Annotated in this window: 111 protein-coding genes and 1 pseudogene (1 of these 112 running past the window's edge); 63 read left to right on the plus strand and 49 right to left on the minus strand. The window is 58.6% G+C overall.

The window, feature by feature from the left end:
- On the minus strand, positions 1–70 hold the start of the coding sequence (locus tag QQF73_RS03905) for a nitric-oxide reductase large subunit (RefSeq protein WP_285367292.1). It extends 2,219 nt beyond the left edge of the window; only the first 70 of its 2,289 coding nucleotides appear in the window; the start codon lies at positions 68–70; its stop codon lies beyond the left edge, outside the window.
- On the minus strand, positions 63–746 hold the full coding sequence (ytfE, locus tag QQF73_RS03910) for an iron-sulfur cluster repair protein YtfE (RefSeq protein ID WP_219866742.1): 684 nt from the start codon (positions 744–746) through the stop codon (positions 63–65). Before ytfE ends, QQF73_RS03905 begins: the two co-directional genes overlap by 8 nt.
- Before the next feature lie 191 nt (positions 747–937).
- Between ytfE and QQF73_RS03915 the strand changes: the two genes are divergently transcribed.
- The 3 genes from QQF73_RS03915 to QQF73_RS03925 are packed head-to-tail and all read left to right on the plus strand — an operon-like array spanning position 938 to position 2,027.
- A complete protein-coding gene (locus tag QQF73_RS03915) occupies positions 938–1,153 on the plus strand; it encodes a hypothetical protein (protein ID WP_219866741.1) in 216 nt (71 codons plus the stop codon).
- A gap of 46 nt (positions 1,154–1,199) precedes the next feature.
- Entirely contained in the window at positions 1,200–1,568 is a 369-nt protein-coding gene (locus QQF73_RS03920) for a YbaN family protein (protein ID WP_219866740.1), read from the plus strand.
- Positions 1,569–1,589: 21 nt separating this feature from the next.
- Positions 1,590–2,027, plus strand: coding sequence for an Rrf2 family transcriptional regulator (locus QQF73_RS03925; protein ID WP_219866739.1), 438 nt, complete (start codon positions 1,590–1,592; stop codon positions 2,025–2,027).
- On the opposite strand, the gene QQF73_RS03930 is transcribed toward QQF73_RS03925, so the two are convergent.
- Both QQF73_RS03930 and QQF73_RS03935 read right to left on the minus strand, forming a co-directional pair.
- Positions 2,015–3,106 carry a fatty acid desaturase family protein gene (locus tag QQF73_RS03930; RefSeq protein WP_285367293.1) on the minus strand — a complete coding sequence of 364 codons (1,092 nt, stop codon included), beginning with the start codon at positions 3,104–3,106 and terminating at the stop codon, positions 2,015–2,017. The genes QQF73_RS03925 and QQF73_RS03930 overlap by 13 nt on opposite strands.
- A 51-nt stretch (positions 3,107–3,157) precedes the next feature.
- The gene (locus QQF73_RS03935; RefSeq protein WP_219866737.1) at positions 3,158–4,261 is read right to left on the minus strand and encodes a ferredoxin reductase; all 1,104 of its coding nucleotides are present in this window, start codon (positions 4,259–4,261) and stop codon (positions 3,158–3,160) included.
- A 192-nt stretch (positions 4,262–4,453) separates the two neighbouring features.
- Here QQF73_RS03935 and QQF73_RS03940 point away from each other — a divergent pair, with 192 nt between their 5' ends.
- The gene (locus QQF73_RS03940; RefSeq protein WP_219868069.1) at positions 4,454–5,083 is read left to right on the plus strand and encodes a TetR family transcriptional regulator; all 630 of its coding nucleotides are present in this window, start codon (positions 4,454–4,456) and stop codon (positions 5,081–5,083) included.
- On the opposite strand, the gene QQF73_RS03945 is transcribed toward QQF73_RS03940, so the two are convergent.
- Positions 5,080–6,516, minus strand: coding sequence for a WS/DGAT/MGAT family O-acyltransferase (locus QQF73_RS03945; RefSeq protein ID WP_219866736.1), 1,437 nt, complete (start codon positions 6,514–6,516; stop codon positions 5,080–5,082). The two genes, QQF73_RS03940 and QQF73_RS03945, sit on opposite strands and share 4 nt — an antisense overlap.
- 221 nt (positions 6,517–6,737) lie before the next feature.
- Here QQF73_RS03945 and QQF73_RS03950 point away from each other — a divergent pair, with 221 nt between their 5' ends.
- The 3 genes from QQF73_RS03950 to QQF73_RS03960 are packed head-to-tail and all read left to right on the plus strand — an operon-like array spanning position 6,738 to position 9,242.
- A complete protein-coding gene (locus tag QQF73_RS03950; protein WP_219866735.1) occupies positions 6,738–7,121 on the plus strand; it encodes a CidA/LrgA family protein in 384 nt (127 codons plus the stop codon).
- On the plus strand, positions 7,114–7,851 hold the full coding sequence (locus QQF73_RS03955) for an LrgB family protein (protein WP_219866734.1): 738 nt from the start codon (positions 7,114–7,116) through the stop codon (positions 7,849–7,851). Before QQF73_RS03950 ends, QQF73_RS03955 begins: the two co-directional genes overlap by 8 nt.
- 32 nt (positions 7,852–7,883) lie before the next feature.
- Positions 7,884–9,242 carry a TrpB-like pyridoxal phosphate-dependent enzyme gene (locus QQF73_RS03960; RefSeq protein WP_219866733.1) on the plus strand — a complete coding sequence of 453 codons (1,359 nt, stop codon included), beginning with the start codon at positions 7,884–7,886 and terminating at the stop codon, positions 9,240–9,242.
- Positions 9,243–9,354: 112 nt separating this feature from the next.
- Here QQF73_RS03960 and QQF73_RS03965 read toward each other — a convergent pair whose 3' ends face one another.
- The 4 genes from QQF73_RS03965 to tmpT form a co-directional block, all read right to left on the minus strand.
- Positions 9,355–10,914, minus strand: coding sequence for a SpoVR family protein (locus QQF73_RS03965; RefSeq protein ID WP_219866732.1), 1,560 nt, complete (start codon positions 10,912–10,914; stop codon positions 9,355–9,357).
- Positions 10,911–12,206, minus strand: a complete 1,296-nt coding sequence (locus QQF73_RS03970) for a YeaH/YhbH family protein (RefSeq protein WP_219866731.1) — start codon at positions 12,204–12,206, stop codon at positions 10,911–10,913. Before QQF73_RS03970 ends, QQF73_RS03965 begins: the two co-directional genes overlap by 4 nt.
- Positions 12,207–12,239: 33 nt before the next feature.
- Positions 12,240–14,162: a PrkA family serine protein kinase gene (locus QQF73_RS03975; protein ID WP_219866730.1), complete on the minus strand. Its 1,923-nt coding sequence runs from the start codon at positions 14,160–14,162 to the stop codon at positions 12,240–12,242.
- A 375-nt stretch (positions 14,163–14,537) separates the two neighbouring features.
- A complete protein-coding gene (gene tmpT / locus QQF73_RS03980) occupies positions 14,538–15,191 on the minus strand; it encodes a thiopurine S-methyltransferase (protein WP_219866729.1) in 654 nt (217 codons plus the stop codon).
- Positions 15,192–15,266: 75 nt separating this feature from the next.
- Between tmpT and QQF73_RS03985 the strand changes: the two genes are divergently transcribed.
- Complete coding sequence (locus tag QQF73_RS03985) at positions 15,267–16,202, plus strand: D-2-hydroxyacid dehydrogenase (RefSeq protein WP_219866728.1); 936 nt, start codon at positions 15,267–15,269, stop codon at positions 16,200–16,202.
- Positions 16,203–16,262: 60 nt separating this feature from the next.
- Here the strand turns inward: QQF73_RS03985 and QQF73_RS03990 are convergent, their stop codons facing one another.
- The gene (locus tag QQF73_RS03990; protein ID WP_285367301.1) at positions 16,263–17,510 is read right to left on the minus strand and encodes an OmpP1/FadL family transporter; all 1,248 of its coding nucleotides are present in this window, start codon (positions 17,508–17,510) and stop codon (positions 16,263–16,265) included.
- A 200-nt stretch (positions 17,511–17,710) separates the two neighbouring features.
- Between QQF73_RS03990 and QQF73_RS03995 the strand changes: the two genes are divergently transcribed.
- On the plus strand, positions 17,711–19,072 hold the full coding sequence (locus tag QQF73_RS03995) for a YihY/virulence factor BrkB family protein (protein ID WP_219866726.1): 1,362 nt from the start codon (positions 17,711–17,713) through the stop codon (positions 19,070–19,072).
- On the opposite strand, the gene QQF73_RS04000 is transcribed toward QQF73_RS03995, so the two are convergent.
- From QQF73_RS04000 to QQF73_RS04015, 4 genes are all read right to left on the minus strand, one after another.
- Positions 19,055–20,101 (minus strand): HDOD domain-containing protein, encoded by a 1,047-nt coding sequence (locus QQF73_RS04000; protein ID WP_219866725.1) that lies wholly within the window; start codon positions 20,099–20,101, stop codon positions 19,055–19,057. The genes QQF73_RS03995 and QQF73_RS04000 overlap by 18 nt on opposite strands.
- Positions 20,102–20,211: 110 nt before the next feature.
- Complete coding sequence (locus QQF73_RS04005; RefSeq protein WP_219866724.1) at positions 20,212–21,441, minus strand: DUF445 domain-containing protein; 1,230 nt, start codon at positions 21,439–21,441, stop codon at positions 20,212–20,214.
- A 258-nt stretch (positions 21,442–21,699) separates the two neighbouring features.
- Positions 21,700–22,440 (minus strand): 16S rRNA (uracil(1498)-N(3))-methyltransferase, encoded by a 741-nt coding sequence (locus tag QQF73_RS04010; protein ID WP_219866723.1) that lies wholly within the window; start codon positions 22,438–22,440, stop codon positions 21,700–21,702.
- A 15-nt stretch (positions 22,441–22,455) separates the two neighbouring features.
- Positions 22,456–23,805, minus strand: coding sequence for an adenosylmethionine--8-amino-7-oxononanoate transaminase (locus QQF73_RS04015; RefSeq protein WP_219866722.1), 1,350 nt, complete (start codon positions 23,803–23,805; stop codon positions 22,456–22,458).
- A 135-nt stretch (positions 23,806–23,940) separates the two neighbouring features.
- Between QQF73_RS04015 and QQF73_RS04020 the strand changes: the two genes are divergently transcribed.
- Positions 23,941–24,228, plus strand: coding sequence for a DUF2505 domain-containing protein (locus tag QQF73_RS04020; RefSeq protein WP_228743438.1), 288 nt, complete (start codon positions 23,941–23,943; stop codon positions 24,226–24,228).
- 8 nt (positions 24,229–24,236) lie between these two features.
- Here QQF73_RS04020 and QQF73_RS04025 read toward each other — a convergent pair whose 3' ends face one another.
- The 3 genes from QQF73_RS04025 to QQF73_RS04035 all read right to left on the minus strand — a co-directional run bounded on the left by QQF73_RS04025 (position 24,237) and on the right by QQF73_RS04035 (position 26,518).
- Positions 24,237–24,983: an amino acid ABC transporter ATP-binding protein gene (locus tag QQF73_RS04025; protein WP_228743329.1), complete on the minus strand. Its 747-nt coding sequence runs from the start codon at positions 24,981–24,983 to the stop codon at positions 24,237–24,239.
- Positions 24,984–24,996: 13 nt separating this feature from the next.
- Positions 24,997–25,668: an amino acid ABC transporter permease gene (locus QQF73_RS04030; RefSeq protein WP_219866721.1), complete on the minus strand. Its 672-nt coding sequence runs from the start codon at positions 25,666–25,668 to the stop codon at positions 24,997–24,999.
- 91 nt (positions 25,669–25,759) lie between these two features.
- Complete coding sequence (locus QQF73_RS04035; RefSeq protein ID WP_219866720.1) at positions 25,760–26,518, minus strand: transporter substrate-binding domain-containing protein; 759 nt, start codon at positions 26,516–26,518, stop codon at positions 25,760–25,762.
- 302 nt (positions 26,519–26,820) lie between these two features.
- Between QQF73_RS04035 and QQF73_RS04040 the strand changes: the two genes are divergently transcribed.
- A complete protein-coding gene (locus tag QQF73_RS04040; RefSeq protein ID WP_228743328.1) occupies positions 26,821–28,356 on the plus strand; it encodes an arylsulfatase in 1,536 nt (511 codons plus the stop codon).
- Between the two features lie 127 nt (positions 28,357–28,483).
- Here QQF73_RS04040 and metF read toward each other — a convergent pair whose 3' ends face one another.
- The 4 genes from metF to QQF73_RS04060 all read right to left on the minus strand — a co-directional run bounded on the left by metF (position 28,484) and on the right by QQF73_RS04060 (position 33,174).
- A complete protein-coding gene (gene metF, locus QQF73_RS04045; RefSeq protein ID WP_219866719.1) occupies positions 28,484–29,353 on the minus strand; it encodes a methylenetetrahydrofolate reductase [NAD(P)H] in 870 nt (289 codons plus the stop codon).
- A 13-nt stretch (positions 29,354–29,366) separates the two neighbouring features.
- Positions 29,367–30,761, minus strand: a complete 1,395-nt coding sequence (ahcY, locus tag QQF73_RS04050) for an adenosylhomocysteinase (protein ID WP_219866718.1) — start codon at positions 30,759–30,761, stop codon at positions 29,367–29,369.
- A gap of 64 nt (positions 30,762–30,825) precedes the next feature.
- Positions 30,826–32,016, minus strand: a complete 1,191-nt coding sequence (metK, locus tag QQF73_RS04055; protein ID WP_219866717.1) for a methionine adenosyltransferase — start codon at positions 32,014–32,016, stop codon at positions 30,826–30,828.
- A 156-nt stretch (positions 32,017–32,172) separates the two neighbouring features.
- The gene (locus QQF73_RS04060; protein WP_219866716.1) at positions 32,173–33,174 is read right to left on the minus strand and encodes a metalloregulator ArsR/SmtB family transcription factor; all 1,002 of its coding nucleotides are present in this window, start codon (positions 33,172–33,174) and stop codon (positions 32,173–32,175) included.
- A gap of 225 nt (positions 33,175–33,399) precedes the next feature.
- Here QQF73_RS04060 and tkt point away from each other — a divergent pair, with 225 nt between their 5' ends.
- The 6 genes from tkt to QQF73_RS04090 all read left to right on the plus strand — a co-directional run bounded on the left by tkt (position 33,400) and on the right by QQF73_RS04090 (position 40,427).
- Positions 33,400–35,400 carry a transketolase gene (tkt, locus tag QQF73_RS04065; protein WP_219866715.1) on the plus strand — a complete coding sequence of 667 codons (2,001 nt, stop codon included), beginning with the start codon at positions 33,400–33,402 and terminating at the stop codon, positions 35,398–35,400.
- Positions 35,400–36,434, plus strand: a complete 1,035-nt coding sequence (locus QQF73_RS04070; protein ID WP_219866714.1) for a type I glyceraldehyde-3-phosphate dehydrogenase — start codon at positions 35,400–35,402, stop codon at positions 36,432–36,434. Before tkt ends, QQF73_RS04070 begins: the two co-directional genes overlap by 1 nt.
- Positions 36,435–36,463: 29 nt before the next feature.
- A complete protein-coding gene (locus tag QQF73_RS04075) occupies positions 36,464–37,624 on the plus strand; it encodes a phosphoglycerate kinase (RefSeq protein WP_285367307.1) in 1,161 nt (386 codons plus the stop codon).
- Positions 37,625–37,703: 79 nt separating this feature from the next.
- A complete protein-coding gene (gene fba / locus QQF73_RS04080; protein WP_219866712.1) occupies positions 37,704–38,768 on the plus strand; it encodes a class II fructose-bisphosphate aldolase in 1,065 nt (354 codons plus the stop codon).
- Positions 38,769–39,062: 294 nt separating this feature from the next.
- Entirely contained in the window at positions 39,063–40,052 is a 990-nt protein-coding gene (locus QQF73_RS04085; RefSeq protein WP_219866711.1) for a DnaJ C-terminal domain-containing protein, read from the plus strand.
- A gap of 15 nt (positions 40,053–40,067) precedes the next feature.
- Positions 40,068–40,427 carry a chaperone modulator CbpM gene (locus QQF73_RS04090; RefSeq protein ID WP_219866710.1) on the plus strand — a complete coding sequence of 120 codons (360 nt, stop codon included), beginning with the start codon at positions 40,068–40,070 and terminating at the stop codon, positions 40,425–40,427.
- A gap of 19 nt (positions 40,428–40,446) precedes the next feature.
- Here the strand turns inward: QQF73_RS04090 and QQF73_RS04095 are convergent, their stop codons facing one another.
- Entirely contained in the window at positions 40,447–40,620 is a 174-nt protein-coding gene (locus QQF73_RS04095; protein ID WP_219866709.1) for a DUF6435 family protein, read from the minus strand.
- Between the two features lie 235 nt (positions 40,621–40,855).
- Here QQF73_RS04095 and QQF73_RS04100 point away from each other — a divergent pair, with 235 nt between their 5' ends.
- Positions 40,856–42,796 carry a methyl-accepting chemotaxis protein gene (locus QQF73_RS04100; RefSeq protein WP_219866708.1) on the plus strand — a complete coding sequence of 647 codons (1,941 nt, stop codon included), beginning with the start codon at positions 40,856–40,858 and terminating at the stop codon, positions 42,794–42,796.
- 42 nt (positions 42,797–42,838) lie between these two features.
- On the opposite strand, the gene QQF73_RS04105 is transcribed toward QQF73_RS04100, so the two are convergent.
- A complete protein-coding gene (locus QQF73_RS04105) occupies positions 42,839–43,804 on the minus strand; it encodes an NAD(P)H-dependent flavin oxidoreductase (protein WP_219866707.1) in 966 nt (321 codons plus the stop codon).
- A gap of 127 nt (positions 43,805–43,931) precedes the next feature.
- Between QQF73_RS04105 and QQF73_RS04110 the strand changes: the two genes are divergently transcribed.
- From QQF73_RS04110 to QQF73_RS04120, 3 genes are all read left to right on the plus strand, one after another.
- Complete coding sequence (locus QQF73_RS04110) at positions 43,932–44,660, plus strand: DsbA family protein (RefSeq protein ID WP_285367308.1); 729 nt, start codon at positions 43,932–43,934, stop codon at positions 44,658–44,660.
- Positions 44,661–44,792: 132 nt separating this feature from the next.
- Entirely contained in the window at positions 44,793–45,812 is a 1,020-nt protein-coding gene (gene trhO, locus QQF73_RS04115; protein ID WP_219866705.1) for an oxygen-dependent tRNA uridine(34) hydroxylase TrhO, read from the plus strand.
- A 22-nt stretch (positions 45,813–45,834) separates the two neighbouring features.
- Positions 45,835–46,566, plus strand: a complete 732-nt coding sequence (locus QQF73_RS04120) for a DUF481 domain-containing protein (protein WP_219866704.1) — start codon at positions 45,835–45,837, stop codon at positions 46,564–46,566.
- On the opposite strand, the gene QQF73_RS04125 is transcribed toward QQF73_RS04120, so the two are convergent.
- From QQF73_RS04125 to QQF73_RS04145, 5 genes are all read right to left on the minus strand, one after another.
- Positions 46,567–47,514 carry a YbgA family protein gene (locus QQF73_RS04125; protein WP_285367309.1) on the minus strand — a complete coding sequence of 316 codons (948 nt, stop codon included), beginning with the start codon at positions 47,512–47,514 and terminating at the stop codon, positions 46,567–46,569.
- A gap of 80 nt (positions 47,515–47,594) precedes the next feature.
- Positions 47,595–49,832 (minus strand): glycosyltransferase, encoded by a 2,238-nt coding sequence (locus tag QQF73_RS04130; protein ID WP_285367310.1) that lies wholly within the window; start codon positions 49,830–49,832, stop codon positions 47,595–47,597.
- Positions 49,829–50,887 carry a lysylphosphatidylglycerol synthase transmembrane domain-containing protein gene (locus QQF73_RS04135; protein ID WP_219866701.1) on the minus strand — a complete coding sequence of 353 codons (1,059 nt, stop codon included), beginning with the start codon at positions 50,885–50,887 and terminating at the stop codon, positions 49,829–49,831. The genes QQF73_RS04130 and QQF73_RS04135 overlap by 4 nt, the downstream gene beginning before the upstream one ends.
- A 65-nt stretch (positions 50,888–50,952) precedes the next feature.
- Positions 50,953–51,996, minus strand: coding sequence for a DUF6160 family protein (locus tag QQF73_RS04140; RefSeq protein WP_285367311.1), 1,044 nt, complete (start codon positions 51,994–51,996; stop codon positions 50,953–50,955).
- A 181-nt stretch (positions 51,997–52,177) separates the two neighbouring features.
- A complete protein-coding gene (locus QQF73_RS04145) occupies positions 52,178–52,837 on the minus strand; it encodes a GntR family transcriptional regulator (RefSeq protein WP_285367312.1) in 660 nt (219 codons plus the stop codon).
- Between the two features lie 248 nt (positions 52,838–53,085).
- Between QQF73_RS04145 and QQF73_RS04150 the strand changes: the two genes are divergently transcribed.
- Positions 53,086–54,225 carry an alkane 1-monooxygenase gene (locus QQF73_RS04150; protein WP_285367313.1) on the plus strand — a complete coding sequence of 380 codons (1,140 nt, stop codon included), beginning with the start codon at positions 53,086–53,088 and terminating at the stop codon, positions 54,223–54,225.
- 514 nt (positions 54,226–54,739) lie between these two features.
- On the plus strand, positions 54,740–55,288 hold the full coding sequence (gene gloA, locus QQF73_RS04155; protein ID WP_285367314.1) for a lactoylglutathione lyase: 549 nt from the start codon (positions 54,740–54,742) through the stop codon (positions 55,286–55,288).
- Positions 55,289–55,294: 6 nt separating this feature from the next.
- On the opposite strand, the gene QQF73_RS04160 is transcribed toward gloA, so the two are convergent.
- The 7 genes from QQF73_RS04160 to QQF73_RS04190 form a co-directional block, all read right to left on the minus strand.
- Complete coding sequence (locus tag QQF73_RS04160; protein WP_285367315.1) at positions 55,295–56,251, minus strand: DMT family transporter; 957 nt, start codon at positions 56,249–56,251, stop codon at positions 55,295–55,297.
- Positions 56,248–56,904: a LutC/YkgG family protein gene (locus QQF73_RS04165; RefSeq protein WP_219866695.1), complete on the minus strand. Its 657-nt coding sequence runs from the start codon at positions 56,902–56,904 to the stop codon at positions 56,248–56,250. The genes QQF73_RS04160 and QQF73_RS04165 overlap by 4 nt, the downstream gene beginning before the upstream one ends.
- A complete protein-coding gene (locus tag QQF73_RS04170) occupies positions 56,901–58,340 on the minus strand; it encodes a LutB/LldF family L-lactate oxidation iron-sulfur protein (RefSeq protein WP_219866694.1) in 1,440 nt (479 codons plus the stop codon). Before QQF73_RS04170 ends, QQF73_RS04165 begins: the two co-directional genes overlap by 4 nt.
- Positions 58,337–59,116 (minus strand): (Fe-S)-binding protein, encoded by a 780-nt coding sequence (locus QQF73_RS04175; RefSeq protein ID WP_219866693.1) that lies wholly within the window; start codon positions 59,114–59,116, stop codon positions 58,337–58,339. Before QQF73_RS04175 ends, QQF73_RS04170 begins: the two co-directional genes overlap by 4 nt.
- Before the next feature lie 91 nt (positions 59,117–59,207).
- Positions 59,208–60,239: an asparaginase gene (locus QQF73_RS04180; RefSeq protein ID WP_219866692.1), complete on the minus strand. Its 1,032-nt coding sequence runs from the start codon at positions 60,237–60,239 to the stop codon at positions 59,208–59,210.
- Positions 60,236–61,639, minus strand: coding sequence for an aspartate ammonia-lyase (locus tag QQF73_RS04185; protein WP_219866691.1), 1,404 nt, complete (start codon positions 61,637–61,639; stop codon positions 60,236–60,238). The genes QQF73_RS04180 and QQF73_RS04185 overlap by 4 nt, the downstream gene beginning before the upstream one ends.
- A 74-nt stretch (positions 61,640–61,713) precedes the next feature.
- Positions 61,714–63,192: an alanine/glycine:cation symporter family protein gene (locus QQF73_RS04190; protein ID WP_228739339.1), complete on the minus strand. Its 1,479-nt coding sequence runs from the start codon at positions 63,190–63,192 to the stop codon at positions 61,714–61,716.
- A gap of 178 nt (positions 63,193–63,370) precedes the next feature.
- Between QQF73_RS04190 and QQF73_RS04195 the strand changes: the two genes are divergently transcribed.
- The gene (locus QQF73_RS04195) at positions 63,371–64,186 is read left to right on the plus strand and encodes a helix-turn-helix domain-containing protein (RefSeq protein WP_219866690.1); all 816 of its coding nucleotides are present in this window, start codon (positions 63,371–63,373) and stop codon (positions 64,184–64,186) included.
- A gap of 47 nt (positions 64,187–64,233) precedes the next feature.
- Here the strand turns inward: QQF73_RS04195 and QQF73_RS04200 are convergent, their stop codons facing one another.
- The 4 genes from QQF73_RS04200 to atzF form a co-directional block, all read right to left on the minus strand.
- A complete protein-coding gene (locus tag QQF73_RS04200) occupies positions 64,234–64,503 on the minus strand; it encodes a ComEA family DNA-binding protein (RefSeq protein ID WP_219866689.1) in 270 nt (89 codons plus the stop codon).
- 382 nt (positions 64,504–64,885) lie between these two features.
- On the minus strand, positions 64,886–65,602 hold the full coding sequence (locus tag QQF73_RS04205) for a GntR family transcriptional regulator (protein WP_219866688.1): 717 nt from the start codon (positions 65,600–65,602) through the stop codon (positions 64,886–64,888).
- 55 nt (positions 65,603–65,657) lie between these two features.
- Positions 65,658–69,290 carry an urea carboxylase gene (gene uca, locus QQF73_RS04210; RefSeq protein WP_285367321.1) on the minus strand — a complete coding sequence of 1,211 codons (3,633 nt, stop codon included), beginning with the start codon at positions 69,288–69,290 and terminating at the stop codon, positions 65,658–65,660.
- A gap of 14 nt (positions 69,291–69,304) precedes the next feature.
- Positions 69,305–71,140, minus strand: coding sequence for an allophanate hydrolase (gene atzF, locus QQF73_RS04215; protein ID WP_285367323.1), 1,836 nt, complete (start codon positions 71,138–71,140; stop codon positions 69,305–69,307).
- A gap of 348 nt (positions 71,141–71,488) precedes the next feature.
- Here atzF and urtA point away from each other — a divergent pair, with 348 nt between their 5' ends.
- From urtA to QQF73_RS04325, 22 genes are all read left to right on the plus strand, one after another.
- The gene (urtA, locus tag QQF73_RS04220; protein ID WP_219866685.1) at positions 71,489–72,787 is read left to right on the plus strand and encodes an urea ABC transporter substrate-binding protein; all 1,299 of its coding nucleotides are present in this window, start codon (positions 71,489–71,491) and stop codon (positions 72,785–72,787) included.
- An 85-nt stretch (positions 72,788–72,872) separates the two neighbouring features.
- A complete protein-coding gene (gene urtB, locus QQF73_RS04225; protein ID WP_285367325.1) occupies positions 72,873–74,477 on the plus strand; it encodes an urea ABC transporter permease subunit UrtB in 1,605 nt (534 codons plus the stop codon).
- 3 nt (positions 74,478–74,480) lie between these two features.
- The gene (gene urtC / locus QQF73_RS04230) at positions 74,481–75,605 is read left to right on the plus strand and encodes an urea ABC transporter permease subunit UrtC (protein WP_285367327.1); all 1,125 of its coding nucleotides are present in this window, start codon (positions 74,481–74,483) and stop codon (positions 75,603–75,605) included.
- A complete protein-coding gene (urtD, locus tag QQF73_RS04235; RefSeq protein WP_219866682.1) occupies positions 75,602–76,426 on the plus strand; it encodes an urea ABC transporter ATP-binding protein UrtD in 825 nt (274 codons plus the stop codon). Before urtC ends, urtD begins: the two co-directional genes overlap by 4 nt.
- A complete protein-coding gene (gene urtE, locus QQF73_RS04240) occupies positions 76,426–77,124 on the plus strand; it encodes an urea ABC transporter ATP-binding subunit UrtE (protein WP_285367330.1) in 699 nt (232 codons plus the stop codon). Before urtD ends, urtE begins: the two co-directional genes overlap by 1 nt.
- Positions 77,121–78,017 (plus strand): urease accessory protein UreD, encoded by an 897-nt coding sequence (locus QQF73_RS04245; RefSeq protein WP_285367332.1) that lies wholly within the window; start codon positions 77,121–77,123, stop codon positions 78,015–78,017. Before urtE ends, QQF73_RS04245 begins: the two co-directional genes overlap by 4 nt.
- 41 nt (positions 78,018–78,058) lie before the next feature.
- The gene (gene ureA, locus QQF73_RS04250) at positions 78,059–78,361 is read left to right on the plus strand and encodes an urease subunit gamma (RefSeq protein WP_285367334.1); all 303 of its coding nucleotides are present in this window, start codon (positions 78,059–78,061) and stop codon (positions 78,359–78,361) included.
- 156 nt (positions 78,362–78,517) lie between these two features.
- Positions 78,518–78,835 carry an urease subunit beta gene (locus tag QQF73_RS04255; protein ID WP_218635328.1) on the plus strand — a complete coding sequence of 106 codons (318 nt, stop codon included), beginning with the start codon at positions 78,518–78,520 and terminating at the stop codon, positions 78,833–78,835.
- A gap of 145 nt (positions 78,836–78,980) precedes the next feature.
- Positions 78,981–80,684, plus strand: coding sequence for an urease subunit alpha (ureC, locus tag QQF73_RS04260; protein WP_285367335.1), 1,704 nt, complete (start codon positions 78,981–78,983; stop codon positions 80,682–80,684).
- A gap of 33 nt (positions 80,685–80,717) precedes the next feature.
- Positions 80,718–81,251 carry an urease accessory protein UreE gene (gene ureE / locus QQF73_RS04265; RefSeq protein WP_285367337.1) on the plus strand — a complete coding sequence of 178 codons (534 nt, stop codon included), beginning with the start codon at positions 80,718–80,720 and terminating at the stop codon, positions 81,249–81,251.
- Entirely contained in the window at positions 81,235–81,936 is a 702-nt protein-coding gene (locus QQF73_RS04270; protein ID WP_285367338.1) for an urease accessory protein UreF, read from the plus strand. Before ureE ends, QQF73_RS04270 begins: the two co-directional genes overlap by 17 nt.
- A gap of 32 nt (positions 81,937–81,968) precedes the next feature.
- A complete protein-coding gene (gene ureG / locus QQF73_RS04275) occupies positions 81,969–82,607 on the plus strand; it encodes an urease accessory protein UreG (RefSeq protein ID WP_285367340.1) in 639 nt (212 codons plus the stop codon).
- Positions 82,608–82,651: 44 nt separating this feature from the next.
- Complete coding sequence (locus QQF73_RS04280; RefSeq protein ID WP_285367341.1) at positions 82,652–82,837, plus strand: hypothetical protein; 186 nt, start codon at positions 82,652–82,654, stop codon at positions 82,835–82,837.
- Between the two features lie 220 nt (positions 82,838–83,057).
- On the plus strand, positions 83,058–83,855 hold the full coding sequence (locus QQF73_RS04285) for a nuclease-related domain-containing protein (RefSeq protein WP_285367342.1): 798 nt from the start codon (positions 83,058–83,060) through the stop codon (positions 83,853–83,855).
- 195 nt (positions 83,856–84,050) lie between these two features.
- A complete protein-coding gene (locus QQF73_RS04290) occupies positions 84,051–84,746 on the plus strand; it encodes a hypothetical protein (protein WP_285367343.1) in 696 nt (231 codons plus the stop codon).
- A 103-nt stretch (positions 84,747–84,849) separates the two neighbouring features.
- Positions 84,850–85,314, plus strand: a complete 465-nt coding sequence (locus tag QQF73_RS04295) for an excalibur calcium-binding domain-containing protein (protein ID WP_285367344.1) — start codon at positions 84,850–84,852, stop codon at positions 85,312–85,314.
- Between the two features lie 144 nt (positions 85,315–85,458).
- A complete protein-coding gene (locus QQF73_RS04300) occupies positions 85,459–86,349 on the plus strand; it encodes a DUF4747 family protein (RefSeq protein WP_285367346.1) in 891 nt (296 codons plus the stop codon).
- A complete protein-coding gene (locus QQF73_RS04305) occupies positions 86,349–86,825 on the plus strand; it encodes a hypothetical protein (RefSeq protein WP_285367347.1) in 477 nt (158 codons plus the stop codon). Before QQF73_RS04300 ends, QQF73_RS04305 begins: the two co-directional genes overlap by 1 nt.
- A gap of 110 nt (positions 86,826–86,935) precedes the next feature.
- Complete coding sequence (locus QQF73_RS04310) at positions 86,936–87,502, plus strand: hypothetical protein (RefSeq protein ID WP_285367348.1); 567 nt, start codon at positions 86,936–86,938, stop codon at positions 87,500–87,502.
- A gap of 16 nt (positions 87,503–87,518) precedes the next feature.
- Entirely contained in the window at positions 87,519–88,259 is a 741-nt protein-coding gene (locus tag QQF73_RS04315; RefSeq protein ID WP_285367349.1) for a DUF4145 domain-containing protein, read from the plus strand.
- A gap of 134 nt (positions 88,260–88,393) precedes the next feature.
- A complete protein-coding gene (locus QQF73_RS04320; RefSeq protein WP_166264111.1) occupies positions 88,394–89,239 on the plus strand; it encodes a transposase in 846 nt (281 codons plus the stop codon).
- 238 nt (positions 89,240–89,477) lie between these two features.
- The gene (locus tag QQF73_RS04325) at positions 89,478–89,837 is read left to right on the plus strand and encodes a YajD family HNH nuclease (protein ID WP_137435457.1); all 360 of its coding nucleotides are present in this window, start codon (positions 89,478–89,480) and stop codon (positions 89,835–89,837) included.
- A 103-nt stretch (positions 89,838–89,940) separates the two neighbouring features.
- Here the strand turns inward: QQF73_RS04325 and QQF73_RS04330 are convergent, their stop codons facing one another.
- Positions 89,941–90,357: a DUF2956 domain-containing protein gene (locus tag QQF73_RS04330; protein WP_285367350.1), complete on the minus strand. Its 417-nt coding sequence runs from the start codon at positions 90,355–90,357 to the stop codon at positions 89,941–89,943.
- A 161-nt stretch (positions 90,358–90,518) separates the two neighbouring features.
- Between QQF73_RS04330 and QQF73_RS04335 the strand changes: the two genes are divergently transcribed.
- Complete coding sequence (locus QQF73_RS04335; RefSeq protein ID WP_282433926.1) at positions 90,519–91,238, plus strand: glutathione S-transferase; 720 nt, start codon at positions 90,519–90,521, stop codon at positions 91,236–91,238.
- Here QQF73_RS04335 and QQF73_RS04340 read toward each other — a convergent pair.
- The 3 genes from QQF73_RS04340 to QQF73_RS04350 form a co-directional block, all read right to left on the minus strand.
- A complete protein-coding gene (locus QQF73_RS04340) occupies positions 91,179–92,378 on the minus strand; it encodes an MFS transporter (RefSeq protein ID WP_166264115.1) in 1,200 nt (399 codons plus the stop codon). The genes QQF73_RS04335 and QQF73_RS04340 overlap by 60 nt on opposite strands.
- 131 nt (positions 92,379–92,509) lie before the next feature.
- Positions 92,510–93,178, minus strand: a complete 669-nt coding sequence (gene tenA / locus QQF73_RS04345) for a thiaminase II (RefSeq protein WP_285367351.1) — start codon at positions 93,176–93,178, stop codon at positions 92,510–92,512.
- 68 nt (positions 93,179–93,246) lie between these two features.
- The gene (locus tag QQF73_RS04350; protein ID WP_285367352.1) at positions 93,247–93,927 is read right to left on the minus strand and encodes a flagellar basal body-associated FliL family protein; all 681 of its coding nucleotides are present in this window, start codon (positions 93,925–93,927) and stop codon (positions 93,247–93,249) included.
- A 165-nt stretch (positions 93,928–94,092) separates the two neighbouring features.
- On the opposite strand from QQF73_RS04350, the gene QQF73_RS04355 reads away from it, so the two are divergent.
- Positions 94,093–95,364, plus strand: a complete 1,272-nt coding sequence (locus QQF73_RS04355) for a mechanosensitive ion channel family protein (protein ID WP_285367354.1) — start codon at positions 94,093–94,095, stop codon at positions 95,362–95,364.
- Positions 95,365–95,625: 261 nt separating this feature from the next.
- Positions 95,626–95,847 carry a metallophosphoesterase family protein gene (locus QQF73_RS04360; RefSeq protein WP_425607948.1) on the plus strand — a complete coding sequence of 74 codons (222 nt, stop codon included), beginning with the start codon at positions 95,626–95,628 and terminating at the stop codon, positions 95,845–95,847.
- On the opposite strand, the gene QQF73_RS04365 is transcribed toward QQF73_RS04360, so the two are convergent.
- Positions 95,848–96,291 (minus strand): DUF3010 family protein, encoded by a 444-nt coding sequence (locus QQF73_RS04365; RefSeq protein WP_219868063.1) that lies wholly within the window; start codon positions 96,289–96,291, stop codon positions 95,848–95,850.
- Positions 96,292–96,320: 29 nt separating this feature from the next.
- Positions 96,321–96,665 (minus strand): PBPRA1643 family SWIM/SEC-C metal-binding motif protein, encoded by a 345-nt coding sequence (locus tag QQF73_RS04370; protein WP_285367356.1) that lies wholly within the window; start codon positions 96,663–96,665, stop codon positions 96,321–96,323.
- A 211-nt stretch (positions 96,666–96,876) separates the two neighbouring features.
- Between QQF73_RS04370 and QQF73_RS04375 the strand changes: the two genes are divergently transcribed.
- The 6 genes and pseudogenes from QQF73_RS04375 to QQF73_RS04400 all read left to right on the plus strand — a co-directional run bounded on the left by QQF73_RS04375 (position 96,877) and on the right by QQF73_RS04400 (position 101,233).
- Entirely contained in the window at positions 96,877–97,239 is a 363-nt protein-coding gene (locus QQF73_RS04375) for a SpoIIAA family protein (RefSeq protein ID WP_285367358.1), read from the plus strand.
- Between the two features lie 99 nt (positions 97,240–97,338).
- Positions 97,339–97,728: a hypothetical protein gene (locus tag QQF73_RS04380; protein WP_219866668.1), complete on the plus strand. Its 390-nt coding sequence runs from the start codon at positions 97,339–97,341 to the stop codon at positions 97,726–97,728.
- A gap of 152 nt (positions 97,729–97,880) precedes the next feature.
- Positions 97,881–98,918 (plus strand): transcription termination factor Rho, encoded by a 1,038-nt coding sequence (gene rho, locus QQF73_RS04385; RefSeq protein ID WP_285367360.1) that lies wholly within the window; start codon positions 97,881–97,883, stop codon positions 98,916–98,918.
- Between the two features lie 160 nt (positions 98,919–99,078).
- Positions 99,079–99,342, plus strand: a pseudogene (locus QQF73_RS04390) (glutathione S-transferase family protein); the annotation flags it as partial.
- A gap of 218 nt (positions 99,343–99,560) precedes the next feature.
- Complete coding sequence (locus QQF73_RS04395; protein ID WP_219866667.1) at positions 99,561–100,328, plus strand: TIGR01458 family HAD-type hydrolase; 768 nt, start codon at positions 99,561–99,563, stop codon at positions 100,326–100,328.
- Positions 100,329–100,342: 14 nt separating this feature from the next.
- Positions 100,343–101,233 carry an alpha/beta fold hydrolase gene (locus QQF73_RS04400; RefSeq protein ID WP_285367363.1) on the plus strand — a complete coding sequence of 297 codons (891 nt, stop codon included), beginning with the start codon at positions 100,343–100,345 and terminating at the stop codon, positions 101,231–101,233.
- 29 nt (positions 101,234–101,262) lie between these two features.
- Here QQF73_RS04400 and QQF73_RS04405 read toward each other — a convergent pair whose 3' ends face one another.
- Positions 101,263–101,751, minus strand: coding sequence for an Lrp/AsnC ligand binding domain-containing protein (locus QQF73_RS04405; RefSeq protein ID WP_416383197.1), 489 nt, complete (start codon positions 101,749–101,751; stop codon positions 101,263–101,265).
- 189 nt (positions 101,752–101,940) lie between these two features.
- Between QQF73_RS04405 and ald the strand changes: the two genes are divergently transcribed.
- Together ald and QQF73_RS04415 are read left to right on the plus strand one after the other, a co-directional pair.
- Positions 101,941–103,065 carry an alanine dehydrogenase gene (ald, locus tag QQF73_RS04410; protein ID WP_285367365.1) on the plus strand — a complete coding sequence of 375 codons (1,125 nt, stop codon included), beginning with the start codon at positions 101,941–101,943 and terminating at the stop codon, positions 103,063–103,065.
- A 49-nt stretch (positions 103,066–103,114) separates the two neighbouring features.
- Positions 103,115–104,503: an alanine/glycine:cation symporter family protein gene (locus QQF73_RS04415; RefSeq protein ID WP_219866663.1), complete on the plus strand. Its 1,389-nt coding sequence runs from the start codon at positions 103,115–103,117 to the stop codon at positions 104,501–104,503.
- Between the two features lie 286 nt (positions 104,504–104,789).
- On the opposite strand, the gene QQF73_RS04420 is transcribed toward QQF73_RS04415, so the two are convergent.
- Positions 104,790–104,954, minus strand: coding sequence for a hypothetical protein (locus QQF73_RS04420; protein WP_219866662.1), 165 nt, complete (start codon positions 104,952–104,954; stop codon positions 104,790–104,792).
- Between QQF73_RS04420 and QQF73_RS04425 the strand changes: the two genes are divergently transcribed.
- From QQF73_RS04425 to QQF73_RS04435, 4 genes are all read left to right on the plus strand, one after another.
- The gene (locus tag QQF73_RS04425; protein ID WP_285367368.1) at positions 104,953–105,591 is read left to right on the plus strand and encodes a DUF4177 domain-containing protein; all 639 of its coding nucleotides are present in this window, start codon (positions 104,953–104,955) and stop codon (positions 105,589–105,591) included. The genes QQF73_RS04420 and QQF73_RS04425 overlap by 2 nt on opposite strands.
- A 3-nt stretch (positions 105,592–105,594) precedes the next feature.
- Positions 105,595–105,852 (plus strand): membrane protein insertion efficiency factor YidD, encoded by a 258-nt coding sequence (gene yidD, locus QQF73_RS19255; protein WP_425607949.1) that lies wholly within the window; start codon positions 105,595–105,597, stop codon positions 105,850–105,852.
- Positions 105,830–106,225, plus strand: coding sequence for a TM2 domain-containing protein (locus QQF73_RS04430; RefSeq protein ID WP_285367370.1), 396 nt, complete (start codon positions 105,830–105,832; stop codon positions 106,223–106,225). Before yidD ends, QQF73_RS04430 begins: the two co-directional genes overlap by 23 nt.
- Before the next feature lie 104 nt (positions 106,226–106,329).
- Entirely contained in the window at positions 106,330–107,370 is a 1,041-nt protein-coding gene (locus QQF73_RS04435) for a sodium:calcium antiporter (protein WP_219866659.1), read from the plus strand.
- Positions 107,371–107,395: 25 nt separating this feature from the next.
- Here QQF73_RS04435 and rlmF read toward each other — a convergent pair whose 3' ends face one another.
- Positions 107,396–108,328: a 23S rRNA (adenine(1618)-N(6))-methyltransferase RlmF gene (gene rlmF, locus QQF73_RS04440; RefSeq protein ID WP_285367372.1), complete on the minus strand. Its 933-nt coding sequence runs from the start codon at positions 108,326–108,328 to the stop codon at positions 107,396–107,398.
- Between the two features lie 260 nt (positions 108,329–108,588).
- Between rlmF and QQF73_RS04445 the strand changes: the two genes are divergently transcribed.
- Positions 108,589–109,446 (plus strand): ion transporter, encoded by an 858-nt coding sequence (locus QQF73_RS04445; RefSeq protein WP_219866657.1) that lies wholly within the window; start codon positions 108,589–108,591, stop codon positions 109,444–109,446.
- Between the two features lie 80 nt (positions 109,447–109,526).
- Here the strand turns inward: QQF73_RS04445 and QQF73_RS04450 are convergent, their stop codons facing one another.
- Positions 109,527–111,152 (minus strand): tetratricopeptide repeat protein, encoded by a 1,626-nt coding sequence (locus tag QQF73_RS04450; protein WP_285367374.1) that lies wholly within the window; start codon positions 111,150–111,152, stop codon positions 109,527–109,529.
- A 262-nt stretch (positions 111,153–111,414) separates the two neighbouring features.
- On the opposite strand from QQF73_RS04450, the gene radD reads away from it, so the two are divergent.
- Entirely contained in the window at positions 111,415–113,193 is a 1,779-nt protein-coding gene (gene radD / locus QQF73_RS04455; protein ID WP_285367376.1) for a DNA repair helicase RadD, read from the plus strand.
- Positions 113,194–113,242 lie beyond the last annotated feature (49 nt).

The following is a 113,242-nucleotide window of genomic DNA, read 5'->3' on the forward strand; positions in this document are numbered from 1 at the left end:
AACCGAGCAGAGCGAAGGTCAGGGTAAGAATGGCGATCAGGATCAACCAGAGTCTGCGGTAGTTAGCCATTGGAAGCGCCCCCCATGCGGCCGTCAATTCGGTTGAACAGGATGTTATTTTCGAGATGTATGTGTTGTTTCAGGTCGTTCTGGAAGGTCTCAAGGCCGAGATAAAGCGCCTGCCAGGTGTTGCAGGCACCCCGGGGCAGGCTCATCCCGTTGGTGGTGTCTTGGAGTTGATCCAGAAAAACCCCGTGATCCTCGTGTTCCTGTCGCATGACGGAAACAGGCGCCACGGCCATGCCATTGATGCCGCGGGCGATCATCGGAAACAGGAGTTGCTCCTCTTTGTCCATGTGACTTTCCAGCTGTTTTTGCATGCCGGTGAGTAGCCGTGTCAGGCCCGAAGGGCACTTCGCATGACCTCCGTGCACTCGCTCTACGCGCTTTGCCAAACGGATCAGTTCGGGAAGCTGTTCTCTGTGGATGTCGTGATAACGGTTGAGAATGTGTTCGATCAGTGCCTCAGTCGGGAGGTGAGCCGGGTTGGGCTCTCCGTTCTGCTGATCCGGGTGGGCTTGTATGTCCCGGGCAATTTGGTGGGCATCCAGCCCCCTGGTGTGGGCGGCCTGTGCCAGGGTCTCTGCACCTCCGCAGCAGAAATCCAGTTTGGCCTTGTGCAGGATGCCCGTCGCACCGGGAAAGTCCCGGGCAATCTGGCCTAGGGGCAGTGAGGTAATGTTCATGGTGTGTTCTCCTTCTTGAAAGGTTCAAAAATAATACCTCTTAATCTTTAAAGATGTAAACCAAATAAATGTTAAAGGTTGGTCCGGGGTTCCTTTAATTGGGTTCTGACGGCATGGTGATGGGGTTTGCAGTTTTCTTGATCCGCCTATACTATAAAAAAATATTAAAGATATATGTTATAGGTGGTGAGATGGAACGTTGGTTAATGCTTGCGAATGGCGCACTGATTTCTTCAGCAATGGGGTTGGTTATGACCGTTCTTCTGGCGTATCCGTACGCCGAAGCGATAGCCATGCCCTGGCAGATCCTCGCGCACATCGGCACCCTCTTGTTCGCGGTGGGGATTAAGGTCGCGTACGTTGCCAGGCTGGTGTTCCTGAGTCGTCTCGGAAGACCCGTCCACTGAATCCCGGTAAACTACATCCAGAATAAATATCTGTGAGGCACCGTTGATGGGCGTGCAATCAGGAAGAACCGGTTTTCAGTTTCTTGCGTATATATCTTTGGCGCTGGGAGCAGCCGGCGTGGTTCTGCCTGTGTTACCAACCACGCCGTTTGTTCTGCTGGCAGCATTTTTTGCTAGCAAGGGGTCTCCGGCTTTTGCCCGTTGGCTGGATCAGCACCCGCGTTATGGACCGCTGATCGCGGACTGGCGCAGCAACAGAGTGGTGCCAGCCAGGGCCAAGTGGCTTGCCTGCGTGATGATGACCCTGAGTTGGGTAACGCTATGGGCCCTGGGGGTATCGCCGCTGGTGTTGGTGGTTTCTGGCATTGCAATGACTTGCTCGGCCAGTTACCTGCTGACGCGGCCATCGATCTGAATTGAAACACTGGAGTATCGAATGCACATCACCCGTTACACTGACTACTCACTGCGCGTGCTGATTTATCTGGCGGTGCAGGGTGATCGCCTGGCGACCATTCAGGAAATTGCCGAGAGTTATGACATTTCCAGGAACCATCTGATGAAGGTGGTTCATCAGCTCAACAAGAAGGGCTATATCGAGACGATTCGTGGCAAGAAGGGAGGCATGCGTCTTCACATGCCAGCAAACGAAATCAGTATCGGGATTCTGGTGCGTGAGACCGAGCAGGATCTAAACATGGTGGAATGCTTTTCCTCGAAAAACGCCTGCCGGATAGCGCCGGTTTGCGGCCTGAAATCCATGTTCGGGGAGGCGTTGCAGGCGTTTCTCGGTGTTCTGGACAAGTACACCCTGGCCGACGTGATCCAGGATCAGCATCGGCCACAGTTGTTGCGGCTGCTTCAGGTCGCCTGACCCATCGTCAGGGCAGGCACTTTTGAGCGAACCCGGTCTGGCAGCGAGAAGGCGAAGATGCGTTTGAGCACCGTGCCATACTGCCGGGCGAAGCTGCCGGTGTTGTAGGGAATACCATGTTTCCGACACACCGCCTGCACCTGTTCCGATATTTCCGGATAACGATGGGCCGGGATATCGGGAAACACATGATGTTCGATCTGGTAACTCAGGTGGCCGCTTAACAGGTGTACCCACTTGCCCCCGGTGAAGTTTGACGAACCGGTCAATTGGCGCAGGTACCAGTGGCCCTTGCTTTCATTTTCACACTCCGCTTCCGTGAATGTCTCGGCGTCCTGGGTGAAATGGCCACAGAAGATGACGGTGGATGACCACAGGTTCCGTATCAGGTTTGCGCCGATGTTCCCGGCCAGCACGATTGGGGCGACCGGAAAGGTGATCAACGGGAAGAACAGGTAATCCTTGAACGCCTGCCGGCCACCCTTACGGAAGAAATCTTTCAGGAACGGAAGCTTCTCGTTCAGGGAAACTTCGCCACGACGAATCCTCTCGCTTTCCAGCTCGTGCAGGCCGACCCCCCACTGAAAGAACACACTCAGCAGTACGTAGTTAATGAACTGCAGGCTGTGCAGTGGCTTCCACTTATCGTCGTCACTCAGTCGCAGCAGTGCGTAGCCGTAATCCCGGTCCTTGCCAATGATATTGGTGTAGGTGTGGTGTTCATAGTTGTGGGTGCGGCGCCAGGACTCGCCGGTGCAGACCGTATCCCACTCGTAGGTCTGGGAGTGCAGGCTGGGATCGTTCATCCAGTCGTATTGTCCGTGCATTACGTTGTGGCCGATCTCCATGTTCTCGATGATCTTGGATACGCCGAGGGCGGCGGTCGCCGCGATAAGAACCGGGGGTACAAAACCGAACGGCATCATGGCGCGGCCGCCCACTTCCAGGGTGCGATGCAGCCTGATGATGCGGCGGATGTAGCGGGCGTCCCGCTCGCCGAGATCCGCGACAACCGCGTCCCGGATCGCATTCAGATCCTGTTCAAGTTCACTGAGCTGTTCGTCGGTCATCTTTTTCATGGTCTCACTCCCTGCGGCGCTTCAGCGCACCGCGGTTGCATTCGGTATTGGTTAAACGTCAATGGAAACCGGACCCTGGGGCACCGAGACACAAAGCTGGACGTTCTCCTCGCCGGGGCCGGATTTCTGGCCGGTCAGGCGGTTGATCACGGTGCCGCTGGTCTTTCTGCAACTGCACTGGTGGCAGATGCCCATCCGGCAGCCGTGGCGGGGTGTCAGACCGGCGGCTTCGGCGATTTCCAGCAGATTGGCGTCGCCCTCTGACCCCACCTCGATGTTGCTTTGGGCAAACTGGACCTGTCCGCCCAGGGCTTGATTCTCAAGGTTTGCCTGGGGCGCGGAAAAGAAGGTGCAGTGAATGTCGCGCTCCCGGACGCCGCGGCTCTGGAGTAGCTCTCCTGCCAGGTCCATCAGACCTTTCGGGCCGCACAGGAAAATCTGGCGGCCGTTGAGGCCCGGAACCTTAGCCAGATCCCCGTCCGACAGGTACCGGGGGGAAGCCTCGTCATGGGTGGGGATAATGCTCAGGCTCAGAGCGGGATAGCGGGCAGCCAGTGCCTCAAGCTTTTCTCCGGCAATAACGTCCTCAGACGTGCGTACGTAATAAAGCAGGCTGACCGGTGCCCGGTAGTCCTGCGCCGCCATGGTTTCAAGCTGGCTCAGGACGGGCGTAATGCCGCTGCCGCCGGCAATGAACAGAACCGGCCTGGCGGGGTCGGGCACAGTAAAGTCACCGAAGGCCTCACCGAGACCCAACACGGCGCCGACATCCAGGTGGTCGTGCAGCCAGTTGGTCACCAGTCCGCCGGGCAGGCGCTTGATAGTCAGGGAGATCAGCCGCTGGGTCTGCCAGAGGATCGGCGAGCTCGACAGGCTGAAGGTTCGGTTGCGACGGATGCCATCAATTTCGATACAGATGTTCACATGTTGCCCCGCCTCGAAACCCTGCCAGCGGCGCGCCGGTTTCAGGACAAAGGTTTTGGTGTCCGACGTTTCCTGAAGGATCTGTTCTACCCGTGCCGGTGTGTACTCCTGTATCCACATCGGGTTGACGCGTTCCAGCAGCGGATCAAAGAAGGCGGCCGGGTCTTCTCGATTAAACAGTTGCTTGCCGAGCCACTGGAGTGCCGTGCTCTGGTTGTCTCTCGCTAACATAGCGTTTCTCCATGGTGCAATCTGCACGCTTGTGTACAGCTGTTCACTAATGTGTACGACTGTACACAGAGAGGTCTGTTATCACAATGGGGGGTGTGGATCTGGCATAAAATGACAAGCATTTGGTACTTTAATTTTTTCGGATGTGTACACTTGTCATCGGAGTTCAACAGCAATCGGTATGAGCAGTCCATGGCGGAAAAACAACGCAGAAAGCCGGGTGAAACGCGCGAAAAACTCATGGGGGCGGCGCTGACCCTGGTCGGCAAGGGAAGGCACTTCGCCAGTCTGGGAATACGGGAGTTGACCCGGCAGGCGGGCGTGGTACCAACCTCCTTCTATCGCCACTTCCGGAACATGGATGATCTCGGGCTGCAGCTGGTGGATGAGCTGGGCCTGGTCTTGCGCCGCATGATGCGGGAAGCCAGGGGGCACGTTTTACAGGCGGATAAACTGATTGAGGAATCGGTGGACATCTTCATCAGCCATGCCCGGGCCAACCGCAGTTTCTTCCTGTTCATGGCGCAGGGGCTGGCGGGCGAGAGTCGGGCCATACAGGATGGCATTCGAAGCGAGATGCGATTCTTTGCCAGCGAACTGGCGAACGACCTTCGGCGGTTAAGGCTGGTTGACCACCTCAGCGACGGGGATCTGGACATGACCTGTGATCTGGTGGTCCGCAGCGTGGCGTTCAGCCTGACAGACCTGCTGGGGGTTGCCGAGGACGACGACTACCAGATCGACCAGATCCGGAAGCGGACAATCCGCTTCCTTCAACTGATCTTTGTGGGTGCCGCTCACTGGGAAAGCGGCAAGAGCTAACTCTTCTTGCGTGCAGTGCTCGCAGCCTTCTTCGGTTTGGGCGGAATCACCAGGGCTTCCAGTTCATCCAGCGCCTCTCCCGTGTAGACCGCCAGTTTCTGCATGCTGGGCAGAGTGTCCCGGCAACCGGTGTAACCGAAATTCAACGAACCGTCATAGCTCAGGCATGTGATGTTCAGAGCGCCGCCGTGGGCAATCAGCGACACCGGGTACATCGCCTCAAGCTTGGCGCCCTCGAGGTAGAGGGTGCGTTGCGGGCCTGGAACGTTGGAAATGGTGACGTTGAACACTGGGCGCATCCGGCCGCCGAGCCCGGACATTAGTTGCAGGATGTAGGGCGACATCAGCAGCATGGTGTATTGGGTCAGGGCGCTTTTCGGCAGCTTCTGCAGGTGCTCCTTGGCGCGCCGGGTGGAGGACTTGATTTCCTGCAGCCGGTTCAGCGGGTCCGGCTCATCGGTTGCCAGCGAGGCGATCATGAAACTGATTTGGGTGCCTGTGCCCTGATCGTCGGATGGACGAATATTGACCGGAATGCCGGCCGTCATCGCGGTGTCCGGCAGGTCGTCCTGCTCCAGCAGGAAACGACGCAGCGCGGTGCCACACAGGTACAACACAATATCGTTCAGGGACGCCCCGGTTTCCGTTGCCAGCTTCTTGATGCGATCCAGTTGGTAGTGCTGGGTCGCAAAACGACGCTGTCCGGTAACCCGGTGATTGATCTTGGAGACGGGGCCCATAAATGGCGCTGTTAATCCATCCTCCGGGTGTCGTACCGAGTGCAGCAGGCGGTTACCGGCCTGCCAGAGCCGCGGCGCCATATCGGCCTGCAACTTCAGTGCGTCCATCGCCTGGGACACCGCGGCGGGAATGCTTGCCTCGGAGTCGGTCTTGCTGCCGCGCCGACGTTCCGGTTTGACGGACCAGGGCGGTGGCATGTCGCGTTTGTCCGGATCGGTGGTCAGCACCCGCTGCATCAAACGAACCCCGCTGATGCCATCAATCATGGAGTGGTGCATCTTGGTGTAGAGGGCGAAGCGATTGTTCTCCAGCCCCTCGATGACGTGGCATTCCCAAAGCGGCCGGGCAAAATCCAGCGGATTGGAATGCAACCGGGAAACCAGGATGCCCAGCTCCCGTTCGCCGCCGGGGCGGGGCAGGGCTGAATGGCGTACGTGGTAATCCAGGTCTATGGTCTTGTCGACCTTCCAGGCCGGTGCCACCAGGCGTCCAAGGAATCCGGACCAGGCCAGTTTCAGGTTCCAGGGTGGTGCCACGTCGCCGGTTTCTTTCATCCGGGTGACGAGGTCGCGTAAAAAGGTGTCGGGAGCGCCATCGGGCAGCGAAAAAATCTGCAGGTTTCCGACGTGCATCGGGGTGTCTTCAGACTCAACGGCCAGCCAGGAGGCATCCAATGTTCCCAGGCGTTTCATTCCTTGTAGTACTCCACGGGTGTAAGGGATTTTTACTTGTTAGCTGCAAGTATACTGATAACCAGACTTGTTCACGATGTTACTTCCCGGAAAGTTCCGTCTTTTGCGACATTTAACGCCTTTGCCCGGAGGCCTCCCGTCAGACTTCCGTTGAGTGTTCACCCCGGCCGTTAATGGCTATGCTTTGATTTTAACCGGTATCTGTCGGCGGAGCCCTCGCGATGCAGTTTCTAAACGGAATAACGCTGTTGCTGGTGTACCAGTTGGTCGGCGAGGTCACCGTGCGCCTTGCCGGGGTACCCATACCCGGGCCGGTGCTGGGGATGGTGATGCTGTTCATTACCCTGTGGATTCGTGGCCAGGCGCCGGAATCCGTCGAGCAGGCATCGTCGGCTCTCCTTGCCCACCTGTCCCTGCTGTTTGTCCCGGCCGGTGTCGGCATGATGGCGCACTTTGACCGGATTGCGGATGAGTGGATTCCCATCACATTCGCCCTTCTGCTAAGCACGGTGATCACCATGGTGGTGACAGCTTTGGTCATGCAGTTGACCACTCGCTGGCTGGTGAAGCCCGTCGCCGCCACAGAGGAGCAGGGCCATGAATGAGCCGGGGTTGCGGGATATCTGGGTCTACCTTTCGACCTCTCCTTTGCTGGGGCTGACCATCACCCTGGTCGCTTATGGACTTGCGTATCGCTTTTACCTGCGTACCGATTCGAATCCCCTGGCGAATCCGGTCGTGACGTCCGTGGCCATGCTGATCGGGTTGCTCATGCTGACGGGAACGTCCTACAGCGATTATTTCGAGGGCGGGCAGTTCGTCCATTTCCTGCTGGGGCCGGCGACGGTAGCCCTGGCCGTTCCCCTTTACCAACAGTTTTCCCGGCTTCGACAGCTCTGGCTGCCGGTGACGATTTCGCTATTCTGTGGTGTTGTGATTGCCGCCGGTAGCTCCATCGGTCTGGCCCGACTTCTGGGCGGGTCTCCGGAGATTCAGATGTCCCTGGCACCGAAGTCTGCAACGGCGCCGGTGGCCATGGGCATTTCCGAGAAAATTGGCGGGCTTCCGTCTCTGACGGCGGTTCTGGTGGTCGCCACGGGCATTACTGGCGCGGTGTTGGGAACCAAACTGTTCGAGTGGATTCGGGTTCGGGATGACGCCGCCAAGGGCATTGCGATGGGCGTTGCGGCCCACGGTATCGGAACTGCCAGAGCGTTTCAGGTAAGCTCTCAGATGGGCGCGTTTTCCGGCCTGGCAATGGCGCTTTCGGCCTTCGCAACGGCCTTGCTGGTCCCCTGGTTGGTTGATCTGATTGAATATCTGCTACCGGTTTAATAAACAAATAACAAAAGAGGAAGTCCAGACAAATGCAAACCAAATTTCTGCTCGAAGAAAGCCAGATGCCGAAGTACTGGTACAACCTGCAGGCGGATCTGCCTGAGCCGTTGCCGGCGGTGTTGCACCCGGGCACCCAGCAACCGGTAGGGCCCTCGGATCTTGAGCCTCTGTTTCCGATGGCACTGATCGAACAGGAAGTGACCACTGAGCGGGAAATCGAGATTCCGGAGCCGGTACGTGACGTGTACAACCTCTGGCGGCCGGCGCCCCTGTACCGGGCTCACCGCCTTGAGAAGGCGCTCGGCACACCAGCAAAGATCTTCTACAAATACGAAGGCGTGAGTCCGGCGGGTAGCCACAAGCCCAACACCGCCATTCCCCAAGCGTTCTACAACCGGGAAGCGGGCATTCGCACCCTCACCACCGAAACCGGTGCCGGTCAGTGGGGTACATCGCTGTCCTTCGCCGGGTCCCTGTTTGATATCGACGTTACGGTGTTTCAGGTGCGGGTCTCTTACAACCAGAAACCTTATCGCCGGGCCGTCATGGAAACATACGGCGCCAAGTGTGTGGCCTCGCCCTCGGAACTGACCGAGTTTGGCCGCAAAGTGCTGGCAGAAAACCCGGACCACACCGGGAGTCTCGGCATTGCCATTTCCGAAGCGGTGGAACTGGCCGTGCAGGATCCGAACACCAAGTACGCCCTGGGCTCGGTTCTCAATCATGTGTTGCTCCATCAGAGCGTCATCGGCCTGGAAGCCATGCAGCAGATGGAAATGGCGGACTGCTGGCCGGACGTTATTGTCGGTTGTACCGGTGGGGGCTCCAATTTTGCCGGTATTGCCTTCCCGTTTATGGGCCACGCGCTGAGAGGCGGTGAGAAATCCCGCATCGTTGCTGTAGAACCCTCGGCATGTCCCACCCTGACACGCGGCAAATACGCCTACGACTATGGCGATACCGCCCATATGACGCCGCTCACCAAGATGCACACCCTGGGCTCCGGTTTCACACCGCCGGGCTTTCATGCTGGTGGTCTGCGGTACCATGGTATGGCACCGCTGGTATCCCACGCCAAGGAGCTGGGATTGTTTGATGCAGTGTCCTACACCCAGCGCGAATGCTTCGAGGCGGGCGTTCTGTTCGCCCGGAATGAAGGTATCGTACCTGCTCCGGAGGCCAATCATGCGGTCAAGGGCGCCATCGACGAAGCGCTGCGTTGCAAGCGGGAAGGCAAGGACGAGGTAATCCTCTTCAACCTCTGCGGCCATGGCCATTTCGATATGGCGGCCTATACCTCCTATTTTGCGGGTGAACTGAGCGACCACGAATACGACGACCAGGAGTTGGCAATGGCATTGTCCGGGCTGCCTTCGGTCAATGCCTGATCAGTCGTCCCGGCGACGCTGAAAAACCCTACCCCCGCCGCCGGAGTTCAGGTGCCGGATGGCGGTGGGTGTCCCTTCGGGATCCCGGCCCTTGGGGCCGGTTGGTTCCAGGTCAGTCCTCCTCGAGCTCCCTCGGAGGGCAGTGATATTCCTCGACCATGGTGCCTTCGTCGACGCTTTCCAGATGCACGTCAAAGCCCCACAAGCGGTGCACATGCCGCAGCACTTCCTCGGTCTCGTCGCCGAGGGGCACCCGGTCAACCGGGATATGGCGGAGGGTCAGTGACCGATCGCCCCGCACATTCACGTTCCACACCTGAATGTTGGGCTCCCGGTAACTGAGGTTGTACTGCCGCGCCAGCTTCTCGCGCAGGATCCGGTAACCGGGATCGTCGTGAATGGCGGTAACCCGGTAAACATCTTCCTGGTCGTCGTTCTGGATGGCGAACAGTTTCATATCGCGCATCACCTTGGGTGACAGGAACTGCTGGATAAAGCTCTCGTCCTTGAAGTTCTTCATGGCGAAATGAAGGGTTTCCAGCCAGTCAGTGCCGGCAATGTCCGGGAACCATTCGCGGTCTTCGTCGGTCGGGTTCTCGCATATCCGGCGCAGGTCCATGAAGATCGAAAAACCCAGAGTGTAGGGGTTCAGCCCCGAATACCACGGACTGTTGAACGGGGGCTGGTAAACCACGGCGGTGTGGCTCTGCAGGAACTCCAGCATGAAGCCGTCGTTGACCAGGCCCTTCTCATACATTTTGTGCGTCAGCGTGTAATGCCAGAAGGTGGCCCAGCCCTCGTTCATCACCTGAGTCTGCCGTTGGGGGTAGAAGTACTGGCCCAGCTTGCGCACGATACGGACAATTTCCCGCTGCCAGGTTTCCAGCAGGGGCGCATTCTTCTCGATGAAATAGAGAATGTTTTCCTGGGGCTCTTCCGGGAACCGTCGCTGGCGTTTGACCGGGTCTTCGTCATCGTCGAGTCGCGGAATGGTGCGCCAGAGGTCATTGATCCGGCGTTGCTGGTACTCCTCACGCTCCTGCTGCCGTCGTTGCTCCTCAACCGCCGAGATGGGGGCCGGGCGCTTGTAGCGATCTACCCCGTAATTCATCAGGGCATGGCAGGAGTCGAGAATCTGTTCCACGGCATCCACGCCATGACGTTCTTCGCATTCCGCCACGTAATGGCGGGCGAACACCAGGTAATCGATGATGGCGCTGGCGTCGGTCCAGGTGCGGAACAGGTAGTTGCCCTTGAAGAAGGAGTTGTGACCGTAGCAGGCGTGGGCAATGACCAGCGCCTGCATCGGCAGGGTGTTCTCCTCCATCAGGTAGGCGATGCAGGGGTTGGAGTTGATGACGATTTCGTACGCCAGCCCCATCTGGCCGCGCTGGTACCCTTTGGACGTGCTCAGGAACTGCTTCCCGAAGGACCAGTGGTGATAGCCCACGGGCATTCCGACCGAACTGTAGGCGTCCATCATCTGCTCGGCGCTGATGACTTCTATCTGGTTCGGATAGGTGTCCAGGCCGAACTCGGCGGCGCACTTGGCGATTTCATCATCGTATTTCCTGATCAGATCGAAGGTCCACTCCGAACTGGTCGAGATGGGCTGGCGGTCCCCAACGTGCCCGTTTTCCGGAACGTCGGGACGGTCCATCATATCGGTCATGCGGCTTTCCTCTCGAACAGCTGGCGGAATACCGGATAGATTTCACCCGGGTCGGCGATCTGTTGCATGGCAAAGCTCTGGGGGAAGCGCTCCATGATCTTTTCGTATTCGTACCAGAGCATCTGGTGATCCTGGGGTGTAATCTCGATATAGGCGTAGTACTGCACCAGGGGCAGGATGCTGTCGGCCAGAATCTTGCTGCAGACGGGCGAATCGTCGTTCCAGTTATCACCATCCGACGCCTGGGCGGCATAGATGTTCCATTCGGAGGGTGGGTACCGGGACTCGACAATCTTCTTCATCAGCTTCAACGCACTCGACACGATGGTGCCGCCGGTTTCCCGGGAGTAGAAGAACTCTTCTTCGTCGACTTCTTTGGCGCTGGTGTGATGACGGATGAACACCACGTCGATCTTCTTGTAGTTCTTCTTCAGGAACAGGTAGAGCAGGATGAAAAAGCGCTTTGCGATGTCCTTGTGCATCTGGGTCATGGACCCGGACACGTCCATCAGGCAAAACATGACGGCGCTGGTCGCCGGTTGCGGGTGCTTCCGGTGCTGGCGGTAACGCAGGTCAATCTCGTCGATGAACGGAATCCGCCGGACGTTCGCCTTCAGGCGGGCAATTTCTTCCTCCAGCACCTGAATCTGATCTTCATGGCTGAAGGCGGGATCCAGATCTTCCGGCGCCGATTTCAGGTCCGCGAGTTGTTCCTCCAGCTCCCTGATCTTCTTCTTGCGGGCTCCGCCGAGACCAAGCCGGCGCGCGTGGGCGCCCCGGAGTGACCGCACCACATCCAGCTTGGCGGGCACACCCTGAGTGGTGAAACCGGATCGGACGTATTTGAACGCGTCAGTATCCTTCAGCTTCTTGCGGGCGAGGTTGGGCAGTTCCAGATCGTCAAACAGGAAATCCAGGAATTCCTCCTGAGTGATCTGGAAAGCAAACTCGTCCATCCCCTCGCCATCGGGGCTGGCCTTGCCCTGTCCCTGGCCGCCGCCACCGCCCCCGGGCGGTTTCGGGATGGTGTCTCCCGCCACGAACTCCTGGTTGCCCGGATGCACCACCTCGCGGCGACCACCCTGGCCATGGTGGAAAATCGGTTCCTCGATGTCGCGGGTCGGGATGCTGACGTTTTCGCCCCGCTCGATGTCGGTAATCGAGCGCCGCTGCACCGCGTCCGCCACCGCTTTCTTGATGTGGTGGCGATAGCGGCGCAGGAACCGTTCCCGGTTCACCGCGCTCTTGTTTTTCCCGTTCAGTCGCCGGTCGACTACGTGGGTCATACCCATAACGTTACTCCAGTTCAGCGCTCGGTCGCTGACTTAGTGAGACTTACGAACCCTCAGGTACCATTCTGCGAGCAGACGCACCTGTTTCTCCGTGTAGCCTCGATCGACCATGCGCTCGACGAACTGCTTGTGCTTCTTCTGATCTTCCTGGCTGGCTTTCGGGTTGAAGGAAATAACCGGCAGCAGATCTTCGGTGTTCGAGAACATCTTCTTCTCGATCACGCTGCGCAGTTTCTCGTAACTGAGCCAGGACGGATTGCGCCCCTGATTGTTGGCCCGGGCGCGGAGCACGAAGTTGACCACCTCGTTCCGGAAGTCTTTCGGGTTGCTGATGCCGGCCGGCTTCTCGATCTTCTCCAGCTCGTCGTTGATGGAGGAGCGGTCGAGAATTTCGCCGGTTTCCGGATCCCGGTACTCCTGGTCCTGGATCCAGAAGTCGGCGTACGTGACGTAGCGGTCGAACAGGTTCTGACCGTATTCGCTGTAGCTTTCCAGGTAGGCGGTCTGGATTTCCTTGCCGATGAACTGCACATAGTGCGGTGCCAGGAACTCCTTGATGAAGCGCAGGTAGCGCTCCTGAACCTCGGCCGGGTACTGCTCCTGCTCGATCTGCTTTTCAATCACATACAGCAGGTGCACCGGGTTGGCCGCCACTTCCGCGGTGTCGAAGTTGAACACCTTGGAGAGGATCTTGAACGCGAAGCGGGTGGACAGCCCGTCCATGCCCTCGTTCACGCCGGCTGCATCCCGGTACTCCTGGATCGACTTGGCCTTGGGGTCGGTGTCCTTGATGTTCTGGCCGTCGTAAACCCGCATTTTCGAGAAGATACTGGAATTCTCCGGTTCCTTGATGCGCGACAGCACCGAGAACTGCGCGAGCATATCCAGGGTATCGGGGGCACAGGGCGCACCGGCCAGGGAGCTGTTTTTCAGCAGCTTCTTGTAGATCTCGATTTCTTCGGTCACCCGCACACAATAGGGCACCTTCACGATGTATACCCGGTCCAGGAAGGCCTCGTTGTGTTTGTTGTTGCGGAAGGTCTGCCACTCCGATTCGTTGGAGTGGGCGAGAATCACACCGTCGAAGGGCACTGAGCCCATGCCTTCGGTGGTGTTGTAGTTGCCTTCCTGGGTTGCTGTCAGCAGCGGGTGCAGCACTTTGATCGGGGCTTTGAACATCTCCACGAATTCCAGCAGCCCCTGATTGGCTTTGCACAGGCCGCCGCTGAAGCTGTAGGCATCGGGATCATCCTGGGAGAAATCTTCCAGCATCCGGATGTTGACCTTGCCCACCAGGGCCGAGATGTCCTGGTTGTTGTCATCGCCCGGCTCGGTCTTGGAAACGCCAATCTGGTCGAGTACCGACGGGTATTTCTTCACGACACGGAACTGGCCGATGTCGCCTCCATACTCGTGCAGGCGCTTGACCGCCCAGGGTGACATGATGTTTTTCAGGTACCGGGCCGGGATGCCGTATTCCTCTTCCAGAATCTGGGCGTCTTCGGCGGGGTCAAAGAGCCCCAGCGGGGACTCGTTAACGGGCGACCCTTTGATGGCATAGAACGGCACTTTCTGCATCAGGGATTTGAGCTTTTCGGCCAGGGACGATTTACCGCCGCCCACCGGGCCAAGCAGATACAGAATCTGTTTCTTTTCTTCCAGTCCCTGGGCAGCGTGGCGGAAGAACGACACAATGTTCTCCACGGCATCTTCCATGCCGTAGAACTCGGAGAATTCCGGATAGCGCTTGATAACCTTGTTGGAAAAGATGCGTGACAGGCGGGAGTCACGAGAGGTATCGATGAGTTCTGGTTCGCCGATGGCAATTAACATTCTCTCAGCGGCCGTGGCGTAGGCCGTTGGGTCCTTTTTGCAGATCTCCAGGTATTCCTCCAGGCTGAATTCTTCCTCCTGGGTACTCTCATACCTATCTTTAAAGTGCTGCATGATGGTCATAGATAGCCCCTCGCTTGCTCTCTTATAGTCAGCTCTCAGTTCACGCAATGTCCCCGTTGCATCGGTTCCGCCAGTCTGGGCGGTCTGTTTAGTTATGGGTGGAAGGAATGGATACTTTCAAGCCGCCCGACAATCTCGCTGCCGCGGCGGCCTGCATACTCTGAGCTTAGTTCACGGTCGAAAAATTGGACAGTGGGGAAGTGGTTAAGGTTCATTAAATTGTGTTACGGGGTGGCGGGTGCTTGGAGGCTGGAGCGCGTGCGGGGTGATTTTGCATCCTCTTGTTGAAACTCGCTTTGCTCAGACAAACAAGAGGTTGCAAAATCACCCTGCACACAATCCGATCGCGCTACATGCGGTAACGCGCTTTGAAGGTTAACGCTTGGTGAGACGAAATACGCTTTCGGTGGCGCCGGCCAGGCCTTTGCGTTTGGTGAACGGGTGGTCCTTGGCCAGGGTGTTGGTGAGGACGTGTTCGATCTCGTAGTCCTCGCCGTAGAGTTCCCGGACTTCGTCGTCGCTGACGTTGAACGGGGGGCCTTTGATCTCGGTGTCGTAGTCGAGCGTGATCAGCAGGATCTTGGTGCCGTCCGGGATGATTGCCGTCAGGTGTTCCACGTAGCCCTTGCGCATGTGTGGTGGTAGGGCGATCAATGCGGCCCGGTCGTAGACCAGGCGGATGTGTTTCAGGTCGTCCGGAACCAGTTGGAAGAAGTCGCCGCACCAGAGTTCAAGATCGTCGTGCTTGAACGTGGTGAAGGGCTCGCCCGGGTGCACCTTGGCTTTTTCGCCGCCTTCCTCGAAGAAATCCTTACAGGCCACGTCGCTGAGTTCAACGCCAATGACAGGATGACCGCGGTCATGGAGCCACCACATATCATGGGCCTTGCCGCAAAGAGGAACGAAAACGGCACTGGTGGCCTTGCCGGCCAGTTCCGGCCAGTGATCGTAGAGGTACTGGTTGACGGTGCCCTCGTGAAAGCCGATTTCCTTTTTGGCCCAGCGTTCGTGCCAGAACTGATGTTCCATGGTTTTGCACTCCCTGATTTGGACGTTTGGTTCAGTCTACCCTAATCTTTGCCTGTCTTGATTCAGGAGAAAAGTATGAAAGCCGTGTTCCTTGATGCCAACACATTGGGTAACGATGTGGACCTTACCCCGATTGAACGTATCACCGGTGGTCTGGTGAAGCATGGAAAAACCGCGCCGGCCGAGGTGCTCGAGCGCATCCGTGGCTTTGATACGGTCATCGTCAACAAGGTGGTCCTGACGCGGGAGCATTTCGAGGCCTGTCCGGAACTCGACACCATTGCTGTGGTGGCCACCGGGCTGAACAACATTGATCAGGCAGCGGCAAAAGAGCACGGTGTCCGCGTGCTTAATGTCACCAACTACGGCCGCGCAACGGTCGCCCAGCACACCATGGCGCTGATTCTGGCGCTGGCGACCCGGCTCCTGGATTATGACCGGGACGTGCGGGCTGGCCGCTGGGGTCAGAGTGACATGTTCTGTCTGATGGACCACCCCATTATGGAACTGGAAGGTCGGACTCTGGGCGTGGTTGGCTATGGCGATCTGGGGCAGGGTGTGATTGAGCGCGCCGAGGCCTTCGGCATGAAGGTTATTCTGGGCGCCCGGCCCGGACAGCCGGCCGGTGAGGTGGAGGGCTACCCGAGGTTGCCTTTCGACGAGTTCCTCCAGAAGGCGGATGTCATATCTCTGCACTGCCTGCTCACCGACGAAACCCGGAACCTGATTGGGGCCCGGGAATTGAAGATGATGAAAAACGACGCCCTGCTGATCAACACCAGCCGTGGCGGGCTGGTGAATGAACAGGCGCTGGCAGATGCGCTGCGGGCGGGCGAGATAGGCGGTGCCGGATTCGATGTGCTGACGGAGGAGCCCCCGCGCAATGGCAACCCGTTGCTGTCGGGCGACATTCCAAACCTGATCGTCACGCCGCACTCGGCCTGGGCAAGTCAGGAGGCCCGGCAGCGTATTGTCGACATTACCGCCCGGAACCTTGGCTCGGTCGCCTGACCCGGGAGTAAACAAAAAGCCCCGGCGTTGGCCAGGGCTTCTGGATGAGCTTTGACCTGATCAGAACGACCAGCCGACACTTGCGGAGGCGCCAAGCTGGTACATTTCCAGGGTGACAGTCTGGTTAGTGGCCAGCGGATTCGGGCCGGATACTTCTTTTTTGGGTGAGAAAAAGGCCATGCCGGACAGCGCCAGCTGATTGCTGATATTGTGGGTAAACCCACCGGTGAAATGCCACTCCTGGATTCCCGGCGCCAGTATGTTGAGAAGTACGTCCTCGCTGGAGACCGGGTTTTCCCCGTAACTTACGCCGGCCCGCCAGGCATGGTTCCGTGTCTGCTGCCATTGCCAACCAAGCTTGAATATGGTCATGTCATCCCACCCGAAACCGGCGCCCTGATCCGAGCCCAAGGGCGCTGTCATCAGGTTGGGAAGCAGCGGGTTGCCCACACTGTCGATCTCGCTGTAGCGGATGTGCTGTATATCCAGCAGGAACCAGTGATCCTCGATACCCGACCAGGCAACCCCGGCATTGAACATCTGGGGAATGTCGAAATCGCCCTGTTCGGCGAACAGGCCCCGGTATTTGTCGAACTCATCCATTTTCAGGATATTGCGCCAGCTCACGCCGCCACGGAGCGAGTCGGTAATCTCACCTTGCCAGCCGATCTGGTAGCCGTAGCCCCAGGCATCGTCAGTCCCCCTGTTCGACACGGCACTGCCGTCAGACGAGAAGGCTGCGAAACCTTGCAGGCCCTCTGCCTCGAACCGCTGATAGGCGATAACCGGTGAGATACCGATGGCCTGGTTGTCGGAAAACTCCCAGGACCAGGTTGGTGCAATGAACAGTTGCTCGAGGTTTACACTGGTACGGCCGCCATAAAACGGGCCACCGTTACCGCCCGGGTAGTCGGTATTCATGCCACCGTTGGCGAACACGGATACGCCGAACGCAGTATTCTCGGACAGCGACCGGTTGAAGCCGAAATGGGGAATGGCAAACGCATCGCGGCTGCTTTCATAGGTGCCGGGTGTAAGGGGAAACATGTCGTTCTGGGTCGGGTTGCCGTCCACCGAGTACTGGCGTTTCGGTGAGAACACCTCAATGCCACCGTCCATCCGATCGCCAATGAATGCCATGCCGGCCGGATTGGTAGCGGCAGCGATGCTGTCCTGGGACAGGGCGCTTCCGGCGCCGGCCATGCCTTTGTTAACGGTACCGTATCCATGGCTGAAATAACCGTTGGTTGCCAGCGCGGATGCCGGGATGAGAGCCAGAACTGCGGCCATTGTCAGTCTTGAGCGCATAGGTGAACACCTGTTCGTATAATACCGTCACATTTACGACACACTTTCTACAGAAAATCTTTTATAATTTGAAGTGATTAAAAATGATATGTTTATAGTTTTTGGGTTTGGGCTCGCAAAAGAGACGTAATTGGCCATACTCTGTTGTGTCAGGTATCTACCTGATAACTTGTATAAAACTTTATAGAGCAGGGTGTTGAGTGGCTTCCTTCCAATTTAAAGAGCGGCTCCAGTCCGCCGAAGACTGGATCCTGGCAAACCCCAATCCGCCACAAAGCTGGCCCTGGACCTGGCTCTATAAAGTCGGTCGCTCGGCGTATGCGCTGGCCCGGGACGTGCTTAGCGGGCAGTTGACGCTGCACGCGATGAGTCTGGTCTACACCACGCTGCTCAGCATCGTGCCCCTCCTGGCCCTCAGTTTCTCGGTGCTCAAGGCCCTGGGCGTGCATCAGCGCATGGAGCCGTTTCTGTTCCAGTTCTTTGAGCCGATGGGCCCTCAGGGTATCGAGCTGGCGGAGAAAATACTGGGCTTCGTGGACAACATGAAAGTCGGCGTGCTTGGCTCGGTCGGCCTCGCCCTGCTGGTGTACACGGTGGTCTCGCTGCTCCAGAAGATCGAGCGTTCCTTCAACATGATCTGGCGGGTGCCGGACATGCGGTCCATGGCCCAGCGCTTCAGTAACTACCTCAGCGTGATTATGGTGGGTCCCTTGCTGATGGTCTCGGCCATAGGCATCAGTGCCACCATCTTCTCCTCGACCTATGTCCAGGCGTTGATGAAGATCGAGCCGTTAGGTTCACTGATCCTCGTGGCCAGCCGATTCACGCCTTTTTTCCTGGTGGTCGGCGCTTTCACCTTCGTCTACATCTTCATGCCGAACACCCGGGTGAAACTTCGCTACGCCTTTATCGGCGGATTGGTTGCGGGCGTTTCCTGGCAGGCTGGCGGTATGCTGTTTGCGTCTTTCGTGGCCGGCTCAGCCAAGTACGCGGCCATCTACTCGAGCTTTGCGATCGGGATCATTCTGCTGATCTGGACCTACCTGAACTGGATGATTCTCCTTCTCGGCGCCAGTCTGGCGTTCTATCTCCAGAATCCCGGTTCGGTGGCCAAGCGTCGGCAGGTCCAACTGGCGCCCGAGCTTCAGGAAAAAGTAGCCCTGGCGCTGATGTGGATGGTGGCCAAGCCCTTCAATGACGGGGAGGCAGCGCCGCAGCAGGAAGTGCTCGAACATCGGCTGCGGGTGCCGGGTGAGGTTACCCGTGGGGTGAGCGACAAGCTCATCCGTGCCGGGCTCCTGTCGTTGGCCGGGCGTCAGGGAGATCAACTGGTGCCGGGCCGAAGCCTTGATGGCATCTCCATTGCTGATGTGCTGAAGGTAGTGCGCCGTGATGAGGACCGCGTGGCGGATCGCCTGCCGGTCTACCTGCCGTTCGATCTCCTGCACGGAACAGAGGAACGGCTATCAACGTCGTTTTCGGAACTCCTGAAATCCGGCAAGACGGTCGAGGAAACCATCGAAGCGGAGGAGCAGGAGGCGGTCTCACACCCGGGTGGTTGAACGTCCACCTTCCTGAAGCATTGCCGTCAACGAATGCTGCAACTGATTAATCTGCTCCGGTGCCAGCTGGAGGACCTTCGGAAGGTCCTCTTCGGCAAGGTTGCGCTGGTTCGCGTGCCGAAGCACCTCCCGGGTGCCGATGATCATGCCGTCGTTCAGCGGTGTCTGTGTCTGCCGCGGTGCCGGACGCTCCGCGCCGAGTAGCAGTGCATTGAACTGGGGCGGAAGATTCCACTCATTGGCCAGCAATTGGCTGGTGGCCCATTGATGCCGTACCAGTGAATGCCGGATCAGAGCCGGGGTCGGATCGCTTTTCAGGCGCGCCCGGCAGATCCGGTGCAACTCCCGACGAATGGTGATGTAGGCCAGTGCCGGCAGCAGTCCCGCCATGAAATGGGCGCTGGAATCGGCTTTCTGCGCCCGTGCGCTGAGTTCGGAAGCCCGGGCGCAGGTCAGCCCCCAACGCCAGACCCGTTGGGCGAAAAGGGCCTCCTGGCTGTTGCGGGCGGCCATCATGGGGCGCATTACGGCGGCGGAGACCACGTTGCGAATACCGTCCAGCCCGAGCAGAAACACCGCCTGGTCAACCGAATCGATGGTTTGGTCCCCGTGGCGGAAATAGGGGCTGTTGGCCATTTGCAGCAGTTGGTCGGTCAGGGCGGGGTCGCCCAGAATGATGTCCGTCAGGCTTTGGCGGTCGGTGGTGTCGTCCGACAGCGCCCGCATCAGCGTCGGAAGGCTCAGGGGCTGGCGCGGCAGTTCTTCCAACCGGCCTGCACTCAGGCGCTGCTGCAGTTCATCAATGACTTCGGTGACGGACGATAAGTCCCCCTCCAGCTCAGACGGCGCAACATCAAGCAACCAGCAGAACAGGTGTTCTTCCAGTTGACGGGCGAGCAGGGCACCGGTTTCAGTGTCTTCGTCGGTGAATTGGTCCTGGGCCGGGTTGAAAAGTCGCGGCTCTGGTGCCGGCGAGACCGGTTGAGGTTTCGAAAAAAAGCCTGAAATCCAGGAAAGAAAACCTGGCATCCGTTGCCTCCGGGTCAATCAGTAGCAAAAAAATACGTATCCCTGACCGCGGAGTATAGTCGGCGGCCAAATGGTTGCACAGAAAAGGGCTGATTGATTAAGGCTATTGTCTAGAGCACGGATTGGCCGAAAACAAACACCAACTGGCAGATGCCCGCGGCCATCCCGAGGAAAGCCCCGACCAGAATCAGTTTGATTTCGTCTTCCTGGAAGCACGGCCGGAGCAGATCCTGAAACTCTTCGGAGGAGAGGGCGATCATTCGTTCCACCATGATGGATTCGACCGCCCGGGCGCGATCCTTTTCGAAGACCGGGTTGTTGAACGACGTCTGTGAGATTTCGATCGCTTTTTCGCCTACCTGTTGCTTCAGGGTGGCAAACCCGGTGGGGCCGAAGGCCATCTGAGTGAGCGCTTTGCCCATGCCGGCGGTTTCGTCCACCAGGGGTTTGATGTGCTTTTTCACCATGTTGCGGGCCCGTTCCCCTTTCGGGCCTTCGAGAATCGCGTTGATGATGTTGCCCACCGTGAGGATTTCATGGGTAACGATGTGGCAAAAGGATTCGGCAACTGCTGGCTGGCGTTTCAGGAACAGGCCCTGGATACGGAAAGGCCCGACTTTCTTGGCGTGCAATGGTCGGAAAATCACGTTCAGGGCAATCCAGTTGGTGGCCCACCCCACCAGGAGCCCGAAGAAGGGCAGCACCCACCAGCTTTGGTAGAAATACCAGACAGCCATCTGGATCAGGCCGAACAGGAACCCGAAATACAGCCCGGAGTTGACGATAAACCGGAACTCAACCTGGCCACATTCGAGGAAGATCCGGTTGAGCAGCTGTTTGTCGCTGGCCAGCCGTTCGATCACCATGCCCTTGATGTCGAGCAGGTCCTCAATGTTCGTGGAGACGTCCTCTACCAGGTTATCCACCAGTTGCGGCGTGGATTTGCGGACCCGGTCATACACCATGTTACGAGCGGAGGACGGCAGGTTTTCCCAGAATGTCGGGTATTCCCGCAGCATCATTTCATCAACGTATTCCTCAATGCGCGGATCGACAGAATGAACAATGTGGGTAGCGAGAATCTTGGGATCGATCTGCTGGAAGATTTCCCGCACGGTGCCGATCTTGGAAATGGTGGCATCGACGCTGATGGCAGCCATTTTCCGGGCTTTGGACGGAATGATGCCTTGCCAGCCCAGCAATGGGGGTTTTCCCACGAATTCCAGCGGGTAAAAAGTCATCTTGATGGCGAGCCAGTTGGTCGTCCAGCCAATCAGGGCAGCAATGACGGGAATGCTGAGGTACTGCCAGAATTCAGGGGTGATGAAAACGTTTGTCATCCGCTACTCGCCAGTATCCGTTGTTGTTGCTGTGGGGCATGCAACCCTATGGGAAAGCCTCTCCAAAACCCGCTCAAGCACGTCCATGTGGCGCTTGAGCTACGCCATCCATGGCTCCGCACAGTTTTGGAGAGGCTTTCCCACAGCGTTGCCCAGGCTCAGGCAGCCACTCTCATTAGTCATGCAGTCAGGGATAATGTTGGTAGAGGTGTGTACTGTCAATGACTTGGGTGCCAGTCTGAGACGGCGTTACGGCCGCTAGGCCGATTCGCCCAGATCTCCCCACAGCCACTGGCACAGGGCCATGGCCGCTACCGGAGCGGTTTCGGTCCTGAGCACGCGAGGTCCCAAAGCCACTGGCAGGAATCCGTTTTGCTCGGCGAGGGCAATTTCGTCTGCGGTAAGCCCGCCCTCCGGACCAATCATCAGGGCGATGCGGCCGGGCTTTGCCATGGCGGTGAGGGACTGTTCCGTGCGGTGATGGAGTACCAGCCGGATGTCGCAGTCACGGCTGTGCTCCAGCCATTGTGCCACGGTCATTACGGGCAGGATTTCAGGAACCCTGGCCCGACCGCACTGTTCGGCGGCACTTACGGCCACCGACTGCCAGTGTCGCAGGCGTTTGTCTTCCCGGTCCCCTTTGAGCTTCACATCGCACCGCTCGGTGGTGAGAGGCACAATGCGGGTGACGCCCATCTCCACCGCTTTCTGAACGGCATAATCCATGCGGTCGCCTTTGGACAGCGTCTGGCCAAGGACAATCTCCAGGGACGATTCGGTCGGATTGGTCTCAGGCTCGCCCACCAACACCTCCACCTGTTTCTTGCCGGCGGCGGTGATGGTGGCCGGATAGTCCTGACCGTCGCCGTTGAAAAGGCGCAGCGCCTGTCCCGGCTGCATACGCAACACCCGCCCGACGTGCTGGGCGGCGTTGTCGTCCAGCTCGGCAGTAGCGCCGCTGTGCAGCGGCGAGTCAGTATAAATTCTGGGGATGCGCATGCCTTCGTACCCTGGTCAGTCCCGGACGGCGATTTCGATGCCTTCGGTCGCGACCTGTGCCAGGTGACGGATCTGGTCTTCGGTGATGACGTAAGGCGGCATGAAGTAAACCACATTACCCAGGGGGCGAAGCAAGGCCTGACGGGTCAGCGAGTGCTGGTAGACCCGAATGCCCCGGCGTTCCTGCCAGGGGAAGGGCGTTTTGGAGGCCTTGTCCTTGACCATCTCCACGGCCAGGGTCATGCCATGCTGGCGAATATCGCCAACGTTGGGATGGTCGGCCAGGTGGGCCACGGAATCCGCCATGCACGCGGAAAGCTGGCGATTGCTTTCTATCACATTGTCGTCCCGGAAGATGTCCAGGGTGGCCAATGCCACGGCGCAGCCGATCGGGTTGCCCGTGTAGCTGTGTGAATGCAGGAAGGCTTTCAGGGTTTCGTAGTCGTCGTAGAAAGCGTTGTAGACGCTGTCAGTGGTCAGTACCACCGACAATGGCAGATAGCCTGCGGTCAGCCCCTTGGACAGGCACATGAAGTCCGGGGTGATGCCGGACTGTTCGCAGGCAAACAGAGTGCCGGTGCGGCCAAAACCGACGGCAATCTCGTCTGCAATCAGGTGCACACCATAGCGGTCACAGGCTTCGCGCAGTTTGGTGTGGTAGATCGGGTGGTGCATGCGCATGCCGCCGGCGCACTGGATCAGCGGTTCAACCACCACGGCGCAGATTTCGTCGTGCTTCTCGGCGAGCAGCTTTTCCATGGCTTCGAACTGACGCAGTGCGTAGGCTTCGTCGGTCTCGCCCGCCTCTTTGTTGAACGCGTCAGGGGAGGGCGCGGTCAGGACTTCCATCAGCAGGGGCTGGTAGGTGTCCTTGTACAGCGCCACGTCGCCCAGGGCCAGCGCCCCGAGGGTTTCCCCGTGATAACTGTTGCTGAGGTTCACGAAGTTCTTTTTGCCGGGCCGCCCGTGGTTCTTCCAGTAGTGGAAGCTCATTTTGAGAGCGGCTTCAATCGCCGAGGAGCCGTTGTCGGCGTAGAAGCACTTGTTCAGGCCTTCCGGGGTGACTTCAATCAGGCGCTCGGACAGATTAACCACCGGCTCATGGGTGAATCCCGCGAGGATGACGTGTTCCAGTTGGCTGATCTGTTCCTGAATGGCCGCGTTGATTCGCGGATTGGCATGGCCGAACAGGTTGACCCACCAGGAACTGACGGCATCGATGTACCGATTGTTCTCGAAATCTTCCAGCCAGACCCCTTCACCCCGTTTGATGGGGACCAGGGGCAGCGTTTCGTGGTCTTTCATCTGGGTGCAGGGGTGCCACACGGACTTGAGGCCGCGGGCCACTAGGTCGGCATTGCGCATGGTGAATCTCCGGTCTGGCTGTCAGTTTCAAATGTTGGCTGTTAACCTGAGCGGATATTACAGTTAACGGCGCGAGCTGACCACCTTGCCAACGGCCTCTGACCTGCCGGCCAATGCTGTGGATTTCCCGGCATTCTGGCCAGTTTCCACAAGGAGTGGAACGAAGTCCGACAGGAAGAACACTGGTTTCTTAAGAGCGAAGGTGAGTGGCACTGTGAATTCCGGGTTCGCATTGAGGGCGTGCCCGCGAAAATCCAGGGCATGATGAGGCTTCAGGGAGACAGCCTGTCCTGCACGAATCAGGTCAACCTGATAGTCCGGTGCGATGTGCCGTTGCTGGGAAAGAAGATTGCCAGGTTCCTGGCGGATGATTCCCACGCCAAGATTGAGCGTGAGTATCAAACCACCCGCCAGTTACTCTGAGGCAGTGATCAGTGGGCGAGGACCCGGGACAGGAATGCCTGGGTACGTTCGTTCTGGGGGTTATCGAACACCTCGTCCGGTTTGCCCTGCTCGACGATCTGACCTTCGTGGATATAGATCACCCGGTCGGCCACTTCACGGGCGAAGCCCATCTCGTGGGTGACGACCATCATGGTCATTCCTTCCTTGGCCAGCTCGCGCATGACGTCCAGCACTTCACCGATCATTTCCGGATCGAGCGCTGATGTCGGCTCATCGAACAGCATCAGGCGCGGTTCCATGGCCAGAGCGCGGGCGATGGCAACGCGCTGCTGCTGGCCGCCGGATAGCTGGCTCGGGTACTTGTCGGCCTGATTGCCGATGCCCACCCGATTGAGCAATCGTTCGGCGGTGGCGTTGGCGACGGTCTCCGAGCTGCTCTTGACCTTCTGTGGCGCCAGCATGATGTTCTTCTTCACCGTCAGGTGCGGGAACAGATTGAACTGCTGGAACACCATGCCGACTTCCTTGCGGATCTCGGCCAGGGATTTCGGGTTGCCGCTCTTCGGCGCGAGCGGATGGCCATCCACCGTGAGGTGGCCGGATTCGAATTCTTCCAGACCGTTGACGCAGCGGATCAGGGTGGACTTGCCGGAGCCACTGGCGCCGATGATAACCACCACTTCGCCTTTGGCGACAGTGAGGTCAATGTCTTTCAGGACATGCAGCTTGCCGAAGTACTTGTTCATGCCCTTCATTTCTACAATATCAGTCATGAGTCGCTTTCCTTCAGACAGAGGCCAGACCGCGCCGCTCAACGTAGCGGAGGATCAGGGACAACGAGAGGGTAATGGCGAGATACAGGATCGCGACCACGAAATACACCTCGAACGCGGTGAAGGTATTGGCGATGTAGATCTGACCCTGGCGGACCAGCTCGCCGACACCAATGACCGAGAACAGTGACGTGTCCTTGATGCTTACAATGGCCTGGTTGCCCAGGGGCGGGATCATCCGGCGGAACGCCTGGGGCCAGATGATGGACCAGAAGGTCTGGGTCCGGGACAGGCCAAGGGAAAGGCCGGCTTCGGTCTGGCCTTTGTCGATGGACTGGACGCCACCGCGCACGACCTCTGAGATGTAGGCGCCGGAGTTCAGGGCAATGGCCGCGATGCCTGCAGTCAGGGGGTCGATGGGGCCGCCGATCAGGTCAGGCAGGCCGTAAAAGATGAACAGCACCTGCACCAGGATGGGCGTGCCGCGGAAGATTTCGATGTACGCGGTTGCCGGCCAGCGCAGGAACCATTTCTTGTTGATGCTCAGAAGGCCGAAAAAGATGCCGAGGGCAAAGCCGATAATAAGGCCGCCAAATGAGATCAACAGGGTGTAGGGAATCCCCTCGAGTAGAAAGGGAATGGAGTCGATGGCCGCTTGCCAATCGAACTGAAACTGGAATTCCACAGTGAGAATCTCCGAAGGGTTTTGCAGTCAGGAATAGCCGGGGTGGAGTCACCCCGGCGCAGGGAATCAGACCCTGTGGGTCCGGCTGCCCTTACATGCCTTCCGGCATCGGGCCAAACCACTTCTCGTAAATGGTCTTGTAGGTGCCGTCTTCCTTCATGGCAGCGAGGGCCTCATTCACGTCGTCAACCCATTCACTGCCGTCCTTGAGCGCAATGCCGTACTGCTGGCCTTCATACAGCTTGCCAACGGTCATGACCTTGCCTTCTCCCTTGGTGCGGGCGAAGTAACCAACGTTCGGAGCGTCGTAGAAGACCGCATCAATGGCCCGTGACATCAGCGCCATGTACATGTCGGAGCTGCCCGGATACGGGGTAACGCCGTCGTCCTGATCGAGGGTCTTCATCAGGTAATCGTAACTGGTGGATCCGATCTTGGTGCCGATCTTCTTGCCTTCGAGGTCTTCCAGCGTCTTCACGCTGTCCTCACCCTCGCGCACCAGAATGCGCAGACCGGAGTCATAGTACGGGTCGGAGAAATCGACAATCTGCTCACGCTCTTCGGTGATTGTGATGCCGGCAATGGCGATGTCCACGTTGCCGGTTTGAAGAGCCGGGATGATGCCATTGAAATCCATGGTGTTGAGGTCAATTTCAAAGCCGGCACGCTTGCCCACTTCGCGGATGATCTCCATGTCGAAACCGATCATCTCACCGGTTTCCTGATCCATCATTTCAAACGGAACGAAACTCGGGTCCGTGACGACGCGCAGGGTCTCTGCGCTGACGGTTCCTGCGGCGACGGTGAGTGCGAGGCTGGCGCCAATGGTTTTCAGCCATTTTGTACTCATGCTTTCTCCTTTCGCTTTCTATGATGCTCCGTCTGCCCGGTAAGGCAGGCCGACAATCACGGCTGGTGACTGTGAAAGCCGGGGAGCGTTAATGGAACTGCATCGCAGGGAGTTTAGCTGAATGATCAGCAATTTGCAGGCCAGAGCCCAAATGCGCGGGGGATCATGTCTGTAAAACGCAACGGCTAGCGGTCCATGCAGGGTGGTCTAAACTAAGCAGCGAGCGGGGGTTGGCCGCGGATCGTTCCAGGGTTTTTGTCCGAGTCGCTCCTGTAAAACTGGATTTGATGGAGACTGATGCAATGGAGATGTTTCGGATCGCCCTGGTGGCGTGCGCATTGATGTTCCTTTCACTGACGTCCGCCACCGCAGCGGATAAGCCCAATATCCTCATAATCTGGGGCGACGACGTTGGAATGTGGAATATCAGCGCCTATCACCGTGGGATGATGGGGGGCTCCACTCCCAATATCGACAGCCTTGCCACTGAAGGAATGATTTTCATGGATCATTATGCCCAGGCCTCCTGTACGGCGGGGCGGGCCGCCTTCATTACCGGGCAGTACCCAATCCGTACCGGCTTGACGACGGTCGGGCTCCCGGGGGCCAAGGAGGGGATCCAGGACAGTGATCCGACCCTCGCGCAGATGCTCAAGGACCATGGCTACGCCACCGGACAGTTTGGCAAGAACCACCTGGGCGATCGCGATGAGCATCTTCCTACCGCCCATGGCTTCGATGAATTCTACGGCATCCTCTACCACCTCAATGCCGGGGAGTACCCAGAGCAGTACGACTACCCCAAGGACGAAAAGGTGCTGGAGAAGTACGGGCTCAAGCAACGGGGTATCATCCACTCCAAGGCATTGCCGGATGGCACGCAGGAGATCAGGGACCTTGGCCCGTGGGGCCGGGAGGTGCAACGAAATCTTGACCAGGACGTGCTGGAGGAATCCAAGCGCTTCATCAAAAAGGCAGTCGATGACGACAAGCCGTTCTTCGTCTGGCACAACACCACCCGCATGCATTACCGCACCAACCTCAACGAGGAGTATGAGGGCAAGAGCGGTTACGGGCTCTACGCGGACGGCATGATGGAGCTGGATGACGACGTTGGCGAGCTGCTTGAGCTTCTCCAGGAGCTTGAGGTGGACGATAACACCATCGTGATGTTCTCAACCGATAACGGGGCCCCCTCCAATTCCTGGCCCGATGGTGGCAACCATCCCTTCCACGGCGAGAAGGGCGTGGGTGGCTGGGAAGGCGGTTTCCGCGTGCCGATGCTGGTGAAGTGGAAAGACAGGATTCCGGCCGCAACCCACACCGGGGAGTTCATGACCATGGAAGACTGGGTGCCCACACTGATGGCCTGGGTCGGCGACGATGACATCAAGGAAGACCTGCTTGATGGCATGCAGATCGGTGGGAAGGACTTCAAAGTCCACCTGGACGGTTACGACCAGAGCGACCTGCTTCTGAACAACGGTAAAAGCAAGCGCAAGGAGTTCTTCTACTTCACCGAGACGGTTTTCCATGGCATGCGCTATGGTGACTGGAAGCTCCTGTTCATCGATCAGGAAGAGTGGTTCCGGGCAGAACAGACGCCCCTGTCCACGCCGATCGTGATCAACCTGAAGCTGGACCCGTTCGAGCGTTTCATTGAAGCCCGGGGCTATGACGAGTGGGCCGAGAACCGGAGCTGGATTCTGGGACAGGCCGGGAAGGGCATTGGCAGGTTCGTTGAGACGTTCAAGGAATATCCGCCCAGCCAGAAAGGTATGTCGGTGCAGGTCACCAATCTGAGTGAGATGATCAATAACCAATCCATCAGCCGGTAGTCGGGATCGCTTCTGGCAGGATGGCAAAGAAAAAGGCGCTGCCGAACACGCACGTGCGTGTCGGACAGCGCCTTTTTTGTGGCTGCCAGAACGCCCGGGCGGTACCGGGCCGCCTGGCCAGGCGTGATCAGAAGGAGATCTTCTCCCGCTCGCTGATGCCAAGGTTTTCCCAGATCCTGAGGCTGGGCTGCGCCTGGTTCAGCGTGTAGAAGTGCAGGCCGGGCGCGCCGGCCCGGAGCAGTTTCTCACACATATTGGTCACCACCTCTTCACCGAACTTGCGGATGCTGTCGGTGTCATCGCCGTAGGCTTCCAACTGCTTGCGAATCCAGCGGGGGATTTCCGCGCCACACATGTCGGAGAACCGCACCAGATTGGAGAAATTGACGATGGGCATGATGCCCGGCACCACCGGAATGGTGACGTCCATTTTTTCCAGACGGTCGATGAAGTAGAAATAGCTGTCGGCATTGAAGAAGTACTGGGTGATAGCGCTGTTGGCGCCGGCCTTCACCTTTCGGGCGAAGTTCTGCAGGTCCTCTTCGGCGTTACGGGCCTGTGGGTGAAACTCCGGATAGGCGGCCACCTCAAGGTTAAAGGTGTCGCCGCTGTGCTCGCGAATGAATTCCACCAGCTCGTTGGCGTAGCGGAGCTCGCCGGCCGCTCCCATGCCCGAGGGCATGTCGCCCCGAAGGGCAACGATCCGGTTGATCCCGTTCTCTTTGTACAGATCCAGCAGTTCGCCGATATCCTGGCGGGTGCCGCCCACGCACGACAGGTGGGGCGCGGTGGAAATGCCCTGCTTATGCAGGTTGAGCACGGTTTCAATGGTGCGGTCCCGGGTGGAACCACCGGCACCGAAGGTGACCGAGAAAAAGTCCGGGTTCACCTCGGCCAGCTGACTGCGCACATTCTGCAGCTTTTCCTTGCCCGGATCGGTCTTGGGCGGGAAAAACTCGAAGCTGAAGCGGCGCTTGAACTGTTTCTGACTTTGCATGGGAACGGTCCGATCAGTACTTGTAGCTTTCCGGCTTGTACGGGCCTTCGACCGGTACACCGATGTATTTGGCCTGCTCCGGGGTCATCTTGGTGATGACGCCGCCAAAACCTTCGACCATGGCGCGGGCCACTTCCTCGTCCAGGTGCTTCGGCAGAACCTGAACGTAGACACCCTTCTCGCGAGCGTCTTCCGGAAGATCGGCAAACTTGCGCTCGAACAGGTAAATCTGAGCCAGTACCTGGTTGGCAAACGAGCCATCCATGATTCGTGACGGGTGACCGGTCGCATTACCCAGGTTCACCAGGCGTCCTTCGGACAGCAGGATCAGGTGGTCATTCGTTGCCTTGTCGCGGTAGACCACGTGGACCTGCGGTTTGACCTCGTCCCACTCCCAGTTCTTGCGCATGTAGGCGGTGTCGATCTCGTTGTCGAAGTGCCCGATGTTGCAGACCACGGCCCCGCTCTTGAGCGCCTTGAGCATGTGCGCGTCGCACACGGTCATGTTGCCGGTGGTGGTGACCAGCAGGTCGGTGTTTTGCAGCAGGGCCCGGTCGACGCCCGCCTCGGTGCCGGTGTTCACACCCTCAAGATAGGGGGACACCACTTCGAAACCATCCATGCACGCCTGCATGGCGCAGATCGGATCGGCTTCGGTGACTTTTACAATCATGCCTTCCTGGCGCAGGGACGCAGCTGAGCCCTTGCCGACGTCGCCATAGCCGATCACCAGCGCCTTCTTGCCGGCGAGCAGGTGGTCGGTGGCGCGCTTGATGGCGTCATTCAGGCTGTGACGGCAACCGTACTTGTTGTCGTTCTTGGACTTGGTGACGGCGTCATTCACGTTGATGGCAGGCACCTTCAGGGTGCCCTCGCGCAGCATTTCCTGCAGGCGGTGTACGCCGGTGGTGGTTTCTTCGGTGACGCCGTGGCAGTTGGCCAGGATCTCCGGGTATTTTTCGTGGAGCAGCGCGGTCAGATCGCCACCGTCGTCCAGGATCATGTTCGGTTCCCAGCCGTCGACGTCGGCACCGACGGTGCGCTCGAGGCACCAGTCGTATTCCTCGTCGGTCTCGCCTTTCCAGGCAAACACCGGGATGCCCTGGGCGGCGATCGCCGCAGCGGCCTGGTCCTGGGTGGAGAAAATGTTGCACGAGGACCAGCGCACAGAGGCGCCCAGCTCGATCAGCGTTTCGATCAGCACGGCGGTCTGGATGGTCATGTGGATGCAGCCCATGATATTGGCGCCTTTCAGCGGCTGCTCGGCTTTGTACTTCTCGCGGAGCTTGATCAAGGCCGGCATCTCGCCTTCGGCGATGTTGATTTCCTTGCGGCCCCAACCGGCGAGGGAAATATCGCGGATTTTGTAGTCGTCAAAATTGTTCAGTTGTTCTGCCGGAGTGCTCATGGATGTTCTCCTGTCAGTAATTTGGGCTTGGGCGCATGCCTTCTGTCATACGCCCGAAACAGATTTAGATACCAGCGGCGTCTTTCAGTGACGCTGCGCGGTCGGTCTTTTCCCATGGGAAGGCGGTGAAGGATTTGCCGCCCACCGTCATCTCGAACGGCTCGCGACCAAAGTGGCCGTAGGCAGCCGTCGCCCGGTACATCGGGTGCAGCAGGTCCAGCATGTTGGTGATCGCGTACGGACGCAGGTCGAAGTGCTCACGCACCAGCTGGATGATCTTGTCGTCGCCGATCTTGCCGGTGCCGAAGGTGTTCAGGGAGATGGAGGTCGGCTGTGCCACGCCAATAGCGTAGGAAACCTGGATCTCGCACTTGTCGGCCAGGCCGGCAGCCACGATGTTCTTGGCGACGTAACGGCCAGCGTAGGCGGCGGAACGGTCAACCTTGGACGGATCCTTCCCGGAGAAGGCACCACCGCCGTGGCGGGCCATGCCGCCGTAGGTGTCCACGATGATCTTACGGCCGGTCAGACCGCAGTCGCCCACGGGGCCACCGATCACGAACTTGCCGGTGGGATTGATGTGGAACTGGGTGTCCTTGTGCAACAGTTCTGCCGGCAGAGCGTGCTTGACGATCAGTTCCATCACGGCTTCTTTCAGGTCCGCCTGGGTCACGTCTTCGTCGTGCTGGGTGGACAGAACCACCGCATCGATACCGGCAACGCGGCCGTTCTCATAGCGGCAGGTGACCTGACTCTTGGCATCCGGGCGCAGCCAGGGCAGCAGCCCGCTCTTGCGGGCCTCAGCCTGGCGCTGGACCAGCCGGTGCGAGAAGGTGATAGGAGCGGGCATCAGTACGTCGGTTTCGTTGCTGGCATAGCCGAACATCAGGCCCTGGTCGCCAGCACCCTGATCTTCCGGCTTCTGGCGGTCAACGCCCTGGGCGATGTCGACGGACTGTTTGCCGATGATGTTGATCACACCGCAGGTGTCGCCATCGTAGCCGACTTCGGAGGAGGTGTAGCCGATGTCCTTGATAACACCACGCACCAAATCTTCCAGATCCACCCAGGCGCTGGTGGTGATTTCGCCGCCGACAATGGCAACGCCGGTTTTTACCATGGTTTCGCAGGCTACGCGGGCGTGCGGGTCGTCGGTCAGGATCGCGTCCAGAACCGCGTCGGAAATCTGGTCCGCGAGTTTGTCCGGATGGCCCTCGGAAACCGACTCGGAAGTGAAGATGCTGTAGTCAGACATAGAGTTGCTGCTCCTCGTTGAGCGATTCAAATTCGTGCCGGTGGGTGTCACAAATGACAGGTGCCGGCGACCGCGTTTTTGGTGTTTTGCGGGTATACGTAGAACTACTTACACCCATATCAAAGTTTTTTGATATTCCCTTTTGGCCATTCCGTTTCAGGACTGGCCCGTTGTCTTCCAGAATTCCCGGACCTGCACCTGAAAGCCATTGCGCAGGCCGATAAACAGTTGTTCTCCGGCGTTAAGTCCCGCCTCCGCCGCCCAGGCGGTCAGCTCCTCCGGTTCAAAGCCGAGCCAGAGATCGCCGCAGTTTTCCTTGGCCCAGTCCTGATCGTGGCTGCACAGTTCGCTGATCACGAAACAGCCGCCGTTATTCATCAGGGCCGCGGCGTCCAGAAAGATGTCCGCCGGGCTGGGCACATGGTGCAAAACCATGTTTGCCACCACCAGGTCGAACGCATCGCCGCGGGCAAGCAGGGTGTCGGTAACGCCCTCGATCATGTCCACGTTGTTCAGCCGCTCGTCGATGCAGGTCCGGGTGGCCTTGGCCAGCATGTCCCGGCTGTTGTCCAGCGCGACCACGTGGCTGGACAGCTCAGACAGCACCTTGAGGAAGGCTCCTTCGCCCGGCCCGATCTCCAGGGTCGTTTGCCAGGCCTGTTTGGCCGCCCGCTTGCGCAGTAACTCCGCCACCGGTGCGGCGTACAGGTCGAAGGCAGCAATCAGTTCCTGCTGCTCCCGGAACTGTTCCGCGTGGCGGGCAAAGAATACCTGGGACTGGTCTGCCCGCTGGGTCCGGATGGCCTCGATCTTCTCCTGCAGGTGGCCGGGCAACGCCACCCGGTCGACGGTTTCGAAGATCTGACGGATGGTCTGATCCGTCAGCTTGTCACTGTCCAGGTGCAGGGGGCGACGATAGAAGATGGCGTTGCCCTCGCGCTGCGGCTCCAGCAGGCCGGCCTTGTGCATCACCTTCAGGTGGTGGCTCATGCCCGACTGTCGCATCTCGAATAACTGGCTCAGTTCCAGTACGCCGAAGGTGTCCCGGCGCAGCACACGCAGAATCTCCAGGCGTAGCGGATCGCCGCTCGCCTTGAAGATCGGAGCCAGGGCGTCCACGGAGGACAGGTCGTTCGCGTGTGCATTCATGGATGTCATGGTTGCGAAGTGTAGGTCGGTTCCGGTGGTCAATCAATAGCCATATCAAAAAATTTTGATATAGATTTATCATTCTTTGAAATCAGTCCATTTCGGGAATCCGCAGCGCCACTTTGTGCGAATAGCTGCATACCGATTTGCCCCGGCACACAGTAATCGGCGAAAATACGCGCCTCTTTTTTAGACAGTCCGAAATCTTTCCCGAAAAACACTGGAGAAACGTCAATGCCGTCCCGTAAAGATCTCGCCAACGCCATTCGCGCGCTGAGCATGGATGCGGTTCAGAAAGCCAAGTCCGGCCACCCGGGTGCGCCCATGGGTATGGCGGATATCGCCGAGGTACTGTGGAACGACTACCTGAGCCACAACCCGGCCAACCCTCAGTGGGCCAACCGCGACCGCTTCGTGCTGTCCAACGGTCATGGCTCCATGCTGCAGTATTCACTGCTGCACCTGAGCGGGTACGACGTTTCCATTGATGATCTCCAGAATTTCCGCCAGTTGCATTCCAAGACCCCGGGTCACCCGGAATACGGCTACACCCCGGGCGTTGAAACCACCACCGGTCCGCTGGGTCAGGGCATCGCCAACGCGGTCGGTTTTGCCCTTGCTGAAAAGGCGATGGCTGCGCAGTTCAACCGCCCTGGCCACGAGATCGTGGATCACTACACCTACGCTTTCCTCGGTGATGGTTGCCTGATGGAGGGCATCTCCCACGAGGTGTCGTCACTCGCCGGTACCCTGGGCCTCGGCAAACTGATCTTCTTCTACGACGACAACGGCATTTCCATTGACGGTGAGGTCGACGGCTGGTTCACCGACAATACCCCGCAGCGTTTCGAATCCTACGGCTGGCAGGTCATTCCCGCCGTTGACGGGCATGATCCGGACGCCATCCGCGCGGCGATTGAAGCTGGCCGCGCCAACACCGAGCAGCCGACCCTGATTTGCTGCAAGACCATCATCGGCTTCGGCTCGCCGAACAAGCAGGGCAAGGAAAGCTGCCACGGCGCGCCGCTGGGCGACGACGAAATTGCCCTGACTCGGGAGCAATTGGGTTGGGACCACGGTGCGTTCGAGATTCCGTCCGAGATTGCGGCGGCCTGGAACGCGCGCGAGAAAGGCGCCGCGGCCCAGTCCGAGTGGGAACAGAAGTTCGCGGCCTACGAAAAGGCCGAGCCGGAGCTGGCGGCAGAGTTCAAACGCCGGATGGCTGGCGAACTGCCGGCCGATTTCTCGGAGAAGGCCCAGGCCTATATCCAGGAATGTCAGGACAAGGGCGAGACCATCGCCAGCCGCAAGGCCTCCCAGAACACCCTGAATGCCTACGGTCCGCTGCTGCCGGAACTGATGGGCGGGTCGGCCGACCTGGCCGGCTCCAACCTCACCATCTGGAGTGGCAGCAAGGGCCTGACCAAGGAAGACGCCAGCGGCAACTACATCTTCTACGGTGTGCGCGAGTTCGGCATGGCGGCGATCATGAACGGTATCGCCCTGCACGGCGGTTTCGTGCCCTACGGTGCGACCTTCCTGATCTTCATGGAATACTGCCGCAATGCGGTCCGCATGGCGGCGCTGATGAAGCAGCGTTCCATCTTTGTCTTCACCCACGACTCCATTGGCCTGGGTGAGGACGGCCCCACGCACCAGCCGGTCGAACAGCTGGCCAGCCTGCGCACCACCCCGAACATGAGCACCTGGCGTCCGGCCGACACCGTGGAATCTGCGGTGGCCTGGAAGGCAGCCCTTGAGCGCAATGACGGCCCGACTGCGATGGTGTTCTCCCGCCAGGGCCTGCCGGCCCAGGCGCGTGATGCCCAGCAACTGACCGATGTCGCCAAGGGCGGTTACGTGCTGTCCGACAGCGAAGGGACACCGGACCTGATCCTGATCGCCACCGGTTCGGAAGTGGCGCTGGCCCAGGATGCGGCCGGCAAACTGCGGGAGCAGGGCAAGAAGATCCGTGTAGTGTCCATGCCGTCCACCGATGTGTTCGAGGCCCAGAGTGCGGCCTACAGGCAGCAGGTGCTGCCGCTGGAAGTGACCAACCGCATTGCCATTGAGGCAGCCATTGCCGACTACTGGTACAAGTACGTTGGTCTGGACGGTCGCGTTATCGGCATGACCACTTTCGGCGAGTCTGCGCCAGCGGGCGAGCTGTTCAAGGAATTCGGCTTTACCGTCGATAACATCCTCGAGGTGGCCTCCGAACTTCTGGAAGCGTGATGACAGAGACCGCGCCGTTTCGCATAGCCATCAATGGGTACGGCCGGATCGGTCAGTGCGTGTTGCGGGCACTCTACGAAAACGGTTATCGCGATCACCTGCAGGTGGTCGCGATCAATGAGCTGTCAGATATCGACACCATTGCCCACCTGACGCGCTATGACTCCACCCATGGCCGGTTTCAGGGGACCATTGACGTTGAAGACAGCGATCTTATCGTGAACGGCGACCGGATCCGGATTCTGAATCATCCGGACCCGGCTGACCTGCCGTGGCGTCTGCTGGACGTGGACCTGGTGCTGGAGTGCTCGGGTGCCTTCTCCGATCGGGAGACGGCCCAGAAGCACATCGATTCCGGGGCCGGGCACCTGCTGTTCTCCCAACCGGCCGAATCCGATGTGGACCGCACAGTGGTCTTTGGCATCAACGACGGCGAACTGACCGGCAACGACCTGATTGTTGCTGCCGGTTCCTGCACAACCAACTGCCTGGTGCCGGTGATCAAGGTGCTGGACGATGCGCTGGGCGTAGAGTGGGGCACCACCACCACCATCCACGCCGCGATGAACGACCAGCCGGTAATTGACGCCTATCACCATCAGGATCTGCGCCGGACCCGCAGTGCCCTCCATAACATTGTCCCGGTTGAAACCGGTCTGGCACGCGGGATCGAGCGGCTCCTCCCCCGCATGGAAGGCCGTTTCAGCTCCGTGGCCATGCGGGTGCCAACCCTCAACGTGTCGGCAATCGACATGGTTGTTAATGTTCGCACCGCCACCTCGGTGGGAGCGGTTAACAAACTGTTAGAGGGCGCCGCAAACAGTGCTTTAAACGGTATCCTTGGCTACACCGATGAGTTGCTCGCCAGCTCCGACTTCAACCACGACTCCCATTCCGGGGTGGTCGACGGCGGCCAGACGCGGGTAACCGGGGGCAACCTGGTGAAAGTATTATGCTGGTTCGATAACGAGTGGGGTTTTGCGAACCGGATGCTTGATGTCAGCCGCTGTTGGCTGAGCAAGACTGACAACTGACTTTAAGACCAAATCAAGGGAACAAGAGTATGGCCATCAAAAAGATGACTGACCTGAACCTCGCCGGCAAGCGGGTATTGATCCGCGAAGATCTTAACGTGCCGGTCAAAGCCGGAAAGGTAACCAGCGATGCCCGCATCCGTGCCTCCCTGCCGACCATCAAGGCAGCGCGAGACGCCGGCGCCAAGGTCATGTTGATGTCCCATCTTGGCCGTCCGGAAGAAGGTGTCTACGACGAGGCTTCCTCCATGAAGCCGGTGGCCGAGCACCTGTCCGGCATGTTGGGCCAGGACGTCCGCCTGATCACGGACTACCTCGACGGCGTCGAGGTGGCTGACGGCGAAGTGGTGCTGTTCGAGAATGTGCGCTTTAACAAGGGTGAGAAGAAGGACAATGAAGAATTGTCCAGAAAGTACGCGGCCCTGTGTGACGTTTATGTCATGGACGCTTTTGGCACCGCCCATCGCGCCCAGGCCTCCACACACGGTGTGGCCCGGTTTGCCCCGGAAGCCTGTGCCGGTCCGTTGCTCGCCGCGGAACTGGAAGCCCTGGGTAAGGCGCTGGACAACCCGGCCAAGCCGGTGGTCGCCATCGTGGGCGGCTCCAAGGTGTCCACCAAGCTGGACGTGTTGAACGCGCTTGAAAAGGTCTGTGACCAGATCATTGTGGGCGGCGGCATTGCCAATACGTTCCTGGCCGCTGCCGGCCATCCGGTGGGCAAGTCGCTGTGTGAGCACGACCTGGTGGACACGGCCAAGGACATCGCTGCCCGAGTGGAAATCCCGCTGCCGGTGGACGTTGTGGTCGCCAGTGAGTTTGCCGAGACGGCCACCGCCACTACCAAGAACATCGCGGATGTGTCCGCCGACGACATGATCCTGGACGTCGGCCCGGAAACCGCGGGCAAGTTCGCGGATCTGCTCAAGAACGCCAGGACCATCCTCTGGAACGGTCCGGTTGGCGTGTTCGAGTTTGACCAGTTCGGCAACGGCACCAAGGCGCTGGCCGAAGCCATTGCCGAGAGCAATGCCTTCTCCCTGGCCGGCGGCGGAGACACGGTTGCCGCCGTTGACAAATACGGCGTAGCTGACAAGATTTCGTACATTTCCACCGGTGGTGGCGCCTTCCTGGAGTTTGTGGAAGGGAAGACCCTGCCCGCAGTTGCAGTATTGGAAGAACGCGGAGCCTAACAGCCGACGCCAGCGGCAGACGCCATCGTCTGCAAAGATTTCAATCGACTAATCAACGTCTAAACGAAGGAGACGACCCATGGCCCTGATTTCGATGCGGCAACTTCTGGATCACGCCGCCGAGCACGGTTACGGTGTGCCAGCCTTTAACGTGAACAACCTGGAACAGATGCGCGCCATCATGGAAGCCGCCGACAAGACCGATTCCCCGGTCATTGTTCAGGCCTCTGCCGGTGCCCGCAAATACGCCGGTGCGCCGTTCCTGCGACACCTGATCCTCGCGGCCATTGAGGAATTCCCCCACATTCCGGTGGTTATGCACCAGGATCATGGCACCAGCCCGTCGGTGTGCCAGCGTTCCATCCAGCTGGGCTTCAGCTCCGTGATGATGGACGGCTCCCTCGGTGAAGACGGCAAAACGCCGACCGAGTACGACTACAACGTCGACGTGACCCGTCGTACCGTGGAGATGGCGCACGCCTGCGGCGTTTCCGTGGAAGGCGAGCTGGGTTGCCTGGGCTCCCTGGAAACCGGCCAGGCCGGTGAAGAAGACGGCATCGGCGCTGAAGGTACCCTGGACCACAGCCAGATGCTGACCGATCCGGAAGAGGCGGCCGACTTCGTACAGAAAACCCACGTCGATGCCCTCGCCATCGCCATCGGCACCAGCCACGGGGCTTACAAGTTCACCCGTCCGCCGACCGGCGATATCCTGGCCATTGACCAGATCAAGGCCATCCACGCCCGGATCCCGGACACCCACCTGGTTATGCACGGTTCCAGCTCCGTGCCCCAGGATTGGCTGAAGATCATCAACGAGTTCGGTGGTGAGATTCCCGAGACCTACGGCGTTCCGGTTGAAGAAATCGTCGAGGGCATCAGGCACGGCGTTCGCAAGGTCAACATCGACACCGACCTGCGCCTGGCCAGCACCGGTGCGGTTCGCCGTTTCCTGGCGGAGAACCCCGCCGAATTCGACCCGCGCAAATTCCTGAAGGCCACCATGAAGGCGATGACGGACGTTTGTATTGACCGTTACGAAGCCTTCGGTACCGCCGGCAACGCCAGCAAGATCAAGCCGATCAACCTGGAGCAGATGTTCGAGCGGTATGCCTCCGGTGAGCTGGATCCGAAAGTGAAGTAAGTTCCTGTGCTACTGCCCCTTGACCTTTAGAGCTCGGGGGCAGAGCCCAGGAAGAACAACCGTTCAGAAAACGCCCATGAATACATCCCTGTAGGGCTTGGTCGCGCCATCCCTGGCGCTCCACATTTCTGAACGGTTGCTCCCCCTGCGCTCTCTGAGCCTGATCTCCCCGCGCCAAATGATCTGTCTCAACTGAAAACAACACGAGCCTTGTAATTTCCCGCACCTCATCAAATATAGTAACTAGTATCCGGACAATTCGACCGGAAACAGGAATCTGTGGTGAGGACACGAATGGACTTCAAAGACTATTACGCCGCCCTCGGTGTGAGCGAGTCTGCCTCCCCCGAGGACATCAAGAAGGCCTACCGAAAACTGGCCCGGAAATACCATCCGGATGTCAGCAAGGAAACCGGCGCTGACGAAAAGTTCAAGGACGTCGGCGAGGCCTACGAGGTGCTTAAAGATCCCGAAAAACGGGCCGAATACGATCAGTTGCGCAAATATGGTGCCCGAGGGGACGGCTCGTTTGAGCCGCCACCTGGCTGGCAGAGTGCGTCCGGCTTTGGTGGCGGTGGCTATACTGACGCCGACGCCCGGCAGTTCAGTGATTTTTTCGAGGAAATCTTTGGTGGCGGCGCACACGCAGGGGGCTTTTCCCGGGGTGGATTCGGTGCAACCGGCAGGGCGGGAGGATTCCGCCAGAACATGCGTATCCGGGGTGAGGATGTCCACGCCAGGCTTGCGTTGTTTCTGGAGGAAGTTTTTCACGGATGCGAGAAACAGGTCTCGTTTACCGTGCACGAGCCGGACGAGCACGGCCGCATGATGCCGCGGCAGAAGACCCTGAAGGTAAAAATCCCGGCCGGGATGCGGGAGGGTCAGCATTTGCGCCTGAAAGGTCAGGGCTCGCCAGGCAGTGGCGGCGGCGACGCCGGTGATCTGCTACTGGAAATTGAACTGGCGCCGCATCCGACCTTCGCGGTAGAAGGTCGGGACGTCCTGGTTACGGTCCCCATTGCGCCCTGGGAGGCCGCGCTGGGGGCCAATGTCACGGTGCCGACAGTGGGTTCCCGGGTCAATGTGAAAGTGCCCAAGGGGTCGTCCAGTGGCCGGAAACTGAGACTGAAAGGCAAGGGTTTTCCGGGCAAGCACCCGGGCGACCAGATCGTGGTTCTCCAGATTGTGATGCCGGAGCACCATGCCCCGGAAGCCGAAAAACTCTACAAGCAATTGGCGGAGGCAGAAAGGAATTTCAACCCACGCAGTAAGCTGCACGTGTAATCATGGAGTAACGGCATGAGCAGGAACAACGAGACGCTGACGGTCGAGATTGTTGAGCCTCAGGCAACCTTCACGCTGCGCGAAATTTGCGAGCGAGGCGATTGCCACGCGGAACTGGTGTTGAAGATGGTGAGCTACGGGATTATCGAGCCCGTTGGAGCCCTCACGCAGGAGCAGGATCGACAGTGGGAATTCGATCTTGCTGCACTTCTGCGTCTTCAAAAGGCCATGCGGCTGCAGCGGGACCTGAAAATGAACCTGCCGGGATTGGCCATGTCACTGGAGCTCCTCGATGAAGTGGAGACCATGCGCCGGGAAATCGGCCGCCTTCGGCAGCAGTTGGGTCAGCTCTCACCGGATCAGGACAGCGACTGATCGTAAAGCCTGTTGTTGTTTACTTGCCGCTGGAGAGTTTCTCGATTTCCGCGTAGATCTTTTCGGCCTCCTCCATAAGCGTGCCGTGGGTGCGCAGGTCTCCGTTGCGTTGGGCATGCAGCGCCTTCTCGAGTTTGTCCTCGTAAGCTTTCTGCAGTTTTTTCTTTGGATCGCCTTTCAAAAATCCGAGCATGGTCGTGCTCCTTCCTTCGAGTGTTTTCAAGAGTACGGGGTGGCTGTTTAAAAGTTCACTCAACCCCGGGTTCCGGCTCCCTCACGGGAATCCGCACTGAAATAACTGCAACAAAATCCTACATAAAAACGCTCCCCTATGGTCCGGGTTTTGCTGAAACTATGCGAGATAAACCGCACGGGACGCTGGAAATAAACGCGAAGGATGCTGCAGTACCCACGTTGACGGAGTCCTTATGACCCCTCGATTTTTGAAACAGCTGGCCACAAGTCGGCTGCTAAGACCTGTTTTCCTGATACTGGTGATCGCCGGTCTGGCTCAGGTGGTGGTCAGTCAGTGGCTGATTTCAAACCAGGTTGAGCGCCTGGTGGCGACTGCCGGATCCGCTCTTGAGTCCAGCAGCAGTGAAGTCAGTCGGTCCTTCGGTGAAACCCGTGAAGATGTCCGGGGGCGCCTGCAGATCATGCGCGAGAAGACCATCGACGAACTGGCCAGCGAACTGACCCGGCAGCAGACGGACCAGCAGGAGCGCGTGGCCAGCAATGTTCGTTCCGCGGTGATGGCGGAGGCCCAGGGGCTGGCCAACGTGCTGGCGGCGGTTGCGGCCCCCCTGATCTGGGACCGGGACATTCCCCGCCTGACCGATCTCGTGGAACTGGCGGATGCCAGGGAGTCGGTGCTGTTTGCCATTTATTACGACCAGTACGGCGAACGCATGACCCGGTACGTGGATCGGACAGACGATCGGGTGCGCACCCTGATGGAGCAGGGAGAGGGCCGGGGTGCCGCAAACCGGGTTCTCGATGCGGCCAGCCGCGACCCCAACGTGGTCATCATTACCGCCGATATCAAGCCTCAGGGCTCGGCCATCGGCCAGCTCAAGCTGGGCTTGTCGCTCGAAGGCATCAATCGTGATCTGGCCCAGCTGGAGGAGGAGTTCAGCGCCACCATCTCGGGCAGCATAGAGGCGTCACGCCAGACCCTGCAGGCAGAAACGGAACAGGTGAACCAGCGGCTTCAGCAACAGCTGGCCGGCATGGGCGCCGATACCCAGGCGCGAATTCAGAACACCGTGGATTCCCTGAATCGTGAAGCCTCCAGCCTGGCGGCCAATCTTTCGATTCTGGCCATTGGTTCGGTGCTGGTGCTGATTATCCTGGTTGCGGCGGTGCTCGGGGGCGGCCTGTTGCCCCGGGTTCTGCGGCTGAGCTCGGCGATCTGGGGCATTGCGGACGGTGAGGCCGATCTGACCCGACGGGTGTCCCTGAAAGGCCGGGATGAGCTGACCGAAATGGCGCGGGGCATGAACCAGTTCATCGCACGGATCCAGGAGCTGGTTTCGGATGTGAAAGCCTCCGCCGAATCCGCTGCCGGGCAGGCACGGGAGCAGGGCGATATCAGCCGTGAGGCAGTATCGGCAGTAAACCATCAGCAGCGAGAGGTCGCCGACGTTTCCGAGACCATGGCCGCCATGTCGCGGAGCATCGCCGAGGTGGCCGACAGCATTCAGGAAGTGGCCGGATCGGTGCAGACCATTGGTGCGGAGAGTGAGGCCACCGCTGGAATTTCCCGGGACGTCCGGGAGCGGCTTGACGGCGTGGTGCGCAATGTTGAGTCGGCGGTAGCGGCGGTCAATGAGCTCAACCACCAGAGCACGGAAATCAATTCGGTGCTTTCGGTGATCGGTGCCATTGCGGAGCAGACAAACCTGCTGGCCCTGAATGCGGCTATTGAGGCCGCGCGGGCGGGCGAGTCTGGCCGGGGATTCGCGGTCGTCGCCGATGAGGTCCGGACACTGGCCAGCCGAACCCAGGAATCCACCACCGAGATCCAGACGATCATCGAGCGCCTCCAGCAGGGCAGTCGCCAGGCGGTGTCGGTCATAGACCGGGTGTCGGGTCAGGTGGCCGAGTCTTCAACAGAGTTCCGCAAGGCGGATGAGCACTTCGAACAGATTAACCAGTTGCTTGGCAGTCTGCAGGAGCGGGCGCTGACTATCTCTTCGGTAGCCGAGGAGGAGGGGCAGCATGCCGGCAAGGTCAGTGTCAGTGTTGAGGACATTGCCCGCTCGTCGGAAACCACTGTCGAGGCCATCCACCGCTCGGACAATGCCAGCCGCCGGATCGGCGAACTGCTGACGGCGCTTCAGGCCAAGGCGTCACAGTTCCGCGTGTAACGGCATCGGGGCAGCCTTTGCCGGGTCAGGCTGCCCGTCTCATCAACCGCAGAGCCGGGCCCGGGCGGCATCGTATTCCGATTTGAGTCGGCTCACCAGTGCCTGCACGCTGAGCACGTCATGGATCTGACTGACACCCTGGCCGGCTGACCACACGGTCTTCCAGGCTTTTGCCTCATCGTCCACCGGTTTCAGCTTCTCACCGTAATCAATGTCCCCGGCCTGGTTGAGTTTGTCCATCGGATAGCCGGCGGCCTCGAGGCTCTGGCGCATGAAGCTGGCGGGCACGCCCGAAACGGCGGGCGTGTGGATGATGTCCGCCGACACCGCCTCAATAATCATGTTGCGGTAGGCCTCCTCGGCCTGGGATTCCACGGTATTGATAAAGCGGGTGCCCAGGTAGGCCAGGTCCGCGCCCATGGCCTCGGCTGCCAGCAGGTCCTGCCCGTGTGAAAGGCCACCGGCGAGCAGCACCGTGCCGTCAAAGACCTCGCGGATCTCGTGCACCAGGACAACCGGGTTGATGGTGCCGGCGTGTCCACCGGCGCCTGCGGCCACCGCGATGATGCCGTCGACACCCGCCTCGGCGGCCTTGCGCGCGTGCTTCTGGTTGGTGACGTCGTGAAATACCGCGCCACCGTAACCGTGCACCGCGTCGACGACCTGGCTTGCTGCGCCCAGAGACGTGATGACAATGGGCACTCGATGTTTGACGCAAAGTTCCAGGTCCGACTGCCAGCGCGGGTTGGTGCGATGGACAATCAGATTGACCGCATAGGGAGCCACCGGGGCTCCGGGGTTCTGCTGCCGGAAGCGGTCAAGCTCGGAGTTCATTTGTTCGAGCCAGGCTTCAAACCCTTCGCTGGTGCGCTGGTTCAAAGCGGGAAAACTGCCCACCACCCCCTCCTTGCAGCACGCCAGGGCCAGTTCCGGGCCGGAGATCAGGAACATGGGCGCCGCCACCAGAGGCAGGGTCAGGTTGCCGGAGAGGGATGCTGGTAAGGCCATGAGTTTTCCTTAATTTTTGTTGGAACTTATATAGGTTATAAAGGATCTTAGCCTGCCGGGGTGGTCCTGAATACGGTCGCTGCCCCGGGAATGCGTGGAAAATACTACCAACAATAAGGAGCCCGCAATGGGTGAAGCAAAACGTCGCCGGGAAACCGGAGCCCCAGCGCCACAGAAAACCGGCAATAAGCCCCTGTATATCGGCGTGGCGGTATTGGTCTTGGCCGCTGTTGCCATCGGTCTGTTTTTCCTGACCGCCAAACCGAAGCCCTCTTCGAGTGAGCTGCCTGTTGCCGCGTCCAACGCCGATCCGTTTCCGGCCGAACTGGACCGGTATGGCGTGTCGGTGGGGCCCGCTGATGCCCCGGTTGTGGTGCGTGAGTTCGCAGACTACCAGTGCCCGGCCTGTGGCCGCTTCTCTGACGCCAGCCAGAAGCTGAAAGCACAGTATGTTGAAGCCGGAAAAGTCCGCTTTGTCTATTTCGACTTGCCGCTGCAGCAGCACCAGAATGCCATGCCGGCCGCCCAGGCAGCCCGCTGTGCCGGTGATCAGGATGCCTACTGGGACATGCATGACCAGCTTTTCGCGGCCCAGTCCGAATGGAGCAGCTCCGACGATCCGGTTGCCACGTTCACCCGTTATGCCGGGGAGCTGGGCCTGGAGGAACGGCGGTTTCGCCGGTGTATGACCACGGAGCTGCATCGTGAAGCCGTGGAAGAAAGCCGTCGTGTGGCCATGCAGTTGCGGGTTGCCAGTACGCCAACGGTGCTGGTGGACAATATCCGGCTGCCCCGTCCCGGATGGGGCCAGCTGTCCGCCGTGGTGGAACGGGAACTCGCCAACACGACCGAGTGACCGGAGGGTTTCGGCCAGTCCGCACTTGATCCCGGGCCAGAGTTGGTGAAAAATTGCGCCCTCTCTGGCCTTAGCCTTTGAATGAAACCAAAGCCATGCTCCGGATTTACGGTCCGGCCCGCAGGAGAAAACATGAGCAATGATGTAGTTGTCTGCGCGCTCTACAAGTTCGCAGTTCTGAATGATTACCAGTCCCTTCGCCAGCCGTTGCTGGACACCATGTTGGCCAACGAGGTCCATGGCACCCTGTTGCTGGCGCGCGAGGGCATTAATGGCACCATCGCCGGCAGCCGCGAAGGTATCGATGCGGTCAAGGCGTGGATCGACCGTGATCAGCGTTTCGATGGAATTGACTACAAGGAATCGTTTGTGGACATCCAGCCGTTCAAGCGCACCAAAGTGAAGCTCAAGAAAGAGATTGTCACCATGGGCGTGGACGGGATCGATCCGAAGCGCATTGTTGGCACCTACGTGGATGCCCGGGAGTGGAATGACCTGATCTCCGATCCGGAGGTGGTGCTGGTGGACACCCGAAACCAGTACGAAGTGGAAATCGGCACCTTCGAGAATGCCCTGAACCCGTCAACGGACACCTTCCGGGAATTTCCGGACTACGTGAAGGAGAATCTCGATCCCTCGAAACACAGGAAGGTCGCCATGTTCTGCACCGGCGGTATTCGATGCGAGAAATCGACGGCCTATCTGAAAGAGCAGGGCTTCGAGGAGGTCTACCACCTCAAGGGGGGCATTCTGAAATATCTCGAGGAAGTGCCGGAGGAGCAGAGCCTGTGGCACGGGGAATGCTTTGTCTTTGATGACCGGGTCACGGTGAACCACCGTCTTGAACGGGGCGACTACGACCAGTGCCATGCCTGCCGGCGCCCGATTACCGAGGACGACAAACAGCGCCCTGAATACGAGCAGGGCGTGAGCTGCCACCAGTGCATCGACTCGTTGACCGAGGAGCAGAAAGCGCGGTTTGCGGAACGTGAACGACAGATGCGGCTGGCGGAGCAACGGGGTGAAGCCCACGTGGGTGGCGATGCCGCTCGCATCATCGCCGAACGAAAGGCTCTGAAAAGAGCGGAACGCGAACGTCAGGCGCGAAAAAGTCTGGCTGGCGAAAAGCATCGTAAATCCGCGGGAGCCTGAACCGACAAACCAGGAGCACTTCATGGAACTCAAGAACGCGGTCGCGATTGCCCTTATCGGAGCTGCTCCACTTGCCCAGGCTCAGGACCGGGGCGACGTCAACTCTGAGTTCGAGATTGGAATCCTGGTGACATCAGGCAATACCGAGGAAAGCAACCTGAATGGCCGGCTGGCCATTGGTAATGAATTTCCGCGCTGGCGTAACATGGCCGAGTTCAGTGCCAGGCACACCGAGTCGGAGGACGAAACCACGGCCGAGCAATACCAGGCCGAGGGCGAGACCAACTACAAGTTCGACGAGCGCCAGTACTGGTTCCTTCGGGGCGCCTGGGAGGATGATCGCTTTTCCGGTTATGACTTCGAGTCGTCGGTCACCGCAGGTTACGGTAATCGCCTGTGGGAGTCTGGTGATCAGTCATTCTGGAGCGTCTCCACGGGTCTGGGTTACCGGTACAATCGACTGGATGAACCCGATGAGAACGGCGAAAACGCCGAGGATTCCGCAATCGCCCGATTCGCCACCCAGTTTGATTACGCGATCTCCGACCGCGCCCTGTTTCGTCAGAAGCTGAGCACAGAAGTAGGCCTGGAGGAAAACAATACCATCAGTGAATCGGAAACCGCGTTGCAGGCGACCGTGGTCGGTAACCTGTCGATGAAAGCCGCGTTCCGGGTCAAACACGTCTCAGACCCGCCTGAAGGAAAAGAGCGCACGGATACTGAAACCGCCCTGACCCTGCTCTACACCTTCTGATCAGACGTTGTTCCGCAACCCCAGTTCATCCGGGTAGGGAGTGAGGTAGTGCTGGACGGTCAGGTAATCCACCGGCTCCCTGCGTTGCGCCATGCGCAGCAGGGTCATGGGCACAACGAGCGGCACCTCGCCGCGGCGGTAGGCTTCCATTTGTTCCAGCAGCACTTTCCGGTCTTCATCCCCCATGGAGTCCCGGAGGTAGCCCATCAGATGCTGCATGGCGTTCATGTGTGAACCCCGGCTGACCTTCTGGCTCATGGCCTCCATAAACAGGTGAATGTACCGGTCGGCAAGGACGTCCAGAGGCTCCGACTTCAGGTCGCCCAGCATGGGGCCGAGCTGGCGGTAGATCTTTTCCGAGTGCGCCAGCAGCTGGAATTTGTGGCGGGTGTGGAATTCGATCAGAGCCTTCGCACTCAGGTTCTCCCCGGCCACATTCTGCATCCAGTCGTCGTAGGCGAAGACCCGTTCGATAAAGTTTTCCCGGATCAGGTCATCGTTGAGCCGGCCCTCCTCTTCCACCGGCATCAGCGGATAGGTGCGGATCAAGGCTTCGGCGAACATGCCCCGGCCGTCCCGGCGCGTCACCTGGCCACCCTCATTGTGGACCTTGATCCGTTCCATACCGCAGCTGGGGGATTTCGCCATCAGGATGTAACCGCGCAGGTTGGCAAGCGTGGGCATTACCGCATCAATGAAGCTCTGCATGGCGTCGGTGTGATCATTCTCGCCCTTGGTTTCGATCAGCCGCAATCCTTCGGGGTATTCCCTCAGATGGATGGCCGGGCGAGGCACTCCCAGGCCGGCCTCGAGCTCGGGACAGATCGAACGGAACTCGAAATGCCTGGACAGGACCTGGGTGCAGTAGCGGGAGTGTTTGTGTCCGCCATCATGACGGACCTCCTTGCCAAGAAGGCAGGTACTGATACCGACGGGAATCTCGCTCACGTAACCTCTCCGATCAATAAAAGGGTCTCTGTAATACGTGATTTCAGTCTAAACCGATCAAGTAGAGAAGGTGAAACCGATCAGTGCACCCGGTGCCGTTTTTTCTTCTTCGCCTCGAGGGCGAGACAGTTGGCATAGATACCTCGAACGTCCCGGGCGAACTGCTCCACAGAGTAATCTCCTGCGAATTCGAGAGCCTGGGCAGCGAGCTCCCAACGGAGCTCGTCGTCCTCGAGCAGCCGCTTCACCTCGTGAACCCACAGGTCCTGATTTTCAGGCGTCTTGAAGCCGTTAAATCCCTGCCGGACCACGTCTTCAATGCCGCTGGACCGCACCGCAACCACGGGCAGGCCGGCGGCCATGGCTTCCAGGATGACCATGCCCTGGGTTTCCGATTTCGAGGCAAACAGGAAGGCATCCCCCAGGTGGTACCAGGTGCTCATGTCTTCGGGCGGGACGGCGCCAACGAGGGTGAAATGCCGTTGCAGGTCCAGCTCCTCGATTTTCTGTTGCAGTCGGTCACGCTGGTGTCCGTCACCGATCATCAGGAACCGGAAGGGGACGCTGGTTTCCCGGCGCAGGGCGTCGATTGCCTCGATCATGAAGTCGATGTTCTTCTCATTCGAGAGTCGGGAAACGCTGATGAACACCTTCTCGTCATCCAGCTCCAGTGTTTCCCGCAAGTTCTGGATGTCCTCCTCGCGAACCTCCTGAAAGCGCTGGAATTCGATGCCCGTGGGCTGGACGTACGTGGGGGTCTTCACACCAATCATGCGCAGGTACTCTTCCGTTGAGTAGGTGGGCACGATCACCGCGTCACACTTGTTGGCGAAGTGCTTGATCAGGGCGTGGGAAATCAGGTTGCGGAACAGCATGCCGGGCAGGGGCACGAAGTGGGCATAGTGTTCGAGCCGGGTGTGATATGTGTAGATGGACGGAACCTTCAACGTCCGTGCCAGGAACAATCCCAGGGATCCCAGCCAGAAGGGATGGTGCAGGTGGATGATGTCCGGGCGGAAGGCTTTGACACCCTTGCGAATGCGAGCCAGGAATATATTCGCCAGACGGAATTCCCCTTTCTCGCCCATGGCCAGCAGGGAGGGTACCCGCAGAACCTGCTCCTCGTTCTCAGGCTGATCCTTGTACCGGGGAGCAACGATGAGGAGCTTGTCGCCCAGCTTTTCCAGGCCCCGGCGCAGGCGCTCGATGGAAATGGGCACGCCGCCGATGAACGGCAGATAGTTGTTGGTGAACATGGCGACGCGAAGCGGCTTTTCCAGCCAGGGCGACGGATCCAGGTCGTAGTCCGGGTAGTAGTCCTTGGCGACGAAAATCGTGGTGTAGAGCTTGATGGTGATGGCCACGAACACGGCGAGGATCAGGATGAAGTTCAGGTAGCCGGAATAGATCAGGGAGTAAATAAAGAACCACAGGCTCTCCAGCTGTTTCAGAACCGGATGCTGGCCGACTTTCAGCCGTTCCAGGGAATGGCTGATTTCGCCGTCTGCCCCAACGCTGACCTGCACGAAGTGGTAGAAGCTGGTCTCGTTGTTAAGGACCAGGCCGCCGGCGCCACCGGTGGTGATGAAGGTGGTCTCGCCTTTTACGGCTTCCGAATAGAGCGACAGGTTGGCCGAGAACACCAGATCAATGTCGTGCCGCTGGATCTCCTGCAGCAGCGCACTCCGGAATTCCGGGGGTTGCAGGTAATCCTCACGCTGATCGAAAGGCGCATTCTTCTCCGGCTCCAGGGGCGGATGGCCGATGAACAGGATACGGGCTTTCGAGTTGTCCTGGGCCAGCAAGTCATTGAGCCAGCGAATCTGCCACTGCCAGGGCGTCTTGCCGGTGCTGTCCAGAAAGATCAGCCGGCTGCTGCCAGCCTGGATGCTGAAAAAATGCGGGCCAAAATGGTCGTAGAACCGAAAACTGCCGAAGTCCTCGTATTCGTGGGCGCCAAAGGTCAGCAGGTATGGAATCTTGAGGTGTCCCAGGCTGCCATAGAGCGCCCGGTACTTGTCCTCGCTGCCGCCACTGACGGCGTTGCCCGCGGACACCATGAAATCAAGCCCGGAGCTGTTCAACTCGGGAATGATGCGTTCCTCGAAGATGCCGATGGAATTATTGATGTTACCGACCACGGCAAAGCTGACCGGGAGGTCCGGGGTGGTGGTTTTCTGGATACGCTCCACCTGCTCGGTATGGAGGCCCTTGAAGTCCTTCATGAACAGGTTGAGATAGGCTTTGTAGCCCACCAGCAGGATCACAATAACCAGGCACAGGTAGAACAGCAGTTTCAAAGGGTTTCGGAGGATCATTCCGGGTTCTCGCGGTCTTTTATCAGTTCCCTCTGCAACACGATCAGCCCGATGATCATGCCCAGGTATATGGTCAGCAGGCGCCAGCTAACGGTCACCAGCACCAGATGGTTGCCCGACAGAATATCGCGAAAGAAGCTCCCGAATACACCTTCGGAGATGCCCGAGGCGCCAGGGGTGGGCGAGAAATACATGATGAACGTGGTCACTACCAGCAGTCCCAGGGTTACCAGGTAGTCCACCTGATACCCGAGGCTGTGAATCAGCAGCGCCGGAAAGCTGAACAGGCTGAGCAGGAACAGGGCGGTGAAGAGCACCGACAGAAGCACGTACTTCGGCTTGCCCTTGATGTAATCACCGAAACTGTCCGAGAACCGGAGCATTTCCCGCCGGGCCTTGAACTGCCAGCGCCGGTGCCGCTCTTCGCTGATCAGGTGGAGGTGGCGAAGCGTCACCAGCAGCCGGGTCAGTGGCACGATCAGCCAGTGGGTTCGAAACAACAGGATGGCAAAGAACCCAAGGTAGAGAAAAATGAACACCGCGAGTGCAACACCAATGTTGCCGGTGATGGTGTGGTCCTTCAGCGCCCTCAGGGTCAGCAGGAAAACCGGTGTCAGTGTGAAGATAAACAGCACGGCCAGGACTGTGCGAATCGTCGTGGCCGCCGTGGCCCGCCCCATGGGCACGCCGTGCCGGTGCAGGTACCAGATCTGGGCGAAGCCGCCCCCGGTCGCCATGGGCGTCACGTTGGAGAAGAACAGGTTGATGAACACCAGTCTGAACATCACCTTGAACGGCAGCCGGTGCCCGAGGGCGCGCAGGGTATAGTGCAAACGCAGGCCATCGGAGAGGAAATAGACCAGCAGCAGAAGCCCCGCCATCAGCAGCGTTGAGGGCGCAACCAGTCTCGGGTCGAAGGTGATACTGCGTCCGGCAAACTGATCGTAGACCGTGTACAGGCCGGCCGCGGTCATGCCGATAAAAATCAGGCTGAAGACGGTGAGTCGTCGCCAGGACGTCCGTTTCGGGTAATCGCTTTCGGTGAAGTCGGTCATGGGCTGCCCGTCAGGTTGAGACGGGCAGTTTACAGGAGGTTATGCGCTGGTTGTCCAGTCGGGGGTCAGTGGCCATACACCATCATTGTGGTGTCGGTGATGGCAAAGTCGGTGAACTGCACGCTGCCTATGCTGTTGGGTCCGATCCGGAACGTGGGCATGTCGATGTCCGCGCGGAACTCGACATCGTGCACCGACAGACCTTCCTTGCCGGAGGCCGCGCTGGTTCCCCGGGACAGTTTGGCGGTGGCGCTGGCCATGCCGAAATGGCCGAGGGTGTCGTTCCCGCGCCGGTTGTGAATCTGGAGCCCCTCAATGCCGACGGCGGCGAAGTTGAAAACCAGAATCAGGTCGGCCGCGTCCCAGTCCAGGCTGCCGTTGGTGATTTCGAAATGGGTGTCCAGCTGCAGCTCCGATCCGGACACGGTATTGCCGTTGGCCAGGGTGCGCGTGTTGGTGCCGCCGTTGCGGATCACCAGATCGGTCGGGCCGACGTAGCCCTGCAGCAATACATTGGAAAAGAGGTTGGTGGTGCCTTCACTGCCGCTGGTCGTGAGGCTGTCGACAGCCAGCTCGAAGTCCACGGCCCTCAGGTAGTCGTCCAGTACCGTCGGGTCGCCGTAGTCAGTCGCGCCCAGGTGGATTACCAGGTCACCGCTGTTGAACTGTTTGCCGAATTCGCCTGCAACGCTGTATTTGGCGAGGGCATCGGCGACATCAGCGTTGCCGGTGCTCAGCAGCCCGGCATCGGCCCGCCGTGCGATCTCCGAGAATCCGTGCTCCAGCACTTCGTCCTGGCCGGCGATATCGATGGTCACCTTCATGTTGTCCAGAACCGTGTCGTTCTGGCCGGAAAGTCGGAGACCGTTCACGTTGATCGAGCCTTCGTCGATCCAGCTCAACCGATCAACCGAGACCTTGGTTTCCATCTCGATCGTCACACCTGCCTGGCCGGTGACACCGGCAAGGGCACTGTCATCCATCGATCTGAATTCGGCCATGGCCGGCAAGGGCAGGGGAAGCGCGATCAACAGGGCGGCCAGGTGACACGATGGACGGTGTCGTCGAGCGGGTGATGCACAGCTGGAACAGGCGTGTGACAGAGTCATGGTGGCCCCAAAATCCATTTTCGGTGTTTGTTGTTGTGTACGAGGAAAGCCTACCAATGCTTTCCGGGCCGCAGGACAGCACAACCAATGCAGCGGACATTCGGTTTTGTTACACGTTGTTACGATAGGCGGGATGGTGCCACAGGTCTGTGAGCTGAATCACAACCTCAGGGGCCTTGTCCTATGAGGTCAACGCTTGCTGGATCAGTAACTTCTGGTGCTCCGCGAAGTCGCGGATCAGCGCCTGGGCCTTGGCGCTATCCCGGGAAAGAACCGCCTGAGGCAGGTGGGTAAAGAACTTGCTGGTCTGGTTCAGACCCTTGCGGTAACGATCCGCGCTCAGATAGTAGGCCCGGCTGACGGCGGGCTTGAAGTTGGAAAGGGCTTCGGTCAGGTACGGGTTGCCCACCACCTCGCAGCAGGCTTCCATGACCGCGAAGCTGGCTTCGACAATGGCGGTGATGTTCGCGGATGGTTGGTTCATCTGATCAACCACTTTAGCCACGGCATTGAGCAGTGGCTGCCGGTCCGGCTCCTGCCAGCGTTCACACAGCCGGGCCGCGAGCATCATCAGCAGGTGCATGTATACGTCATACAATTCCGAAGCGTGTTCGGCATCCAGGCGGGTTGCCGAGGCGCCCTTGCGTGGAGTGATGTCCACCAGATGCCAGCGTTCCAGCGTATACAGGGCCTCCTTCACCGAGGCCCGGCTAACCTTCAATTCCCCCGCCAGGGTCGCTTCCTGAATGCGTTCCCCCGGCCGGATCTGCCCGGTCATGATCCGCTCCGCCATGTAGTTGGCAATTTCTTCTGCCAGGGTGTTCGGCACCTGAAAATCCATAAGGGCTCTCTGAACAGGACGTAAAAGCCGGCTGGCCGCAGATAGAATCAGCCCGGCGCTGAAATCTGTGTGCATGAGTCTATCACAGCCATCCTGAGGGGGAGCCCCAACCCTTTGATCTCCGGGCGGCTTCCCGGTCGTGTTCAATATTTTCCCGGTAGGCATTGACGACTGCAATATTGTAGGACAATAATGCACAAAACAACAGGTGGCGATTCGTCACCCAGAGAATGCCGAAGGAGAGAGTCATGAATACCAGCCAGTTGTCGGTCAGCCGGGAGGCGACGCGCCGAAGAATCCTGCTGACCCTGAAGAAGTACAGCTACCTGATCGCCATGATCCCCCTGGCCCTGCCGCCCCTGTTGCTGGCCGCCGGTCATGCCACCGGCCTGGTTAACCTGTTTTCCTGGGGCGTTCCGGTGGTGGTGTTCGGCATCATTCCGATACTTGACATGCTGTTGGGCAAAGATGGCCTGAACCCCGATGAGGAAGCGGACGTGCCTCGCATGAACAGCGAATTCTTTTACCGGGTGATCACCCTGGGCTGGGTGGCAGGCTTCGGCATCCTGCTGGTGTGGAGCATGCTGGAACTCGCTTCGGGCACGTTCAATGCGGTCGGCGGACTTGGCTGGATAGTGTCCATTGGCATTGTGGGTGGCCTTGGTATCAACGTCGCCCACGAGCTGATCCACAAGGACGCAAAACTGGAAACCCGCGCCGGAGGCCTGTTGCTCTCGTTGGTGTGCTACGGCGGCTTCAAGGTGGAACATCTGCGTGGCCACCACGTGCATGTGTCCACGCCGGAAGACGCTTCATCATCCCGTTATAACCAGTCGCTGTACGAATTCCTGCCCCAGGCCTACGTCCGCAACTTCCTCAATGCCTGGAAACTGGAAGCCCAGCGCCTTGAGCGCAAGGGGCTGAAGGCCCTCAGCTGGCGCAATGAACTGGTCTGGTGGTACAGCATCAGCGCGCTGGCGCTCACCGCCTTTGCGATCGCCTTTGGCTGGCTGGGTGCCGCCTTCTTCCTGGGGCAGAGCTTTATTGCCTTCACCTTGTTGGAAATCGTCAACTACCTCGAACACTACGGTCTGCATCGCCGCAAGCTGGACAACGGCCGGTACGAACGCACCACCCCCGAACACAGCTGGAACAGCAACTACTTCCTGACCAACGTCTTCCTGTTCCACCTCCAGCGCCACAGCGATCACCACGCATACGCCAAACGCCGCTACCAGGTACTCAGGCACCACGAAATTGCCCCGCAGTTGCCGGCCGGCTATGCCGCAATGATTGTCGTCGCCATGTTTCCGTCGCTGTGGAAGCGGATCATGAATCCGCGGGTGGAGGCTTATTACCGGGGGGAGGAGCATCAGTTGGCTTCCTGATTTGGTCTTTGGCCTCCACTCGTTTGGTGGGGGAGGTGGTGATCGGGGGAATTTTTCTCCAGAAGAATCGCAAACTCGCTTCGCTCAGACAGCGATTTTCTTCCGAAAAACACCCCCGATCACCACTACCGAACCCGGTGGAAGTAAAAATAAAAATGTTACCGAACAAGGGAGGCAAGGGCATAGAAAACACGGGATAGAAGGTGCGTTCATGTGTTCCATGGTGTTTTACAACAGCTTGACGGCGGTGGTGTGGGGGTAGTTTCTGCAGGGAAAACCGGATGTCTGAGCGAAGCGGGTTGCGGTTTCCCGGAAGAAACTACCCCCACGCCCCCGCCCCCCCCCCCCCAGGCGCAAAAAAACTTCAGAGCGTCTCTGAAGAACCGCCGCTACAGCGGCCCTCCGGCCCCGCCGGTTCGTCTCTGTCCGCGGGGTCTTTTTTTATACCCTTGAAATCCCTTTGAAACGCACACAGGTATACTCTCTGAATTCTGCGAATAAAGAAGGGAAAAACATGCCCAAGCATTTTGAACACGCTGCCGGCCTTTACGAAGACCCCGTTCCCGAAACCGAAGGTTATGTCTTCAACCAGACCATGATGCGCATCAAGGATCCCGAGCGTTCCATGGATTTCTACACCCGTGTTTTGGGCATGCGCCTGGTTCGCAAGCTGGACTTCCCGGAAATGAAGTTCACGCTGTACTTCCTGGGCTATCTGGATGAACGCCACGCTCAGCAGGTCCCGACCGACGACGCCTACCGCACAACCTACACCTTTGGCCGGGAAGCCATGCTCGAACTGACCCATAACTGGGGCACCGAGGACGACAAGGATTTCGCTTACCACAATGGCAACGACGAGCCCCAGGGCTTCGGCCACATCGGCATCGCCGTGCCGGATGTGTATGCGGCCTGTGAGCGCTTCGAGAGGCTGGAGGTTGAGTTTGTGAAGAAGCCGGACGACGGCAAGATGAAAGGTCTGGCGTTTATCAAGGATCCGGACGGCTACTGGATTGAAATCCTGCAGCCGAACATGATGCAGAAGCAAAGCAACGGCAGCTGATTCGAGCTAGCTCGCGGTATCGGCGTCTGCGCCGGTACCGGCCTTCCCGCCATAACGAGAGGCCACGATCACCGCTGCCGTTAGGATCAGCGCGCCGGCGATGCCGATAGGCCCCAGAATCTCTCCGAGGAACGCCCAGGCCAACAGGGCCACGAACAGAGGCTCCAGTGTCACGATGATGCTGGACAATGTGGCCGGTGTGGTGCGCATGCCGGAAAAAAAGCTTACGTAACCAATGCAGGTCGGCACCACGCCGATGTAGGCCACCATCAGCCACTGCTGAATCCCCAGCGTTTCCAGCCCCGCAAAACCGCCGGACAGCCAGGCCACCGGCCCCAGGATCAGTGCGGCGGTAAAGAAACAGATAAAGGCGGTGGTGAACACCGGGGTCCCGGCTGAGTTGTAGCGGCTGGTGAGGGTGAATCCGGTGTAGACCACGGCGGCCAGCAAGGCCATCAGGATGCCCGCCAGGCGCAGGGTGCCGGTGGTGTCCATGTCGCTCAGCACCAGCATGGCGGTACCGAAGATGGCCGCAATGAGCGAGAGCACGGTCAGCAGGCCGGGTTTCTCGCCCAGCAGCGGAGCAGCCAGAATGGCCACCAGTACCGGCGGCAGACACAGGGCGATCAGGGTAGCGATACCGGCGCCTGTCAGGTCGACCGCGAGCAGGTAGCTGCCCTGGTAGAAAGCCTGGAACAGCCCGAGCGCCGCCAGGGGTAAAGCGGCTTTCAGCCCGAGGTGTCGCAGGGACGTGCCAGGCGACCGGGTGCCGGGGCTGGCACGTCTGAGCCGCCCCTGTTCCCGCCGCATCAGTAGCCAGAAGAACGGCAAGGCCACGACCAGGCGCAGGAAGCCCAGGGTAATGGCTTCAAGCTCGGTACCGGTAAACAGGAATTTCGCAACTATTCCCGTGGTCGCCCAGAGCAGGGCTGCCAGGGCGATCAGCAGGGCGCCTCGAATCATTCAATAATCAACACAATCAGCTCTTTGGGACCGTGAACGCCGTAAGCAAGGGTTTGCTCAATATCGGCAGTTTTGGAAGGGCCAGAGATTAGCAGGGCATTCGTCGGCATGCCAGCGGCCCAGTTCTGGGCCGTCATGGCGTCCCGGAACGTGGTGTAGAGTTCCGAGGCATAGAGCACCGCCACGTGTACCGGGGGCACCAGGCTCATCAGCCGTGGTTCGTCCGCCGTCGGCCACAGGATCAGCGAGCCGGTTTCGGCAATGCCGCCGCGGGTGGACGTAATACCGGCATCGACGTCGTTGAACAGGGCGGGCTGCCAGCTTTCGATGGGCTCATCGTAGATCAGGAGGTTCGGCAGGTCCTCTCGCTCGGCAACGGACCGGAGCTTGAGTCCGATTTCGTGCTCCCGCGGAATCAGCAGGTTGCGCACCCCCCGGGTGGAGAGGACTTCGGCCAGACGGTCGAGCCAGTTGTCATTGCTGCAGTGGTGGACTTCACCGTGCACCGATTCAATGGCTTTCTCGAACAGCGCGATGCGCTCCGACGTTGACCAGTCCGGCCGTTCAAGCACGGAAAAGTCACATTCGGGGGCCGTCAGTTCGCCGCCGCTGCGGTTGCGCAGGCGCTGGAGGATGGTTTCTCGGGAACTCACTGGCCGCGCTCCTTCATTCGTTCGTGGAGGGTTTTCGGGGCGAGCTTGGGCGCTGTTCGATATTGGGTCCAGCCGCCGATCTGCCCCGGCTGCAGTTTGCGGAAACGGGCCGCCATGTTGGTGCCGAAACGGTAGGCGCCGGGGTGTGCGTGCATCCAGCTCCAGCCCTTCCAGATCATGGCTTCCACCGCGCTGCGTTTGGCGCCATGGCCACGGACCTTGGCCGGGTGCAGCTTGTCGCCATCCACGGATTCCTGGCGCAGCCGCACCAGCAGGTCCGGAATCGGAATCTTCACCGGGCAGACTTCGCCGCAGGCGCCGCACAGGCTGGAAGCGCTGGGCAGATGCCGGCCCTCATCCAGGCCGATCAAATGCGGCATCAGGATCTTGCCAATCGGGCCCGGGTAGGTGGTGCCGTAAGTGTGGCCACCAACGCGGGTGTAGACCGGACAATGGTTCATGCAGGCGCCGCAGCGGATGCAGCGCAGGGTGTCGAGCAGCTCGTCGTCCTGGTAGATGGAGGAGCGGCCGTTATCGACCAGCACCAGGTGCACTTCTTCCGGGCCGTCCAGTTCGTCGGGCTTGCGCGGGCCGGAGATCATGTTGAAGTAGGTGGTGATGTGCTGGCCGGTGGCCGAACGGGTCAGCAGCGCCAGCAGGGCAGTTACGTCTTCCAGGTTGGGAACCACCTTCTCGATGCCGGTAACCGCAATGTGGCAGGGCGGCACGGTGGTGGTCATCCGGCCATTGCCCTCGTTTTCCACCAGGCAGAGGGTGCCGGTTTCCGCGACGGCGAAGTTCACGCCGGAAACACCCACGTCTGCGTTCATGAATTTTTCACGCAGTTGCAGGCGGGCGCTGGCGGTCAGGTATTCGACATCGTGGGACAGGTCGGTCCCGGTCTTCTCGTGCAGAAGCTTGGAGATTTCATCGGTGTTCTTGTGAATCGCCGGCATGATGATGTGCGAGGGCGTTTCGTCCGCCAGTTGCACAATGTATTCACCGAGGTCCGATTCCAGAGCTTCGATGCCCTGCTCCTCAAGGTAATGGTTCAGTTCCATTTCCTCGGACACCATGGATTTGCCCTTGATGACGGTCTTCGCGTCCCGCGCCTTGCAGATGTCCCGGACAATGCGGCAGGCTTCATCGCCATCCAGTGCCCAGTGCACCTTGACGCCGTTTTCAGTCAGCTTCTGCTCCAGCTGCTCCAGCAGGTCCGGCAGGTTGGCCAGTGCCCGCAGCCGGATGTTGGCGCCCAGATCCCGCAGGGTCTCCAGATCCCAGCCTTCGAAAGCGCTTTTGCGCTTGGTCATCAGCCCGTCCATCGCCTTCCGGAAGTTCCGGCGGATCTTCGGGTTGTGAATCGCCGCCTTGGCTCGCGGGTGGAATTCCTTCACATCAATGTGGTGGGGTGAGTGCTCGGCGGTCTCGCTCATGACTGATCCCCCTTCGTGCCGTTGGTGCGTTCCCACAGGAAGCTGAGAATGTGCTGACCCGTGATCGGCTTCCGGTTCTTCTCGGCGTAGCCGTCTATGTTCATCAGGCACCCGCAATCGGTGGTGACGAACGCCTTCGCGCCGGTGTCCACCAGCGTGTCCACCTTTTCACTCACCATGGCGCCGGAGATCTCCGGGTGGCGGATGGCGAAGGTACCGCCGAAACCGCAGCATTCCTCGGTCCGGACCTGCTCCACCAGGTTCACGTTGCTGAGTTGGCCCAGCAACTTGGGGCCCACCTCGGCCACGCCCATTTCGCGGCGCGCGGAACAGGAGGTGTGCATGGCAACGGTGGTGGGTTCACCCAGATCGTCCAGTTTGATGTGGCAGACGTTCAGCAGGAAATCCGTCAGTTCCCAGACCCGCCCGGCGACTTCGGCGGCTTTGACCTCGTGCCCGGTGTCCTTGAACAGGTCCGGGTAGTGCTTGCGCATCATGCCGCCGCAGGAGCCGGACGGCACCACGATGGGCCAGTCCTCGGGGAACAGATCCAGTTGCGCCATCGCCACCGCCCGGGCTTCATCGTGGTAGCCGGAGGTGTAGGCGGGCTGGCCACAGCAGGTCTGGTCCTGGGGAAAGATCACCTCAATGCCTTCCCGCTCCAGCAACTGAATGCCAGCCATACCCGCGTCCGGGTAGAACATATCCACCAGGCAGGTACCGAAGAAATAGACTTTGGAAGGTTTTGCAGGGTAAACCTTGATGGGATCAACCATGTGCCGACGCTCAACCGTTTTGGAATTATTACCACGTAATAATAGGGTGGCGATGGTCCTCTTGCTAGACGACTTTATGGGTACGGTCGGTTCAGCAATGCCCTCCGGATTCGAGCGGGCTGCAATCGCCCTGAAGCGGGCTCTGGAGCGACTCCTGGAGAGCTCGACCGGAATGCCCGGTGGCCAGCAGGACATGCAGTTTGGCAAAGGCGGCTTCCGGGGTCAGGTCTGCTCCCGGGATCACACCGATCCGGTCGAGTACCGCACCCGAAGCGTAGGTTTTCTGGGCCACGCGGCCTGCGGGGCATTGGCTCACATTGACAATCGCGATGCCCCGATCGATGGCCGCTGCAAGCACATTGATCAATGCGGTGTCAGCATCAGGAACATTGCCTGCGCCATAGGTGAGGATGATCAATCCCTTCAATTGGGGAAGAGCCAGTGCGGCGTCAACCAAAGCGGATGAGATGCCCGGAAAAAGGGTCAGAACCGCGACGGAGCGGTGGTCGAGCTCAGGGATCTGAACGTTTGGTTGACCCGCCGGAAGCAACAGGTCACGGCGCAGTTCGAGACCGATCCCGCATCGACCGAGCAACGGCGCGTTTGGGGAATCGAACGCATCCAGTTCACTGGTCTTTAGTTTTCTCGCCCGGTTCCCACGAATCAGTTTGCTCCGGAAACAGATGCAGACTTCAGACACATCGGCACAGGCTGCAAACACCAGCGAGTTGACCAGGTTTTCAATGGCATCGGTACGAGCCTGCTCAAGCGGAAGTTGAGAGCCGGTCAAGATCACTGGCTTGTCGCAACTGCCGAGCATGTACGACAGTGCCGAGGCAGTGGCCGCCATGGTGTCCGTACCATGGAGCAGGACAAACCCATCGTACTGATGCCAGTAGTCGACGAGGGTGCGGGCAATGATGGTCCAGTCCTCGGGCGTGATATTCGCGCTGTCGATAAGCCGCTCAAGCTCGACCACGTCGTAGTCGGGCAGGTCATCGAGCCTTTCTCGGAGGTAGCGTCCGAGGCGCGCGCCGAAATCAGCGCCGGGAACGTAAGCGCCCTGTGAGGCGACCATTCCAATTGTGCCGCCGGTGTACAGCACCAGAATCCGACGACTCACAGCCAGTCTCCCGCCGGCGCGAGCATGGATCTGGGAGAAAGCAGCCGGTCAAGGGCCTCGGCATCCAGCAGGCCTTCGTCCAGCACCAGCTCGCGCACGGTGGATCCGGTGTTGAGTGCTTTCGAGGCAATCCGGGTGGCGTTGGCGTAGCCGATCCTCGGAACGAGGGCCGTGACAATGCCAATGCTGTTGTCCAGGTGCCGCGCGCACTGCTCGGTGTTGGCGCGAATGCCCTGAATGCACCGGTCATCCAGCATGCTGCAGGCGGCCCCCAGCATTTTCATGGAATTGAGCAGGTTATAGACGATCATGGGTTCCATCGCATTCAACTGAAGCTGTCCGGCTTCCGCTGCGAGGGTAACGGCAAGGTCACTGGCAATGACCTGATAGGCGGTTTGATTTACCGCTTCGGGAATGACTGGATTGACTTTGCCGGGCATGATCGACGAGCCCGGTTGAACCGCCGGCAGGAGAATTTCCCCCAGGCCCGTCCGCGGACCAGACGACAGCAGTCTGAGATCATTGCACATTTTCCCCAGCTTGACCGCGAAGCGCTTTAGGATGCCCGAGAACAGCACAAAAGCACCCATGTCCGAAGACGCCTCCACCAGATTGCTCGCGGAGACGAGCGGCTTTCCGGAGATTTGGGCCAGGTAGCCAACCGCAAGTTTCTTGTACAGGGGGTGAGTATTGATCCCGGTGCCAATGGCGGTGCCCCCGAGGTTTACTTCACAGAGCAGTCGGCTGGCTTCGTGCAGGCGATCAATATCCTCGCCGAGGTTCACGCCGAATGCCTCGAATTCCTGGCCCAGGGTCATGGGGACGGCATCCTGAAGCTGGGTACGCCCCATCTTCACGACGTGGTCAAACTGCCGCCCCTTCTCCTCCAGGCTTTCCTTGAGGTGGGTAATTACCTGCTCCAGGGGTTCCGCAGCAAACTGGACTGCGAGGCACACCGCCGTGGGGTAGGCGTCATTCGTGGATTGCGACCGGTTGACGTCATCGTTCGGATGAAGATGTTGGTACTCGCCCTTGCCGTGTCCCAGCTTTTCGAGTGCCAGGTTGGCGATTACCTCATTGGCATTCATGTTGGTGGAGGTTCCGGCACCACCCTGAATAAGGTCGACCACAAACTGGTCATGCAATGTCCCACCGATTATGTCATCGCATGCCGCAATAATGGCCTCCGCCTTATGGGGTTCCAGGTCTCCAAGGTCGCGGTTGGCCATGGCCGCTGCCTTTTTCACCATCACCAGGGCCCGAACCAGGTGTGGAAAGTGGCTGATGGGTACGCCCGTGATCGAAAAGTTATTCAGTGCGCGTTGAGTCTGGATGCCGTACCAGGCGTCGGCCGGTACGGGTAGATCACCAAGGAGGTCGTGTTCGGTGCGAGTGTTCATGGCTTGGGGGTTTCCTTGCGGTGAGGCAACAAGAACAGGGAATGGCGGCCCTCAGGTGGGGCCGCCAGGTGCGATCAGGATCGTTCCGGCGCAGGCTCGAGAGCCCGGCGAGCCCGGTTCTGAGCCCGTTCGATATCTTCCGGTTCGAGCTCCCACGCTGTGGCATCCACATTCATGTCCTGGAAGCGGGCAGCATCGAAAACAGGTTGTTCGATTCCCTCGGCAATCTGGCCGTCGAAGTCCTTCAGGATGCGCAGGCCAGGCTTGAACAGGGCGATCAGGGCGATCAGGTTTACGAGAGCCAGCAGACCCATAGTGACGTCTGCAAAACCAAACACCGTGCCCAGGTCAGTGGTGGCGCCCCAACAGACCAGCCCAATGATGGCCACTCGGAACGAGTTGAAGAAATTCTGGTTCTGGGTGCTGAAGAAGTTAATGCTGTTCTCACCGAGATAGTAATTGTAGAGAATCGTGCTGAAACCGAAGAGCATCAGCGCAACACTTACAAAGCTGCGGCCCCAGTCACCCACGTGATCTGCAAGGGCGGATTGCGTCAGGGCAACGCCTCCAACATCGCTCAGGGTGTTGGGATCGTAAATCCCGCTCAGCAGGATAATAAACGCCGTCGACGAGCAGATGATGAGCGTGTCGATAAACACCGAGAATGCCTGAACGATGCCCTGATTGGCGGGGTGGGGCACGTAGGCCACCGCCGCGACGTTTGGCGCACTGCCGAGGCCTGCCTCATTCGAAAACAGGCCGCGTTTGACCCCCATCAGAATGGCGGCACCAATGCCTCCGCCAACGACAGGCTCGAGACCGAACGCGCTGTTGACGATGAGCATGAAGACATCCGGGATGTGGTCGATGTTCAGCGCAAGAACGACGGCCGTGATCAGCAGATAGCTGCCAGCCATGAGCGGAACCAGAAATTCAGCCACCCGGGCGATGCGGCGAACACCACCAAAGATGATCAGGCCTACCACCATCGCCAGTGCAATGCCGGTATAGAAAACGGGAACGCCGAACGCGTCGTCTACCGAGGTCGCAACCGCATAGGATTGCAGCGCGGTAAACCCAAAGCCGAAGGTCAGCAGCAACAGGACAGAGTACAGGCCCGCCATCCACTTCCAGCGGGCGCCAAGGCCCCGGGAAATGTAGTGCGCCGGGCCACCGCGATACGTGCCGTCCGGTTCAGCCACCTTGTACGTCTGGGCCAGTGAACATTCGAGGAAGCTGGTGGCCATGCCCATCAGGCCAACCACCCACATCCAGAAAACGGCGCCGGGACCGCCCAGCGTGATGGCAACCGCCACGCCAGCGATATTGCCCCCGCCGACCCGACCGGCCACCGAGAGCAGCAGCGCCTGGAAGGAACTGAGATGGCCATGCTTGTCTTTCTGAAAGGCCTGACTGGCGCTCAGAATCCGGAACATGCGCCCAAAATAACGGAATTGAACGAAACGGGAGGCAACGGTGAATCCGATACCGACAGTGACCAGCAGCGCAATGAGAATCTTGCCCCATAGCAATTCGCTCAGAAACTCGAACATAAGCAACTCCGACAATGATTGTTGTTGTGCGAAGCTTTCATTTAACCAACCGGGCACCCCTGCTAGAATTCGCAGGTCATTGATGAGTAGACGCACTCTGGCGCGGTAACAGCGTCAAGTCGCGCTAGTGCAAGTTGGCGCACTGGCTTTCTTTAGGTAAAAAAGAGCGATACACCCAATGCATCCGGATCTGGCTCAGAATCTCAGGCTGCTCTGCAGTTACTACACATCGATTGCAGAGGTGTGTCGTCGTCTTGGAATCAACCGCCCGCAATTCAACCGGTATCTCAGCGGCCAACACAAACCGTCAGCGAGCACGCTGCGTCGTCTGTGTGAGTTTTTCGGGGTAAACGAACAGGAAATACTGTTGCCGCACGGCCAGTTTCAACGGGTGGTTGATGTGCGCCCGAGGGTCAAGGCGCAGCCCAACCAGGAAGAGGAACTCATCCAGACGCACCTGGACAGACTCGATGGCGGGGCTCGGGGCGATATTGAGAACTACCTGGGCTACTACTACGAGTACTACCAATCGATGTCTGCGCCCGGGAAGGTCCTCCAGAACCTCGTGTGTCTTGAGCGCCAGGGCAATCGCGTCGTGTTCCAGCGCACGGAACGGATGCGGGCATCGAGCAACGAGCCGCCCTGCCACAATCGGTATCAGGGCATCGCCTATCTCCTGACCGACAGGCTGTTCCTGGTGGACTATGAAACGCTGAATTGCCACGAGATCACCCAGACCATTCTCTTCCCCAGTTTCAGAAACCGGGTGACGCGATTGACCGGGTTGAAGATCGGCGTTTCAGACAACAGTGAACGTATGCCGTGTTGCGCGAGGGTGCTGTACGAATACCTGGGCCAAAGTGTGAACGTCCGCAAGGCGCTTGCCCGCTGCGGTCTGCATGAGTTGAACAGTAGCCGGATTGACGCGTCCATTCGCGCTGCGGTCCGCAATGATCTGGCGCCGGACGAGTATCTTTTCAGGGCGCGGCACTAGGGGGGGCGGGTGCAGGCAGCGACCACGGCCGCCGCCCGCAGAGGAGGTCACTTCACGGTCAGGCGTTCGGCGTTCTTCTCGATGGTACGCTCGCCAATGCCTTTCACGTTCGCCAGGTCCTGCGGCGCTGCAAACGGGCCGTTGGCTTCGCGGTAGGCCACAATGGCTTCGGCCTTGCTCTGGCCCACGCCAGTAAGCTCGGCGAGGGTGGTGACATCGGCGGTATTGATGTTGATGGCAACCGGCTCGGCCTGGGCGAAGCCCGTCATGAGGCTGAACAGCAGAACGAGGGTGGCAATTAACGGAGTACGGTTCATAGAAGTGAGTTCCTGATACTGATTGTCGTCTTGTGATGTTGCCGGGACGCAAACAGCCGGAACGAGTGCACGGTCAGGACCACATTCCCTGTGATCCCGAATTCCGTGGCTGACCCCTGCCTGATCCTTCAGGCCATGCGCTCATCCTGAGCACTTCATCCTTGCGATCTTCCATGTGAGCCCAGATCCGTAGGGCAACTCCAAATCCCTGGAGCCATCTTCCATGAGCCAACGTTCCTTGCTGGCTTGTCATCCCTGACAATTTCCATTCTACAGGGGAACGAAGTGTTACAAATCGGAGAATCGCTCCGAGGGGTGTGCGATATGTCTTACAAACCTGTAAGCATTTCGGCGGTTGACAAAATGAACGTAAGTTCAGTGTTTATGCGTCCTGCGAAGCAATTTGCTGCCCGCTCCGGTGAGCCGCGGCGGCCTCCCGGATTCGCTCCATGGTGATTTCCCGAACCGCCTTCTGGCTGGCGCGAATATGGTGCGTCAGCCGGTCCGCGGCCTCACTGGCCTGGCCGTTGCGAAGGGCTTCCAGAATGGCCGCGTGTTCAACATAGGTGGCATCCACCCGGTCATCCCGGGTGAAGTCCAGGCGCCGGATAATCCGCAGCCGGTCGGTAATCTCCCGGTGAATCCGCGTCATCTCGCGGTTGCCGGCGGCGGCCACCAGATCGCAGTGAAAGCTCTCGTCCAGTGCCCGCACCGTGCTGCCCACCGCGCGCTCGGAGGGGTGGTCGGGGTTCCAGATGGCGGTCAGCATCCTGATGGCAGAAGGCTCCTCCGACAAGGCGCAGATCTTGTGCATGGCGGCGCGTTCCAGGGTGATGCGCAGGTCGTAAAGCTCTTCCACCTGCTGGAAATCGAACGGCTTGACCTGCCAGCCACTGCGGAAAAGGACCTCCACATAGCCCTCCCGCTGCAATCGGTAGAGGGCCTCCCGAACCGGCGTCCGGCTGGCGTGCAGGCGGGTGCCCACGTCGCCCTCGCTGAACTTGTCACCGGGGATCAGGCGGAACTCAAAAATGTCGTCCTTCAGGGCCTCGTAAACCCTGTCTGCCATGGACTCTTTTCTTTTGCTGGTTGTTGCCATTCGTATTCGCTCCGCTAAATTCGAGAGGCGTCTGTCGTTGGAGTTCCACAGGTAGTCAGACCTCAATGCTTAACAAAGGCTCCCCGGGCGTAACAGCCTTGCCCGGTTCAACATGCAATGCACTGATGGTTCCTGCAAGCGTTGCGTTGATCTCAAACTCCATCTTCATGGCCTCGACGACGACCAGGGCATCGCCCTCTGCAACGGTATCGCCGGGTTTGACCAGGCACTTCCAGATGTTTCCGGCAATCTCCGCGCTGACCAGCTCCCCGAACTTTTCCAGATCCGAGGCATCCGCTTTTGGCGGCGCCTTGGCCAGTTTGTCGAGCTCCTCGGCTTCGCTGTCTTTCCACAGGGCGACTTCCCGGGCGTAGGCCGCCTGCTGCATCTTCCGGAACTCGGAAATGGAGTCGGCGTTGGCGTCGAGGAAGGCCTGGTGGGTTTTCAGATCGAAGGTTTCTTCATCGATCCTTACGGTCAGTTGGCCGGCACGGAACTGGTCGCGCATCTCGTCCAGCTCGGCCTCGGTGACCGGGTAGTAGCACACCTGGTCAAAGAACCGCAGCAGCCAGGGTGCGCCCTCGGCGAACTGGGGATTCTTCAGGTATTTGTTCCAGATCGGCAGGGTGCGGCCCACCAGCTGGTAACCGCCGGGGGAGTCCATGCCGTAGATGCACATGTACACGCCGCCGATGCCCACGGTGCCTTCGGCGGTATAGGTTCGGGCCGGGTTGTACTTGGAGGTGAGCAGCCGGTGACGCGGGTCCAGCGGCACGGCGCAGGGGGCCCCCAGGTAAACGTCACCCAGCCCCAGCACCAGGTACCGTGCCGAGAACAGTACATCGCGCACTTCTTCCCGTGTTGCCAGCCCATTGATGCGCTGCATGAAGTCGACGTTGTTGGGTAGCCAGGGCGCGGTATCCCGCACGGACCGACGGTATTTGTCCACCGCTTCCAGGGTGGCGCTGTCTTCGAAGGCCATGGGCAGGTGAATCACCCGGCTGCGGACCTTCAGTTCGTCCGTAGGCGGCAGCGTGGCTTCCAGGTCCAGCAGGTACTGCATCAGGGCCTGCTGCGGCAGGATGCGGGCGTCGTACCTCAGCTGCAGGGAACGCACCCCCGGGGACAGTTCCAGGAGCCCGGCGGGCTGCACATCGGCGATGGCTTCCATCAGGGCATGGATGCGCAGGCGCACGCCAAGGTCCATGACGTTGGGGCCGTATTCCAGCAGGATGTACTGGTCACCGGCCTGGCGGTAGGTGACTTCCGGTCGGCCGTCGGTTTCCTCCAGATGGGCCAGGATTGTGGCGGACAGACCATTCAGCGGTGCCAGGTCCGGTTTGGCCAGGGCCGCCACGGCCGGTGCCACCAGAGTCCTGATCGCCAGCTCCTGGCGTTCGGAGAGACTCACGGCGGTGTCGTTATCAATGGCCACGAACCGGATGGTGTCGCCGGGTTTCACCTGGCCGACCTTCCACAGCTCCGCCTTGGCGATGGTCACCGGGCACACGAAACCGCCCAGGCTGGGGCCGTCCTTGGTGAGAATGACCGGCATGTCACCGGTGAAGTTGATGGAGCCGATGGCGTATTCACAGTCGTGGATATTGGAGGGGTGCAGCCCCGCTTCGCCACCGTCGGCTCGGGTGAACTCCGGCTTGGGGCCATTCAGGCGAATGCCCAGGCGGTTGGAGTTGTAGTGCACTTCCCAGTCCTGCTCGAAGAACTTCTCGATGGAGTTCTCGGTGAAGAAATCCGGCGCACCATGGGGCCCGTAGAGCACGCCGATTTCCCAGTGGTTCGGGTAGTCCGGAATCAGGTTCGGGTCGGCCGGGGCCGGGTCGTGGGTGGGGGCGGTTGTCGTGCAGGCGGGCAGGGCGATCTGGCTGATGCCCAGCATGTCGCCGGGGCGCAGGGGCCGGCCGCCGTGGCCGCCGAACTGGCCCAGGGCAAAGGTGGAGCGGCTGCCCAGGTACACCGGAACATCAAATCCGCCACGCACCGCCAGATAGGTGCGGCAGCCCTTGATGGCCTTGCCGACGGCCAGCACCTGGCCGGCTTTGACGGTGATGGGCGTCCAGAAGGCCACCGGCTCATCGTCCAGCGTGGCGTCCGAGAGCGCGCCGGTCAGCGCCACCACGGCATCCTTGTGGAACTTCAGGCTGGGTCCGATCAGGGTGGCTTCCAGCCCTGCTGCTTCGTGGTGATTGCCCACAATACGGTTGGCAAGGCGGAAGGCGTAATCGTCCATGGGCCCGCTGGGTGGCACACCGATGTTCCAGTAGCCCACGCGGCCCGGGTAATCCTGCACGGTGGTGTAGGTTCCGGGTTTGACCACTTCCGCCACGGAGGGCCTGAACTCGAAGCCCTCCAGCGCCCGGGTGGACACAATGCCGTCGGCAAAGCTGGGCTGGGCCACCACCTGGCGAAGGTAATCCAGGTTGGTGGCAATGCCCATCAGCCGGGTTTCGGCGAGGGCGGCTTTCAGCTTCGCCAGGGCATCGGCGCGGTCGGTGCCATGTACGATCAGCTTGGCGATCATGGGGTCATAGTGGGCCGACACCTCGCTGCCGTTTTCCACCCAGGTATCCACCCGCACGCCGTCTTCCGGCCAGTGTACGTCGGTCAGCTCGCCCGGGGAGGGCTGGAAATCCTTGAGCGGGTCTTCGGCGTAGATGCGCACTTCCATGGAGGCCCCGTTCAGCTCCGGCTCGAAGCTGGCCAGCTCCGGGCTCTCGCCGGCAGCAATCTTCAGCATCCACCCGATCAGGTCCAGCCCGGTGACGGACTCGGTTACCGGGTGCTCAACCTGTAAGCGGGTATTTACTTCGAGGAAGTAGAACTCGTCCCGGTCGGCGTCGTAGATGTACTCCACCGTACCCGCGGACCGGTAATTCACCGATTGGCCCAGGGAGACCGCCGCATCCAGCATCTTCTGGCGGGTGGCCGCCGGCAGGTTCGGGGCCGGGGTTTCCTCCACCACTTTCTGGTTGCGGCGCTGCAGGGAGCAGTCCCGCTCACCCAGGGCGACGACGTTGCCGGCGCCGTCACCGAATATCTGCACTTCCACATGGCGGGCACGGGCGATGAAACGCTCCAGAAACACGCCGCTGTCGTTGAAGAAACTCTGGCCCTGACGGCGTACGGTTTCGAAGGCATCCCGTAGTTCACGCTCGTTGTCGCAGCGGGTGAGACCGATGCCGCCACCGCCGGCGGTGCTTTTCAGCATCACCGGGTAGCCCAGGCGTTCGGCGGTGGCCAGGGCTTCGTCCAGACTTTCCAGCAGGCCGCTGCCTGGCGCCAGGGGCACACCGGCGGCTTCCGCCAGTTCCCGGGCCCGGTGCTTGAGGCCGAATTCACGCATCTGGTCCGGCGTCGGGCCAACGAAGGCAATGCCGTCCGCCTCGCAGGCCTCGGCGAAATCGGCGTTCTCGGAGAGAAAGCCATAGCCCGGAATAATCGCCTGGGCACCGGTGTGCCGGGCGGCGGAGAGAATCTGGGCCTTGTCGAGGTAGGTTTCACTGGCACCGTTGCCGGTCAGGCCCACGGATTCGTCCGCGAGGGTCACGTGCAGGCTGTGGCGGTCCTGATGGGAATAGACAGCCACGCTGCCAACGCCCATAGCCTTGAGAGTGCGAATGGTGCGAACCGCGATTTCACCCCGGTTGGCGATCAGTACTTTGGTAAACATGATGGCGGCTCTCCTTATGCCGTTCCGGATTTCAGGGCGGTGATGTAGGCGCGCCAGCCACCGAATTCAGTGACGTCCCGGGCGCCGTCGAAGCCATAGCCTTCGCAGATGAAGCCATTCACCCATCGGCCATCGGCGAGTTCCACATTGCCGATACCCAGCGGGGCAGGGATCAGATCCACAAAGGAGCCGAAGGCCGACGCGGGCATTTCCCAGACTTCCACAATGATTTCCTCGCCTTCACTGTCAGCCACCCGTCTTAACCCGGGCTTGGGCGGGGTGGTATTGGGCAGGGCGTAAAGCCGGTAGTTGGCGGCGGTGGTGGTCTGCTCCAGCAGCACCGAGTAGCGCTCCGTCAGCTGCGTATTCAGGGGCATGCCGCTGAGGTGGGCCCCCACCACGGCCACCTGGATGGTCGGCGTGCTGATGGCGGCGCCGGGCGTTTCTTCCGGTCGGGGGTTCCCGGTGGCGCCCAGCGGAGTCGGGTGGGCGTTCAGCCACTGGCAGGCCAGGTGTTGCAGTTCGGTGTCTTTCCAGGCCCCGCTGATCAGGGTGACACCGAAGGGCAGGCCGTCGTCCCGGAAGCCGGCGGGTATGGCCAGGGCGCTCATGTCGGCCAGGTTTACGAAGTTGGTGTAGGTCCCGAGCTGGCTGTTCAGGGCCAGCGGGTCAGCGTTCACCGCTTCAATCGTGGGAGCGGTGGGCGCCGTGGGCACCAGCATGGCATCCACATCCACCAGGAGTTCATCAATCTGGCGCTGCAGCTCTTCCTTGAGGTACTGAGCCTTGAAGGTATCGGTGGCGCTGAACTTGCCGGCGCTGTCGATGATGCCCCGGACCACCGGGTTCATCTCGTCCCCGTGGCTGGCCCTGAACGTCTCCACTGCGGCATGGCGCTCGGCCACCCAGGGGCCCTCATAAAGCAGCGCGGCCAGCTCCAGCATGGGGCTGAAATCCATCGGAATCAGCTCCACATCCTGCTGACGCCACTGGCTGATGGCGGTGTTCCAGGCGGCCTCGGCCTGCTGGTCACCAAACCATTCAGGGTGCTCCGGAATCGCCAGCCGTTTGACCGGGCCAGGCCGGCGCAGGGCGGGGCCGTCCAGGGGCAGGGCGTAGGGCGCCTTGCGGGAGAAGGCATCGGCGGCGTCGTAACCGGCCATGGCCTCCGACACCAGCCCGGCATCGTTCACGGTGAGCGCAAAGATGGATACGCAATCGAGCGAACGACAGGCGGGCACGACGCCGCGAATGCTGAACATCCCCCGGGTGGGCTTCAGCCCGACCAGATTGTTCAGCCCCGCCGGCACCCGGCCGGAGCCGGCGGTATCGGTACCCAGGGAGAACGGCACCAGGCCGCGCGCCACCACCGAGGCAGACCCGGAGCTGGATCCACCGCTTACCACGTCCGGCTTGAAGCTGTTTGGCACCGCACCATACGGGGAGCGGGTGCCCACCAGCCCGGTGGCGAACTGGTCCAGGTTGGTCTTGCCGATCACCACCGCGCCGGCGGCTTTCAGTCGGACAATCGTGGTGGCGTCCTGCGCGGGGGAGTAGGCAAATGCGGGGCAGCCGGCCGTTGTTTCAAAGCCGCGGACATCGATGTTGTCTTTTGCCGCGAACGGAATGCCGTAGAGCGGAAGAGCACTCCTGTCGCCACCGGCGGCTTCCAGAGTCAGCGCCAGTTCGGCCAGGGCACTGGCGAGGCCGTCGCCATCGAGCAGCGAAATCCAGGCGGCATCTTCGGTATCCAGCCCGGTCAGCAGCTCACCCAGCAATGACTCAGGCTTGGCGCCTTCTTTATAGGCGCTCTGCCAGTCCTTGATGGTCCATCCGAGAGTTGAAGGCATTGGTCGTCCTCATGTGCGTTATCAACTTGTATACATGTGGGATGGCAATGCCTGTGCCATTTGGCGATTTTTATTGATAAATATATAAAAAACAGTAGGTTAATCTTTTTTGGCGAGAGGTTGGTGTTTTCAGGTGCGCCCAAAGCCGGTGCGAGCGCACCAGAATTGAGCCGTAAAACAGCGGCTCAGCGCAGTGGTAGCGGGCACTCCGTGCGTTCTTGGGTGCTTGTATACTAGATAAGTGACTGTTTTGTAGGAACATTGGTGGAATGTGGAACAGCTGATGCAAAGGTTCTGTTGCGTTTCATGACGAACTGCATACCCCAAACCAAGAAAAGGACGCACAACATGAGCATCAAAAAACACGTGAAACTGGGCCTCTCTGCACTGGCGCTTTCCATCTCTTTCAATTCCGTCGCTGCGGAAGATCCCATCAAGGTTGGTATCCTGCATTCCCTCTCCGGCACCATGGCCATCAGTGAGTCCACCCTGAAAGACACCATGCTGATGCTGATCGAAAAGCAGAACGAAGCCGGCGGTGTTCTGGGTCGTCAGCTTGAACCGGTGGTGGTCGATCCGGCCTCCAACTGGCCGCTGTTCGCCGAGAAAGCCCGCGAACTGCTGGCAAAAGAAGAAGTGGACGTGATCTTCGGTAACTGGACCTCGGTGTCCCGCAAATCCGTACTGCCGGTGGTGGAAGAGCTCAACGGCCTTCTGTTTTACCCGGTGCAGTACGAGGGTGAGGAATCCTCCGAAAACGTCTTCTACACCGGTGCCGCGCCCAACCAGCAAGCCATCCCGGCCGTGGATTACCTGATGAACGACATCGGCGTTGAGCGCTGGGTGCTGGCCGGTACCGACTACGTCTACCCGCGCACCACCAACAAGATCCTCGAGACCTACCTCAAGGACAAGGGCGTGGCCGCGGACGACATCATGATCAACTACACGCCGTTTGGTCACTCCAACTGGCAGTCCATCGTTTCCGACATCAAGAAATTCGGCAGCGCCGGCAAGAAAACCGCCGTGGTCTCCACCATCAACGGCGACGCCAACGTCCCGTTCTACCGCGAGCTGGGTAACCAGGGCATCGACGCCGCAGACATCCCGGTTGTGGCCTTCTCCGTGGGCGAGCAGGAGCTGTCCGGTATCGACACCGGTCCTCTGGTTGGCCACCTGGCGGCCTGGAACTACTTCATGAGCGTGGATTCCGACGCCAACTACGACTTCATCGACGCCTGGGTTGAGTACACCGGCCAGGAAGACGCGGTCACCAACGATCCGATGGAAGCGCACTACATCGGCTTCAACATGTACATCGAGGCTGTCAAGAAAGCCGGCACCGTGGATGTGGACGCCGTGAAAGACGCCATCATCGGCGTGAGCGTGCCCAACCTCACTGGCGGCTACGCCACCATGATGCCGAACCACCACATCACCAAGCCGGTGCTGATCGGCGAGATCCAGGACAACGGCCAGTTCTCCGTAGTCTGGGAAACTCCGTCCACCGTGGCTGGCGATGCCTGGTCTGACTTCCTGCCGGGTTCAAAGGACCTGATCAGTGACTGGCGCAAGCCGCTGTTCTGCGGAAACTTCAACGTGGTTTCCGGTACCTGTGGCGGCAAGGCTGAAGTTGCTTCCCAGTAAGGGCTGACTGAGCCTGCGGGCGGGGAGACAGTCCCCGCCCGCCTTCACCTGGCAACACATCTAATTTCAAGGACAGGACGCAACCATGGGCATCATCCGATCGCTCAGCCCGCTTCTGGTCGTCTGTTTTCTGCTCTGGCCCGCCCTCACGCAGGCCCAGGTGGAAGACACGGAAGCGCAGCAACTGCTCACCGCCCTGGCGGAATCTTCCTTCAAGGAAAAAAAAGACGTCGTTAACCGCATCGCCGGCAGTGGCGACGAACGTGCCCGCGGCTGGCTCGAAGCCTTCGCCAGCAACAAACTGGGCCGCATCGAATCCAGCGGGCAATTCATCATCGTGCTGGAAAACCGGGGCCGCGACTGGACCGTGGAAAGTGCGCTCACCCGCGAAAACCTCGGCGAAGTCTCCCGCCGCGACATCGACACCATCCGCGTCAACAACGCCCTGCGTAACGAGCTGGAAGGCATCCTGTCGGTGATCGATCTCAAGAGTCCCGATGAGGACAACCGTTTATCCGCCGCCCGCGCCCTTAAAGGCAGCGTGGACGACACCCTGGCCGAGCGCCTGCCGGAACTGATCGACGCCGAAGAGAGCGAATCGGTTCAGGCGGCTCTGACCGAAGCCCTGGCCATTTACCGCGTGGAAGAGCAGGGCGATGTCGCCGCCGTGGCGACCCTCTCCGGCAGCCTCAACTCCGAGGCCCGGGCCGCCCTGCAGCAGGCCATGCGCAGCGATGACCCGCAGCTGGTCTCCGCCGCGCAAACCGCGATGAAAAGCATCGAACAGAAACTGAAACTGAACCGCGCCGCCGAGACTCTCTACTTCGGGCTCTCCCTCGGCTCGGTACTGGTGCTGGCCGCCATCGGCCTGGCCATCACTTTCGGGGTGATGGGCGTGATCAACATGGCCCACGGCGAGCTGATCATGCTCGGCGCCTACACCACCTGGGGCATGCAGCAACTGCTTCCGGGCCAGCCCGGCCTGGCGCTGGTGCTGTCCATTCCCGCCGGTTTCCTGGTGGCGGCGCTGGCGGGCATCGCCATCGAGCGTAGCGTGATCCAGCACCTCAAGGGCCGCCCGCTGGAAACCCTGCTGGCCACCTTCGGCGTCAGCCTGATCCTGCAACAACTGGTGCGCACGGTGATATCGCCCCTGAACCGCACCGTGATCACCCCGGACTGGATGAGCGGTTCGGTGATGATCAACGAGGCACTCTCCCTGACACTTAACCGCATGTACGTGATCGGCTTTGCCCTGGTGGTATTCGCCGGCCTGATGCTGATCATGCGCAAGACCCGTCTGGGCCTGGAAGTGCGCGCCGTCACCCAGAACCGGGCCATGGCCCGCTCCATGGGCATCAAGGCCACCAAGGTGGACATCCTGACCTTCGGCCTGGGCTCCGGTGTGGCCGGCCTGGCCGGTGTCGCGCTGTCCCAGATCACCAACGTCGGCCCCAACCTGGGCCAGAGCTACATCATCGATTCGTTCATGGTGGTGGTGTTCGGCGGTGTGGGTAACCTCTGGGGCACCCTGCTGGCGGGCCTGTCCCTGGGCACCATCAACCAGCTGCTGGAACCCTGGGCCGGCGCCGTGCTCGCCAAGATCCTGGTGCTGGTACTGATCATCCTGTTCATCCAGAAACGGCCGAAGGGGCTCTTCCCCCAGAAAGGCCGAGCAGCGGAGGGTTGAGGTATGTGGATAACAAGACCCTTGCAGGAACGTTCTACTCAAATTTTCCTCGGCGTGCTGTTCACCGCCCTGGTCGTTGTCAGCGCGCTGCACGTGTTCATGCCGCAGGACAGCGCGCTCTATGTCAGCTCCTACACCGTCACCCTGCTGGGTAAATACCTGTGTTACGCCCTGCTGGCGGTGGCGGTGGACCTGGTCTGGGGTTACCTCGGTATTCTCAGCCTGGGCCACGGCGCCTTCTTTGCGCTCGGCGGTTACGCCATGGGCATGTACCTGATGCGCCAGATCGGTGATCGCGGCGTCTACGGCGATCCGATCCTGCCGGACTTCATGGTGTTCCTGAACTGGCAGGAACTGCCCTGGTACTGGCTCGGCTTCGACATGGCCTGGTTTGCCTTCGTGATGGTGCTACTGGCCCCGGGCATCCTGGCCCTGGTATTCGGCTTCCTGGCCTTCCGCTCGCGGGTAACCGGGGTGTACCTCTCCATCATCACCCAGGCGCTCACCTTTGCGCTGATGCTGGCGTTCTTCCGCAACGAGATGGGTTTTGGCGGCAACAACGGCCTGACCGATTTCAAGGACATCCTCGGCTTTGACCTGCGCACCGACGCCACCCGCCTCGGCCTGTTCATTGCCACCGGCATCGCCCTGGCCATCGGCTATGTCATCTGCCGCGGCATCGTCACCAGCAAGCTCGGCCGGGTGAGCGTCGCCTGCCGCGATGCCGAGGCCCGTACCCGCTTCCTGGGCTACCGGGTGGAACGGGTGCAGCTGTTCGTGTTCGTGGTCTCCGCCATGCTCGCCGGTGTGGCCGGTGCGCTCTACGTGCCCCAGGTGGGCATCATCAACCCGAGCGAATTCTCGCCGCTGTTCTCCATCGAGATCGTGGTGTGGGTGGCCCTCGGTGGCCGCGCGACCCTCTACGGTGCGGTGATCGGCGCGCTGCTGGTGAACTACGCCAAGACCGTGTTCACCGGCATCATGCCGGACGCCTGGCTGTTCGCTCTAGGCGGCCTGTTCGTGCTGGTCACCGTGTTCCTGCCCAAGGGCATCGCCGGCTTGCTGTTCCGTAAAAAGAAAGCCGATGACACCAGCCACACACCCGCCGCGCAGGAGGCCACCGCATGAGCATTTTTCAGGAGCTGAGTGACCGGGAACACGTGTTCGAGTTTCTCACCCAGGTGCAGTCGCCGGTGGACGTGCGCCACGGTCCGATCCTGTACCTGGACGACGTGAACGTGAGCTTCGACGGCTTCAAGGCCATCAACAACCTCAACCTCACCATCGACGACGGCGAGCTGCGCTGCATCATCGGCCCCAACGGCGCGGGCAAGACCACCATGATGGACATCATCACCGGCAAGACCCGCCCGGACAGCGGCTCGGTGTGGTTCGGCAGCCGCCACAACCTGCTCACCATGAACGAGCCGGACATCGCCTCCCTCGGCATCGGCCGCAAGTTCCAGAAGCCCACGGTGTTCGAAGCGCTCACCGTGTTCGAAAACCTGGAACTGGCCATGGCGGCGGACAAGCGCGTGTTCCCCACGCTCACCGCGATCATGAAACCGGAATTCCGGGACCGCATCGACGAAGTGCTGGAGATGATCGGCCTCAAGGAGCTGCGTGATGCCCTGGCCGGCATCCTCTCCCACGGCCAGAAGCAGTGGCTGGAAATCGGCATGCTGCTGATGCAGAAGCCGCGCCTGCTGCTGGTGGACGAACCCGTGGCCGGCATGACCGAACAGGAAATGGAACGCACCGCCGAGCTGCTCACCAGCCTCGCGGGCAAGCAGTCCGTGGTGGTGGTGGAGCACGACATGGGCTTCGTGCGCTCCATCGCCCGCAAGGTCACCGTGCTGCACCAGGGCAGCGTGCTGGCGGAAGGCTCCATGGACCAGGTCTCCAACGACCCGGAAGTGATCAAGGTGTATCTCGGGGAGGAGGCGTGATGCTGAAGATCGAAAAACTGAACCAGTTCTACGGCGAAAGCCACACCCTCTGGGATCTGGACCTGGACGTGCCCCAGGGCCAGTGCACATGCGTGATGGGCCGCAACGGCGTGGGCAAGACCACCCTGATGAAATGCGTGATGGGCGAGGAAACCGTGAAAAGCGGCTCCATCCTGTTCGCCCAGGACGTGGAGCTCACCCAGAAAAAAATTGAAGACCGCTCCCGCCTTGGCATCGGCTACGTGCCCCAGGGCCGGCAGATCTTCCCATTGCTGACCGTGGAAGAAAACCTGCGCACCGGCCTGGCCGTGCGCAAGGACGGCAGCAAGAAAATCCCCGAGCGGGTGTACGAACTCTTCCCGGTGCTGAAAGAAATGCGCCATCGCCGGGGCGGCGACCTCTCCGGCGGCCAGCAACAGCAGCTCGCCATCGGCCGGGCGCTGGTGATCGAACCAAGCCTGCTGATTCTCGACGAGCCGGGCGAGGGCATCCAGCCCAACATCGTGGCCCAGATCGGCGAAGTGATTCAAAAGCTGATCAAGGAAGATGGCCTCACCGTGTTGCTGGTGGAACAGAAGCTTCCGTTTGCCCGCAAGTACGCCGACCGCTTCGCCATCCTCGACCGGGGCCGCCGGGTTGCCGAGGGTGAAATCGCCGAGCTGACCGACGAACTCATCAAGAAGCACCTGACGGTATGACGGTCTTTCAGCCATTGCCTGCCGCCAACGACTCCGGCCACCGCTTCGACGCAGGCCGGCGCTGGGCGGCGTCTATCTCCCTGGGCTTCGACGTCCGCCCGGATGGCGACAAAACCGCCACCCGCATGACCCACGTGCGCCATCAGGGCCCGCTGCGGGTCCAGCGCCCGCTCTACCCGGAAGGCCGCAACGGCTGCTGCCACGTGTACCTGCTGCACCCACCGGGCGGACTGGTCAGCGGCGATGCCCTGAGCATCCAGGCCCGGGTCGGCGAGGGTGCCCACACCCTGCTGACCACCCCGGCCGCCGCCAAACTCTACAAGGCCGACAGCCACGGCGTCGCCTGGGCCCAGCACACCCACTTGACTGTGGAGAAGGGCGGCACCCTCGAATACCTGCCCCAGGAAACCCTCGCCTTCGACGGCTCCCGGGGCGAACAGAGCACCACCATCGAACTGGCCACCGGCGCCCAATGCATCGGCTGGGAAATCCTCGCCCTCGGCCGCCCGGCCAGCAAACTGCCGTTCGTCTCCGGCCACCTGGAACAGAAATTTCGCCTGCTCATGGACGGCCGCCCCCTGTGGCTGGAACGCCAACCCATGGACCCGAACCACCCGAGATTCAAAGGCCACTGGGGCCAGGGCGGCGCCACCGTGCAGGCCACCCTCTGGGTTGTGGGCCTCGACGACGAAGCCGACGCCATCGAGGAACTCAGAGAAACCCTGCCTGCCAACCACCGCTGGGCCGTCACCCGCCGCCGGGGCGTGGTGCTGCTGCGCTACCTGGGGCAGGAAAGAAACGAAGCCTGGGCGATATGCCAGCAAGCCTGGGAACTACTCAGACCAAGACTCACCGGCCAGCCTGCCAGCGTTCCAAGAATTTGGCTGACCTGAACAACATTCGAACTGCCTAGCGAAAGACGGAGCGAACAACGATGGAATTGACGCCCAGAGACAAAGACAAACTGCTGCTGTTCACCGCAGCCCTGCTGGCCGAACGCCGCAAAGCCAAGGGTTTGAAACTCAACTACCCCGAAGCCGTCGCCCTCATCAGCGCCGAAATCATGGAAGGGGCCAGGGAAGGGCGCACCGTGGCCGAGCTCATGACCGCCGGCACCGAAATCCTTACCCGTGAGGATGTGATGGACGGCATCGCCGAGATGGTCGACGAAGTGCAGGTGGAAGCCACCTTTCCGGACGGCACCAAGCTAGTCACCGTCCACAACCCAATTGTTTGAAAGGCCAATGAGAAGCTACCTGCGTTGCCGCTGCGGCGTTAAAAGAAGGCTCAAAATGCTCATTTATACGCGCATAAACTGCGCTTTTTCGCCTTCTTTTGCCTTGCAGCGCCTGCCTCGCCAACGCTTCTCATCGGCCTTTACAGGAGGCTATTTATGATCCCCGGTGAATACGATTTGAAAGACGGCGACATCGAACTCTGCGAAGGCCGCGAACGCATCCAGATTGACGTGGCCAACACCGGCGACCGCCCGGTCCAGATCGGCTCGCACTACCACTTCGCCGAAGCCAATCCCGCTCTCGATTTCGACCGCGCCAAAGCCAGGGGCTACCGACTGGACGTTGCTGCCGGCACCGCCATCCGCTTCGAACCCGGCCAAAGCCGGGAAGTCACCCTGATTCCGTTCAGCGGCAGCCGCGAAATCTACGGTTTCCGCCAAGAAGTCATGGGCCAGTTGGACTCCAAGAAGTGATTAGCAGGGCCGGTCGGGGCATCCCTTCCGGGAATGTGCGGAGCCATGGATGGCGGAGCCCAAGCGCCACACGGACGTGCCGCCAGGAGCGTTTCCCGGAAGGGATGTCTCGACCGGCCCAGGCACCAGAACATGAGGGAATAGAATGAAGATAACCAGACAAGCCTACGCCGACATGTACGGCCCCACTGTGGGTGATCGAGTCCGCCTGGGCGACACCGACCTCTGGATCGAAGTGGAAAGCGACGCCGCCCACTACGGCGACGAAGTAAAATTCGGCGGCGGCAAAGTCATCCGGGACGGCATGGGCCAGAGCCAGCGCGCCGACGACTCGGTGATGGACACCGTCATCACCAACGCCCTGATTCTGGATTGGTGGGGCATCGTCAAAGCCGACGTCGGCATCCAGAAAGGTCGCATCGCCGCCATCGGCAAAGCTGGCAACCCCGACACCCAGCCCGACGTAAGCATCGTCATCGGCCCCGGCACCGAAATCATCGCCGGTGAAGGCAAAATCCTCACCGCCGGTGGCATCGACGCCCACATCCACTTCATCTGCCCCCAGCAGATCGAAGAAGCCCTCATGAGTGGCATCACCACAATGCTCGGCGGCGGCACCGGCCCGGCCACCGGCACCAACGCCACCACCTGCACCCCGGGCCCCTGGCACATCGGCAAAATGCTCCAGGCCGTGGACTCGATGCCCATGAACATCGGCTTCCTCGGCAAGGGCAACGCCAGCCTGCCGGAATCCCTGGAACTGCAAATCCAGGCCGGCGCCATCGGCCTGAAACTGCACGAAGACTGGGGCACCACCCCGGCCTCCATCGACAACTGCCTCACCGTGGCGGACAAGTACGATGTGCAGGTGGCCATCCACACCGACACCCTGAACGAATCCGGGTTCGTGGAAGACACCCTGGCGGCGTTCAAGGAACGCTGCATCCACACCTACCACACCGAAGGCGCCGGCGGCGGCCACGCACCGGACATCATCACCGCCTGCTCCAAACCTTACGTGCTGCCGTCCTCCACCAACCCGACGCGGCCCTACACCGTGAACACCATCGACGAACACCTCGACATGCTGATGGTGTGCCACCACCTGGACCCCAACATCCCGGAAGACGTCGCCTTCGCCGACTCCCGCATCCGCCGCGAGACCATCGCCGCCGAAGACATCCTCCACGACCTGGGCGTGATCTCCATGATCGCCTCCGACTCCCAGGCCATGGGCCGGGTAGGGGAAGTGGTGTGCCGTACCTGGCAGACCGCCCACAAGATGAAACAGCAGCGCGGCCTGCTGCCGGAAGACGAAGCCCTGGGCGCCGACAACCTGCGCGCCAAACGCTACATCGCCAAGTACACCATCAACCCCGCCATCACCCACGGCATCGCGCACGAAGTGGGCTCCGTGGAAGTGGGCAAGCTGGCGGACCTGGTGCTCTGGAGCCCGGCCTTCTTCGGCGTGAAGCCCGCCACCATCCTCAAGGGCGGCATGATCGCCGCCGCGCCCATGGGCGATGCCAACGCCTCCATCCCCACGCCCCAGCCCGTGCACTACCGCCCCATGTTCGGGGCCTTCGGCAAGGCCGCCAGTGCCACCCGCCTGAGCTTTGTCAGCCAGGCCGCCATTGATGCTGGCATTGGCCAGGAACTGGGACTGGAAAGCCCACTGTCCGCCTGCAAGGGCGTGCGCACCGTGCGCAAGAGCGACATGAAACTGAACGACGGCTGCCCGCACATCACCGTAGACCCGCAAACCTACGAAGTGCACGCCGACGGCGAACTGCTTACCTGCGAGCCGGCCACCGAACTGCCGCTGGCCCAGCGTTACCACCTTTTTTAAAGAGACAGCTCATGGCTGTTCCAGGAGACCGACATGCTTGAACTTACCCAACGGGTCGGACCGGTTGAGACCACCGAAATTCACGACCACCTCACGCTGCCCTTCGAGCTGCGCATGCGCGGCCGCCTGCGCGCGAAAACCGACACCGGCTACGACGTCGGCCTGTTCCTCGATCGCGGCCCGGTGCTGCGCGAAGGCGCTTTCCTGCAGGCCGAGACCGGCGAGATCATCCGCATCCGCGCCGCCGATGAGCCGGTAGTAACCGCTTACATCGAGCCGGGGCTGGCCATGGCGCGGCTTTGCTATCACCTGGGTAACCGCCACGTGGCGCTCCAGATTGGCGCCACCGGCAGTGACGACCAGGCCAAAGCTGGTAAGACCGGTTGGGTACGCTTCCCGCCGGACCACGTGCTGGAAGAACTGGCCGAACGCCTGGGCGCCACACTGGAACATCACCGCGCACCGTTTGATCCGGAGCCGGGCGCCTACGCCCAGGCAGGCGAGGGCAAGTCTCACGGCCATTCCCACAGCCATAGCCACGGGCACGGCCATGACCACTCCCACTGACAGCAACCAGACCCCCGTGGGCGATCTCGCCCTGCTGGGATTGCTGCAACTGGTCAGCCCCGCATTGCCCATCGGTGCCTTTGCCTGGTCCCAGGGCCTGGAAAGCGCCTTTGAACTGGGCTGGGTGAATAACGAAGACGAGCTGGGGGACTGGCTGGAAGGGGTGCTGGAAGACGGCCTGACCAACTGCGAACTGCCGCTGCTGATCCGGGTTCAGGAAGCCTGGGCGAACGGCGATGGCCAAACCGTGGCCCAGTGGAACGAATGGCTGCACGCCACCCGGGAAACCGCCGAGCTGATCGACGAAGACATCCGCCTGGGGGCGGCCCTGGTGCGCCTGCTCGTCAGCCTGGACCTGTTACCGGAAAAGGACCTGATTCCGGAAGACCCCGGTTACGTCACCCTGTTTGCCTGGGCCGCCCACATGCGCAGCGTACCGGCACGGCAGACCCTGCTCGGCTTCGCCTGGGCCTGGCTGGAGAACCAGCTCGCCGTCGCCTGCAAGGCCATGCCCCTGGGCCACACCGCAGCCCAGCGCCTGACCGAACGGCTGCGCCCGCAACTGGTGATGGCCGTGGATAATGCTTTGGAGAAAGAAGATCACGAGCTTGGCCCCGTAATACCGGGCCTGGCGCTCGGCAGCGCCCTGCATGAAACCCAGTATTCACGGCTTTTCAGAAGCTGAACCAACAAAGAACAGAAACAGGAGAACACGCCATGAAACATTGCCTGAGAGTAGGCGTCGGCGGCCCGGTCGGCTCCGGCAAAACCGCCCTGCTGCGCCAGCTGTGCAAGGCCCTGAAAGACCACTACGACATCGCCGTGGTCACCAACGACATCTACACCCGCGAAGACGCCGACTTCCTGCTCAAACACGAGGCCCTGCCAGCCGACCGAATCCTCGGCGTGGAAACCGGCGGCTGCCCGCACACCGCCATCCGTGAGGACGCCTCCATGAACCTGGCGGCCATCGACGACCTGCAAAGCCGCCACCCGAACCTGGAACTGGTGCTGGTGGAATCCGGCGGCGACAACCTCTCCGCCACCTTCAGCCCGGAGCTGTCCGACCTCACCCTGTACGTGATCGACGTCTCCGCCGGCGACAAGATCCCCCGCAAAGGCGGCCCCGGCATCACCAAATCCGACCTGCTGATCATCAACAAGATCGACATCGCCGAACAGGTACATGCATCACTCGATGTAATGGACCGGGACTCAAAGAAAATGCGCGGTGAACGCCCCTTCGTGTTCACCAACCTGTACGACGGGGTAGGGCTGGAGACCATCATCAGCTTCATTCTGGAGCGCGGCATGCTGCCCGAGCGGCGGCCTGAAAAGCTCGCCGAGACTGCTTAACGAAACCGGACTTTTAGATTTAAACGAACGACGGAGAGACAACCATGAAACTGACTAACCGACTAACACTGACTGTCAGCCTGCTTCTGATTTCAGGCGCCGCCTTTGGCCATGCCGGCCATGAAGCGCTTGGCGATGTTCTGCACATTGAATACCTCGTGGCTGCCGGTGCAGCGGTCGCCGTTGGGATCTACGCACTGATGCATCATAAGAAGGACGGGCAGGATTAAGGAAAGATTTAACCGATCCGCTACTGTTTGGTATGTGCTGATCAGGCGACCGCCTGATGCTGCAGCCAAAGCATAAAACAACAAAAAGCCGCTCCCAACCCGAGCGGCTTTTTGTTGTTTTAGTTACCAAATTTTACGTCCGACGGGTAGGAAGTTTCCTTACGATTAGGCTAGTGTGTCGTTATAAGAAACGGACTGACACCGCTGTTAAGGATAACGGATGGACCACACCCAGATACTGCACACCCTCCAAAACGGCATTCCACCCGCCATCTGGTATCTGATTCCGCTGGTCATCCTCGCGGCTGTTATCAAGTCGCCTTGGTTCAAAGGCAAAGCCGGGGAAGCGGTGGTTACCCTTTCCGCCAAACTCTTTCTCGACAAAACCCGCTACCACCTGATCAAAAACGTCACCCTGCCCACGGAAGACGGCACCACCCAGATCGATCACATCATCGTCTCCCGATATGGCGTGTTCGTGGTGGAAACCAAGAACATGAAAGGCTGGATCTTTGGCAATGCCAAACAGCGCCAGTGGACCCAGAAGATCTATCGTCACTCCCAGAAGTTTCAGAACCCGCTTCACCAGAACTACAAGCATGTGAAAACGCTGCAAAGCCTTCTGGGCCTGGATGATGAGCAAGTGTTTTCTCTGATCGTGTTTGTAGGCGATTCCACCTTTAAAACCGAGATGCCGGAGAACGTGACGCAGGGTGGGGGATACATCCGGTTTATCAAATCGCAGACTGAACACAGGCTCTCTGATGCTGAGGCACAGGGTGTTGTTGAGAAAATCGAATCTGGCCGGTTAGCGGCCTCATTCCGGACGCACCGGGAACATACCGCGCATGTGAAAGAAATTGTTGCTCGGAAAGAGGGTGAGCCCCGGTGCCCGAAATGCCAGGGTGAGATGGTCCAGCGGATCGTAAAGCGTGGACAAAACGCCGGGAAGGAATTTCTTGGGTGTAAGACGTTTCCAAAGTGTCGGGGCATTGTTGATGCGTCGTTATTGCAATAATGACGCGGTCAAATGATTACGAGGTTCACGAAGCCTCGAAAATCGTTACTGGCTGTTTATAAAGAAGAAAATTAGAAATTTATATGTTGGGTAAGAGTGTTTTGTAGCGGTCAGTTTTTTGCAATAACGAAGCGCTCTATCTAACCACTGTTAGGCTCAAAGTGAAAGCAGTTCATCTCATATGGATCAGCATAGATGAGTGAAGAGTTAAGCAAGGATATAAGAGAAGCTTTTATTCGCCAGCGCAGAAATCTTATGCTCGTGAGCGTGGCGCTTTTTTTAGCTATCGGGGCAGGATTTAGACCAGAACAGATTTTGATATTTGGAAGCAAAATTACACTGGATAACCCTGATTATGTTACTTATGGAATCTGGATGCTCTGGGGCTATTGGCTGGTTCGATATATTCAACACTACAATGATCTTGAGGACGTTGAATGGAGTCAGAGGTATGCGCAGGAAATGAATTATCGAATTCTAAGATGGGCCGAAGATCGCGCATTTAGCTCGTATTCAGAAGAATATCTTGATGATCAATATATTTCAAAGTTCTCGGGACAGCCGTCTTTCAAGCCCAATGGATATGGGGAGCCGCCTTGGTCGTACCAGATTGATAACAGTGAAGTTGTCTATGATCATTCCAAAAATATCGAAGCATGGATCAAGCTCAAGCCATATGATTCAGCAGGGCAAGCTCATAACCGTATCCTTATAGTTCAGCCTTTGAGCGGCAGCCGACTAACATTTTACAGTGCCTTATCGCACCTTTACGTGGCTCGTAACACAAGGCTATTCAGTGAGTATGCATTGCCATTTATCTTAGCGTTCGTGCCGCTATGGTTCGCCATTTACAAAATGCATCCTTTGGAAGGTGTATTTTTCTGTGATTAAGCCTAACCAGTGCAGGCACGGCGACGCCCATTACATTGCGCCTTCGGCTCCATTCCATGGGCGCGCATGCTGCAAGCGTTAGAACGCACAAAAGGAATTGAGAGTGATCGAGATACTCTTATATGCCGGTCTAGGCATATTCATTATCGGTGGAATTGGCATGCTGATCGCGGCTTTCAGAACCCACATACTCTGGGGGCTTGGCGTTTTATTACTTGCGCCAGTTGGCATAATTTATTTGATCCTTCACTGGCAGGATGCGAAAGGCCCATTCAAGCTACAGGTCTTCGGCTTGCTGATTATTGTGGCCTCTGCCTACGTGAATGGCGGAATAACACTTCCCTCATCGGTAAGGTCAAGCTTGGCCAGCATAGATAATTCCACACCGGTGATTTCGTGGGGTGACTCATCCAATATACAGAATCAAAGATTCACGTGTGATGGCAGGCAACATTGCAGTCAAATGCGCTCAAGAGCTGAAGCCGAGTTCTTCGTCAGGAGCTGCCCCAACACAAAAATGGATGGCGATCGTGACGGCGTACCTTGTGAGAACGATTCAAGATTCTAGGTTTTGCAGTGTACGTTCTAACAAGTCAATTAAGTTTGTTCCGGCCTTTGGCCTCCACCGGACGGCCCTGTCGGGCCGCCGCTTATTTCAGCGTTAACGAATTGATGAAATCAAAACAAACGAAGAATAAAAACTGAGGAAGTTATGGCGAAGAAAGGGACTTACTACCTTGGGCGTGTTGTAAAAACTGGAGCGCTCGACACAGACCATATAAAGGCTTCCCTTCGGTCGCCAAACAGTGTTTCAAGGTATGGAAGTGCTTGGACATTTGTTGATATTCAGGAGCTTACAGACGGCCGATCAACATACTTTTTCGGCCGACTGGTCAAATATGATCCAAAAGGGGAGGTCTCTGTAGTCGATCCCGAACAAAGAAAGGAGGTGCGTCAGAGCGAACCAAACATGACTATTGCCTCCAGCCCTTTTGTCTATGTGCCTGAATACCAGGGACTGTCATTCCTCCATGTTTCCAATCAAATCGAACATTCAGCTTTCATGAACAGATGGGCAGAAGTGGTCAATGCTTCTCACCATCAAATACTTGCAGAATGCGCTGTAGATCCGATAGCTGACCTTCGTTCTTTTGTGCGAAAACTGCAATCACTTGATGGCATTTATCGGGTTTCTGCATCCGTATCTCCACCCAACCCAATGTTTGGCCCGTTGTGGGAGGAATTGAAAGAGTATCTTGCAAAACGGCGCACCGACCGAATGAAAGTGGAAGAAGATAGCGGACAAGGGACGCCGATCGATACCGATTTGGCAGAACATGTACAAGGGATACTTGATCAAACTGAAGAAAGACCATACGAGCCTGAGCCCCTGCCGATTGGTGATGCGGCAATTTTGATGGCGGCAGACGGTTACGGTAAGGGGTATGTGAGAGGTAGGCAGGGCGAGGATTTCATTATTATTAGAACCTCCGAGACTGTAAGAAATTTTTCTTTTTTGCGAGATCCTGAACCGCAGGACCTTTATCGCAAGACGGTAGAGATACTTGAAAGAATTCGTGAAGAGAGGCACATGGAGCACTGATGCTGGGTTCAAAGATAATGGATCTGAAAAGGTTGGTGCTTGTTTCTCCGGAATTCTTAATTGGGGTTTTGGTTTTCTATATTTTCAGAGAAAGCCCGGATCTCTTTGAAAAAATTGCTTTAAATATCAAGGGCGATTCAAAAATTCCTGACATTGTCAGCGCCCTACCGTTCACGTTTGTCGCTTTAAGTTACCAACTTGGTATGGGGGTCATCAGGCCAGGAGATGAAGAAGAAAACAAGATCCTTTATGAGTGGCCACACTATTGGATGCTGGAGCATCGTTTCTACAGCTCATTGATAATCTGCATCCTATGCTCAATCGCGGTGATTTGGTTCTATCTTGATCCCACGGGGTTGAGTGATGCGGCACTGGGTGCAATCTTGGTTGGCGCCATCTCGATCTCGGGGATCACGGTTTTTTTACTGGCTATTGCAAGGATCACCTTGCGGAAAATATTGACACTATATCGTTAACAAAGGGCTGCAGCGGACCGGTTTTCCGGCGCGGTGCGCCTCCAAATCGGCCGCTGAGCCCAGCGTTAGGCTAATAGAACAAGACTAATAATATGAAGGAGGAATCTTCAGTGAGCACGAAGCTTAAAATCGATATTTCTACGGGGTTTCTAGAGGTCGAAGGGAGCGAAGAATTTGTAAAGCTAATCTATGAAGACTTCAAGGATAGATGGGTTTCGAAGAGCACTGCCCCTGAGGAAGTGCAAACGACTCCAGAGTCTGAAGAATCAAAACCAAAAACCACCAAGGCTAAGAAGTCTTCATCAAATGGGGCATCTCCTTCAAAGGCTAAGCCCAAAAAAGCACCGGAGTTTCTAAAAAATCTAGACTTGTCTGGCCCTGGAGATAGCCCGTCATTGAAGGACTTCTTTTCTAGTTATGAGCACAAAACTAACTATGAGCGAAATTTAATATTCGTACATTACTTGAAGGAAATACTGGGAATAGAAAAGGTAACTCTTGACCATGTATTTACTTGTTACAGGAACGTTGGGCAAAAAATACCAAAAGCATTAGAGCAAAGTCTGCGGGATACATCTAAAGATAGAGGTTGGGTTGACATCGATGACTTGGAAGATATAAAAGTCCCCGTTGCAGGATATAACCATATAACGCACGACATGGAAAAGTCGAGCTAACTAAATCGGGGTTGAAATGAAGATCGATCATTTCGCAAACATAGCTAACCTGACAGCAAAAACAGAATTGGAGAAGGTGGAGTTACTTGCATTCTACTTTTTAGAGAATAAAGAGCAGGATGAATTTTCAGTTCCAGATATGTGCTCGATGCTATTTGGTCTCGGTTTTGCCAAGCCAAACTCTGCTAGGCTTAAAAAAAATATTACCAAATCAAGGGGTTTTGTGAAAGGAACTGGAAAAGACCTTTTCCGGTTATCTGCCAAAAAAGTCGAGGCCCTGCGGAAGGATTACCCAAGCCTATCTGAAAGTGAAGAAATAATCTCAGATGACTCCTTGCTTCCAGAGATCTTGTTTAAGGAAGCAAAACGAGGTTACTTACTTAGGGTTGCTCAACAAATAAATGCATCATACGAAAGGCATATGTTTGATGCATGCTCTCTAATGATGAGAAGGCTTTTGGAGATACTGCTAATTCATTGTTTCGAAGCTAAAGGTATTCAAGATCAAATCAAGGATGAAGATGGAAATTATAAAAATCTAAAAACTCTAATTAATAAAGCGATTTCGAAGCCAGAAATCCCGCTATCATCCGACGTAAAAAAAGATATTGATGAGTTTAGAGAGCTTGGCAATTTGTCTGCACACAGAGTCAAATACAATTGTCGTCGGGATGATATAAGACCAATAAGACTGGCGTATCGAGCCATAATCGAAGAACTATTGTATGTCGCAGGCCTTGTAGAGCAAAAAGCCTAACAAATGCAGGCACGGCGACACCCATTACATAGCAGGTGCCGGGGTCAGGTCTTGCGTTTTGCCCCGCCTTGCCATTTCGATCTGATCCCCGCAGTCTATCCCGCCCCAAGTAAAACCACGGAAGGAGCCAAGGAATGGCCAGACCGTTGCGACTGGAGTTTGCCGGCGCGTTGTATCATGTGACGTCTCGCGGAAACCGACGGGAGATGATCTATGAATCAGACGAAGATCGGCGCGCCTGGTTGTCGACCCTTGATGAGGTATGCGAGACCTTCAACTGGGTTTGCCATGCTTATTGTCTGATGGGCAATCATTATCATCTGTTGATTGAAACGCCTGAAGGCAATCTGTCGAAAGGTATGCGCCTGCTAAACGGCGTCTATACGCAGGTTTTCAATAGGCACCACGGCCGGGTAGGGCATGTTTTCCAGGGGCGCTATAAGGCGATTTTGGTTGAGAAGGACAGCTACCTATTGGAACTGTGCCGCTACATCGTGCTCAATCCTGTTCGTGCAGCGATGGTTCGATCGGCTGTGGAATGGCCTTGGAGCAGCTACCGCGCAACGGCGGGTTATGAAAGGGGCATAAAGGCACTTGATGTTGATTGGATTTTGTCTGCTTTTAATGATCGGCGGGCCAGGTCAGTAGAGAGCTACGAACAGTTTGTTGCTGACGGCAAGAACCAGCCGTCTCCATGGGAGAAGCTCAAGAACCAAGTCTATCTTGGAAGCGATCAATTCGTTGACGACATGCAGAGGCGAATTGATGGGGCAGAATATCTCTGCGAAATACCTACTAGTCAGCGCCGCCCTTTGGCCAAGCCGCTGCAATGGTACTGGGATTCTGCTTCGTCCCGAAATGGAGCGATCCATTTAGCGTATGCGAGTGGCGGTTACAGCTTGAAGGAAATAGGTGATTTTTTTGGGCTCCACTATTCCCGAGTAAGTCGGATTGTTAGGGAGGCAAAACGCAAGACCTGACCCCGGGGTTGAGACCTGACCCCGGGGTTGGTGACCCCGGGGTTGGGCGCAGGAGCGGATCTGGGATTAACAAGTTAAGAAAACCGGGACAGACCTATTTCCCCGTAAAGACAAAAAATTTAATAAAGAAGATAATTAGACCTAACCAGTCGCTGGTGGTGACGCCACTCGTTGGCGATCACGGCGCGCCACAGCTTTAACTTGGCTGTAAGGAAACGATAAGGACTCAGGTTTCGCTATGAATAAAAAAACCACTTTCGACCAAGTTCGGGCTGAACAGCTGAAATACAACGCGAAGCGAGCTTCGGGCTATCGAGAGCAGGCGCTGAAACTCTTTCCCCATATTTGTGGCCGCTGTGCGCGGGAGTTTGCTGGCAAGAATCTATCGGAGTTAACTGTGCATCATGTCGACCATAACCACGATAACAATCCGCCGGACGGCAGTAATTGGGAACTCTTGTGTCTTTATTGCCACGATGAGGAGCACTCAAAATTTGAAAATCTCGTGCGTTATGGCAGTAGAAAAGAAAGCAATCAAGCCCCGGCAACCCATAATCCCTTCGCAGATTTAAAGGAAAAAATGGATCAGAAGAAGTAGCTCGGACATAAAACCGGGACAGATCTATTTTTTGAAACCGGCGGTCGCCTGCACACCGCCATCCGCGAAGACGCCAGCATGAACCTGGCCGCCATTGATTCGTTTAGCCCCCCAGGCCCAAGCCCAGTATATAGAGACCGATTCCAGTCCAGGTGATCAGTAGCAGCGCCCAAGGTAGCCATGGGGTTCGATAGTGGATCTCGGATTTTGCAGGATTTTGTTCCGCGCTTTCGGTCGCTGTTTGGTGTTGTCCTTTTTTGCGCTGTTTGTCTTTTTCCCGGGCTTTGGCTTTTTGCTGTTTTTTATACTGATCAATGCCCTTCTCGATACCCTGCGCGATCATTTTTGTCTGCTCCTTGCTTTGCCGGGGCCGCTGAGTCGCCTTTGCCATGGCGAAGGCTTCCTCCTGGGTTTGCGGTGACGGTGGCTGCTTTTTGATTTTTGCCATAGGGCTCGGCTCGGGTTGTTGGTGAATGGGATATTGGAGCGCATCGCAGGGGTCGGCGTCGAATGTTTCCACGATCACCGTGCTTCGGTTAAGATCGGCGTCCAGCGCAGAAAGGATTCTGTGTTTGAAAAGCAGGGAGAAGCTGATGCCAACACAGGCCAGGGTGATTGTGCTTGGTTTTGCCCATTATCAGCTTCGTTTATTCAGCCAGGAGCCACGCCATTACCTTTCCGCTGCCTCGTTTATATTCTTTCCGTCGTTGTCCTTACGCTATGCGCGCTCGGCTCGGGATCTTGTTTGCCGGACTGACCGTGGAGCTGCGGGAAATCGTGTTAAAAAACAAGCCGGCGCAGATGCTGGCGGTCAGTCCCAAAGGCACGGTTCCTGTTCTGGAGCTGGCAGGAGGTGATCGTTCTGAGAGGCTCGTTATTGAGGAAAGCAGGGAAATCGTCGAATGGGCGTTGCGGCAGAGTGATCCGAAGGGTTTGTTGAACACTGATTTAGTAAGCGCTAATGCCCTGATCGACCGCAACGATAACGAATTCAAACACTGGCTGGATCGCTATAAATACGCGGATCGCCATCCAGAACTCTCCCAGTTGGATTACCAGCAAAAGGGTGAGGTGTTTTTGCAGGCGTTGGAAAGCCTATTAGCCAAGAACCGGTATCTCCTGGGGAGCAACATCAGCATCGCTGATATTGGCATCATGCCCTTTGTACGCCAGTTCGCCCATGTCGATCGGGAGGTGTTTTACAGTCTGCCCTATCCGAATTTACAGAAATGGCTGAGGGATTGGCTGGAACATCCAGTGTTCCTGCAGGCCATGAGCAAATTCCCGTCTTGGCAGGAAGGCGATGATGAGGTGGTATTTCCACAAATAACCGGGACAGATCTATTTTCCCCCTGCCCGTTCCCGCCGAATCAGCAGTACCAAAGCCAGCGCCGCCAGTGACCCCATCACAGCGGCGAAAGTGATCCCAGTCGTCATCAGGCTGGTCATGCTCGCCATCAATCCCAGGCCGATCACCGGCACCGAGATAGCGATATAGGCCACGACAAAGAACGTGGACGTCACCGCTGCCTTCTCCCCTGCAGGGCTGGCCGCAGCGATGGCACCCATGCCGGCGCGGAATGAGATGCCCTGGCCGATACCGGCAATCACAGCACCGGCGATGAACAGCGCGAGGGACTGGGTGTATATGCCTAGCGCTATCGGAATCACACCGAGCATCAGGGAAACGCAGCCCAGAGGCAGGCGCAGCCTGAGCGGCAGTGTGCCCTGCAGGAACTGACCCAGGGTTGAGGCGATGAAGATGCTGCCGGCCACAACGCCGATCAACAACCGATTGTCGTAGCCCAGCACCTTGCCCATCATCGCCGGGGCGATGGATGTGAAGAAGCCGCACATGGCAAAGCCCGCGAAACCTGCAATAGCGGCGGGAATAAATACACCGCGGACTTCCGCTGGCACGTTCAGTCGCTGGATAGACAGTTTTGGGCGAACGGGTTTCGAGACGGTCTCAGGCGCTGCCCAGATGCAGCACACGGCCAGCACCGCCATGACAATGTGCACCAGAAAGGTCAGGTGCAGTGGCCAGGGCAGGTACTGGGAAAGAGCGCCAGCTAACATCGGCCCCAGGCCCAGCCCGCCCATGTTTGCCGCCGTGGCAAAGAAAGTGGCCTTCTCCCGCCAGTGGGGCGGGGCCAGTTCAATGACTGCCACCGTGGCTGTGCCGGTAAAGATCCCTGCGGACAGCCCCGACAGCACCCGGCCGGTCAGGATCATCGCCAGGCCATCGGCCTGCACGAACACCAGGTCACTGATGATGGAGCAAGCCAGGCCCGCAAATAGTAAGGGCCGGCGGCCTATCTGATCAGACCAGCGCCCAGTCAGTATCAGTGCGGCGATCACACCAAAGGCATAGGCGGCAAAGATGATGGTGATCATCAGGTCGGAAAACCCGAAACTGTCCTGGTAGATCGGGTAAAGAGGCGTCGGCATGGTGGTGCCGATCATCGTGACACTGAAGGTGAAGGCTGCGCCCAGGAAAATAAGCAGCGGAAACCAGCGGTGTTGCTTGGGTGAGGGCATGCAGGATTCCCGGTCGGCGATCTTTAAAGGCTGGCTACCCTATCAGAGGGGGCGGGCGAATCGAAGGAGGAGCCGATGCCATGACAGGCCAGGGTGGTTGTGCCTGGTTTGAATAGTTTCCAGGCATCTGCCTAGTCGCTCAGTGTAAGCCCCATTTCCCAGAAGTCGATCTCCAGCCGCGTGGCGTCCCGGAAAATTCGGGTGAGTTGTTCGAATCGGGAGGGGGATACCTCTGCGAGTCGGTCATCCAGCCAGCGAATTTCTGCGTGCATTGCCTCTTGGAATTCGTCGCTTTCATACATGGCGATCCAGGCATCGTAGGGGTTGGATTCGCCACGAATGGTCTCGCTGCGGTGGTTCAGCCAGTTGGCGATTTCACCATAGCCGACCATGCAGGGTGATAGGGCAACGTGCAGGTCTAGCAGGTCGCCGCGGTTGCCGGTGTCGAGAACGTATCGGGTATAGGCCAGTGTGGCGCGAGCTTCCGGGAGGTTGGCCAGTTCGTCCTCAGAGATACCCCAGTCTTTGCAGAAGTCGATATGCAAGCCCAGTTCGGTATCCAGGATGGCCTGCATGCCATCCTTGGCCTGGCGCAAATCGGCCAGGGTGGGGCTTTTGTAGGCGGCCAGTGCAAAGGCGCGGGCAAACTGTATCAGGAACAGATAATCCTGTTTGAGGTAATGCTGAAATGCGTTCGCAGCCAGCGTGGCATCGCCTAACTGAGTAACGAAGCTGTGTTCAATGTAGTCTCGCCACTCTTCTGGGCAGGCTTTTTTGAGGTCTTCGAACTGATAAACCATTTCGTTGCTCCAACTTGGGTTTACGCGAAGTATTTCAGAGGATAAACCGGGACAGATTTATTTCCCCGCTATTCCTTCAGCCGGACGAGCAACCGGCCGTCCTCAACCTGGATATAATCCACACCGGCTGCAAAAGATTGCCAGAATCCCGGGTTGGCGCCGAACTCGTTAACCAGGTCCACATTCTTGAGGTTACCCAGCCAGGCATTCGGAATGGGTACGCCCATGAGGCTGACGCCCTTTAACTTAACCAGGGGGCGACCGTTGGCAAAGGAGAGTTCCACACCGGCATTGACTCGTAGGGTTCGGCCGCCGAGTACCGGGAAGTCCTCGTCAAGAGGCACCAGAAGGAGGGCGCTCAGCAGGTCGTCCGAAAGGTCGACTGCGAGTCTCTGAGCCAGATCAGTGTTATTGGCCAGCATACCGTTGAGTTCCCGCTCGCTAAAGCGTACTTCCCGGCTGGCGCCTTCCTCACTGTAGGGGACCGGCTGCAACGGGCGGCCGGATTCGCCGCCTTGGGTATCAATGCCCAGAGTATTCAGTTTGTTGTCGAGGGAATCCTGTTCACTGGCATTCAGGGTTACGGGTTCGAAGTTCTCAGGAAACACATAGTGGCTTAACCACCAGTAACCGACGCCGACGGTGGCAACGATGGTGATCAGGACAATGCCAAAGACATGCAAGCCACTGAAGCCCTTCTTTGCGGGTGGCGGCGCTGATGCTGTTTTATCCTCGGGTGTCTCACTCATTGCCAATGTCACCTGATTGCAGTTTGAATCCTCTGCCACGGTCCTCGTGTTCGTATTTCATAAGATCGTTCGCGACAGATGTATTTCCTGAATCCTATACTGTCTAGAGGCTGAATGCTGCCAAGGGCGGCCAGTTACTGAGTTCTCGTTACCCGGGAGTTGTCGATGGGGGAAAGCTGGCAGGATTTGCTGGTCGCCATGCAGGAAATAAGCTTGCAGGATGTTATCCCGCAGGCCGCGGTACTGGTCTTTTCGGGGATGGCTGCGTTCTATCTGCATCGTCTCATTGCCCAGCATACCGGTGCCGATTCCCAGGGCGTGCGACACCTTACGCAACGCACCATCCAGCGCCTTGCCTTTCCCATCTCGATGCTGCTGATGGTTCTACTGGGTCGCGCGTTACTCGCCGCGCTGAATCAAGCCCATTGGGCCCTGGATCTGGCTATCCCGCTGCTGATCTCGTTCGCCCTGATCCGCACCCTGGTTTATATGTTGCGCAAGGGGATGCGAAGCGGCCCCCTGGTCAAGGCTTCGGAAAATGTAATCAGTACGCTTATCTGGCTGGTGGTGGGCCTGCATCTCGTGGGCTTGCTACCCGGATTGCTTGAGGCCATGGATAGCCTGGCTTTCACCGTGGGCGACCTGCGCATATCCCTGTTGGCAGTCATCAAGCTGCTCCTGCTGATGGGCCTTGTGTTAGTGGTTGCCATATGGCTCTCGGGCATTATCGATCGGAGACTGTCCCAGTTGCCGTATCTGAGCCCCGGTGTGGCCGTGGGTTTCTCCAAAGTCAGCAAGCTGGTGCTGATCACCGTTGCTGGACTGTCCGTTCTTAACCTGGTCGGTATTGATCTCACGGCGCTCGCGGTGTTCGGCGGTGCCCTGGGTGTTGGCCTTGGCTTTGGCCTGCAGCGTATTGCCAGCAATTTCATCAGCGGTTTTATTCTTGTGTTCGACCGCTCGATTCGCCCCGGTGATGTGGTCAGCGTCGGTGAGAAGTTCGGCTGGGTGGTCGCACTGCATGCCCGCTATGTGGTGGTGCGCAACCGCGACGGCGTGGATACGCTCATTCCCAACGAAAACCTGATTACCACCGAGGTGATTAACTGGTCTTATTCGGACCCCAACGTACGTCTGAAGATCCCGGTTTCGGTCAGCTACAGTGATGACGTTGAGCGTGCTATGGCAATCATGTTGGAGGTCGCCCGGGAGCACCCCCGGGTGATTCCGGAGCCGGAGCCGGTGTGCCGGTTAACGCAGTTCGGCGACAACGGCATTCATCTGGAAGCCCGGGTCTGGGTCGCGGACCCGCAAGAAGGTTTCGGTAGCGTAAGCTCTGACATTAATCTGGAAATCTGGCGTCGATTTAAGCAAGAAGGCATCACCATCCCATTCCCCCAACAAGACCTGTACATCAAGGAAGCGCCAGCGAAATAGAAAGCCGGGACAGATTTATTTCGTGGTTTGAAAAATAGATCTGTCCCGATTTTCCTTCCCTGCAGTCAACGCCGTCGCTGATTATAATAGTGGACCTTGAACCGTCGCAGAGAACCCTATGCCAATCGAAAAGAATCAGGTGGTCTTGTTTCACTAAAGCGTCAGTGTTGACCAAGGCAACGAAATCGAAAACTCCCGTGGCGGCGAGCCGAACGCCTACCTGCATGGCCGGCAAAACCCTGACCTTTCCACGCTTTCTACATGCTCCACGACGTCAAAACCCTCGACCTCGATCCGCAAGGCCGTTACCGCGTGGTGATCGCCGGCCATTCCCACAAACCCCGAAACGAGTGGGTCGGCGACGGGCTTTATTTCAATCCCGGTGGCGCCGGGCCGCGGCGCTTTACGCTTCCAATCACGGTAGGGCGGTTGGAGGTGACCGAAGACGATGTAGTGGGTGACATCATCGAACTGCCGGTTTGATTATTCGACACCACTACCCTGTAGCTGCCCTACGTAGGCGGCGGTAAAGGCCGCTTCCTGAAAGGCCTTCAAACCTGTGTCGGGAAACGCAATTGGCAGCGGGTTGGCCGCCAGGGTGGATTTGATCAGGGCCGGGGGCAGCAGGGTCACCGTCAACTCAATACCGGTGATCAGTTGAATGGCCGCCTCCATTTTAAAGCTGATGGCACCACCGGCAAATTTGCCTTTTGGCATCCGCTCTTTGATCGCGACACTGGTGACCCCGTACTCGGCCATTAGCTCCGCAAAGGCCGCCTGGAACCGCTTCAGATCTTCACGGCTGTGGTTTTTCGGCAGTGACAGTTTGCGCACCTTGCATTCCGGCAGGTTGAACTGCCCCCTGTCCATATTCAGCAAACACACCACCGCATCGCTGCCCGTCAGCTCAACCCCGCAAACAATCATAGCCATTGCCCTCTGTGCCCCGGCTGTTGTCAGCCACAGCACTTCTTGAATTTGATACCACTTCCGCAGGTGCAGAAGTCGTTGCGGGAGGGCGATTTTACAGTGGTGACGGTCCCTCCTTTGTTCAGGAGAGCAGTGAGCTCGTTGATGGATTCAACGGCGCCCTCGCGGGTATCAACCGAAACATTCGCGTGCAGCTTCGCCCTGGCCACCTGTGCCTCAACTTCCTGCTTACGCGCTTCACTGGTAACCACCAGCGTTAGCGGATACTTCCTGCTGCCACTCTTTTGGCTGGCGTTGGTCTGAAAGCCGCCGTAAGCGGTGTGGTGCTGGCGAGCGTCCTGCCGACCCTTGAAGAAAAATTTATCTGACATGGCGACATCCTGGTGGTGAGAATACCCGAGCTACTGCCGGGAGGAGTCTTTTAGCACGCTTGCGGAAACGGCGATATAGGCAGATGTAATTTCCTGAGACGGCCCGGTGAAACAAGCACAAGGAGACAGCCATGAGCGGGAGCCCCCTGAAAAGTCGCATGTCGAGCTGACTACACTGAGGTAAGGCCTATTGCAGATGAGGGGAACGGCAATGATTGAAGTGTTAACTGGTTTTCCTGATAACGTACTGGCGTTCGCTTGTCATGGCCATGTCACGAAGCAAGATTACGAGTCGGTTCTTATGCCCGCTGTTGAGACGGCGCTTGAGAGTCAGTCCAAGTTGCGGCTCTACTACGAAACGGCCTCGGATTTTGATGGCATCGCCCCTGGAGCAGTCTGGGAAGATACCAAGGTGGGCTTGGGACACCTGGATCGTTGGGAGAAGTTTGCCGTTGTAACCGATGTGGGCTGGATAGGCCACACGATGAAGCTTTTCAGTTTCCTGATGCCTGGAGATCTACGCGTGTTTTCGACTGATCAAGCGGCTCAGGCGCGGGAATGGATTGTGGCGTGATACCTTAGTTCCTATTGTTAACGCCACGCCACGCCCCGGCGCTTCCAGAAATCGGGACAAATATAGAGGTCCCATGCATCTATTCAGGCTGTATTCACGATGAAATCAATCGCCCTGGCGTCACTGTTGGTCATCCTTCTGGGGTTTCTCGGTGTTCAGTATTACATTACTTCCGTCCCTGCTCTTGAGGCTCCCATCACCGTTGGTGAAGTCCGGGAAGTGAAGTCTGAAAAATCCCTCGTGGTTACCCTGGTGGATAGCGAAGGGCAGCGATTTACCGTCGGTCTCAGGGGCGATACCGCGAAACCGGAGGAAGCCGCGCTTTTCTATATCCGGAATCCGGATGTCATTCCCTATGTGTTCTGGCCGAATCTTCGAAGTAACGATGAGAAACGGGTTCTGGAATTGCTGGAGGACCTGATCGAATCTGACGCGTCAGACGTTGCCGCCGTTCGCAGCATCTACTCGGTCTTGAAGGAACGTAACTGACGATCAAGCGTTGCGTCTTCTAAACTTGAGTGAGCGCCAGCCATAATTGTCAGCGAGCCCACTGCCTCGCATCGCGACTCCGAAATCAGGTTGAGGCCCAATGCCATGCCAAACCCCCAGGGACTCTGAAAAAACCGGGACCGACTTATTTTGTGCACACTGTTTTTTTGACGTTATCAGCCCATTTCGAAAAATATCTATCAAACGAGAGCTATCAAACAATCATGACGAGAAAGACATTAAGTTTAACCCGAAAACGAAACAAAGATGCTAAACCAGTGGCTGAGGAAGCCGAAGCTATGGTTGAAGTTGAGGCTGATCCACAAAAACGTTTTTTAAATGCTGTGGCTATCAATCCAACGCCGGGGATTCGCTTGGAGTCAGGTTCAGAAAAACTCACGGTGCGCGCGATGGATTTGATCACGCCGATTGGAATGGGGCAGCGAGGTTTGATAGTTGCACCGCCGGGGTCTGGAAAATCGACGATTTTAAAACATATTTGCCAGGCGGTGGGAAAGGCGTATCCCGAGATTAAACTTTACGCGTTATTGGTAGATGAGCGACCCGAAGAGGTCACTGATTTCAGGCGTAGCGTCCCGGCTGAGGTACACGCTTCTTCTTCGGATGAAAGCTATGCTCATCACGTTCGCGTTGCCGATGAGCTTCTTGATATCGCCCGCCAACAAGCTGGCGAGGGTCACAACGTCATGATTGTGATTGATTCTCTCACGAGGCTTTCGCGTGTGCATAATGCGGAGCGAAAGGGCAGCGGTCGTACTATGTCTGGCGGGATGGATGCACGAGCGATGGAGATCCCGCGGAGGTTGTTTGGCGCTGCACGAAACATTGAGAATGGCGGCTCGCTGACCATTTTGGCAACCGTTTTGGTGGATACCGGCAGCCGTATGGACCAGGTTATCTTTGAGGAATTCAAGGGCACGGGGAACATGGAGCTGGTTTTGTCGAGAGACGTTGCGAATCAGCGAATCTTTCCCGCGCTGGATATTTCGAAAAGCAGTACACGCCGTGAAGAGCTGCTGTTGGATCCAAAAGATTTAGACAAAATAAGAGCATTGCGCCGGGCGCTTGGCGGTCTCAAACCGCTGGAGGGCACAAAAAAGCTGGTTGAGCTGCTTGAGAAGTACCCCACAAATGCCGAGCTTCTGAAAAATATCCCCGGGCCAGGATGATGAAGTAGGAAAACCGGGACAGATCTATTTTCAGCCCCGGTTTTCCCTAACATTGTCGGCTTTTGAAACCAGGTTGCTAAACCAGCGGCATTGAGTTGAACAGACCTGGCTTTCGGCGAAGGCCTACCATTTTCTTCCCGACGAGCCTGCGCAACACCTCCTCAATCCGGACGCGGGCTATCTGCTGGGCTCCAGGCTCACGGTGGCCGATATCGCAACTGCTGCATTGTTTGGCACCCTCGTCCACAGCTTTCCGGAACTCGCCGCAGATCTGGAACACAACGCCCCCCGGGTGGCGGGTCTCTGCCAACGAGTGGAGGACCATCCGTCGATCAGGCCTTTTCTTGAGGATCAGCGAAAGGAGTTGGGTAAGGCCTACTGTGGTGGTCAGATTGAGCGGTCCCTGCGGGACGTCATACGGTAGCGCCGAAATACTGTTGGGCCAGTTGTAACCAGGCGACTGCTGACGCCGGCCCCCGGCGCTATACTCTTCCAATCACGGTAGGGCGGCTGGAGGTGACCGAAGACCGTGTCGCGTGTGAAATTATTGAACTGCCGGTTTGATCCATCCGGTCCGCCGCTTCCAGAAACCGGAGGAAGCCGCGCTTTTCTATCTCCGAAATCAGGTTGAGGCCCAACGCCATGCCAAAACCCCAGGGACTCTGTATCGACATTTCCGGTGTGCTCCACGAAGGGGGAGAGGTCGTCACCGGCGCTCGGGAAGCCATTGCAAAGGTCCGCGAGGCGGGAGTGCCATGCCGCTTTCTCACCAACACTTCCCGCAAGCCGTCCCGGGCAGTGCTGGACCAACTCCGCGAACTGGGTTTCGAGGTCGATGAGAAAGAAGTGCTGACGGCACCGGCCGCTGTCGCGCGTTACGTGAAGGCCCGGAAACTTAAAGCCTGGCTGCTGGTGCATCCTGACATTGAGGAGGAGTTCGAACCGGCTTCATTTTCCGATGCAGATGCAGTCGTGGTCTGTGATGCCGGTGAACGCTTCGATTACCGTCGGCTGGATCAGGCCTTCGCTCTGCTGATGGAGGGCGCGCCCCTGCTGGCGGTGGGCATGAACCGTTACTTCAAGGCATCCGACGGTCTGCACCTGGATGCCGGCCCCTTCATTCGCGCCCTGGAGTATGCGGCCGGGGTGGAGGCCACCATCATTGGCAAGCCCGGCGAGGTCATGTTCCAGGAGGCCTGTGACAGCATGGGGCTGGCGCCGGGCGACTGCCTGATGATCGGCGACGATGTGGAAGCGGATATTGGCGGCGCCCGGAAGGCGGGGCTCCAGGCGGCGCTGGTGAAAACGGGCAAGTATCAGGAATCGGATGGAGCCCGGGCCGCGGAACTCGGCGCCGGTGTTTTCGACGATATCGCCGCTGTGGCATCACACTGGCTCAAAGTTCAATGAAACGAGGGATTAACATGATCGAAACCCCACTGGAATTTCCGAGTCACGGTACAACCTGTCGCGGTGTTCTTTACACCCCGGATGCCGACAGTAAAAGTTTACCGTGTGTCGTGATGGCGCATGGTTTTGGGCTGACTCATGCCAGTGGTCTGGCACCGTTTAAAGAAGCCTTCTGCAATGCGGGTTATGCGGTCTTTGCCTTTGACTACCGCCATTTCGGTGAAAGTGACGGTCAGCCACGACAGACGCTGAGCCCTCGGAAGGAAGTGGCAGATTGGCTGGCGGCACTGAATTTTGCGCGGCAGCTGGATCGTATCGATGGGAGCCGTATTTGCCTGTGGGGGACGTCGTTTTCTGGCGGGCTCGTGATTGCGGCTGCGGCAAAGGATGGAAACGTGCAATGCACCATCTCCCAATGCCCGATGATGGATGGTCTGGCGTCTTTGCTGGGTGTTGTCGGTTATGCCGGCCCTATGCAGGCGATGCGCCTGACCTGGCACGGAACGGTCGACTGGCTTCGTCGTGGGCTGGGGATGTCTCCCCGGTACGTTGCGTCGGCAGGCCGCCCCGGCGAGTTGGGCATGATGACGGCTGAGGACTGCCAGGAGGGGTATGTTCCTTTGCTGGCCGATAATGCGTCGAATTACGTTGCAGCGGGCGTGAGTTACGCGTTTCCCTTTTTCCGGCCCATCCGGTTGGCCAGCAAAGTCACCTGCCCGGCACTGGTGTTGATTTGCGACCAGGATACGGTCGCCCCGGCGAGTGTTGCGGCCAAAGCGGCAGAGAGAATGCCGAACGCGGAAGTGAAGCACTATCCGGTCGGTCATTTTGATGTTTATCGGGGCGAAGCTCTGGATCAGTCAATCGAAGATCAGCTTGATTTCCTGGCCCGGTTTTTCCGGTGAAGGCAAAAGCTGGGGCAGATTCATTGCCATCAGCCGACGCCATGCTCCATAACACTCTTCATGCTCAATACCTGCCCTTCCGTCACGGTCTCCATGACGATGTAGCTCCGTGAATCATTCACCCCCGGCAGCGCCAGGATGGTTGCGCCCAACAGCGAACGGTAGTGCTCGACATCCGCCACCCGGGCCTTGATCAGGTAATCGAAATTGCCGGACACCAGGTGGCACTCCTGGACTTCCGGAACGTCGATGGCGGCCTCCTTGAACTGTGCGAACACGTCCGGGCCGGTTCGGGTCAGGCTGATCTCGACAAACACCGTGAGGCCGATGCCCAATTTACGGGCGTTGAGGATGGCACGGTAGTTCTTGATATAGCCGTCCCGTTCGAGCTTCCGGACTCTTTCCAGGCAGGGCGTCGGGCTCAGGTTCACCCGGTTGGACAACTCGTGATTGGTGATCTTCGAGTTGTTCTGCAGCTCATCCAGGATGGCCAGGTCGATACGGTCCAGTTTCCGCATGGCGTTGCTCCTCATACCAGTAAGTTTCGCCGAAATAGAAGAAAATACTGTAGTTGAGAAAACAAAAGGATCAAATAATGAATTAGTAGTTTTATTCGGGATTTTATCCTGTCGGCCCTGATTAGACTTTAAAACGTCAGCGTGACCCGTGGGTCGCGTTCATTCACTGCCCGACAGGAGCAAATGCCTATGATTGTGGGTGTACCCAAAGAGATCAAAAACAATGAATTCCGGGTTGGACTGACGCCAGAGGCGGTCCATGAGTTGGTTGCCCAGGGCCATTCGGTGGTGGTGCAGACCGGTGCCGGTGCGGGTATCGATCTTACCGATGAACAATACGAGTCAGCAGGCGCCAGGCTGGTCCCGTCGGCCGAAGCCGTCTTCGAACAGGCGGAGATGATCGTCAAGGTCAAGGAGCCACAGGCCAGCGAGCGGGCCCTGCTGCGGCCTCACCACACGCTGTTTACCTACCTGCATCTGGCGCCGGACGTACCTCAGACCAAAGACCTCCTGGCCAGCGGCGCTACCTGCATCGCCTATGAGACCGTGACTGACAGTAACGGCGCGTTGCCGCTGCTGGCGCCCATGTCGGAAGTGGCGGGCCGTATGAGCATTCAGGCCGGCGCTCACTGCCTTGAGAGTTCCCGGGAAGGTCGGGGGCTGCTGCTGGGGGGTGTTCCCGGTGTGAACGCGGCCACGGTGGTGGTGATTGGCGGCGGCGTGGTGGGTTTCAACGCCACCCAGATGGCGGTCGGGATGGGCGCCCGAGTCACTGTGCTGGACACCTCCATTTCCGTGTTGCGCCGATTCGATGCGGTGTTTGGTAATCGGGTCCAGACCCTGTTTTCTTCCTCGAAGGCTGTTGCGGACGCCGTGTCGCAGGCGGATCTGGTCATTGGTGGTGTGCTGATTCCGGGAGCGGCCGCGCCCAAGCTGGTCAGTCGCGAGCTGATTTCCCGCATGAAGCCCGGCGCGGCGGTTGTGGATGTGGCCATCGACCAAGGCGGCTGCTTTGAAACCTCAACCCCGACGACCCACGCCGAGCCCACCTTCGTTGTGGATGGCGTGGTTCATTACTGCGTGGCCAACATGCCCGGCGCGGTGGCCCGAACCTCCAGTTACGCCCTGAACAACGCCACGCTGCCCTATGTCCTTCAGATCGCCAACAAAGGGGCCCCCCGGGCACTGGCAGACAGCGCGGGGCTGCTGAACGGTTTGAACGTGGTCAATGGCGTGCTGACCTGCCCATCGGTAGGTGCGGCCCAGGGTATCGACTCCATCACCCCGGAGCAGGGGCTGGCACTGATGCACTGATCCTTAACGCTCTAAACACCATACGACAACAACAAGAGGTATTGATCCAATGGATTCTGTGAGTTCTGTATTAGGGGACATTAACGCCATCGTCTGGGGGTGGCCCATGCTCATTCTCATTCTGGGCGTGGGCTTTTTTATGAGTCTTGGCCTGAAACTGATGCCGATCCTGCGCATCGGCACCGGGTTCAAACTGCTCGCCGGCGGCGTCAAGGTCGGTAAGGATGAAGAGCAGACCGGTGAGGTGTCGCCTTTCCAGGCGCTGATGACTGCCATGGCGGCCACGGTTGGCACCGGGAACATTGCGGGCGTTGCCACGGCGGTGTTCCTCGGCGGCCCGGGCGCGCTTTTCTGGATGTGGGTGACCGCCCTGGTGGGTATGGCCACCAAGTATTCGGAAGCGGTGTTGGCCGTGCGATTCCGTGAAGTGGATGAGGAGGGCAACCATGTCGGGGGCCCGATGTACTACCTGAAGAACGGCCTTGGCCGGCGCTGGGCCTGGCTGGGTTCCGCGTTTGCGATCTTTGGTGCCGTCGCCGGATTTGGTATTGGTAACACGGTTCAATCCAATTCCGTTGCCCAGGTCATGGAAACCAACTTTGGCGTGCCCGAACTGGTGACCGGCCTGGTAGTGATGGTACTGGTTGGAGCCGTGCTGATGGGCGGAATCCGACGCATCGGCTCAGTGGCCGGCAAGCTGGTGCCGGTCATGGCCGTCGCCTACATCCTGGCCGGCCTGGTGGTGCTTGCCATCAATGCCGATCAGATTGGCCCGGCCATGGCGCTGATCCTTGAGAGTGCGTTTTCAGGGCACGCGGCGCAAGGTGGCTTTGCCGGGGCGGCCGTTTGGGCGGCCATTCGCTTCGGTGTCGCCCGTGGTGTGTTTTCCAACGAGGCCGGCCTGGGCTCTGCCCCCATCGCCCATGCGGCCGCCAAGACCCGGGATCCGGTTCGTCAGGGGTTGATTGCCATGCTGGGTACCCTGCTGGACACCCTCGTCGTCTGCTCGGTCACCGGGCTGGTGATTGTCACCTCCGGTATCTGGGATTCCGGCGAGTCCGGCGCCGCATTGACCTCGGCGGCGTTCGGTCTTGCCTTGCCGGGGGTGGGGAACTATCTGGTCGCCATCGCGTTGGCGTTGTTCGCCTTCAGCACCATCCTGGGCTGGTCGTTCTATGGCGAGAAATGTGTGGAGTTTCTGTTTGGCACACGGGCGATCAAGCCATTTCGGGTGCTGTGGATCCTCGCCGTTCCCCTCGGCGCGGTTCTCAGCCTGGATTTTGTCTGGTTGGTGGCCGATACGCTGAATGCGCTTATGGCTTTGCCCAACCTGATTGCCATCGTTGCCCTCAGCCCGGTGGTCTTCCGATTGACGCGGGATTACTTCGAGCGCCAGGCGCTGGGTGTGCCCGTGGAATCCTCGGGAGCCGGTTCCTGAGGCCAGACGCTGGCGCATGATCAAAAAGGGGGCAGATTGACTTCAGGAGGGTCAGCCTGCCCCTTTACGCTTTGTAACATATTGAAATATAAATAAAAGGTAAGGGTGGCATCGCGTGTATTTCTGATATTCTCGGAGTAGTTCACAAACCTGGTACGTGACTGATGGGAGGATGGAACCACTGGATTCCTACCCGTCATACCGGGCAGGTCAGACCACCTGAACAATGGGATTTACACCAATGAATATGAAATCACTGCTCGTTTTTCTATCTCTGAGTGCCACCTCATTGGGTGCCGTTGCCGATGACACAGCCGACGCTGCGCTGGGTGGCGGTATTGGCGGAGCAATCGGGGCTGCCATCGGCAACGAAGTAGGCGGCAGGGACGGTGCTATTCTCGGCGGTGCCGTCGGTGCGGCAACGGGAACAGCCATTACCACTAGAGATCATGATAGAGAATACTATCGCGACCATGATCGCCGTCGTCATGACTATGATTATGACGATCGCCGGTCTTACCGTAAGTCTGGTGGCCATTTCTGCCCACCGGGCCAGGCGAAAAAGGGCAACTGCTGAAACGCGACAAGCCTGCCATTCGATCTGTGCGCATCAAAAAGCCTTTCTCCAACGGGAAGGCTTTTTTTTCGACCCTGAACTACCTGCTGGCGTAGTGGGTTGTTCCGGCTATGGGGTCTGCCAGGAAGCCGCCGCACCGGTGTGTGCGGCCCGCGGTATTTTTTCCCTGCCGGTAGTCCAGCTGTGGTTTGGCGGGCAGCGATTCGCGGAATTCGCGAGGGTGTTTTCCATGGGGGAGGTGCGGTCGGCTCTGGAGCGGCCCAGATTTACTCAAAAAAATGGAGATGTTATGACGGGACAACGCTTTACTGAATACAAGATGGTCCATATCACGGAGGGCGGCTGTGGCACATTGCTGCTGGGCTCCTCCGGCTTGCCCCTGAAAAAAATTGAAGCGGAACTAAACCGCTACGCTTCTGAAGGTTGGCAGGTTGTATTCCAGGTTCTGGAGATGAAGCGCTTCTGGCTGTTTTGGCAGCGTGAATCTGTGATTGTTACGTTGGGGCGCTAACAGGTGCTGAAGACGTTAGCTCTGAAGGCCATCGGGTTTTATCGTCGAACGGGTGGCGGCATCCGATGGTTTGGCATCGACTGCAATTTTGAACCGAGTTGCTCTGCCTATTCTGAACAGGCTATCCGGCAATTCGGTCTTCGCAAAGGTCTGGCATTAACTTTTCACCGTCTTCGCAGGTGCAACAGGTCGGACGCGATCTGTAAATGCATCGAGCCGGTCACCTGGGATATCGAGCATGTTGAAACAAGAAGAAGTTGATGCCGAGGAAGATTCGCTCAGAAAGGCGATTCGCGAGCTTTCAGAGGAGCAGCGGGCAGAATTCTATCGGCAAGCGGGGAAAGCGGTTAAGGATCCGGACACATACGCTGCATTGAACTGGTTTTTTATCACCGGATTGCACCATTTTTATCTGGGGCGCTGGCAATCGGGGCTGATTGATATTGGTGCTTTGCTTTTTGCTATTGGGTGTTTCGCAGCTGGTTTCGTTTGGCCCGGTGTTATCCTTCTTTTGATCGTTTATTCCTGGGAATTGTGGCAACTGTTCCGGTCCCAGATTATCGTTCAGAACTGGAATAATCGGCTTTATCGGGACTTGTTGAGTCGCTACCAACACCGCCGGTACCTCGGTTAACATCGGCTGCCAGCGCACAGAACGGATTCTGTGCTTCAACAGCAAGGAGAAGCTGGTGCCAAGACAGGCCAGGGTGATTGTGCCCGGCTTTATAAGGGAGGGCGATGGTGCCGATCATGGATCCGGACAGCTGGACGCTGTTACAGAGCATCGTGGTTTTCAGTATCTGTGCCCTGGTGATTGCTATCGCGGGGACACGCATCACGCGCGTGGTCGACCAGCTCGCCGACCGGACCGGGCTGGGTGAGGCGACAGCTGGAGCCGTGCTTCTGGGGGCAGCGACATCCCTAAGTGGTGCGGTGCTCTCGGTAACGGCCGCCTACCAGGGGCACCCGGAGCTGGCTGTCAGTAATGCCCTTGGGGGCATCGCGGTGCAGACCTTTTTCCTGGCCATTGCCGACATTGTCTATCGTCGCGCGAACCTGGAACACGCAGCTGCCTCAGCCCCGAACATGATGCAGAACGGACTGCTGATCGCGCTCCTGGCGTTGATCCTTTTGGCACCGAGCTTGCCGGATGTGACCCTCTGGAACATCCACCCCGTTACCCCAATACTGCTGGGCTTCTATTTCTACGGCACCCGGCTCATCCAGAGTGCCGGCGACAACCCCATGTGGCGCCCCTCCATTACCCGTGAGACCCGGGAGGACGAGCCGGAGACCAAGAACCAACTGGCATCAATGAGCCGTCTCTGGACGGAATTCACAGTGCTCATGGCAACGCTTGGAGTGGCTGGCCTGGTAATGGAGCCCGCCGCCACGACAATCAGCTCGGAAGCCGGGTTAAGCCAGACAATCGTCGGTGTTCTTCTGACAGCGATCAGTACGTCCATTCCGGAGCTGGTAACGTCAATTGCCGCGGTAAGGCAGGGTGCGCTCACACTCGCGGTGGCTGGCATCATCGGTGGGAATGCCTTCGATACGCTTTTCATGGCCGCTTCGGACATCGCCTACCGGGACGGCTCGCTCTACCACACGATGACCGCCGACTCGGAACGTTGGGTCGCACTGACCCTGTTGATGTCGGCCATCCTGATCATGGGGCTGATACGTCGGGAACGCTATGGCGTCGGTCGAATCGGTGCAGAGAGTCTGGCGATCATGGTGCTCTACGGGCTTGGTGTGGTGTTGATGTTCACTGGCTGAATTGGGCGTTCAAACGCCCCTTCGCTCAGATGAATGTCCAGGCCAATACCCTCGTAATCTTATTGCCCTGCTTCATCTCTATTTCCCGTATATCGACTGCACCGAGCTTACGAATCAACTTCTTTGCAGACTTAACATTGTCGGCTTTTGAAACCAGGCTGGTAAACCAGCGGCATTGAGTTGAATACACCTGGCTTTCTTTTATTAGCTTTTTGAGAAACAGCTGTTCGCCCCCCTTGCACCAAAGCTCTGCTCCCAGTCCGCCAAAATTCAGAGTGGGGGATTTGGTTTTTGCTTTCTGTTCACCTCGACTACGAGCAAGGTTATTGAGTTTAAGCTGGCTACCTTTAACTGCTTCATCGAGCGAGGCATGGAAGGGTGGGTTGCACACGCTGACGTCAAAGAACTCCCCGGCTTGAATGATCCCTTCAAAAATGTGGTTTTTATCGGGTTGCGTGCGCAGCGTGAAGCGGTCTTTGAGTGTGGGATTGTTGGCGATTATCGTGGCAACGTTCTCAAGCGACTGAGTGTTAATGTCACTACCGACACACTGCCAGCCGTAAATTTGGCAGGCCAGTATCGGGTAGATTCCATTTGCTCCAGTTCCTATATCGAGCAGCTTGATGTTGGGCTGTTCAGGCCCAAGCAAGTCAGCAATGTAATGGATATAGTCGGCTCTGCCCGGGATTGGAGGGCAAAGCGCGCCTTCTGGTATATCCCAGTCGACAATGTCGTAGTATCGGTTTAATAACGCGGCGTTGAGAGTTTTTACTGCCAATGGGTCTGCGAAATTGATGGAAAGGTCGCCGTGAGCGTTCGGTTTCACATGGGGGGCTAGCGCTGGGTGGTTTTTTACGAGAGCTGGGAAGTCATAGCCTTGGTTGTGTAGATTCCTCGGGTGCAGACCTTTGCGAACTGGCCTGGCCTGGTTTTTCTTACTTCGATGGACGGTGCTCACAGTAATAGGCCTGAGGCTTGGAGTTCAGAAGTAGAGTGGGTCTGGCTTAGTCCGTGATTATAATCTTTATGTATTTGTTGCGCATACTCGGCAGTTCGAGGGTAGCGACGGACCTGGGCATGATCGCTGCGGCAACCAAAACGGTTAGCGTCTACAGTCAATGTTCAGGGGCAATACGGCGGTTTGCAGGATTAGTAGTCCTGGGTTGCACCTATTCGCCGGATTTTCGACTTTCAGTAACTGGTAGAGAGGCAGCTTGGATGGCGACTATAAAACCCGGTGGCCTGGGAATTAAAACACGCCTTTTCCAGATCATTTTCGAGTCTGATACCCGCCTGGCCAAGGGCTTTGATGTTTTTTTGGCGTTGCTGATATTCCTCAGCGTGGGGATTATTCTCCTGGACAGTGTGCCGGAATATCACGCCCGCTACGGTGAGCTTTTTTTTGGTGTGGAGTGGGGCGTAACGCTGCTGTTCACCATTGAGCTGGCCCTGCGCATCTATTGCCTGGAGAAACCGAAGCTTTACCTGAAAAGCTTTTATGGGATTATCGACGTGCTGGCTGTCTTGCCCACCTGGCTGGCGCTGTTGTTCCCGGGGGCCCAGACTCTCGTCGTCGTGCGTCTGCTGCGGACCCTGCGTCTGTTCCGGGTACTGGAAATGATGACGGTAGTGGGCGAGGGCCGCCTGCTGATGGAAGCCCTGATTCGCAGCCGGCACCAGATCCTGCTTTTTCTGTTTGCCGTGTTGATGGTCGTGACCATCTTCTCTTCTTTGCTCTATCTGATTGAGCCGGCCGAGGCCGGCTTTACCAGTATTCCCACATCGATCTACTGGGGCATCGTGACACTGACAACCGTGGGCTATGGCGATATAACCCCGGTGACTGGCTGGGGCCAGTTCATTTCCATGATGATCATGTTGACGGGCTACTCGATCATCGCGCTGCCCGTCGGGGTTTTTTCCGCGGAAGTGATTCGCACCCTGCGCGCGGAACGTTACTCCGATGAAGCCTGCCCGGGATGCGGTAAACATCGCCATGAAGTCGACGCCAAATACTGTAAACACTGCGGTACCTGGCTTAATGAAGAGACGCCCGACCCGCGCAGCTCCGGATGATGTTCTTCGAGCCAGAATTATCCGGCTCACAGGAAAACCGGCCTCCGGGCGGGAACCTGGAGGCTCCCGCCCGGACGCGCCTAGTTTCTCCCTGCCAGCATCTGTATTCGTTTGATCGAGCCGCGCTCTGTTTCCGGGGCTGTCTCCAGCAGTCGACGGGCCCACTGCCCGGCGGATCCGGTATCGCCGCCCAGATCGGCCGCAAGGGCCGCTCCTTCCAGGGTGTTATACCGATTCGGCCAGGTTTGATCGGACTGCTGATAAGCGTCGAGAGCTTCGGCCGGGCGATCCAGGGCGAGTAACAGATCGCCAAGAGCCTCGTAGGGGGGGAGCAGGGTTCCGGGGCTGACCGGATGCTTCTCGACACTGGCTTCCAGCTGCCCGGCGGAACGCATCAGTTCGATGGCACGGTCTGGTTCACCCTCGGCCTGCGCAATCCACCCGGCAAGAATCCTCCGATCCACCTCAATGTAGGTCGAGAAACGCGGATCGGCAGCGGACCGGGCGGTTTCCGCCAGAGTCTCCAGGCGCTGTTCAGCCGTGCGGGCGGCTTCCAGATCACCGGTGTGGACGGCCCCAAGCCCGCGTGCAAACCAACTCAGAGCCTCGGGCCAGGGGAACATGTCCCAGTTAACATAGTCGACCGCACGAGGGGTAATGGCGGCCGCCGCTTCCCAATCCCGCTCCTCAACGGCCAACCTTGCGGGGATGGATGCCAGGTGGAAGGCGCCGGGGAAATTGGCCTGGTGTGGTCCGTTGGCCTGGGCGGACTCCCAGACGCTGCGTGCCGCGCTGTCTTCACCCCGCTGGAGGTGGCCATAGACCAGATAATCAAGGGCATGAATGTAGTGGAACGACGTGGCGCCATCGACCTTGTGATCGACCGCCACGTCTGCGGACTGCTGATTCCATTCGATCATCTGGGGCCAGTCACCGAGCCGCACATAAATGTGAGACGGCATGTGCAAGGCATGGGGAACGCTGGGGGCTATCCCGGTATAGGAGTCCACGATTTCAGTGGCGTTCCCAGCTCGGCCATCGGCATCCGTGGCATGTATGGAGTAATGCACGGCCCCGGGATGGGTGGGCTCGGCCTCCCAAACCGCACGCAGTACCTGTTCTGCTTCGTTGTACAGCGCCTTGCGGTCTTCGGCGGAAAGCGCCAGCGTCAAGCGGGACAAGGCATAAAGGGTAGCGACGTTAGCGTCGTCCGGGAAGGCCTGATAGGCCTGGTCCATACCCTCAATCCAGCCGGCCAGCCGCTCCCGGACCTGGTCGGTATCCGGCTCGAAGAACGCAGCGGTAGCGTCTATCAGCAGCCGTTCACGCTCATCTTCGGCAGCGTCACGCGCTTGCTGGATTTCCTGGCGACCCAGAGTGATATCCTCAGCAGTCGGTGTTGTGCCCCATAATGGCTGGAACAGCGATGTGGCGACACCCCAATGGGCCATGGCACAGTCGGGATCGGCCTGGATAATGGCGCTGAACTCGGCGCGGGCCTGGGTGTACATCATGTGATGCATCAGGCCCAGTGCGTGATCGACGTCAGCGCGCACACCGTCATCACAGTCGGCCTGAAAATTGACGGTGCCGACGTCATCCCCGGCGCTATGAGGATGATCTTCATTCATGGTGTCCTGATGTGCCAACGCGGGAGGGATAAAGCTCAGAGTAACCGCAAGTACTAAGTAAGAGATTGTGTTCATGACATGACTCCAGTGGACCGTATTGGTGGTGGAGCCGGCATGTCTACTCCGGTCAGAGTCTGAATACGAACTGCCAGTTACTGGCTCTGCATGCGCAGCTTATCACCTCAAATTTAGTCCTTTCGTGGCTGATTTAACAGCTACAGGCCTACTACGGGTGATGAAAAAAACCGGGACAGATTTATTGATGCCTCACAGGCAACGGCAGCTGCATTTGCTAGTATGACCGCCTTCTCCTCCTGATAGCGATTAAGCACCACGAATGAATGCGCCTTTCAAGCTGCGGCCTTACCAGCAGGAAGCGGTCGATGCCACGCTAAACCATTTCCGCAAGTCGGATGAATCCGCAGTTATCGTGCTGCCAACCGGTGCGGGTAAAAGCCTGGTCATTGCCGAGCTGGCCCGACTGGCCCGCCGCAAAATTCTGGTGCTGACCCACGTAAAAGAGCTTGTGGAGCAGAACCACGCCAAGTACCAGAGCTATGGATTAGAAGGCGGCATCTTCTCCGCCGGACTGAAGCGTAAGGAAAACCGGCATCAGGTAACCTTCGCCAGCGTGCAGTCCGTATCGGCGAATCTGGATCAGTTCCGGGATGAGTATTCGTTGGTCATCATCGATGAGTGCCATCGGGTCAGCGGTGAGGAAACCAGTCAGTATCAACGGATCATCGAGCTGCTACGGCAACAGAACGATTCCCTCAAAGTGCTCGGGCTCACCGCCACCCCCTATCGCTTGGCCATGGGCTGGATCTACCGCTATCACTACCGGGGCTTTGTTCGCGGCTCTGGTGAAGAGCAGGATAAGCCCTTCCAGCACTGCATCTACGAATTGCCGTTGAGCTACATGATCAATCGGGGATATCTCACCAAACCCGAGTTGGTGAACGCGGCGGTGGCGCAATACGATTTCTCCGCGCTGGCTCAGGATCGCTTTGGCGAATACGCCGAGAAGGACGTCAACCAGCTGCTGAGCAAACACAAGCGTGTGACCCGTGCCATCATTGAGCAGGTGATGGAGCTGGCCACTGAGCGCCAGGGGGTGATGATCTTTGCGGCCACGGTGGACCATGCCCGGGAGATCACCGGCTATCTGCCGGAAAACCAGACCGCCCTGGTGACCGGCGCGACCGATCTGAAAGATCGGGATCTGCTGATCCAGCGCTTCAAACAGCGGCAGTTGAAGTATCTGGTGAATGTGTCCGTGCTGACCACGGGCTTTGATGCGCCCCATGTGGACTTCATTGCCATTCTTCGGCCTACCCAGTCGGTCAGCCTGTATCAGCAGATTGTGGGCCGCGGTCTTCGTCTGGACGAAGGCAAGCAGGACTGCCTGGTGATTGATTACGCGGGCAACAGCGTGAACCTGCATCACCCGGAGGTGGGTGAGCCGAAACCGAACCCCGACAGTGAGCCGGTGCAGGTGTTCTGCCCGGGCTGTGGTTTTGCCAACATCTTCTGGGGCAAGACCGACAGTGAAAGCCGGGTGATCGAACACTACGGGCGCCGTTGTCAGGGGCTGCTGGAGCCTGCAGAAGAGGAAGGGGCGGCTGGGCAGAAGCAGCGCCCGGAACAGTGCGATTACCGATTCCGCTTCAAGGAATGCCCCCACTGCGGTGGCGAGAATGACATCGCGGCCCGCAACTGCCACCAGTGCCACCAAGCCATTATCGACCCGGACGATCAGCTACGTGACGCCCTGAAACTCAAAGATGCCATGGTAATCCGCTGCGCCGGCATCACGTTAAGTGTCGCCGGCAGCAAGCTGAAGATCACCTACCACGGCGAGGATGGGGAAGAACTCAGCGAGTCGTTTGATTTCAGCAAGCCGGCACAGCGCACCGTCTTTAACAAGCTGTTCGGACGTCGTTTCGCCAACAGCCAGGCCCCGAAAGCGTTCAGCAGGGCGGATGAGGTGCTTGAGTTGCAAGCCTTGTTGTCGGCACCGGATTTTGTGATAGCCCGCAAGCAGAAGCATTACTGGCAGGTGCAGGAACGGATCTTTGATTATCAGGGTACTTATCGAAAGGCGAATGAAGCCTAAAGTGCCCAAGTGACCGTCAACTCAGCTATCATGCCTCCCGACCGCACAG

The sequence above is a fragment of the Marinobacter albus genome, assembly GCF_030238305.1.
Lineage (GTDB): Bacteria > Pseudomonadota > Gammaproteobacteria > Pseudomonadales > Oleiphilaceae > Marinobacter > Marinobacter albus.

Bases quoted from the DNA above. Each gene is read 5' to 3' on its own strand.
- ytfE (WP_219866742.1), bottom strand. From the start codon at position 746: ATGAACATTACCTCACTGCCCCTAGGCCAGATTGCCCGGGACTTTCCC.
- QQF73_RS03915 (WP_219866741.1), top strand. From the start codon at position 938: ATGGAACGTTGGTTAATGCTTGCGAATGGCGCACTGATTTCTTCAGCA.
- QQF73_RS03920 (WP_219866740.1), top strand. From the start codon at position 1,200: ATGGGCGTGCAATCAGGAAGAACCGGTTTTCAGTTTCTTGCGTATATA.
- QQF73_RS03925 (WP_219866739.1), top strand. From the start codon at position 1,590: ATGCACATCACCCGTTACACTGACTACTCACTGCGCGTGCTGATTTAT.
- QQF73_RS03930 (WP_285367293.1), bottom strand. From the start codon at position 3,106: ATGAAAAAGATGACCGACGAACAGCTCAGTGAACTTGAACAGGATCTG.
- QQF73_RS03935 (WP_219866737.1), bottom strand. From the start codon at position 4,261: ATGTTAGCGAGAGACAACCAGAGCACGGCACTCCAGTGGCTCGGCAAG.
- QQF73_RS03940 (WP_219868069.1), top strand. From the start codon at position 4,454: ATGGCGGAAAAACAACGCAGAAAGCCGGGTGAAACGCGCGAAAAACTC.
- QQF73_RS03945 (WP_219866736.1), bottom strand. From the start codon at position 6,516: ATGAAACGCCTGGGAACATTGGATGCCTCCTGGCTGGCCGTTGAGTCT.
- QQF73_RS03950 (WP_219866735.1), top strand. From the start codon at position 6,738: ATGCAGTTTCTAAACGGAATAACGCTGTTGCTGGTGTACCAGTTGGTC.
- QQF73_RS03955 (WP_219866734.1), top strand. From the start codon at position 7,114: ATGAATGAGCCGGGGTTGCGGGATATCTGGGTCTACCTTTCGACCTCT.
- QQF73_RS03960 (WP_219866733.1), top strand. From the start codon at position 7,884: ATGCAAACCAAATTTCTGCTCGAAGAAAGCCAGATGCCGAAGTACTGG.
- QQF73_RS03965 (WP_219866732.1), bottom strand. From the start codon at position 10,914: ATGACCGATATGATGGACCGTCCCGACGTTCCGGAAAACGGGCACGTT.
- QQF73_RS03970 (WP_219866731.1), bottom strand. From the start codon at position 12,206: ATGGGTATGACCCACGTAGTCGACCGGCGACTGAACGGGAAAAACAAG.
- QQF73_RS03975 (WP_219866730.1), bottom strand. From the start codon at position 14,162: ATGACCATCATGCAGCACTTTAAAGATAGGTATGAGAGTACCCAGGAG.
- tmpT (WP_219866729.1), bottom strand. From the start codon at position 15,191: ATGGAACATCAGTTCTGGCACGAACGCTGGGCCAAAAAGGAAATCGGC.
- QQF73_RS03985 (WP_219866728.1), top strand. From the start codon at position 15,267: ATGAAAGCCGTGTTCCTTGATGCCAACACATTGGGTAACGATGTGGAC.
- QQF73_RS03990 (WP_285367301.1), bottom strand. From the start codon at position 17,510: ATGCGCTCAAGACTGACAATGGCCGCAGTTCTGGCTCTCATCCCGGCA.
- QQF73_RS04000 (WP_219866725.1), bottom strand. From the start codon at position 20,101: ATGCCAGGTTTTCTTTCCTGGATTTCAGGCTTTTTTTCGAAACCTCAA.
- QQF73_RS04005 (WP_219866724.1), bottom strand. From the start codon at position 21,441: ATGACAAACGTTTTCATCACCCCTGAATTCTGGCAGTACCTCAGCATT.
- QQF73_RS04010 (WP_219866723.1), bottom strand. From the start codon at position 22,440: ATGCGCATCCCCAGAATTTATACTGACTCGCCGCTGCACAGCGGCGCT.
- QQF73_RS04015 (WP_219866722.1), bottom strand. From the start codon at position 23,805: ATGCGCAATGCCGACCTAGTGGCCCGCGGCCTCAAGTCCGTGTGGCAC.
- QQF73_RS04025 (WP_228743329.1), bottom strand. From the start codon at position 24,983: ATGACTGATATTGTAGAAATGAAGGGCATGAACAAGTACTTCGGCAAG.
- QQF73_RS04035 (WP_219866720.1), bottom strand. From the start codon at position 26,518: ATGAGTACAAAATGGCTGAAAACCATTGGCGCCAGCCTCGCACTCACC.
- QQF73_RS04040 (WP_228743328.1), top strand. From the start codon at position 26,821: ATGGAGATGTTTCGGATCGCCCTGGTGGCGTGCGCATTGATGTTCCTT.
- metF (WP_219866719.1), bottom strand. From the start codon at position 29,353: ATGCAAAGTCAGAAACAGTTCAAGCGCCGCTTCAGCTTCGAGTTTTTC.
- ahcY (WP_219866718.1), bottom strand. From the start codon at position 30,761: ATGAGCACTCCGGCAGAACAACTGAACAATTTTGACGACTACAAAATC.
- metK (WP_219866717.1), bottom strand. From the start codon at position 32,016: ATGTCTGACTACAGCATCTTCACTTCCGAGTCGGTTTCCGAGGGCCAT.
- QQF73_RS04060 (WP_219866716.1), bottom strand. From the start codon at position 33,174: ATGACATCCATGAATGCACACGCGAACGACCTGTCCTCCGTGGACGCC.
- tkt (WP_219866715.1), top strand. From the start codon at position 33,400: ATGCCGTCCCGTAAAGATCTCGCCAACGCCATTCGCGCGCTGAGCATG.
- QQF73_RS04070 (WP_219866714.1), top strand. From the start codon at position 35,400: ATGACAGAGACCGCGCCGTTTCGCATAGCCATCAATGGGTACGGCCGG.
- QQF73_RS04075 (WP_285367307.1), top strand. From the start codon at position 36,464: ATGGCCATCAAAAAGATGACTGACCTGAACCTCGCCGGCAAGCGGGTA.
- fba (WP_219866712.1), top strand. From the start codon at position 37,704: ATGGCCCTGATTTCGATGCGGCAACTTCTGGATCACGCCGCCGAGCAC.
- QQF73_RS04085 (WP_219866711.1), top strand. From the start codon at position 39,063: ATGGACTTCAAAGACTATTACGCCGCCCTCGGTGTGAGCGAGTCTGCC.
- QQF73_RS04090 (WP_219866710.1), top strand. From the start codon at position 40,068: ATGAGCAGGAACAACGAGACGCTGACGGTCGAGATTGTTGAGCCTCAG.
- QQF73_RS04095 (WP_219866709.1), bottom strand. From the start codon at position 40,620: ATGCTCGGATTTTTGAAAGGCGATCCAAAGAAAAAACTGCAGAAAGCT.
- QQF73_RS04100 (WP_219866708.1), top strand. From the start codon at position 40,856: ATGACCCCTCGATTTTTGAAACAGCTGGCCACAAGTCGGCTGCTAAGA.
- QQF73_RS04105 (WP_219866707.1), bottom strand. From the start codon at position 43,804: ATGGCCTTACCAGCATCCCTCTCCGGCAACCTGACCCTGCCTCTGGTG.
- QQF73_RS04110 (WP_285367308.1), top strand. From the start codon at position 43,932: ATGGGTGAAGCAAAACGTCGCCGGGAAACCGGAGCCCCAGCGCCACAG.
- trhO (WP_219866705.1), top strand. From the start codon at position 44,793: ATGAGCAATGATGTAGTTGTCTGCGCGCTCTACAAGTTCGCAGTTCTG.
- QQF73_RS04120 (WP_219866704.1), top strand. From the start codon at position 45,835: ATGGAACTCAAGAACGCGGTCGCGATTGCCCTTATCGGAGCTGCTCCA.
- QQF73_RS04130 (WP_285367310.1), bottom strand. From the start codon at position 49,832: ATGATCCTCCGAAACCCTTTGAAACTGCTGTTCTACCTGTGCCTGGTT.
- QQF73_RS04135 (WP_219866701.1), bottom strand. From the start codon at position 50,887: ATGACCGACTTCACCGAAAGCGATTACCCGAAACGGACGTCCTGGCGA.
- QQF73_RS04140 (WP_285367311.1), bottom strand. From the start codon at position 51,996: ATGACTCTGTCACACGCCTGTTCCAGCTGTGCATCACCCGCTCGACGA.
- QQF73_RS04145 (WP_285367312.1), bottom strand. From the start codon at position 52,837: ATGGATTTTCAGGTGCCGAACACCCTGGCAGAAGAAATTGCCAACTAC.
- QQF73_RS04150 (WP_285367313.1), top strand. From the start codon at position 53,086: ATGAATACCAGCCAGTTGTCGGTCAGCCGGGAGGCGACGCGCCGAAGA.
- gloA (WP_285367314.1), top strand. From the start codon at position 54,740: ATGCCCAAGCATTTTGAACACGCTGCCGGCCTTTACGAAGACCCCGTT.
- QQF73_RS04160 (WP_285367315.1), bottom strand. From the start codon at position 56,251: ATGATTCGAGGCGCCCTGCTGATCGCCCTGGCAGCCCTGCTCTGGGCG.
- QQF73_RS04170 (WP_219866694.1), bottom strand. From the start codon at position 58,340: ATGAGCGAGACCGCCGAGCACTCACCCCACCACATTGATGTGAAGGAA.
- QQF73_RS04175 (WP_219866693.1), bottom strand. From the start codon at position 59,116: ATGGTTGATCCCATCAAGGTTTACCCTGCAAAACCTTCCAAAGTCTAT.
- QQF73_RS04185 (WP_219866691.1), bottom strand. From the start codon at position 61,639: ATGAACACTCGCACCGAACACGACCTCCTTGGTGATCTACCCGTACCG.
- QQF73_RS04190 (WP_228739339.1), bottom strand. From the start codon at position 63,192: ATGTTCGAGTTTCTGAGCGAATTGCTATGGGGCAAGATTCTCATTGCG.
- QQF73_RS04195 (WP_219866690.1), top strand. From the start codon at position 63,371: ATGCATCCGGATCTGGCTCAGAATCTCAGGCTGCTCTGCAGTTACTAC.
- QQF73_RS04200 (WP_219866689.1), bottom strand. From the start codon at position 64,503: ATGAACCGTACTCCGTTAATTGCCACCCTCGTTCTGCTGTTCAGCCTC.
- QQF73_RS04205 (WP_219866688.1), bottom strand. From the start codon at position 65,602: ATGGCAACAACCAGCAAAAGAAAAGAGTCCATGGCAGACAGGGTTTAC.
- uca (WP_285367321.1), bottom strand. From the start codon at position 69,290: ATGTTTACCAAAGTACTGATCGCCAACCGGGGTGAAATCGCGGTTCGC.
- atzF (WP_285367323.1), bottom strand. From the start codon at position 71,140: ATGCCTTCAACTCTCGGATGGACCATCAAGGACTGGCAGAGCGCCTAT.
- urtA (WP_219866685.1), top strand. From the start codon at position 71,489: ATGAGCATCAAAAAACACGTGAAACTGGGCCTCTCTGCACTGGCGCTT.
- urtB (WP_285367325.1), top strand. From the start codon at position 72,873: ATGGGCATCATCCGATCGCTCAGCCCGCTTCTGGTCGTCTGTTTTCTG.
- urtC (WP_285367327.1), top strand. From the start codon at position 74,481: ATGTGGATAACAAGACCCTTGCAGGAACGTTCTACTCAAATTTTCCTC.
- urtD (WP_219866682.1), top strand. From the start codon at position 75,602: ATGAGCATTTTTCAGGAGCTGAGTGACCGGGAACACGTGTTCGAGTTT.
- urtE (WP_285367330.1), top strand. From the start codon at position 76,426: ATGCTGAAGATCGAAAAACTGAACCAGTTCTACGGCGAAAGCCACACC.
- QQF73_RS04245 (WP_285367332.1), top strand. From the start codon at position 77,121: ATGACGGTCTTTCAGCCATTGCCTGCCGCCAACGACTCCGGCCACCGC.
- ureA (WP_285367334.1), top strand. From the start codon at position 78,059: ATGGAATTGACGCCCAGAGACAAAGACAAACTGCTGCTGTTCACCGCA.
- QQF73_RS04255 (WP_218635328.1), top strand. From the start codon at position 78,518: ATGATCCCCGGTGAATACGATTTGAAAGACGGCGACATCGAACTCTGC.
- ureC (WP_285367335.1), top strand. From the start codon at position 78,981: ATGAAGATAACCAGACAAGCCTACGCCGACATGTACGGCCCCACTGTG.
- ureE (WP_285367337.1), top strand. From the start codon at position 80,718: ATGCTTGAACTTACCCAACGGGTCGGACCGGTTGAGACCACCGAAATT.
- QQF73_RS04270 (WP_285367338.1), top strand. From the start codon at position 81,235: ATGACCACTCCCACTGACAGCAACCAGACCCCCGTGGGCGATCTCGCC.
- ureG (WP_285367340.1), top strand. From the start codon at position 81,969: ATGAAACATTGCCTGAGAGTAGGCGTCGGCGGCCCGGTCGGCTCCGGC.
- QQF73_RS04280 (WP_285367341.1), top strand. From the start codon at position 82,652: ATGAAACTGACTAACCGACTAACACTGACTGTCAGCCTGCTTCTGATT.
- QQF73_RS04285 (WP_285367342.1), top strand. From the start codon at position 83,058: ATGGACCACACCCAGATACTGCACACCCTCCAAAACGGCATTCCACCC.
- QQF73_RS04290 (WP_285367343.1), top strand. From the start codon at position 84,051: ATGAGTGAAGAGTTAAGCAAGGATATAAGAGAAGCTTTTATTCGCCAG.
- QQF73_RS04300 (WP_285367346.1), top strand. From the start codon at position 85,459: ATGGCGAAGAAAGGGACTTACTACCTTGGGCGTGTTGTAAAAACTGGA.
- QQF73_RS04305 (WP_285367347.1), top strand. From the start codon at position 86,349: ATGCTGGGTTCAAAGATAATGGATCTGAAAAGGTTGGTGCTTGTTTCT.
- QQF73_RS04315 (WP_285367349.1), top strand. From the start codon at position 87,519: ATGAAGATCGATCATTTCGCAAACATAGCTAACCTGACAGCAAAAACA.
- QQF73_RS04320 (WP_166264111.1), top strand. From the start codon at position 88,394: ATGGCCAGACCGTTGCGACTGGAGTTTGCCGGCGCGTTGTATCATGTG.
- QQF73_RS04325 (WP_137435457.1), top strand. From the start codon at position 89,478: ATGAATAAAAAAACCACTTTCGACCAAGTTCGGGCTGAACAGCTGAAA.
- QQF73_RS04340 (WP_166264115.1), bottom strand. From the start codon at position 92,378: ATGCCCTCACCCAAGCAACACCGCTGGTTTCCGCTGCTTATTTTCCTG.
- tenA (WP_285367351.1), bottom strand. From the start codon at position 93,178: ATGGTTTATCAGTTCGAAGACCTCAAAAAAGCCTGCCCAGAAGAGTGG.
- QQF73_RS04350 (WP_285367352.1), bottom strand. From the start codon at position 93,927: ATGAGTGAGACACCCGAGGATAAAACAGCATCAGCGCCGCCACCCGCA.
- QQF73_RS04355 (WP_285367354.1), top strand. From the start codon at position 94,093: ATGGGGGAAAGCTGGCAGGATTTGCTGGTCGCCATGCAGGAAATAAGC.
- QQF73_RS04360 (WP_425607948.1), top strand. From the start codon at position 95,626: ATGCTCCACGACGTCAAAACCCTCGACCTCGATCCGCAAGGCCGTTAC.
- QQF73_RS04365 (WP_219868063.1), bottom strand. From the start codon at position 96,291: ATGATTGTTTGCGGGGTTGAGCTGACGGGCAGCGATGCGGTGGTGTGT.
- QQF73_RS04370 (WP_285367356.1), bottom strand. From the start codon at position 96,665: ATGTCAGATAAATTTTTCTTCAAGGGTCGGCAGGACGCTCGCCAGCAC.
- QQF73_RS04375 (WP_285367358.1), top strand. From the start codon at position 96,877: ATGATTGAAGTGTTAACTGGTTTTCCTGATAACGTACTGGCGTTCGCT.
- QQF73_RS04380 (WP_219866668.1), top strand. From the start codon at position 97,339: ATGAAATCAATCGCCCTGGCGTCACTGTTGGTCATCCTTCTGGGGTTT.
- QQF73_RS04395 (WP_219866667.1), top strand. From the start codon at position 99,561: ATGCCAAAACCCCAGGGACTCTGTATCGACATTTCCGGTGTGCTCCAC.
- QQF73_RS04400 (WP_285367363.1), top strand. From the start codon at position 100,343: ATGATCGAAACCCCACTGGAATTTCCGAGTCACGGTACAACCTGTCGC.
- QQF73_RS04405 (WP_416383197.1), bottom strand. From the start codon at position 101,751: ATGCGGAAACTGGACCGTATCGACCTGGCCATCCTGGATGAGCTGCAG.
- ald (WP_285367365.1), top strand. From the start codon at position 101,941: ATGATTGTGGGTGTACCCAAAGAGATCAAAAACAATGAATTCCGGGTT.
- QQF73_RS04415 (WP_219866663.1), top strand. From the start codon at position 103,115: ATGGATTCTGTGAGTTCTGTATTAGGGGACATTAACGCCATCGTCTGG.
- QQF73_RS04425 (WP_285367368.1), top strand. From the start codon at position 104,953: ATGATAGAGAATACTATCGCGACCATGATCGCCGTCGTCATGACTATG.
- QQF73_RS04420 (WP_219866662.1), bottom strand. From the start codon at position 104,954: ATGATCTCTAGTGGTAATGGCTGTTCCCGTTGCCGCACCGACGGCACC.
- QQF73_RS04430 (WP_285367370.1), top strand. From the start codon at position 105,830: ATGTTGAAACAAGAAGAAGTTGATGCCGAGGAAGATTCGCTCAGAAAG.
- QQF73_RS04435 (WP_219866659.1), top strand. From the start codon at position 106,330: ATGGTGCCGATCATGGATCCGGACAGCTGGACGCTGTTACAGAGCATC.
- QQF73_RS04445 (WP_219866657.1), top strand. From the start codon at position 108,589: ATGGCGACTATAAAACCCGGTGGCCTGGGAATTAAAACACGCCTTTTC.
- QQF73_RS04450 (WP_285367374.1), bottom strand. From the start codon at position 111,152: ATGAACACAATCTCTTACTTAGTACTTGCGGTTACTCTGAGCTTTATC.
- radD (WP_285367376.1), top strand. From the start codon at position 111,415: ATGAATGCGCCTTTCAAGCTGCGGCCTTACCAGCAGGAAGCGGTCGAT.